The organism is Blastococcus saxobsidens DD2, from assembly GCF_000284015.1.
Taxonomy (GTDB): Bacteria; Actinomycetota; Actinomycetes; order Mycobacteriales; family Geodermatophilaceae; genus Blastococcus; species Blastococcus saxobsidens_A.
In genome coordinates this window covers 4219647-4333704 of sequence record NC_016943.1, presented here as the reverse complement: position 1 = coordinate 4333704, position 114058 = coordinate 4219647, and the positions used below count along the sequence as shown (strand labels likewise).

The following is a 114058-nucleotide window of genomic DNA, read 5'->3' as shown; positions in this document are numbered from 1 at the left end:
CCTTCTACCTCGTCTTCTACCTGCAGGGCGTCCGCGGCTACTCGCCCCTGCAGAGCGGCGCGGCGCTGATCCCCGTCGCCCTCGGCATGGCCGTCATGGCGCCGCGGAGCTCCGGCCTGGCCGAGCGGTTGGGCGCCAAGGCCGTCTGCGCGACCGGCTTCCTGCTGATCACCCTGTCGTTCCTCGGCGTGCAGCTGCTCGACCTCACCTCGCCGGTGTGGCTGCTGCTCGCGGTGCTGTCGGTGCAGGGTGTCGGCATGGGGATGGTGATGGCGCCCGCGACCGAATCGATCATGTCCGTCGTCCCGCGGGAGAAGGCGGGTGCGGGCGCGGCGGTGAACAACTCGGTGCGCCAGGTGGGCGGGGCGCTCGGCGTCGCGATCCTCGGCTCCCTGCTCGCCGGCACCTACGCGGCCTACCTGGGTGCGGGCGTCGACGGGCTGCCCGCCGGGGCCCGGGACGAGGCCAGCCAGTCGATCGTCGCGACGCTGGAGGCGGTGCGGCAGGTGGCGGCCGAGGGGACGCCCGAGGAGGCCCGGGCGGCCGCCGAGGTGGTGCAGCCGGCGCGGGTGGCGTTCGTCTCGGCCATGCACACGACGGCGATCGGCACCGCGGCCGCCACCTCCGTCGCCGCCGGTGTCGTGCTGGTGTGGCTGCCCGGCCGACGACGTGCGGAGTCCTCCGTCACCCGGTGACCCGTGGGGGAACGCCGATGGGGGCACCTCCCGCTTGCGGGGGACTCACCGTGGGCACTGCTGGACGGCCCTGCTGCCTGCCCGGACCCCGTCGGGCAGGATGGCGCCCGTGACGACCTCCCCGGGAACGCTGGTGCTGCTCCGCCACGGCGAGAGCGAGTGGAACAAGGCCAACCTCTTCACCGGGTGGGTGGACGTGCCGCTCACGGAGAAGGGGCGCGAGGAGGCCGCCCGCGGCGGCCGGCTGATGGCCGAGCACGGGCTGCTGCCCGACGTGTCGCACACCTCGCTGCTGCGGCGGGCGATCATGACCGCCGAACTGGCCTTGCACGAGGCCGACCGGCAGTGGATCCCGGTGCTGCGCTCGTGGCGGCTGAACGAGCGGCACTACGGCGCCCTGCAGGGCAAGGACAAGGCCGCCACCCTCGCCGAGTACGGCGAGGAGCAGTTCATGACCTGGCGCCGGTCCTACGACACCCCGCCGCCGCCCATCGAGCCCGGCAGCGAGTTCTCCCAGGACGGCGACGCGCGGTACGCGTTCCTGCCGCCGGAGGCCCGCCCTGCCACCGAGTGCCTCGCCGACGTCGTCGTCCGGATGCTGCCGTACTGGTACGACGCCATCGTCCCCGACCTGCGGCAGGGCAGGACGGTGCTCGTCGCCGCGCACGGCAACAGCCTGCGCGCCCTGGTCAAGCACCTCGACGGCATGGGCGAGCAGGAGGTCGTGGGGCTGAACATCCCCACCGGCATCCCGCTGCGCTACGACCTGGACGCCGACCTGCGGCCGGTGAAGCCAGGTGGGCAGTACCTCGACCCCGACGCCGCCGCGGCCGCCATCGAGGCCGTCAAGAACCAGGGCAAGCGCTGACGAACCGGCCCCGGAGGGGTCGGTGAGGAAGCGCTGGAGCCGCCCTGCGAAGGTGCCGCGACGAGCGGGGACCCGGAGGGTTCCCCGAGGAACGGCAGGGACCGGCTCAGCGCAACAGAGGGGACGGCTCCTGGCCGCGGTGTCGCCCGGAGGGCGACTGTGAATACAGCCTCACGCCCTGTAGCGCTCACCGGTGACCAGGTAGACCACCCGCCGGGCGACGCTGACCGCATGGTCGGCGAAGCGCTCGTAGTAGCGGCCGAGCAGGGTGATGTCGATCGCGGTCTCGATGCCGTGCGGCCAGTCCTCGCTCAGGAGCTGCCGGAACAGGCCGCGGTGCAGCTTGTCCATGGCGTCGTCGTCGGTCTCGAGCTCTCGCGCGGCGTCCAGGTCGCGCTTGGCGATGACCGTGGCCGCCTTCGTGATCAGCAGTTCGGCGACCTGTCCGGCCTCCAGGAACGCCGGGCGGACGTCCTGCGGCACGGCGTTGTCCGGGAACCGCATCCGCGCCACCTTGGCGATGTGCTCGGCGAGGTCGCCCATGCGCTCGAGGTCGCTCACGATGCGCATGGCGGTGGTGATCACGCGCAGGTCGCCGGCGACCGGCTGCTGGCGGGCCAGCACGGTGAAGCAGCGCTGCTCGATGCTCTCCCGGGTGGCGTCGATCTCCTCGTCCCCGGCGATCACCAGGTCGGCCAGGGCCACGTCGGCGTCGAGCAGCGCCGTCGTGGCGGTGCTCATCGCCGACCCCACCGAGTTGGCCATGGCCACCAGGCAGTCGTTGATGTCGTCGAGCTCCTCGCGGTAGCTGTCCCGCACGGTCGTCCTCTCCTCGTGATACCGGTCGACAGTAGGCCCCGTCCGGGGCCGGTCCGGTCGCCGCGAGGTGAACGTCGGCCCTCCTCGCGGTGAACACTGCCTCGTACGGGCGGTGAACCTCTCGCCGATGGCTGTTCCGGGGTGCCGGCGGACCTAGCATCTGAGCCGTGAGTCCACTGGTCGCCCTGGTGGTCGGCCTCCTCCTGGGTGGGGTGGTGGCCGCCACCGTCATCATCCGCTTCCGCACCATGTTCGGGGAGGCCCCCGACGGGGTGGTCGTCCCGCTTCCCGAGGCAGCGCTGGCGCGGCGGCTGGTCGACCTGATGGATCCGGCGATCGTGGTGGTCGGTGTCGACGACGCGGTGATCCTGGCCAACCCGGCGGCCCGGGCGCTGGGCATCGTGCGCGGCACCCGGCTGCTCGTCCCCGGCCTGCTGGCCCTGGCGCACGCGTCGAGGACCGGGGGCAGCCGGCGCGGCGACATCCGCCTCCCCCGCGACCTGGTCGGCGCTGGTCCCCGCCTGGTGGGGGTGCACGCCGTCCGGTTGGAGAGCGGCACGGTCCGGCCGCCCGGGCCGGTGGCCCTCGTGCTGCAGGACATCACCGAGGCCCGGCGGGTGGAGGCGGTGCGCCGCGACTTCGTCGCCAACGTCGGGCACGAGCTGAAGACGCCGGTCGGTGCGCTCACCCTGCTCGCCGAAGCGATCGAGGGCGCGGCCGACGACCCCGAGGCGGTGCAGCGGTTCGCCGGGCGCATCGCGGTCGAGGCCGACCGGCTGGCGCGGCTGGTGCGTGAGCTGATCGACCTCTCCCGGCTGCAGGGTGGGGAGCCGCTGCCGGAGCTGGTGCCCGTGGAGGTGGACCGGGTGCTGGGCGAGGCGGTCGACCGGACGCGCACGGCGGCCCGCGCCAAGCAGCTGGAGATCGTGCTGGGTGGCCAGCCCGGCCTGGTGGTGCGCGGCGTGGAGAGCCAGCTGGTCACCGCCGTCACCAACCTGCTGGCCAACGCGGTCGCCTACAGCACGGGGAACAGCCGGGTGGCCGTGGGCGCTCGCGCGCGGTCGGGGTTCGCCGAGATCGCCGTCACCGACAGCGGCATCGGGATCCCGCGGGCCGACCGGCACCGGGTCTTCGAGCGCTTCTACCGGGTGGACCAGTCGCGGGCCAGCAGCACCGGCGGGACCGGTTTGGGGCTGGCCATCGTCAAGCACGTCGCGAGCAACCACGGCGGCTCCGTGGCCGTCTGGAGCGAGGAGGGGCTGGGGTCGACGTTCACCCTCCGCATCCCGCTCGCCGGTGCCGGCGCACCGCCGGTGGCGGGCCCGCCCGCCGTACCTCAGGAGAGAGTGGAGACCGAGCGCTCATGACTCGTGTGCTGGTCGTCGAGGACGAGGAGTCCTTCTCCGACGCGCTGTCCTACATGCTGCGGCGGGAGGGCTTCGAGACCGTCGTGGCCGGGACCGGGCCCGATGCCCTCGCGGAGTACGACCGCGGCGGGGCCGACATCGTGCTGCTGGACCTGATGCTGCCCGGGCTGCCGGGCACCGAGGTGTGCCGCGCACTGCGGGGCCGCGGCAACGTGCCGATCATCATGCTCACGGCCAAGGACTCCGAGATCGACAAGGTCGTCGGGCTGGAGCTCGGCGCCGACGACTACGTGACCAAGCCGTACTCGGCGCGCGAACTCGTCGCCCGCATCCGCGCGGTCCTGCGCCGGCGTGGCGAGGTGGCCGACGCGGCCCCGGCCGACGGTGCCGTGCTGGAGGCCGGGCCGGTCCGGATGGACGTCGAGCGGCACATCGTCGCCGTCGACGGCGCGCAGGTGGCCCTCCCGCTCAAGGAGTTCGATCTCCTGGAGTTCCTGCTGCGGAATGCCGGCCGGGTGCTCACCCGGGCGCAGTTGATCGACCGGGTGTGGGGTTCGGACTACGTGGGCGACACGAAGACCCTCGACGTCCACGTCAAGCGGCTGCGGGCCAAGCTCGAGCCCGACCCCGCGAACCCGAAGTACCTGCTGACGGTGCGGGGTCTGGGCTACAAGCTGGAGACCTGATCACACCTGCGGTGACCAGGAGCGGCTTCGCCGCGCTCTCCATTCGGAGCCGGCCTTCGGCCCGGCCGGTGAATGGCTTCGAGATTCACCGGCCGGTCTCGTTCTTGAGCTCGTCGATCTTCTTCGACGCGTCGGCCTTGGAGATGTCCTCGGGGACCTCGTCGTCCGTACCGCGCGCGAGGGTCTCGAGGTAGCTCTTCTGCGCCCCCGTGGCCGGCTCGTCGCCGGTGACCCAGTTGTCGGGGTCCTTCTCGGTGGTCTGCTCGGCGGAGTTCGGCTCGCTCATCTGTTCGATCCTAGGCGTGCGTGAGCTCCCGCGCCTCCGGAACGGCCGACTGCGCGCGCGCTGCGCGCGCTGCCTCCCAGCGGCGCCCGGTGCGGTAGACGTGGACGCCCGCGCAGGCGGGGCACGCCACGTGCAGGGCGATGTGGGTCGGGTGGTTGACGACCGATCGGATCCGCCGGTCGGCGACCAGCTCCTCGGACCGGGTGGCGGGGCAGGTGATCAGCAACATGGGGCGAGCGTGCTCCCGGCCGCCCCACCGGACGAGTGGCAGGAGTGACCGTTATCGCAGGATTCCTGCCATAGTGGGCACATGGCAGACACGGATCTCCCGCTGGTCGTCAGCCTCGTGGTGGGCGACGGTCTCGTCGCCAGCTTCGGCCTGGGCGTGAGCAACGAGGTCTTCGGCTACGACCGTCGCGGCCTGGGCCTGCCGCTGTTCGACTTCGCCCTGGTCGCCGAGCGGCCGGGACTGCTCCGCACCGACACCGGCCTCGGCATGCTGGTCGAGCACGGCCTCGACCGGCTGGACCGCTCCGACATCGTGCTGGTGACGGCCTGGGAGACGCACGACGAGCAGCCGTCCACCGCGCTGCTCGACGCGCTCCGCCGGGCGCACGCGCGGGGGGCGGTGCTGGTCAGCCACTGCACCGGAGTGTTCGTGCTCGCCGCCACGGGGATGCTCGACGGGCTCCGGGTCACGACGCACTGGAAGTGGGCAGGGGAGCTCGCCGCACGCTATCCGCAGCTCGAGGTCGACCCGTCGGTCCTCTACGTCGACAACGGCCGCATCATCACCGGCGCCGGGACGGCGGCGGGGATCGACGCGCTGCTGCACCTGGTCCGGCGCGAGTGGGGCGCAGCCCCGGCCAACGCGCTGGCGCGGGAGATGGTCGTCCCGCCGCACCGTGACGGTGGTCAGGCACAGTTCATCGACGCACCCGTACCCGCCTGCCAGGACGATCTGCTCGGCGTCGTCCTCGACTGGGCCGCGGCCCACCTCGCCGAGGACATCAGCGTCGACGACCTCGCTCGCCGCGCGCTGATGAGCCCGCGCAGCTTCGCCCGCCGGTTCAAGGCCACCACCGGTACGACTCCGCACGCCTGGCTGCTCGGCCAGCGCCTGGCCGCGGCCGAGGAGTTGCTGGAGAACAGCGATGCACCGATCGAGGAGATCGCCCGGCTCGTCGGCTTCGGCACCGCGGCCGGGCTGCGCGAGCAGTTCACCCGCCGGCGCGGGGTCTCGCCCCGCGCCTACCGGCAGACCTTCCGGGCGGGCGCGGGCTCAGTCCGGGCCGCGCCGGTGCAGCTCGACGGGCACCGGCCGGCCAGGCAGCGGAGGACTGGCGGGATGGGGGGCGACCAGCCCCTGGTCGAGGCGGGCCTCGGTCAGCCGGCGTAGCTCCGCGTACGCCGCGGCGCCCAGCAGCGCGGTCAGCTCCGCGGCGTAGGTGAGCACCAGCGGCTCGGGCGAGACGTGCGCCGTCGGCGAGCCGGTGCACCACCAGTGCAGGTCGGCGCCTCCCGGCCCCCAGCCGCGCCGGTCGAACTCCCCGATGCTGGACACCAGCACGCTGCTGCCGTCGGGGCGCTCCTCGTGCTCCTGCTCCCGCCGCACGGGGAGCTGCCAGCAGACGTCGGGCTTGGTCGTGAGCGGGTGCAGCCCGGTGCGCACCGCCATCCGGTGCAGGGCGCAGCCGCTGCCGCCGGCGAAGCCCGGTCGGTTGAGGAAGACGCAGGCGCCGTCGACGACCCGCGTGCGCAGCGACCGGACGGCGTCGGGTTCGTCGGGGTCCACCCCGTCATCAGCCCGGTCCTCCTCCGTCCAGGCCGCGCGTCCCACCGGAGCCAGCTGCCAGTCCTCCCCGGTCAGGTCGGCGACCGCCGCGGTGACCCGGTGCAGGTCGTCCTCGTCGGTGAAGAAGGCCCCGTGGCTGCAGCACCCGTCGTCCGGGCGGCCCTCGACGACGCCGGCGCAGCCACGGCCGAAGACACACGTCCAGGCCGAGGTCAGCCAGGTCAGGTCGGCCCGGACCAGGTGCTCGGGATCGGCCGGGTCGGGGAACTCCACCCACTCCCGGGGGAAGTCCAGGCCGACCTCCTCGGGAGGCTCGTTGCGCACCGGGCCAGCCTAGGGCGCGGGCGACCGGCAGAATCGGCGCATGCGACTCGGGGTGCTGGACGTCGGCTCGAACACCGTGCACCTGCTGGTCGTGGACGCGCACCGCGGTGCGCACCCCACCCCGATGCACGACGACAGGTCCGTGCTGCGCCTGGCCGAGCACGTCGGAGCGGACGACGTGCTGTCCAAGGCGGGGGAGAAGGCCCTGCTGAACGCGGTGCAGGACGCCCGCAAGCAGGCCGAGAAGCAGGGCTGCGACGAGTTCATGGCGCTGGTCACCTCCGCGATCCGGGACGCGGTCAACGGCCTGGAGGTGCTCGAGCGGGTCCAGGACCGGACCGGGGTCGAGCTGCAGGTGCTCAGCGGAGAGGACGAGGCCCGGCTGACCTTCCTCGCCGTGCGCCGCTGGTTCGGCTGGAGCGCGGGCCGGCTGCTCGTGCTCGACATCGGTGGTGGCTCCCTCGAACTGGCCGCCGGCATCGACGAGGACCCGGAGGTCGCGCTCTCCCTGCCGCTCGGCGCGGGCCGGATGACGCGGCGGTTCCTCCCGGCGGCGACCGAGGGCCGGCGCCCCGACCTGGCCGCGCTGGACGACCTCGCCGCGCACGCGACCGACCTGCTGGCACCGGCTGCGGAGAAGATCGCCGCCGTCGGGCCGCCCGATCTGGTCGCCGCCACGAGCAAGACCTTCCGCACCCTCGCCCGGCTGGCCGGCGCCGCGCCGTCGTCCGCCGGACTGCGCGTGCCGCGCCAGCTGAGCGCCACGGGGCTGGGCCAGCTGGTGGGCTTCGTCTCCCGCATCGGGTCCTCGGCGCTGGCCGAGCTACCGGGCGTGTCGGCGAACCGGGCGCACCAGGTTCCTGCGGGCGCCGTTGTGGCTGCCGCAACTCTGCGTGCGCTGGACGTACCGTGCGTGCGGATATGCCCGTGGGCGCTGCGCGAGGGAGTCATCCTCCGCAGGCTGGACTCGTTGGGAGGGGTGTGATGGCCGAGCCGGACTGGAACCCGGACACAGGAGGACGTTCCCTCGCCGAGATCCTGCGCGAGGCCGGCGTCGAGTCCGCCGCCCGCACCGCCCGCCGCCGCCGTCCCGACGACGACGACACCGGCATCCGCCAGCGGCGGGCCGACGACGCCGCGGCTGCCGACCGCGCCGGGTTCGGCCGGCGCCGCAGTGACCACCAGGTCGCCGAGTCAGCGCCACCCCGTGAGCCGCGTGCGCCCAGGCGCGCCGCCCCCGGCCCGTCCACGGCGGCCATCCCGGGGCTGCGGCCGGACCGCAAGCCGGGGGTTCCGCACCCCTCCGCGCCGGTGCCGCCGCTGCGACGCCCGGCCGACGCCGCCGGAGCGCAGCGCGCGGCCGATCGCACCGCCGGCCGCGCCGGTGAGCGGGCGACCGCCCGGACGGCCGATCGCCCGGGGGCGCGCACCGCGAGCTCCCGTACCGGCCACGCCTCCACCGGACCGATCCCGGTGGTCCGGGCCGACGATCTCGACGACAGCGACCTCGATGCCACTCCCCGGGAGAGCGCGCTGGCCTGGCTGCGCTTCGCCGGGGAGCTGGTGATCGCGCTCGTGGCCGGGGTCGGCATCTACTTCGCCGCGACCGTGCTGTGGGAGATGCTGCCGCACCTGGCCGTCTTCCTCGCCCCGCTGGCGGTCACCGGCCTGGTCGGCGGGGTGAACCTCTGGCGGCAGCGGCAGGGTGCCGAACCGGTCGGGGCGCGACTGCTCGCGGTCCTCGTCTTCGCCGGCACCCTGCTGACCATCGCGCCGGCCGCCGGGCTGCTCGCCACCTCCTGACCACCGCGGTCAGGCGTCCGCGGACTCCTCGTCGCGCGAGGCGGCGAACTCGTCCACGATCGCCGATCCGAAGGCGTCCAGGTCGTCGGGCTTGCGACTGGTGATCAGGTTCCCGTCGACCACGACCTCCTCGTCGACCCACGTCGCACCGGCGTTGCGCAGATCCGTCTGCAGCGACGGCCACGACGTCATGCGGCGGCCGCGGACCACGCCGGCCTCGATGAGCACCCACGGTGCGTGGCAGATCGCGGCCACCGGCTTGCCGGCGTCGAAGAACGCCTTGACGAAGGTCACCGCGTCGGCGTCGGCCCGGACGAAGTCGCCGTTGATCACCCCGCCGGGCAGGACGAGCGCCGCGTAGTCGTCGGGGTCCGCGGCTCCCAGGTCGGTGTCGACCGTGCGCCGATCACCCTTGTCGATGTGGTCGTAGGCGGTGATCGTCCCCGTGCTGAACGAGACGAGCTCCGGCTCGGCGCCGGCCTCCTCGAGCGCCTGCCACGGCCGGTCCAGCTCGACCTGTTCGACTCCGTCGGTGGCCAGCACGGCCACCCTCATCCCGTCCAGTTCTCCTGCCATGAGGCGGCGCTACCCGGCCCCCGGAGCGGGCACACCAGGAGCACTACGGTTTCGGGCATGCCCGTCCGTCCGCGCTCCTGCCGCCTTCCCGGCCGGCTCGCGCGCCCGGCGCTGGGCGCGGAGGACGCCGTCCGTGCCGCCGGCGACCTCGCCGCGGCCGGGTGGCAGGTGTCCCTGGAGCTCCGCGGCCCCGTCGGCCGGCCGGCCGTGGCCCAGCTGACCACCCGGGTGGCCGAGGCGGGGCTGGCCGCCCGGTGCGAGGTCACGGTGCCGGTGGGGCGGGCGGACGGCGCCGTGGTCGACGTCCTCGCCGGTCTCCCCGTCGACGTCGCCCTGGCCGGTGCCCCCGGCGACGTCGACCCGCCGGCCTGCGCGCTGCCGCAGGCCCGGGTGGTGGTCGGTGCGGGGGAGCCGTCGGCCGAGGACCGCTGCCGGGCCTTCGCCGGGCGGCGGGTGCGGCTGGTCGCCACCCGGGGCCGGGGCACGGAGCTGGCGTTCGTGCGGTGCCTGAACGTCCTCATGACCGGCGACGGGCGACCCGCCGTCGCGACCGTCGATCCACGACTGATCGCCATCACCGGTGAGCGCGCGGCCTGGAACGGCCGCACGCCCGACAGCTGGGAGTACGTCATGCCCTGGGGAGAACCGACCGAGGACCAGCGCCGCCTGCTGGCCGCCGGCCATGCCGTCCGCGTCCTCGTGCCCGTCGCGGGGGAGCGGGCGTGACCGCCACCGGACGGCGCGGCCTGGCGATCATCGGCGGCGGGAAGATCGGGGAGGCGCTGCTGTCGGGCCTGATCCGGCGCGGGGGAGCCGACGGCATCCTGGTCGTCGAGCGCAGTCCCGAGCGGGCCGCCCAGCTGACCGAGCGCTACGGCGTCCCGGCGGTGGAGCTGGCCGACGCCGCCGCCCGGGCCCGGGTGCTGCTCCTGGCGGTGAAGCCGCAGGACATCGACACGCTCCTCGGGCTGGTCGCCGGGCACGTCGACGACGGCCACCTGGTCGTCTCCGTCGCCGCCGGGGTGCCGACGAAGCGGATCGAGGCGGCTCTGCCGGCCGGTGTGCCGGTGGTGCGGGTCATGCCGAACACCCCGGCCCTGGTGGACGAGGGGATGAGCGTGCTCTCGGCCGGGGCGCACGCCGGTGAGCAGGACCTGGACGAGGCGGAGGCGCTGCTGGCCGCGGTCGGGCAGGTGCGCCGGGTGCCCGAGGCCCAGCAGGACGCGGTCACGGCGCTGTCCGGCAGCGGTCCGGCCTACTTCTTCTACCTGGTGGAGGCGATGGTCGACGCCGGCATCCTGCTCGGCCTGCCCCGCGCGCTGGCCGCCGACCTCATCGTGCAGACCGCGCTCGGCGCGGCGGTCATGATGCGCGACACCGGCGAGCACCCCGTCCAACTGCGCGAGGCGGTGACCAGCCCCGGGGGGACGACGATCGCAGCCATCCGGGAACTGGAGCGGCACGGGGTGCGGGCGGCGCTGATCGCGGCCATCGAGGCGGCGCACAGCCGCTCGGTCGAACTCGGTGTCGACAAGGCCTGACGTCGACACGTCGACCAGCACTGGGCGTGAGTGGGCGAACACGTTAATGCATCGGCGGCCGAAATACCGCAACGCTGCGTCATCGGGTTCTCACCGTGTCGCGAAACGCGCCGGGACGGGTGTGCACCGTGTTGCATAGGTGTAGTTCTGCCTAGGACGGACCGGTCCGCCTGTTCGTTTCTTCCATCGCTTCAGTCACGCCCGTCCCCTTACTCTCAGTACCAGCGCGTGCGTGTTCAGTTGTCGGTGGGGAAGCCGGCGCCACGACACGAGCTAGGTACCGGAGACGAAGACATGACCATGCCCCAGCGCCACGCTGCCGCCACCGTCGTCCGTCCGGGGATGCCCATCCCCCGCCCGATGGGTCGCCCGATGAACGCCGCCGCCATGGCTCGTCCGGTGCCGGCCCAGCACCCCGCCGCCATGCCGCTCGGCCGCTCGGCCGTCCCGGCCCCCCGCGCCGCCGTCACCTTCCTGACCGTCGCCGAGGTCGCCTCGATGATGCGGGTGTCGAAGATGACCGTGTACCGCCTCGTGCACGCCGGCGAGCTCGCCGCCGTCCGCGTCGGCCGCTCGTTCCGTGTGCCGGAGCGCGCCGTGCAGGACTACCTGCGCGACGCCTACACCGACATCGCGTGACGACAGCGTCGGGAGCATCGCAGCGAGGAACGAGCGAGGAGCGGAGCGACCGCGGAGGCGGCGCACGACTCCGAGCGAGGAGCGGACCGGCGCGCGGATTCGCGCCGTAGGCATCGCCTGAGAGCCGGCCCCTGCTGCCTGGTCACGCCGAGTGGGCCCCGGAGGGGTCCGCGCAGGCGTGACGGGCCGGCTCCACCCGACGGGAGCCGGCAATTGGCCGCGGTGTCACCCGGAGGGTGACCGTGGGTAGAGCATCGCCGCGGGGTGGCTCGGGTACGCTCGGTTGCCGAGCGACACCGGGGGATATCCCCGCTGTCGCGCTCGAGCTGACATTCGTGACGACGTCGGGAGCAACACGTGGGTTCGGTCATCAAGAAGCGACGCAAGCGGATGGCGAAGAAGAAGCACCGCAAGCTGCTGAAGAAGACGCGCGTCCAGCGCCGCAACAAGAAGTGAGCTGACGCTCGTGCCGCCCGCGGTCGTCCTGGTCACCGGCGTGAGCCGGTGGCTGGGTGGTGCGCTGGCGGCCGAGCTCACAGCAGACCCGGGCATCGGGCGGGTCATCGGGGTGGACACCGTTCCGCCGTCGCCGGAGATGTTGCGCCGGCTCGGCCGCACGGAGTTCGTGCGGGCGGACATCCGCAATCCGCTGATCGGCAAGGTCATCGCCGCGGCGTCGGTGGACACCGTCGTCCACATGAACATCAGCTCGACCCCCGCCGGCTCCGGCGGGCGGGTGCCGATGAAGGAACTCAACGTCATCGGCACCATGCAGTTGCTCGCCGCCTGCCAGCGGGCGCCGTCCGTGCGGCGGTTCGTGCTCAAGTCGACCAGTGCCGTCTACGGCGCCTCCTCCCGCGACCCCGCCGTCTTCACCGAGGCGATGCAGGCGCGGCAGGTCCCCTCCGGCGGTTTCGCCAAGGACAGCGTCGACATCGAGGGCTACGTGCGCTCGTTCGCCCGTCGGCGTCCTGACGTGGACGTCGCCGTGCTGCGCTTCACCAACTTCATCGGTCCCCGGATCGACTCGCTGCTCACCGGGTTCCTGCGGATGCCGCTGGTGCCCACCGCGCTGGGGTACGACGCCCGGATGCAGTTGCTGCACGAGGACGACGCCCTCGCCGTGCTCACCCGGGCCACCACCGGTGGGTTCGCCGGGACCGTGAACGTGGGTGGCGACGGCACCCTCCTGCTGTCCCAGGCCATCCGCCGGCTGGGCCGCGTCGAGGTGCCACTTCCGTCACCGACGTTGGGTTCGGTCGGGCGGCTCTCCCGCCGGTTCCGGTTCGTCGACTACTCGCCGGAGCAGATGCGCTTCCTGAACTTCGGGCGGGTCGTGGACACCACGGTGCTGCGCTCCGAATTCGGCTACACCCCTCGCTACAGCACGGAGGCGGCGTTGGCCGACTACGCCCGCACGGTGGCCCCGGTCATCGCGCCCGAGGTGGTGCACTCGGTGGCCGGGGGGCTGCGGTCCCTGCTCGGCCGGGTCGGTGACACGGCCGCGGCGGTGGAGCAGCGCTTCCGCCCGGCGCCTGCTGTCCCCGGGCTCCGGGCGGTGCGTGATGCCTGAGGCGCGGGTGATCCCGCTGCGCCGGGACGACGACGAGCCGTTCGTCTCCCCGGCGCCCGCACCGGACTGGGAGGAGCAGCTCGCCGGCGGGCTGGACTTCCTGGAGCGCCGGTTCACCGGTGCGTACGAGACCGACGAGTTCGGCTTCGACCCCGACCTCACCGACCACCTCCTGCTCCCGGTCCTGCGTCCCTTCTTCCAGAAGTGGTTCCGCGTCGAGACCTTCGGGCTGGACAACGTGCCGGCCGACAGCGGCGCCCTGGTGGTGGCCAACCACTCCGGCACCGTGCCGATCGACGCCTTGATGGCTACGGTGGCGCTGCACGACGAGCACCCCGCGTCCCGCCGTCTCCGGTTGCTCGGTGCCGACCTGGTGTTCGACATCCCCGTGGCCGGGGCCATGGCCCGCAAGCTGGGCGCCACCCTGGCCTGCAACGAGGACGCCGAGCGGCTGCTCACCGAGGGCGAGCTGGTCGGGGTCTTCCCGGAAGGGTTCAAGGGCATCGGCAAACCCTTCCGCGAGCGCTACACCCTGCAGCGCTTCGGCCGGGGTGGCTTCGTGTCGGCCGCGCTGCGCACCGGGGCGCCGATCATCCCGTGCGCCATCGTCGGTGCCGAGGAGATCTACCCGATGATCGGCAACGCCAGGGCGGCGGCCCGGCTGCTCGGGTTGCCGTACTTCCCGATCACCCCGACGTTCCCGCTGCTGGGCCCGCTGGGGCTGGTCCCGCTGCCGTCGAAGTGGTTGATCGCCTTCGGGACGCCGATCGAGACGGCCTCCTATGGACCGGCGGCCGCGGAGGACCCGATGCTGGTCTTCAACCTCACCGACCAGGTCCGGGAGACCATCCAGCACTCGCTCTACCAGCTGCTGCTGCGTCGGACCCGCGTCTTCGGGCGGTGACGCAGCCCGTGACCGGTCCGGCCGAGCAGTGGCGCACCGACGAGGAGCTCGCGGCCGCCGTCGCGGAGTTCACCCGCCGGACCCCCGGCTACGTCGTGCCCGCCGCGTACGGCGTGGCCCGGCTGGACGACGGAGCGCTGACCTTCGGGGAGGTCAACGATCTCGGCCACACCCGGCGGCTGCCCGCCGTGGTGCTCGGCCAGGTCTGCGGCTACCGGGGGCGGACGTCGACCTACCGGCTGACCGCACCCGAGTTCGAGCGAGCCGTCACGCTGCTGACGCCCGCCGCCGCGGCGGTGCACCGGGACCACCCGAACCTCTGGTCGTGGCGGGACCTGCTCGAGCAGGCCTCGCCCTCGAGCGCCTTCCTGGCCTTTTTCATCGCCGACGCCCGCGACGAGCCGGTGGGCCCGCACGACGCGGTGTTCCGTTCCCGGCTCTCCGGCCAGTAGGTCAGACCGGCAGCTTGTTGCGGCGGCGCAGCGCGACGGCGCCACCGACCAGTCCGCCGGACAGCGCCGCGGCGGCGACCGTCGGGACGCCGACCTTCGCCGCCTTCCGGCCGGTGCGGAAGTCGCGGATCGTCCAGCCGCGGGCCCGCGCGACGGCGCGGAGCTCGCTGTCGGGGTTGACCGCCACCGCCGTCCCGGTGAGCGAGAGCATCGGCAGGTCGTTGGCCGAGTCGCTGTACGCGGTGCAGCGGGAGAGGTCGAGACCTTCGCGTTCGGCGAGGGCGAGCACCGCCTCGGCCTTGGCCGGGCCGTGCATGAGCTCGCCGACCAGCCGCCCGGTGTACCGGCCGTCGACGATCTCCGAGACGGTGCCGAGGGCGCCGGTCAGGCCGAGCCGCTGGGCGATGATGGACGCCAGCTCGATCGGGGTCGCGGTGACCAGCCACACTCGCTGGCCGGCGTCCAGATGCTTCTGGGCGAGGACGCGGGTGCCCGACCAGATCCGGTCGGCCATCAGCTCGTCGTAGATCTCCTCGCCGGCCTGCGCGATCTCCGCGACCTCCCGCCCGGCGACGAAGGCCAGCGCGTTTTCGCGGATGGTGTGCATGTCGTCGGCGCTCTCGTTGCCGGCGATGCGGAACTTCGCCTGCTGCCACACGAACCGGGCGAGGTGGCGGCTGGAGAAGTACTTCCGGGCCGCCAGCCCACGCGCGAACCAGAACAGCGACGCGCCCATCATCATCGTGTTGTCGACGTCGAAGAAGGCCGCCGCGGTGAGGTCCGGCCGGACCACCGGCGGCGCCGCGACCTCGGCGGCCGCGGCCGATGCGGCTCCGGCGACGTGCGCGCGGGTGCTCTCGTCGGGGACGCCCCCACGCGCGGCCCGGCGGCCGCGCACCGACAGTCGTGGCACAGCGACCTCCTGCAGTCGATCGTCTCGATCCGTCGGCGACGCCGGTGACTCCGGCGGCCGCGATCGGGAGCCACCCGCGACGTCCCCGACCCTAGCCGGACGCGGAGCCGCGCTCAGGTCGGGTCAGCAGTCGCCGAAGGTCACCAGCGGCGGCACGCAGATGCTCAGCGGAGCGGGCGCGGGAACGGCGACGACCGGCGGCCTGCTCGGTGAGTTCGTGTCGGCGGTCGACTCGCCCAGCGGCAGGTCGGGCAGCGGGGTGAGGATGCCGCCGGCGGGCGGCGGCACGGCCTCGCTCGGACGGCCGGTCTGCCCGGGGACCGTCGGGGCGCCCACCGTGCCCCTGGCCGGGGTCGACGGCCGCGCCGGCGAGCCCGGGTCCGCGGCCGGCGGGGAGCCGGGATCGGTGGTCGTACCGGGGACGGCGGGTGCCGGCTCCGGCGCAGCCGGCGACTCCCCGGCCACCGGCGGCGGGGCGTCGGTCAGGCAGAGACCGGGGACGGGGCCGAGGTCGTCGTCGCCCACGGTCGCCGGTCCGGTGCTGCACGCCAGGGCGGTCCGCAGCCCCGCGGCCCGCGCGGTGAGCGCGTCGAGGAGCGCGGCGGAGTCGGCGTAGTCCTGCCCGGCGTCCGCCGGGACCTCGCCGCGGAGCGCACCGAGCCCGGTGGACTGCTCGGCGGTCCACGCGGCGAGCGCGTCGAGGGACTCCGGATCGCCCGTGCGCACCGCATCGCCGGTCAGCAACGCGGCTCCCTCGGCGGTCTGGGCGTCCATCGTCTGCAGGGTCTGCCGGACGAGCGCCGCGTTCCGGTCGTCGGCGAGCGCCCGGAGCTCCTCGAGCCGCGTGCGGGCCAGTTCCAGCAGGGTCTGGCCGCGGTTGTCCCCGGCCAGCGCCAGCTGCGTCTGCTCGGTGCCGCGCTTGAGGTCGTAGAGGGGATCGCCCGGCCCCGCCCCGGCGGCCACGGCGACCAGGGCGGCGAGGCCGGTCACCCCGACGGCCGCGCCGGCCAGCCCGGCGGTGATCCGGCCGCGCCGGCGTGACGGCGCCCGGTCGACGGCCCGGGCGGCGAGCAGGCGGTCACGTAGGGGGTGCCGGGCGGGTTCGGGGGTGCGGACGGCGGCCATGGCCACCAGGCGGGCGCGGGCGCGGGCGCGGTAGGCGGGGTCCGGCTCGCCGTCCAGCTGGGTGGAGAGGGCCTGCAGGCGGGCGACGACCGCGGTCTCGGGATCCCGGACGGCGGTGGGGCCGGCGGGTGCGGCGTCGTCGTCGTGCCGGATCACCTGCCACCCCCCGTCCTCGCGTCGGTGCGCGGAGCGCCGCCAGCCGGCACCCGCTGCGACCTGTGCAACGACGTGGGTGTCCGGTCGGTTACGCACCAGCACCGGGGCGTGTTCACCGCAGCCCCTCGGGCAGCAGCCCCGCCAGCCGCCGGACCGCCCGGTGCTGGAGCGCCTTGATGGCGCCTTCCTTCTTGCCCATGATCTCGGCAGTCTCGGACACCGACAGACCGTGCAGGAAGCGCAACACGATGCACTCCTGCTGCTCGCTCCCCAGCTGCCGCACGCAGGCCAGCAGCTGCTCGTTGGTGAGGTGCTGGAGCACCGCGTCCTCGGGCCCGTCGGTGGCGCGGTCGGCGTCCCGCATGTCGGCGGTGCTCACCTCGAGCCGGAAGCGGCTGCTCTTCACCTGGTCGCGGATGATGTTGCGGGCGATCGTCACCAGCCAGGCGCCGACGTCACGGCCCTGGAAGGACAGCGAGTCGATCCGCCGCAGCGCCCGCACGAACGTCTCGCTGGTCACGTCCTCGGCCGTCGCCCGGTCGCCCACCCGGTGGTAGACGTAGCGGTGCACCAGCGTCACGTAGTGGTCGTAGAGGCGGCCGAACGATTCCGCGTTGCCGTCCTGCGCCCGCCGGACCAGCTCCCACACGTCGACGTCGCCGGCCGTCACCGCCCGGTCGGCATCGGCGAGTTCGGCGACGACCTCGGTCGGCAGGTCGGCGGACTCGTCACGCACGTCAGCCGGCTCCGCCGGAACCGGCCCGGGAGCGTCGTCCGGCGCGCGGACGGGCAGCGCCTCGGAGCTGGGCCGGGGGTACGGCGTCGGCCGCGGACCCGGTCGGGGCCGGGCGGCCGCGCCGGTGGAGCGCTCGGCGTCCAGCGGGTGCGGCATGCGGGCGTTCGACCTCCTCGTCGGCCCGCTGTGTGCCAGGACCGTCCTGTTCCGATCGCGCACCGATACGGCGCGCGGGCTGCGGCGCGGCCCCCATGGTGACAACATCGCCACAGCTCGTCCACGGCAGCATGCCCGGGCGCGTCCCACAGCGCGCGCCGGAGGCCGGTCCTGACCGCCCCGACGACAGGAGATGACGTGTCCGAGGCAGGCACCTCGCTGGCCGCGCTGGTCCGGGCCGCCGCCGGGCGGGACCCCGGCGCACCGGCGGTGGTGGTCGGCGACCGGCGGCTCACCTGGGGCGAGCTGGACGCGGCGGCCGACCGGGTCGCCGCCGGTTACGCCGGCCGCGGGCTGACGCACGGGGAGCGGGTCGCCGTCCAGTTGCCGAACGGGCTGGACTGGCTGCGTGCCGTGCTGGGTGCGCTGCGGGCCGGGCTGGTGGTCGTGCCGGTGAACACCGCCTACACCGACCCGGAGCTCGAGCACGTCCTCGTCGACTCCGGCGCGGCGCTGCTGGTGGCCGCCTCGGACCGCGACGAGCTCGCCGGGGTGCCGGTCTGCCCGGGACCGCCCGAGGCCGAGGGACCGCCGGTCGCGGTGGCCGACGACCCGGAGGCGCTGGCCTTCCTCTGCTACACCAGCGGCACCACCGGCCTGCCGCGCGGGGCGATGCTCACCTCAGCCGCCCTGCGGGCCAACCAGGAGCAGTGCCTGGCCATGACCCCACCGCCGGTCCGGCCCGACGACCGGGTGCTGCTGGTGCTGCCGCTCTTCCACGTCTACGGCCTCAACGCCGGGTTCGGGCTGGTCGCCGCCACCGGCGCCTGCGCCGTCCTGCAGGAGAGCTTCGATCCCCGGCTCTCGCTGGAGGTCATGGCAGAGGAGCAGGTGACCGCGGTGCCCGGGGCCCCGCCGATGTACCAGGCATGGCTCGCCGCCGCCGACGCGACCACCCTCGAAGACCCCGCCCACCCCGATGCCGCGCTCCGCCGGGGGTTCGCCGCCGTCCGGATCGCGTCGGCCGGTGCCGCCCCGCTGCCCGAGGAGGTCTGGACGGCGATGCGCGAGCGCGCCGCCGTCACAGTATGGGAGGGCTACGGCCTGACCGAGGCCGCGCCGGTGGTGGCCAGCACGCTGGCCACCGGGCGGCCCAAGCCGGCCTGCATCGGCGGGCCGGTGCCGGGGCTCGAGCTCACCCTGCGGGACACCGCCACGATCGGGACCGTGCCCGTGGATCTCCCCGCCGACGCGGACGGCTCCGCCGTCGCGGACCACGACGAGGACCCCGGTGACGCCGAGGAGGGTCCCGGCGAGATCTGGGTGCGCGGCCCCAACCTTTTCTCCGGCTACTGGCCCGACGGCGCCGACGGGCCCGGCGCCGACGGCTGGCTGCGGACCGGCGACCTGGCCTACCGGGACGCCGACGGCGATCTGCACCTGGTCGACCGGCGCAGCGACCTGATCCTCGTGAGCGGGTTCAACGTCTACCCGGCCGAGGTGGAGCGGGTGCTCGACCAGCACCCGGCCGTCGTGGAGAGCGCGGTCATCGGCGTCCCCGATCCGCGCACGGGCGCAGCGGTGCGCGCCGTCGTCGTCCTGACGCCGGGCAGGCAGCTGACGATCGACGAGCTGCAGGAGCACGCCGCGCAGTCGCTGGCCCGGTACAAGGTGCCGTCGTCGGTGTACTTCCTGCCCTCGTTGCCGCACTCGCTCACCGGCAAGGTCAGCCGGGCCCGGCTGCGCGAGCTGGGGCTGACCGGCGCCGACGGTGCGGCGGTCCCCGTGGCGACGGGAGGGCCGGCGGATGGCTGAGCCACGGCTGCAGCTGCTCGGCCGCGACGGCTGCCATCTCTGCCTGACCGCCACCGAGCAGCTCGTGCCGATCGCCGCCCAGGCCGGGCTCGAGGTGCACCAGGTCGACGTCGACAGCGATCCGGAGCTGCAAGCCGACTACGGCGACCGGGTGCCGGTGCTGCTCCTCGACGGCCGCGAGCACTCCTACTTCACCCTGGACGTGCCCCGCCTGCGCCGGGACCTCGGCCTGGCCTGAACGGGCCCGGCTCGGGCCTGACCTGGGCGTGCGCCGCACCGGAGACCCCCCCATCCGGGCGGCCGGGGACGGGCGGTTACGGTGGTCTCTGCCACAACCGGCCGGATCCGACCTGGTCAGCGGCCCCGTGCCCTCCCGGCGACTTTGTTCCTGCGTTCACAAGCGGCTACCGTGGCGGGCGCGAGCGTCCCCGCTCGCGTTCCGATGTCGCAGCTCCGCCCCGGCGCCCGCCGGGTCCGCGGGCGCGACTGCTGTGGAGAGCCCCGTGATCCAGCCGCGGCTCCGGACCATCCCGGAAGCCACCGTCGCTCGTCTGGCCGTGTACCTGCGGGTGCTCGCCGGCTTCGCCGACGGCGGCCGGACCACCGTCTCCTCCGGCGAGCTCGCCTCGGCCGCCGGCGTGAACCCCGCCGGTCTGCGCAAGGACCTGTCCCACCTCGGCTCCTGCGGCGTGCGCGGGGTGGGCTACGACGTGCGGGCACTGCGCGAGCGGATCGCCCGGGTGCTCGGTGCCGAGCAGTCCCGCGCCTGCGTGCTCGTCGGCCTCGGCAACCTCGGCACCGCGCTCGCCGACTACGCGGGCTTCGGCAGCCGGGGCTTCCGGTTCACCGGCCTGTTCGATGCCGCCCCCGACCGCGTCGGTGAGCGCATCGGTGGTCTCACCGTGCAGCCCATGACCGAGCTGGAGGCGACCGTGACCGGCACGGGGGTCTCCATCGGGGTCATCGCGACGCCCGCGGAGGTCGCGCAGCAGATCTGCGAGCGGCTGACCGCGGCCGGGGTGCGCAGCATCCTCAACTTCGCGCCGGTGACGCTGACCGCGCCGGCGGGGGTCGACGTCCGGCAGGTCGACCTCTCCGTCGAGCTGCAGGTGCTGGCCTTCCTCGGTCAGCAGCGGGCCGTGCCCGCGGGGGAGGTGTCGGCATGACCCTCCTCGCGGTGGGCGTGAGCCACCAGACCGCCCCGGTCGCGCTGCTCGAGCAGTTCGCCATGGACGCCGACGACCGGGTCAAGGCCCTGCACGAGCTGCTCGAGAGCGACCATGTCACCGAGGCGCTCGTGCTCGCGACCTGCAACCGGGTCGAGGTCTTCGCCGAGGTCGAGCGCTTCCACGGCGGGGTGACCGACGTCAGCCGGGTGCTGGCCCGGCAGGCCGGCGCCACGGTCGAGGAGCTGTCCCCGTACGTCACCGTGCACTACGAGGACCAGGCCGTCGCGCACCTGTTCACGGTGGCCGCCGGGCTGGACTCGATGGTCGTCGGCGAGACGCAGGTGCTGGGCCAGCTGCGCGCGGCCTACGCGGTCGCCCGCGAGGAGGGCGCCGTCGGCCGCGCCCTCCACCCGGTCGCCCAGCGGGCGCTGCGGGTGGGCAAGCGGGTCCACTCCGAGACGGGGATCGACCGGGCCGGCGCCTCGCTGGTTTCGGTCGCCCTCGACCGCGCCGAGTCGCGGATCGGCGCCCTGGCCGGCCGCCCGGTGCTGGTGGTCGGGGCGGGTTCCATGGGCGCGCTGGCCGCCACCACGCTGGCCCGTCGCGGCGCCGACGTGGTCGTGAGCAGTCGCACCGAGGCGTCGGCGGAGCGGCTCGCCGATGCGGTGGGCGGTCGCCCCGCACCCATGGCGCACGTGGGCGCGGAGCTGGCCGCCGCCGACGTCCTCCTCACCTGCACCGGCGCCTCCGGCCTGGTGATCGGCACCGACACGGTCACCGCCGCCATGGGCGACCGGGCCGACCGGCCGCTCGTGGTCATCGACCTGGCGCTGCCCCGGGACGTCGACCCGGGCGTCGCCGCGCTGCCGGGCGTGCACGTGGTGGACCTGGCCCTTCTGCAGGGCGAGCGGAACACCGCCCTCCTGCAGGGCGAGCGGCGGGAGGACGGCGCCGCGGCGACCCCGGTCGCCGCCGACGACATCGCCGCCGCACGCGCCATGATCGAGGCCGAGACGGCGCTGCTGCGCGCCGAGCGGCGGGCGGCCGAGGTGGCGCCGACCGTCTCCGCGCTGCGCAGCCAGGCCGCCGATGTCGTCGACGCCGAGCTGCTGCGCCTGGCCGGCCGGCTCCCCGACCTCGACGCCCGGGCCCGCGCGGAGATCGCCCGCACGGTGCGCCGCGTCGTCGACAAGCTGCTGCACGAGCCGACGGTCCGGGTGAAGGAGCTGGCCGCGACTCCTGGCGGCACCGACTACGCCGGAGCGCTGCGGGCGCTGTTCGGCCTGGGCATCGACGCCGACGTCACCCCGGGGGCCGGCCGGCTGGCCGACGCCGTCACCGTCGACCCCGACCGACCGGGAGGCCCGGCATGACCGCCACCGACCTGCAGACCACCACCGCCGCCGCCGCGGGCAGCTCCGCCCCGCTGCGGCTGGGAACCCGCGCCAGCGTGCTGGCCCGGACCCAGTCCCAGGCGGTCGCCGACGCGCTCACGGCGGCCACCGGGGTGCCGGTCGAGCTGGTGCTCATCAGCACCGAGGGCGACCGGTCGTCCGCCTCGATCGCCCAGCTGGGCGCCACCGGCGTCTTCGTGGCGGCCATCCGCCGGGCCCTCCTCGACGGCGAGGTCGACCTCGCGGTGCACAGCTACAAGGACCTGCCGACCGCCCCGGAGCCGGGCATCAGCCTGGCGGCGGTGCCGGCGCGTGAGGACCCCCGCGACGCACTCGTGGCCCGCGACGGGCTCACGCTCGGCGAGCTGCCGCCGGGATCGCGGATCGGCACCGGCGCCCCCCGCCGCGTCGCCCAGCTGCGCGCCCTCGGGCTCGGGCTGGAGATCGTGCCGATCCGGGGCAACGTCGACACCCGGCTCGGCCGGGTGGCCGGGTCGGCCGGCGGGCCGGGTGACCTGGACGCCGTGGTCCTGGCGCGCGCCGGCCTCAGCCGCATCGACCGGGCGCACCTGATCACCGAGACGCTCGATCCGATCCAGGTGCTGCCCGCACCCGCGCAGGGCGCGCTGGCCGTGGAGTGCCGGAGCAGCGATGCCCGCACCCGCGAGCTGCTGGGCCGGCTCGAGGACACCGCGGTCCGCGCCTGCGTGGTGGCCGAGCGGGCCACGCTGGCCACGCTCGAGGCCGGCTGCAGCGCACCGGTCGCCGCCTACGCCGAGATCGCCGAGGGCGAGACCGGCCCGGAGCTGTTCCTCCGGGCCTCGGTGACCGCCCTCGACGGCAGCGACGCCGTCCGCGGCTCGCTCACCCGCCCGCTGGCCGACGCCGCGGCGCTCGGCCGCGCCCTGGCCGCCGACCTGCTCGACCGTGGTGCGGCGTCCCTCATGGCCGTGGGTCGATGAGCGCCGCCCCTTCCCAGACCCCCGCAGACGCCCGGACGATCCGGGCCATACCAGACGCCCGACGCAGTCGGGCCAGGATCAGGAGCACGCGATGACGCGCTTCCGCAAGACCGCAGGCCAGTCGGGCCGGGTCGTGTTCGTGGGCGCCGGGCCAGGTGACCCGGGCATGCTCACCGCCCGGGCGACCGCGGCGCTCGCCGAGGCGGCGGTGATCCTCGTCGACCCCGACGTGGCCGCTGCTCTCCAGGACGCCGTCCGCGAGGCCAACCCGGAGACCGAGCTCACGCCGGTCACCGGTGAACCCGCCGACATCGCCAAGGGGGCCGTCGCCGCCGCCAAGAACGGCTCGGTCGTGGTGCGCCTCGTGACCGGTGACCCCTACACCTCCGACGCCGTGGTCAAGGAGGTGCTGGCCGTGGGCCGCACCTCGGTGCCCTTCGACGTCGTACCCGGCGTCGCCACCGCCACCGCCGTCCCCGCCTTCGCGGGCGTCGCCATGGGCAGCACCGCGGTGACCGCGGACCTCCGCAGCGGCGTCGACGTCACCGCGCTGGCCGGTGCCGCCGCCGGCGCGGGCGGCACGCTGGTCCTGCACGGCACGGCCGACGAGCTGCCCGACGCCGCGGTGCGGCTGGTCGAGGGTGGCCTCTCCGGCAGCACCCCCGTCGTGGTCACCACCGGCGGCTCCGGCACCGGCCAGAAGAGCATCGTCACCAAGCTCGCGGCCGTCGCCGAGAAGACCGCCGGTCTCGACCCGCTCAGCGGCGCGGTGGTGGCCACCATCGGTGCCGCCGTCGACAAGCGCGCCCGCACCTCGTGGTGGGAGAGCCGCCCGCTGTTCGGCTGGCGGGTGCTGGTGCCGCGGACCAAGGACCAGGCCGGCGAGATGAGCGACCGGCTGCGGGCCTACGGCGCCGTGCCGGTCGAGGTGCCGACGATCGCCGTGGAGCCCCCGCGCAGCCCGGCGCAGATGGACCGCGCGATCAAGGGCCTGGTCACCGGCCGCTACGGCTGGATCGTGTTCACCTCGGTCAACGCGGTGAAGGCAGTCCGGGAGAAGTTCGTCGAGCTCGGCCTGGACGCCCGGGCGTTCGCCGGGGTGAAGGTCGCCTGCGTCGGCGAGCAGACCGCCGAGGCGGTGCGCGACTTCGGCATCCAGCCCGAGCTGGTGCCGACCGGTGAGCAGTCCAGCCAGGGCCTGCTGGCCGACTTCCCGCCCTACGACGACGTCTTCGACCCGATCGACCGCGTGCTCCTGCCGCGGGCCGACATCGCCACCGAGACCCTGGCCGCCGGTCTGGTCGAGCGCGGCTGGGAGATCGACGACGTCACCGCCTACCGGACCGTGCGGGCGGCGCCGCCGCCCGCGACGGTGCGCGAGGCGATCAAGGGCGGTGGCTTCGACGCCGTCTGCTTCACCTCGTCCAGCACGGTGCGCAACCTGGTCGGCATCGCCGGCAAGCCGCACGCCAAGACCGTCGTCGCGGTGATCGGCCCGGCGACGGCGGCCAGCGCCCAGGAGTTCGGCCTGCGCGTGGACGTGCAGCCGGAGACGGCCGCCGTCGGCCCGCTGGTCGACGCGCTGGCGGAGTTCGCCGCGGCGCGCCGGGCCGAGGAGGAAGGCGAGGGCAAGTGAGGGCCGAGTCACCGGCCCCCGCCCGCCCGGGGTTCGCGCGCGGGCGACGGCTGCGGTCGACGCCCGCGCTGCGCCGGCTGACCGCGCAGACCCGGGTGGCCCCGGCCGACCTGGTGCTGCCGGTCTTCGTCAAGCAGGGCATCGACGAGCCGGTGCCGATCAGCTCGATGCCCGGGGTCGTGCAGCACACCCTGGACTCGCTGCGGAAGACCGCGCACGAGGCGGCCGAGGCCGGGGTCGGCGGGATGATGCTGTTCGGCATCCCGGCCGACAAGGACCCGGTGGGCTCCCAGGCCGACGCCGCCGACGGGATCGTCAACGTGGCGCTGCAGCAGCTGCGCGCCGACCTCGGCGACGAACTGGTGCTCATGGCCGACCTCTGCCTCTGCGAGTACACCGACCACGGGCACTGCGGCGTGGTCACCTCGTCCAGGGGTGGGGTCCGGGGGCAGGGCGGGGAACTCGTGGTGGACAACGACCCCACGCTGGACCGGTACGCCGCCGTGGCGATCGCGCAGGCCCAGGCGGGGGCCCACCTGGTGGCGCCCAGCGGGATGATGGACGGCCAGGTGGCCGCGATCCGCGCCGGGCTGGACGGCGCCGCGTTCACCGAGACGCCGATCCTGGCCTACGCCGCCAAGTACGCCTCGGGTTTCTACGGCCCGTTCCGGGAGGCCGCCGAGGGTGCGCCGCAGTTCGGCGACCGCTCCACCTACCAGATGGACCCGCCCAACGCCGACGAGGCGCTGCGCGAGGTGGCGCAGGACCTCGCCGAGGGCGCCGACGCGGTGATGGTCAAGCCGGCGCTGCCCTACCTGGACATCGTCGCCCGCGTCGCCGAGGCGGTGCAGGTGCCGGTGAGCGCCTACCAGGTGAGCGGTGAGTACGCGATGGTGGAGGCAGCCGCCGCCAACGGCTGGGTGGACCGCGAGCGGGCGATCCTCGAGACGCTGACCGCCATCCGGCGGGCCGGAGCCGGTCAGGTGCTCACCTACTGGGCGGTCGAGGCCGCGCGCCTGGTCACCCGCTAGGCCCGGTCAGGGACACGGTGGACCCGTACGCCGAGCCCGGGGGTTCCTGGCGGCCGTTCTGGATGGTCGCCGGAGCCTTCGGGCTCCTCCTCGCCTGGGACCTGGTGCTGCCCGGCCCCGACGTGCCGCCGCTGCTCTGGGCGGCCGCGGTCGTCGCCGTCCTCGGCATCGTCGGGATCGGCTGCCTCTCCGCCCGGCGGGTCTGGACCGTGCGCGTGGACGCCGACGGCCTCGCGGTGGGGCGGGAGCAGGTCCCGCTCCGCGACGTCGACGCCGCCGCCCTGGGCGAGGTGGGTGCCGGCGTGGACGCCGGGGCGCCGGTGCTCGGCGGGGGCTGGTCGCTGCCCCGCGGCCGCACGGGCCTGCCGCTGCGGCTCGTCGACGGCCGGACGGTCCTGGTGCCCACGCGCGACCCCGCGGCGCTGCGGGCCGCCCTCCTGGCGGGTGTGGGCGACGCCTCCGACCGCTCCCCGGGGACAGAGGGGACACTGGGTCCGTGACCTCGCTGGACAGCTCTCTCCACCCCTACGAGGCGCCGGTCTCGGCCGGCCTCTTCGCCCGCGGCCAGCAGATCACCCCCGGCGGGGTGAACTCGCCGGTGCGCGCGTTCCGCGCCGTGGGTGGCACCCCGCGGTTCATGGTCGAGGGTTCCGGCCCCTGGATCACCGACGCCGACGGGCGGCGCTACGTCGACCTGGTGAGCTCGTGGGGTCCGATGATCCTGGGCCACGCGCACCCCGCCGTCGTCGAGGCGGTCGCCGCCGCCGCGCGCCGCGGGCTGTCCTTCGGGGCGCCCACGGAGGGCGAGCTCGACCTGGCCGAGGAGATCCGGCGCCGGGTCGCGCCGGTGGAGCGCATCCGGCTGGTCAACTCCGGGACCGAGGCGGTGCTGTCGGCGGTCCGGCTGGCCCGCGGCGCCACCGGCCGCCCGCTGCTGGTGAAGTTCGCCGGCAACTACCACGGCCACGTCGACGCGTTGCTCGCCTCGGCCGGCTCCGGCGTCGCGACCCTGGGGCTCCCCGACACCCCGGGCGTCACCACCGGCGCCGCCGCCGACACGATCGTCCTGCCCTACAACGACGTCGCCGCCGTCGAGGCCGTCTTCGCCGAGCGCGGGAACCAGATCGCCGCCGTCATCAGCGAGGCGGCGCCCGGGAACATGGGCGTCGTCCCCCCGCTGGACGGCTTCAACGCCGAGCTGCGCCGGATCACCGCCGCCTCCGGTGCGCTGCTGATCCTCGACGAGGTCATGACTGGCTTCCGGGTCTCCCCCGCCGGCTGGTACGGCCTGGACCCGGTCGACGCCGACCTGTTCACCTTCGGCAAGGTCATGGGCGGTGGGCTGCCGGCCGCGGCGTTCGGTGGCCGTGCCGACCTGATGGCCCACCTGGCCCCGAGCGGGCCGGTCTACCAGGCCGGCACGCTGTCGGGGAACCCGGTGGCGGTGGCCGCCGGCCTGACGACGCTGCGGCACTGCACCGACGAGGTCTACGCGCACTGCGACGAGGTGTCCGCGGTCCTGCGCGGTGCCGCCAGCGCGGCGCTGTTCGCCGAGGGGGTGCCGCACCGGGTGCAGCAGGCCGGCAACATGTTCTCGGTCTTCTTCGTGCCCGACGAGCGCCAGGTGCGCGACTACGACGACGCCCGCACCCAGGACGTCGCCCGCTACACGGCGTTCTTCCACGCCCTCCTGGCCCGCGGCGTCTACCTGCCGCCGTCGGCGTTCGAGGCGTGGTTCGTCAACGCCCAGCTGACCGGGGAGGCGCTCGAGCAGGTGCTCGAGGCGCTGCCGGCGGCTGCCCGTGCCGCGGCCGAGGTCGAGAGACACCGCACCGGTGCGCTGGAGAGCGAGCGGTCCTCATGACCGGGACGACCGTCGTCCACCTGCTGCGCCACGGCGAGGTGCACAACCCCGGGGGCGTGCTCTACGGGCGGCTGCCCGGGTACCGGCTGTCCGACGCCGGCGAGCAGATGGCGGTGCGCGCCGCCGACTGGTTCGCCGGCCGGGACGTCGTGCACCTGGTCTCCAGCCCGCTGGAGCGGGCGCAGCAGACCGCCCGTCCGCTGGCGAAGGCGTTCGGGTTGGAGGTCGCCACCGACGAGCGGATCATCGAGGCGGGCAACGCCTTCGAGGGCCTGGTCGTCGGCGGCGGGGGCGGGGTGTTCCGGGCACCGCGGAACTGGTGGCGGTTGCGCAACCCGTTCCAGCCGTCCTGGGGCGAGCCCTACGTCGAGATCGCCGCGCGCATGATCGCCGCGGTGGAGGCCGCCCGGGACGCCGCACGGGGGCACGAGGCCGTGCTGGTCAGCCACCAGCTGCCCATCTGGACGACGCGGCTGCACGTGGAGGGTCGCCGGTTCGTGCACGACCCGCGCCGGCGGGAGTGCTCGCTGGCCAGCGTCACCTCGCTGACCTACGACGGCGACCGCTTCGTGGGCGTCTCCTACGCCGAGCCGGCCGGCCCCACCGATCCGGACGCGGTGCCGGGCGCATGAGGCGGACCGTCCTGGCCCTGCTCGCGGCCGGCGCGCTGGTCTCCGGCTGCAGCACCGGCTCCGACCAGGTGCAGGTGAACAACGGCGGCGAGTTCCGGTTCGTCGCGGCCACGCCCGTGGGCGAGGTGATCCCCGAGAGCGAGCGCGCGGTGGCCCCCGAGTTCTCCGGCACGCTGCTGGGCGGCGGGCAGTTCTCGTCCGAGGAGCTGGCCGGTGACGTCGCCGTCCTGAACTTCTGGGGGTCCTGGTGCGCCCCGTGCCGGGTCGAGACGCCGGAGTTCCAGGAGGTCTACGCCGGGGTGCGGGACGAGGGCGTGCAGTTCCTGGGGCTGAACGTGAAGGAGACCGATGACCAGTTCGCGCTGGCCTTCGTCGACCGCTTCGGCATCGAGTTCCCCTCCGTCTACGACCCGCGCGGTGAGGTGGCGCTGGCCTTCCGCGACTACCCGGCGAACGCCATACCCTCGACCATCGTGCTGGACCGGCAGGGCCGGGTGGCCGCGGTGTACACCGGGGCGGTGACGCAGGAGGACCTGCGCGCGGTGCTGGACCGGCTGCTGGTGGAAGGGGTCTGACGGTGGGGGACACCTTCGCCGGCCTGGTCACCGACGGACCGCTGCTGGTCGCGGCCGCGGTGGCGGCACTGGTGGGGCTGATCAGCTTCGCCTCGCCCTGCGTGCTGCCGCTGGTGCCCGGCTACCTGTCCTACGTCACCGGGCTGGTCGGCAGCGGCACCCGGACGGCGGCACCTGCGCCCGTGCCGGCGGGTGACGGCGGCGGCACCGCCACGGCGGTGCTGCCGGCGACCGACGAACGGGCCCCCCGGCGGCGCATGGTCCTCGGGGCGCTGCTGTTCGTGCTGGGGTTCACCGTCGTCTTCGTGGCCATCAGCACCGCGTTCGGCGGGCTGGGCCGGCTGCTACTGGTGCACAACGAGGTCATCACCCGGGTCATGGGTGTGGTCACCGTCCTCGTGGGCCTGGCGTTCCTCGGCTGGCTGCCCGCGCTGCAGCGCACCAAGCGCCTGTCCCTGCGGCCCTCGATGGGCCTGGCCGGGGCGCCGCTGCTCGGCGTGGTCTTCGGCCTGGGCTGGACGCCCTGCCTGGGGCCGACCCTGGCGGCCGTGCAGAACCTGGCCTTCGCCGAGGCCACCGCGGGCCGCGGCGCCCTGCTGGGGCTGGCCTACTGCCTGGGGCTGGGGGTCCCGTTCGTGCTGGTGGCGCTGGGCGCCCGCTGGGCCGTGGGCGCCACGACGTTCCTGCGCCGGCACGCGCGCGCCGTCACCCGGTTCGGCGGTGCGGTGCTCGTGCTCGTCGGCCTGCTGCTGGTCACCGGCGCGTGGACCGAGATGATGGGCTGGCTGCGCTCCTGGCTGGCCGCCACCGGCTTCGCGGAGTCGGCGCTGTGACCGAGCGTGCGAGGTCACACATGGGCAGAGCGACCGGAACGGCACCGACGAGCGCCGGCGAGGAGGCGCTGTGACCGAGCGTGCGAGGTCACACATGGGCAGAGCGACCGGAACGGCACCGACGAGCGCCGGCGAGGAGGCGCTGTGACCGAGCGTGCGAGGTCACACATGGGCAGAGCGACCGGAACGGCACCGACGAGCGCCGGCGAGGAGGCGCTGTGACCGAGCGTGCGAGGTCACACATGGGCAGAGCGACCGGAACGGCACCGACGAGCGCCAGCGAGGAGGCGCTGTGACCACCACGGCTCCGCCGCGGGCGGCCGCCGCACCGCCCCCGCCCCGGCCCCCGTCGGCGGGCCGGCGACTGGGCGGGCTGCTGCTGCGCTGGTGGCGGCGGCTCACCGCGATGCGCACCGCGATCGTGCTGCTGTTCCTCCTGGCGCTGGCGGCGGTGCCCGGATCGCTGCTCCCGCAGCGCTCGCTGTCGCAGAACAACGTCAACCAGTACTTCACCGACCATCCCGACCTGGCTCCGGTGCTCGACCGGCTGTACCTGTTCGACGTCTTCAGCTCACCGTGGTTCGCCGCGGTCTACCTGCTGCTGTTCGTCTCCCTGATCGGCTGCGTCGTGCCGCGGGCCGCCGAGCACGCCCGTGCCCTGCGGACGCCGCCGCCCCCGGCGCCGCGCAACATGCTCCGGTTGCCCGACTCCGCCGAGCTGACGGTGCCGGTGCCTCCGGCGGCCGCCCTCGACGTCGTCGAGGAGGAGCTGCGCGTGCGCCGGTTCCGGGTCGTCCGCCGGGACGGCGGGCGGGGCCCGGAGCTGTCCGCCGAGAAGGGATACCTCAAGGAGACCGGGAACCTGGTCTTCCACCTCTCCCTGCTCGCGCTGCTGCTCGGCCTGGCCGGCGGCAAGCTGTGGGGCTACGAGGGCAGCATCCTGGTGACCGAGGGGCAGGGGTTCTGCAACTCGTTCCAGCAGTACGACACCTACTCCGCCGGGCCGCTGGTGGACAGCGGCGACCTCAGCCCCCTGTGCGTGGACCTCGAGCAGTTCACGGCCGAGTACGAGGAGAATCTCACCGCCGCCTCGTTCACCGCCGACATCCGCTACGGGGCCCCGTCGGCCGAGGGGCGCCCGACCACGATCGGGGTCAACGACCCGCTGCGGCTCGACGGTGACCGCGTCTACGTCACCGGACACGGCTTCAGCCCGACGTTCACCGTCACCGTTCCCGACGGGACGACGTTCTCCGACCTCACCGTCCCGTTCCTGCCCAGCGACCCACAGACGCTGGCCAGCCAGGGCGCGCTCAAGCTGCCCGACATCCCCGGCCAGGACGAGCAGTTGGCCATCGAGGGGTTTCTCGCACCCACCGGGCTGCTGCAGGGCGGGGTGCTCACCTCGGTCGACCCCCGGCCGCTCGCCCCGCAGGTCGCGGTCGTGGCGTACCAGGGCTACCTCGGCCTGGACTCCGGGCTGCCGCAGTCGGTGTACTCCCTCGACGGGAGCCAGATCGAGCGCGGCCGGCTCAGCGAGGTCGGCTCGGCCAACCTGTCGGTGGGGGAGTCGCTGGAGCTGCCCGACGGCACCCGGATCACCTTCAGCGGGGTCAAGGAGTTCGCCGCGCTGCAGTACTCGCACGACCCCGGCCAGCTGTGGGTGCTGGCCGCGGCGATCGCGCTGCTCGCCGGGCTGCTCGGCATGCTGCTGCTCCGCCGGGAGCGGGTCTTCGCCCGGGCGGAGCCCGGCGGTGAGCGCGGCGGTACCGTGCTGACGCTGGCCTCGCTGACGCGGGGCGGCGGCGAGAGCGGCGGGCGGTCCACCGCACTGCTCGACGACCTGCAGGGTGCGCTGACCACCGCCGCGCCCGCCCGCACCGCATCCGAACCGGAGGTCCCCCCGCGTGACTGACTCCTCGCTGGCCGAGCTGTCGGACAGCCTCTTCTCCGTGAGCGTCGCGCTCTACTCCGTCGCGCTGCTCGCCTTCTGCGCGCAGCTGGCGTTCGGCCGGCGGACCACCCGGGCCCGCGAGCTGGTCGGTGCCGGCGGTGCCACCGTCGTCGAGAAGACCCCGGCGCCGGACTCCGCCCGGGGCAACCGCTGGGGGATCGCCGCCCTCGCGCTGACGGTGCTGGGCGCGCTGACGCACACCGGTGTCCTGGTGGCCCGTGGGATGGCCACCGACCGGCTGCCCTGGGGCAACATGTACGAGTTCGCCACCGCGGTCGTCCTCGTCGCGGTGGTCGCCTACGTGGTGCTCGCGGTCCGCTCGCCGAACCTGCGGCACATCGGCGTCTTCGTCCTCGGCCCGGCGGTCCTGGCACTGGTCGCGATCGGCCTGGGCCTCTACACCGAAGCGGGTCCCGTCGTCGCTGCGCTCCGCTCGTCGTGGCTGGCCATCCACGTCTCCACGGCCATCCTCGGTTTCGGCATCTTCATGGTCAGTGGCATCGCGAGCGTCCTGTACCTCGTGCGGGCGCGCCCCGGCGCCGACGAGGGCTCGGGCATCGTGGCGCGCCTCCCCTCGACCGCGGCGCTGGACCGGGTCGCGCACCGCACCGCGGTGCTCGGCTTCCCGATCTGGACCTTCGCGGTCATCGCCGGCGCCATCTGGGCCGAGGCGGCCTGGGGCCGCTTCTGGGGCTGGGACCCCAAGGAGACCTGGTCCTTCGTGGCGTGGGTCGTCTATGCGGCCTACCTGCACGCGCGGACGACGGCGGGCTGGCGGGGTCGCCCCGCGGCGTGGGTGAACGTCGTCGGCATGGCGGTGATGATCTTCAACCTGACGTTCGTCAACCTGGTCTCCAGCGGGCTGCACAGCTACGCCGGCGTGGAGTGATCCGCGGCCGTACCCCGTGCGGGCGGGATCGGGCGCCGGGACGGTGACCGATGTCGGATCCGCGTGCTTCCATGCCCCCATGGAGCAGACGACCAGGGCACGCACCCGCCGGGAGGCACGACGTGGGTAGGCACTCGGCCGCCGACGGGGAGTCGTCGCACCCGCTCGTCGCGGCGGCGCTCGCCGGCCGCGCGGGGGAGGGCGACGGCGCGCACCGCGGCGACGCGCGGGAACCGGGCGAGGAGGGCGAGGTCGGCTGGCCCGGCCCGCCCGCCCGCGAGGGCGGTGGGGGCCTGGGCTGGCCCGGCGGTGACCAGGCACAGGAGCACGACCAGGACCGGGCTGCCGCCGCGCCACCGCGCCGCGGCTGGCGGCGGTTGTTCGGCGCCGCACCCGCCGCCTGAGCTCAGCGCACCTGTCCGCCGGGCGTCAGGCGGTGTCCACGGGCCCGACTCCGCGCCTCGGTCCGCTCCTCGCTCTGAGCCGTACGCCGCCTTCGCGGTCGCTCCGCTCCTCGCTCGTACCTCGCTGCGATGCTCACCTTCTGTCGGCGGCGGCCTCGCTGCGATGCTCCCTCGGCTGTCGTCAGGCGGGCGACCCGCCGTCCCGCCGGGCCCGGCGCTCGAGCTCCCGGAGGAACTCCGGGTCGTCGTCGGGCGCCACGAAGCGCACCGGCTCACGCGGCCGCTGCGGACGCCGGTCGGGGCGCGTACGCCCCTCCGGCCCGGAGTTCGCCGCGGCGCGGACCACCAGGGCCACCACCACGACCGCCATCACGAGCACCACCAGGAACACCACGGTCCCACCCCCTCGTCGGCCACCAGCGTACGTCCGCGGCGATACTCGGTGCCGGGGATCCGACGATCCCTTTCCCGGGCAGGACGGAGAACTCCCATCGACGCCGTGGACCGGCAGCTGATCGACCTGCTGCGCGCCAACGGGCGAGCCAGCTACGCCGAGCTCGCCCGGCAGGTGGGGCTCTCCTCACCCGCCGTCCACGAGCGGGTCGGGAAGCTCGAGACGGCGGGGGTGATCACCGGCTACCGCGCCGTCGTCGACCCGGCGGCGGTGGGGCTGATGGTCACCGCGCTGGTGAGCGTCATCGAGAGCGACGCGGTCGACGATCCCGGTGTCCAGGAGGAGCTGCGGGAGCTGCCCGCCGTCGAGGACTGCTGGCGGGTGGCCGGGAGCGAGGGGTACGTGCTCAAGGTGCGCGTGACCGACATCCCGGCACTCGAACGCACCATCGACGCGTTGAACCGGATCAGAGGGGTCGCACGCACGAGGACGACGGTCGTTCTCTCGACCAAGTGGGAGGGCCGTCATGGCTGAGCAGGACCAGACCGCAACCGGCGCACCCGTGGGACCGGAGGGCGGCGCACCGACGCCTCCCCGGATCGCCCCGTGGGTGGTGATCTACACGGTCGGCCGGTTCGCGATCGCGGCCGCGCTGGTCCTCATCCTGTGGTGGGTCGGCCTGCCCGGGTTCCCGGGGCTGCTCTTCGGCCTCCTGCTGTCGATGCCGGTGTCCTACCTGCTGCTGCGTCCGTCGCGTGAGCGGCTGACCGAGGCGCTCGCCGCCCGCAGCGTGGCGCGGCGCGCCGCCAAGGAGGACCTGCGCAACCGGCTCAGCGGCGACACGGCGCCGTAGCCGCGCTCAGCCCAGCGCCAGCCCCAGGCCGAGCAGCACGCCGGTGGCCAGGGTCAGCACCCCGGTGGACGCCAGCACCCCGATCAGCGCCGGGCCGCAGCCGCCGGAGAGCACCGTCCGGACCGGCGCCAGTGCCAGCGGCGCGGCGGCCAGGCCCAGCAGCGCCGACGGCCGGGTGATCCCGACCGCCGCGATCACCAGGAACGGGACCAGCAGCAGGGCCGCGAAGGCCACCCGGGTGGCGCGGTCACCCAGCAGCACGGCCAGCGTGCGCTTGCCCACCCGGCCGTCGCCCTCGATGTCGCGCAGGTTGTTGACGACCAGGATCGCCACGATGAGCAACCCGATCGGCACCGAGACCGCGAACGCCAGGCCGGGCAGGGTGCCGGTCTGCACGAACGTCGTCCCCACCACGGCCACCGGGCCGAAGAAGACGAAGACGAAGACCTCGCCGAGCGCGCGGTAGCCGTAGGGCAGCGGCCCGCCGGTGTAGGTCCACGCGGCGGCCATGCAGACGGCCCCGACGGCGACCAGCCACCAGCTGGACAGCGCGGCCAGCGCCAGCCCGGCCACCCCGGCGGCGGCGAAGGACGCGAGCGCGGCGACGAGCACCTGGCGCGGGGTGGCCGCGCCCGATCCGACCAGCCGCATCGGGCCGACGCGGTCGGCGTCGGTGCCGCGCGTGCCGTCGGAGTAGTCGTTGGCGTAGTTCACCGCCACCTGCAGGGCCAGCGCGACCAGCAGGGCCAGCAGCGCGGGAACGAGCCGGAACCCGTCGAGCGCGACGGCCGCGCCGGTGCCCACGAGCACCGGCGCCAGGGCGGCGGGCAGGGTGCGCGGACGGGCGCCGGCCAGCCACTGGGCGGGGGTGGCCATGGTCAGGAGGCTCCCGGGGGGATCGATGCGGCGACCGCGCGGCGGTCGGGCTTGCCGGTGTGCAGGGTCGGGACGGCGGGGACCGTGTGCAGCTCCCGGGGCGCAGCCGGCGCACCGAGGCGTTCGGTCACCCACGGGCGGAGGGCGGCGAGCTGCGGCGTCGCGCCGGGCGCCGGGACGACGGCGGCGACGAGGCGCTGCCCCCACTCGGCGTCGGGCCGGCCGAAGACCACGGCGTCGGCCACGTCGGGGTGCTCGCGCAGCGCCGCCTCGACGGCGGCGGGAACCACGTTCACCCCGCCGCTGATCACGACGTCGTCCAGCCGGCCGTGCACGGTGAGCCGGCCGTCGTCGCCGAGCGTGCCGGCGTCCCGGGTCCGGAACCAGCCGTCGGCGAACGCCGCCGCGGTGGCGGCCGGATCGCCGCGGTAACCCAGCGCCAGCGTCGGGCCGGCCAGCTCGATGCCGTCCGTGACCCGGACGCGCACGCCCTCGAGCGGCCGGCCGTCGTAGACGCAGCCACCGGCGGTTTCGGTCATCCCGTAGGTGGTCACGACGGCGACCCCGTCGGCGTGCGCACGGGCCAGCAGCGCCGGGTCGGTCGCCGCGCCCCCGACGAGGATCGCGTCGAAGGCCTGCAGCGCGGCGGGCTCGGCGTCGAGGTAGCGGCGCAGCTGGGTCGGGACCATCGCGGTGTAACGGCGGTCGCCGGCCGGCATGCGGGCGAGCGCCTCGGCCAGCGTCCCGTCCTTCGCCAGCCGGGTGATCGGCCGGCCGGCGACGGCGCTGCGGCACAGGACCTGGAGACCGGCGATCGCGGACACCGGCAGGGTGAGCAGCCAGCTGCCCGGCCCGCCGAGGCGCTGGTGCGTCGCGGTCGCCGAGGCGCGCAGGGCGCCGGCCGACAGCAGGACGCCGCGGCCACCCCCGGTGGAACCGGAGGTGACGACGACCAGGTCGGCGCCCGGCTCCAGCGGCTCGCCGGGCCGGAGCGCGGCGCGGGCCGCGTCGACCACGGCCGCGGGGCCGGCGGGGAGGACGGCGAGGGGCCGGACGCCGTCGAGGGCGGCGCGGACGTCGTCGTCGGAGAGCTCGCCCGCGCCCACGAGGGTCAGCTGCCGGGACACGAGGAACGAGGGTACGGCCGGGGCGTTCTTCTAGGCTGACCCGCGTGACCGCCGCCCCCGCCGCCGCCCTGCCGGCGGGGATCACCGAGCTGGCGGTCTACGAGGTGCCGTTGCGGGCCCGCTTCCGGGGCATCGACGTCCGCGACGGGGTGCTGCTCCGCGGCCCGGCGGGCTGGGGCGAGTTCTCCCCGTTCTGGGACTACGACGCTGCGGAGAGCCGACGCTGGTGGGCGGCGGCGGTGGAGTCCGCCGTCGAGGGGTGGCCCGCACCGGTGCGCGGCAGCGTGCCGGTGAACGTCACCGTCCCGGCCGTGGACCCCGAGCGGGCGCACGCGATCGTCGCCGCCTCGGGCTGCCGGACGGCCAAGGTCAAGGTGGCCGAGCCGGGCCAGTCCCCGGCCGACGACCTGGCCCGCGTGGCCGCGGTGCGCGACGCGCTGGGCCCGTCGGGCGCGATCCGGGTGGACGCCAACGCCGCCTGGGACGTCGACACCGCCGCCGCCCGCATCGGTGAGCTGGACCGGTTCGGCCTGGAGTACGTCGAGCAGCCGTGCGCGACCCTCGAGAAACTCGTCGCGCTGCGGCGGCGGATCGACGTGCGGATCGCGGCCGACGAGGTGGTGCGCCGCTCGGACGACCCCCTGCGGGTGGACCTGCGCGAGGCCTGCGACGTCGTCGTCCTCAAGGTGCAGCCGCTCGGCGGGGTGCGTGCGGCGCTGCGGGTGGCCGAGGCGCACGGGCTGCCGTGCGTCGTCTCCTCGGCGCTGGAGTCCTCGGTCGGCATCGCCGCCGGCGTCGCGCTGGCCGCCGCGCTCCCCGAGCTGCCGTTCGCCTGCGGGCTGGCGACCGTGGCGCTGTTCACCGACGACGTGAGCGGCGCCCCGCTGCTGCCGGTCGACGGCGCGCTCCCGGTCGGCCGCCGCGACCCCGACCGGATCGCCGCGGTCGCCGCCGGGGAGCAGACCGCTGCCCGGTGGCGGACCCGGATCGACGAGGTGCTGGCCCGGTGAACCCCGCCACCGCCTTCGCGCGGGTGCTGGTGGACGAGCTGGTGCGCGGCGGGGTCGCCGATGCGGTCCTCTCGCCCGGGTCGCGGTCCGCGCCGGTCGCGCTGGCCCTGGCCGCCGCGGAGCGGGACGGCCGGCTGCGGCTGCACGTGCGGATCGACGAGCGCACCGCGGCCTTCCTCGCGCTCGGCCTGGCCAAGGCGTCGGGCCGGCCGGTGCCGGTGCTCACCACCTCGGGCACGGCGGCCGCCCACCTGCACGCCGCCGTCCTGGAGGCCGACGCGAGCGGGGTGCCGCTGCTGGCGCTCACCGCCGACCGGCCCCCCGAGCTGCGCGCCACCGGCGCCAACCAGACGATCGAGCAGGCCGGCCTCTACGGCGGCGCGGTGCGCTGGGCGGCCGACGTCGGCGTCCCCGAGTCCGGCCGCGAGGAGGCGCAGAACCGGTACTGGCGGTCACTGGCCGCCAAGGCGCTCACCGTCGCCACCGGGGCGCTGTCCGGGGACCCGGGCCCGGTGCAGCTGAACCTCGCGCTGCGCGAACCGCTGCTGCCCGACGACGGGGTCCCGCTCGCCGGTCCCTGGGCCGGGCGGGCGGACGGCGGTCCGTGGACGGCGGCCGTGCCGCCGGCCGGGTACGCGGCGGGCGGTGGTCACCGGTCCCCGACGCGGACGCTGGTGATCGCCGGGGACGGCCCGCAGCACGTCGCGCCGGGGCTTCCCGACGGGTCCGCCTGGCCGGTCCTCGCCGAGCCCAGCAGCGGCTTCTGGGGGCACGAGTCGGCGCTGCGCGGCGGCGCTCTGCTGCTCGGCGCCGGCGACTGGCTGGCCGAGCACCGGCCGGAGCGGGTGATCGTGGTCGGCCGCCCGACGCTGTCCCGGCCGGTCGGCGCGCTGCTGGCCGACCCGGCGGTGACCGTCGAGACGGTGAGCGCCTCCCCGCGGTGGGCCGATGCCGGCCGGTCGAGCAGCCGGGTCGCCCGGATGCTCGTCGCAGCGGAGCCGGACCCGTCGGCGGACGAGCCGTGGGTGGCCTCCTGGCGCTCCGCCGCGGAGCGGGTCGGTGCCGCCGTCGACGACCTCCTCGACGGCGCTCCGGCCCTGACCGCCGCCCGGCTGGCCCGCGACGTGGTGGCCGCGCTGCCCGCCGGGGCGCTGTTCGTGCTCGGGTCGTCCACGCCGGTGCGCGACGTCGACCGGCTGGCCGTGCCGCGCGGCGACCTGGCGGTGCTGGCCAACCGGGGGGTGGCGGGCATCGACGGCACGATCTCGACGGCGGTCGGTGCGGCCCTGGTGCACGGCGGGCCGACCTTCGCGCTCATGGGTGACCTCACGTTCCTGCACGACCTCACCGGGCTGCTGCTCGGCGAGGGGGAGGTGCGGCCGGACCTCACCGTCGTGGTCCCCGACAACGACGGCGGCGGCATCTTCGCCCAGCTCGAGCCCGGGCAGGACCGCTACGCCGCGGACTACCGCCGGGTCTTCGGCACCCCGCACGGGCGGGACCTGGTCGTGGTGGCGCAGGCTCTGGGCTGGGCCGCGACACAGGTGACGTCGGCGGACGAGCTCCCCGGCGCACTCGCGCTAGGCGGCCCGCGGGTCGTCGTCGTCGTCGTCGGCACCGACCAGCGGGCCGAGGCCGCACTGGCCGCTGACCTGCGCGCCGCCGCGGCGCAGGCCCTGGCCTCGTCCTGACGCGTGGGACGCTGCCCGGCGTGAGCTTCCTCGGGCTGCTCCCGCTGCTCGCCGGCACGGCGCTCGGCGCGGCCATCGGCTGGTCAGCGCCGCCCGTCCCGCCGCGGGACTGACCCGGGTCGGTCCTCCGGTCAGCCCTCGAGGGCGGCCTGGAAGGCGGCGAACTTCGACTGGGTCTCGGCCAGCTCCGCGGCCGGGTCCGAGCCGGCGACGATGCCGCACCCGGCGAACAGCCGTGCGCCGTCGTCGCCGACCAGCTCGGCGCAGCGCAGCGCGAGGCCGAACTCGCCGTCGCCGGCGGCGTCGAGCCAGCCCACCGGGCCGGCGTACCGGCCGCGGTCCATGCCCTCGAGCTCGCCGATCAACCCGGCGGCGTCCGGCGTCGGGGTGCCGCACACGGCGGCCGTCGGGTGCACCGCGCCGACCAGATCGAGCAGCCCGGCGCCCGCCGCGCGGCCCCGTGCGGCCTGGGTGCCCACGACGTCGGTGGCCAGGTGCCGCACGTTCGCCAGCGTCAGCAGCTGGGGTTCGGCGGGCGCGTCGAGGCCGTCGCAGTAGGGCTCCAGCGCCTGCACCAGCGAGTCGACGGCGAGGGCGTGCTCGGCGCGGTCCTTGGCGGAGGTGAGCAGCGCCCGGGCCAGCCGGTCGTCCTCGGCCCCGGCCCCACGCGGCGCGGTGCCGGCCAGCACCCGGGCCGACAGCTGCCGGCCGGTGCGGCGGAGCAGCAGCTCCGGGGTGGCCCCGAGCAGCCCGTCGACGGCGAAGGTCCAGCAGCCGGGGAACCGCGCGGCCAGCCGGCGCAGCATGCGGCGCGGGTCCAGCGGCACGTCGGAGGAGACCAGCAGGTCGCGGGCGAGCACCACCTTGGCCAGTTCCCCCGCGTCGATCCGGGTCACCGCGGCGGCGACGGCGGCGCACCAGCTCGCCGGGTCCAGCGCGCCGTCGGCGTAGCGCAGCCGGGGCGCGGGGCCGTCGTCGTGCGCGACCGGCACCGGGAGCTCCGGCGCCGGCCCCAGGGCGGTCACCCAGCCGGCGCCGCCCCGCCGCCCGACGACCATCTCGGGGACGACGAAGACCGACGTCCCGGCGAGGGGGTCGAAGGCGATGCTGGCGAACAGCACCGGGCCGGAGCCGGGCACCCCGAGTTCGTCGGCGACGTCCAGGCCGGCCGCGTACTCGTCCCACCACCGCGCTGCATCGGCGAGCGCGGAGGGTCCGGACACCTCCAGGCGGGCCGCCTCGCCCCAGCCGACCAGGCCCTCACCGCGGCGCACCCAGGACAGCCCGCCGGTAGCGGGCAGCAGGTCCAGCAGGTCGCCGACGGGGTCGTGCCGGACCGTGGTGACGACGCGCGCGGCCGCTGCCGGGGAGGTCAGGGCGGCCGCAGTCACGGCTCAAGACTAGGAGGCCTTGTAGCGTCGCTGCCGTGGCAGACCGGCGAGAGACCGCGCACACCGCCGGCCTGCGGGCCGGCCTGGACAAGCGACCGGCCGAGGTCGCGGCCATGTTCGACCGGGTCGCGAAGCGCTACGACGTCACCAACACCGTGCTGTCGGGCGGGCTCGACGCCTCCTGGCGGCGGGCCACCCGGGAGGCGCTGGGCGCCCGGCCGGGGCAGACCGTGCTCGACGTCGCCGCCGGGACGGCGGTGTCCACCGTCGAGCTGGCCGCCGGTGGCGTCCGGGCGATCGCCTGCGACTTCTCCCAGGGCATGCTGCGCGCCGGCGCCGCCCGCCCGGTGCCCAAGGTGGCCGGCGACGCCATGGCCCTGCCGCTGGCCGACGAGAGCGTCGACGGCGTCGTCATCTCCTTCGGCCTGCGCAACGTGGCCGATCCCGACGCCGCGCTGCGCGAGTTCTCCCGGGTCACGAAGCCCGGTGGCACGCTCGTCGTCTGCGAGTTCTCCAGCCCCACCTGGTCGCCGTTCCGCACCGTCTACACCGAGTACCTGATGAAGGCGCTGCCGCGGATCGCCCGCGCGGTGAGCAGCAACCCCGAGGCCTACGTGTACCTGGCGGAGTCCATCCGCGCCTGGCCCGACCAGGCCGCGCTCGCCGGGCGGATCCAGGACGCCGGGTGGTCCGGCGTCGCCTGGCAGAACCTCACCGGCGGGATCGTCGCGCTGCACCGGGGCCGCAAGGGGTGACCGTACCCGTCTGACCTGCGCAGAACTGTCGTACCCCGCGCATACGGTCGGGTCATGACCACCGCCGAGCTCCAGCGCAGCGCGGTCGACAGTGCGGTGGAGGCGGCTCTGCAACGCCGTCCGGAGGACTAGCGTCGGTGCATGTCGACCCCGCCCACCCCGCAGCCTCCCGGTCCGGGGCCCACCCCCACCGATCCGATCCCGCCGCCGGAGCCGGCTCCGTACCCGGTGCCCGACCCGACCGATCCGGTCGTGCCCCCACCGGGCCCGATGCCCGAGCCGCTGTAACGACGGCCGTGCCCCGTCCCCCCTACGCCGACCGGCGCGACGCCGGCCAAATGCTCGCCGCCGCCCTGGCCGGCGACGCCGACGCGGGCGCTCTGGTGCTGGGACTGCCGCGCGGCGGGGTCGTCGTCGCCGCGGAGGTGGCGGCCGCCCTCGGCGCGGAGCTGGACGTGCTCGTCGTCCGCAAGCTCGGCGCGCCGGGGCACCCGGAGCTGGCGATGGGTGCGATCGCGGCGGTCGGGGACGCCGTCGAGACGGTGTGGGTGCGCCGGGTCCTGGACCGCCTGACGCCCGACGAGGCAGACATCGACGCCGTACGCCACCGCGAGACGGCCGAGCTGCGCCGCCGCGCGGCGGCCTATCGCGGCGACCGGCCGGCGCCGGCCCTCACCGGGCGGCACGTCCTGCTCGTGGACGACGGTCTGGCGACCGGCGCCACCATGCGGGTCGCGGTCGATGCGGTGCGGGCCAGCCGGCCTGCCCGCCTGACGGTCGCCGTCCCGGTCGGCCCTCCGGAGGTCGTCGCCGAGCTGGCCGCCGTGGTGGACGCGCTGGTCTGCCCCGTGGCGCCTGCGCACTTCCGGTCCGTGGGCCAGGCATACGCGGACTTCGCCGAGACCTCCGACGCACAGGTGGCCGACGCCCTGGTCCGAGGGGGGACTGTCAGCTAGGTCACAGGGGGGCCTAGACTCGGGACCGACGACCTTGTGAACGAATTCACAAGGTCGCGGTGCTCGACGACGAGGCGAGGTGGCGGACATGGCGCAGGCGACGGCGGAGCACCGGGCCGACGTCGTCGTGGTCGGGGCCGGTCCCGCCGGGTCCAGCGCCGCCTGGCACCTGGCGCAGAGCGGCCTGGACGTCGCGGTGCTCGAGAAGGCGGAGTTCCCGCGGGAGAAGGTCTGCGGCGACGGTCTGACCCCCCGAGGCGTCAAGGCCCTGCAGGACATGGACGTCGACACCTCGTCGCCCGGCTGGGTGCGCCGCCGGGGCCTGCGGGTGCACGGCGGCGGCCGGGTGGCCGAGGTGGACTGGCCGCGGCTGGCCTCGTGGCCGGACCACGGGCTGGTCCGCACCCGCCGCGAGCTCGACGCGCTGCTGGCCGGCCACGCCGTCGAGGCAGGCGCGCGGCTCACCACCGGGACCACCGTCACCGAGCCGCTCCTGGACGACGCCGGGCGCGTGGTCGGGGTCCGCGCCGAGGTCGGCGACGATCGCGAGCCGGTCACCTGGCGTGCTCCGCTGGTCGTCTCGGCGGAAGGTCTGTCCGGCCGGCTGGCCAAGACCCTGGGTCTGCTGCGCCGGACCGACCGGCCCCTCGGCGTCGCCGTCCGCGGGTACGTCCGCAGCCGGCGCAGCGGCGACGACTACCTCGACATCGCCTTCGACCTGACCGCGGGTGGTCCCACCCGCGACTGCATGCCCGGGTACGGCTGGATCTTCGGCATGGGCGACGGGACGGCGAACGTCGGGTACGGGCTGCTCGACACCCGCCGCGGCACCGGCGCGGATCGCAAGGCGATCCTCCGGCACTGGCTGGACACCTTCCCGGCCGAGGACGGCCTCGGGGAGGGCGACGCGGTCGGCCCGCTCCGTGGCGCCGGCCTGCCCATGGCGCTGAGCCGCGGCCCGGCCTACACCCGAGGCCTGCTGCTGGCCGGTGACGCGGCGGGAACGGTGAACCCCTGCAACGGCGAGGGGATCAGCTACGCCATCGAGAGCGGCCGCATGGCGGCCGAGGCCGTCGCCGCCGCGCTCGCGGTCCCCGCGGGCGACGGCCGGGAGGCGGTCCTGCAGCGCTACCCGCAGCGGCTGCGCAGCGAGCTCGGCCGGCACCACCGGCTCGGGCTCGGCTTCCTGGCCCTGCTGGCCCGGCCGGCTGTCGTCCGGCTGGCGACCGCGCGCGGCCTGCGCCGCCCTGCGCTCACCGACGCCGCCCTGCGGCTGATGGGCAACCTCACCGACGGCCGGGACGGCGACGCGGTCGACCGCGCCCTTGCCGTCCTCCTGCGTCTGACCCCGGCGACGTGAGGTGGCCGACATGACCACGAGTCGACGACACGACACGCACGCTCAGTGCACGCCCCATCACCAGTCCGTGACCCCCATCACCCTAGGCTGCTGCTGATGCTCTCGACCTACGTCCCGATCGTCGGGCTGTTCGTGCTCGCCGCGGGGTTCGCGGTGTTCTCGGTCGCCGTCGCCCCCTACGTGGGGCCGCGCCGGTACAACCGGGCCAAGCTGGCGGCCTACGAGTGCGGCATCGAGCCGGTCGACCAGCCGCTCACCGGCGGCCGCTTCCCGGTCAAGTACTACCTGACGGCGATGCTGTTCATCGTCTTCGACATCGAGATCGTCTTCCTCTACCCCTGGGCCGTCGCCAACGACGCGCTGGGCGTGTGGGGTCTGGTCGCGATGGTCGTGTTCATCGGCACCGTCTTCCTCGCCTTCGCCTACGAGTGGCGGCGCGGCGGGCTCGAGTGGGACTGAGGGGAGACTGACCATGGGTCTCGAGGAGAAGATCCCCAGCGGGGTCCTGCTGACCAGCGTCGAGAAGCTGGTCAACTGGACGCGGAAGTCCTCGCTGTGGCCGGCCACCTTCGGCCTGGCCTGCTGCGCGATCGAGATGATGGCCTCGGGCACGGGCCGTTACGACCTCGCCCGGTTCGGCATGGAGGTCTTCCGGGCCTCGCCCCGCCAGGCCGACCTGATGATCGTCGCCGGGCGGGTGAGTCAGAAGATGGCGCCGGTCCTGCGGCAGATCTACGACCAGATGCCCGAGCCGCGCTGGGTGCTCGCGATGGGCGTCTGCGCCAGCTCCGGCGGCATGTTCAACAACTACGCGATCGTCCAGGGCGTCGACCACGTCGTCCCGGTGGACATGTACCTGCCCGGCTGCCCGCCGCGGCCGGAGATGCTCATGGACGCGATCCTCAAGCTGCACCACAAGATCCAGCACGAGCCGCTGGGCGAGAAGCGCGCCCGGCAGCTGGAGGAGGCGCGCGCAGACGGGACGGCCAGGGACCTGCACGTCGAGATGCCGTCGACCGTGCGCGTCGACAAGGACGCCCGCCGGGCCTACGAGGCCGCCGCCGCCGAGGGGCGCGCCGGCCAGTTCCTGATGGAGCAGCGCGGCGGCAACGCCGTCCTGCTGCCGGGGGAGCGGGGTGGGCGGCGATGAGCAATGACGGTGGTGCGGTCGTCCCGGGCCGCGAGGAGGCCGGCTACGACGCGAGCACCGCGCCGTCCGGTGGTTTCCGGAAGGGTGCCTTCGGAGTCAGCGGCAGCGGCGACACCTCCGGCTTCGGTGGGCTGGTCCGGGTCGAGCCCGGCGGTGCGGTGGCGCTGCACTCCACCGAGCGCCCCTACGGGAGCTACTTCGACGAGGTCACCGACGCCCTGATCGAGGCGGTCGGCGAGGCCACCTACGCGGCGGCCGTCTCCCGGGTGCTCGTCGACCGCGGGGAGATCACCTACTTCGTGGCGCGCGAACACCTGCTGACGCTGGTGCGGCCCCTGCGCGACGACGAGGCGCTGCGCTTCGAGCTGTGCAGCAGCGTCTCCGGCGTGGACTACCTCGACAGCGGCGGCCCCGCCGTCGACCCCGGCCGCCCGCGGCTGCACGTCGTCTACCACCTGACCTCGATGACCTACCGGCGCCGCATCCGGCTGGAGGTGGCGGTGACCGCCGAGGACCCGCACGTCCCGTCGGTGACCGGGATCTACCCGACCGCGGACTGGCACGAGCGTGAGGCCTGGGACATGTTCGGCATCGTCTTCGACGGCCACCCGGCGCTCACGCGAATCCTCATGCCCGACGACTGGGACGGCTTTCCGCAGCGCAAGGACTACCCGCTCGGCGGGATCCCCGTCGAGTACCACGACGCCACCATCCCGCCTCCGGACACGCGCCGGGCCTACCGGTGAGCGGGGAGTACTGATGAGCACCGAAGGCACGAGTTCCCCTGCGGAAGAGCGCCGCAGGCGTCGGGTTGCCCTGCGCAGCAGCGATGCGGAGCAGCGAGGGAGCGGGCCGCAGGCTTCCGGTTCCCCACTGGAGGTGTGTCGATGAGCACCACGTACAACCCGAACGACCCCTACGCCGGCTCCCGCGAGACCACCGAGGGCCGCGTCTACACCGTGACCGGTGGGGATTGGGACCTGACGCTGGGCGCCGATCCGCACGGCGCGGAACGCCTCGTCGTCAACATGGGCCCGCAGCACCCCTCCACCCACGGCGTGCTGCGGCTGGTCCTCGACCTCGAGGGCGAGACGGTGACCAAGGCACGGGTGGTCATCGGCTACCTGCACACCGGCATCGAGAAGAACACCGAGTACCGCAACTGGGTCCAGGGCACGACCTTCGTGACGCGGATGGACTACCTGGCCCCGCTGTTCAACGAGGCCGGCTACTGCATGGCCGTCGAGAAGCTGCTGGGCGTGGAGATCCCCCAGCGCGCGGCCACCATCCGCGTGCTGGTGATGGAGCTCAACCGAATCGCCTCGCACCTGGTCGCCCTGGCCACGTTCGGCATGGAGATGGGTGCCCTCACGGGCATGACCAACGGCTTCCGCGAGCGGGAGATGGTCCTCGACCTGCTCGAGGAGATCACCGGCCTCCGGATGAACCACGCCTACATCCGGCCCGGCGGCCTGGCGCAGGACCTGCCCGAGGGGGCGGTCGGGCACATCCGCGAGTTCCTCGAGGTCATGCCGAAGCGGGTGGCCGACTTCCACCGGCTGCTCACCGGCCAGCCGATCTGGCAGAACCGCCTCAAGGACGCCGGCTACCTCGACCTGACCGGCTGCGTCGCGCTCGGCGTCACCGGGCCGATCCTGCGCGCCACCGGCCTGGCGTGGGACCTGCGCAAGGTGGAGCCCTACCTCGGCTACGACACCTACGACTTCGAGGTGCCGACCGCCGACACCTGTGACGCCTGGGGCCGCTACCTGGTGCGCATGGCGGAGGTGAACGAGTCGCTCAAGCTCATCGCCCAGGCGCTCGACCGGCTCGAGCCCGGCCCGGTCATGGTCGAGGACAAGAAGATCGCCTGGCCGGCGCAGCTCTCGCTGGGGCCCGACGGCATGGGCAACTCGCTGGACCACGTGCGGCACATCATGGGCCAGTCGATGGAGGCCCTGATCCACCACTTCAAGCTGGTGACCGAGGGCTTCCGGGTGCCCGCCGGGCAGGTGTACGTGCCGATCGAGTCGCCCCGCGGAGAACTGGGCTACCACGTCGTGAGCGACGGCAGCACCCGGCCGTGGCGCGTGCATGTGCGCGACCCCAGCTTCGTCAACCTGCAGGCCACGGCGGTGATGAGCGAGGGCGGCATGATCGCCGACGTCATCGCGGCCATCGCCTCGATCGACCCCGTGATGGGAGGAGTCGACAGGTGAGCGAGCATCGCAGCGCGGAACGAGCGAGGAGCGGAGCGGCCGCGGAGACGACCCAGGGAAGGAGCGCCGACCGATGAGCTTCCCCGGCTCGCCCGAAGGAGCGGCGACCACCGGCCTGGACTCGAGCCCGTTCGAGGGCCGGCCGGAGGTGCTCGACGCACTGCCGCCGCTGACCGAGCAGACCCGTGCCGAGGCGCGGGAGGTCATGGCCCGCTACCCGCAGCCGCGCTCGGCCCTGCTCCCCATGCTGCACCTGGTGCAGAGCTACCAGGGCTTCGTCTCACCGCAGGGGCTGGCGTTCTGCGCGGAGGAACTGGGCCTGACCACGGCCGAGGTCGCGGCGGTCGCCACCTTCTACACGATGTACAAGCGGCGGCAGACCGGCCGGCACCTGGTCAGCGTGTGCACCAACACCCTCTGCGCCGTCCTCGGTGGCCAGCGGATCTTCGACGCGCTGAAGGCCGACCTCGGCGTCGGCCACGACGAGACGGCCGCCGACGGCTCGGTCACCCTCGAGCACGCCGAGTGCCTGGCCGCCTGCGACTACGCGCCGGTCGTCACGGTGGACTACGAGTTCTACGACCAGCAGAACGTCGACAGCGCCCGCGAGCTGGTCGCGGCCCTGCGCCGCGGCGAGAAGCCGCTGCCCACGCGCGGTGCCCCGCTGACCGACTTCAAGGGCGTCTCCCGCCAGCTGGCCGGGTTCTCCCAGCACGCCGACGCCGTCGCCGCCGCCGCCGCCGTCGATGCGCCGGGCAGCTACGAGCCGAGCCTGCGCGGGGTTCGGCTGGCCGCCGAGCGCGGCGAGTCGGCACCACCGATGCGCGGTCCGGAGCCCGAGCCCGCCGACACCGGCGAGCCGCGGGAGACCGTTCGGCCGAGCGGGACGACGGGGGAGACACCGGGCAAGGAGGCGGCCGACGCCCGCGTTGCCGCCGCCGACACCCCGGCGGAGAAGGCCGGCGCCGCGGGTTCCCACCCGGACGCCGCGGAACCGGCCGGGCGGCGGCTGCCGGACGGCAGGGAGGGCACCGACACGCCCGCGGGGCAGGAGCCGGGCACCACCGGCCAAGGGCCCGGCGGCCGACCCCCAGCTCCCCAGGGGCCCGATGGCCCGTCCCGGACGATCGAGGGCCGCGGCCCTCAGCGGAGGCGATGAGCCGTGCCCCTCACTCCTGTCCTCACCAGCCGCTGGGGCGCCGAGCAGTCGTGGCGGCTGTCCACCTACGAGGAGCTCGACGGCTACGCGGCGCTGCGCACCGCGCTGTCGATGCAGCCCGACGAGTTGGTCACCCTGGTCAAGGACTCCGGCCTGCGCGGGCGTGGCGGCGCCGGCTTCCCGACCGGCATGAAGTGGAGCTTCATCCCGCAGCCCAAGCCGGGCGAGGAGCCGACCGGACCGGCGGCGATGCCGAAGTACCTGGTGGTCAACGCCGACGAGGGGGAGCCCGGCACCTGCAAGGACGTGCCCCTCATGATGGTCGACCCGCACTCGCTCATCGAGGGCGTCATCATCTCGGCGTACGCGATCCGGTCGAAGTTCGCGGTCATCTACGTGCGCGGCGAGGCGGTGCACGCCCACCGGCGGCTGATGAACGCGGTGGGCGAGGCCTACGCGGCCGGGTACCTGGGCTCGGACATCCTGGGCTCCGGCTACGACCTGGAGCTCGTCGTGCACGCGGGCGCCGGTGCCTACATCTGCGGCGAGGAGACGGCGCTGCTGGACTCGCTCGAGGGCTACCGCGGCCAGCCGCGGCTCAAGCCGCCGTTCCCGGCGGTCGCCGGCCTCTACGGGGCGCCGACGGTGATCAACAACGTGGAGAGCCTGGCCAGCGTGCCGTTCATCGTCCGCGGCGGTGCGGAGTGGTTCAAGGAGTTCGGCCCGGAGAAGTCGCCCGGCCCGAAGATCTACTCGCTGTCCGGGCGGATCGTCCGACCGGGCCAGTACGAGGCGCCGATGGGCACCACGCTGCGCGAGCTGATCGAGATGGCCGGCGGGATCCGCCCCGGCCACGAGCTCAAGTTCTGGACCCCGGGTGGCTCGTCGACGCCGTACTTCACCGCCGAACACCTCGATGTCCCGCTGGACTTCGACTCGGTGGCCGCGGCCGGCTCGATGCTCGGCACGACCGCGCTGATGATCTTCGACGAGACGGACTCGATCGTCGAGGCGACCCTGCGGTTCAGCGAGTTCTACGCGCACGAGAGCTGCGGCAAGTGCACCCCGTGCCGGGAGGGGACCTTCTGGTACGTCCGGGTCCTCCGGCGGTTCGTCGCCGGCCAGGGCACCGCGGAGGACCTCGACACCCTCGTCGACATCTCCGACAACATGCTGGGCCGGACGTTCTGCGCGCTGGGCGACGGCGCGACCAGCTGCGTCACCAGCTCCATCCAGTTGTTCAAGGACGATTACCTCGCCCTGCTGCCGCCGGAGGAGCGGGCCCGCGTCGGCCGCTCCCTCCCGATCGAGCCGGTCGGAGTCGCATCATGACCCTCACGCCCGCCAGCCCCCAGCCCGCGCCGGCGCTGCCCCCGGGCGCGCCGGGGCCGCACACGCCACCGGACGCGGTCCACTGCACGATCGACGGCTTCGACGTCGCCGTGCCGAAGGGCACGCTGATCATCCGGGCCGCCGAGATGATCGGGGTGATGGTCCCGCGGTTCTGCGAGCACCCGCTCCTGGAGCCGATCGGCGCCTGCCGCCAGTGCCTGGTCGAGGTGGAGGGGCAGCGCAAGCCGGTGGCCTCCTGCACCATGCCGGTCACCGACGGCATGGCGGTGAAGACACAGCTCACCAGCCCGGTCGCCGACAAGGCGCAGCAGGGCAACATGGAGTTCCTGCTCATCAACCACCCGCTCGACTGCCCGACGTGCGACAAGGGCGGCGAGTGCCCGCTGCAGAACCAGGCGATGAGCAACGGCCGCGGCGAGAGCCGCTTCGTGGACGAGAAGCGGACGTTCCGCAAGCCGCTGCCGCTCTCCAGCGAGATCCTGCTGGACCGCGAGCGGTGCGTCTCGTGCACCCGCTGCACCCGGTTCGCCGAGCAGATCGCCGGCGACCCGATGCTCCAGCTGTTCGAGCGGGCGGCGCAGCAGCAGATCGCGGTGGCCGACGACGAGCCGTTCGACTCGTACTTCTCCGGCAACACCGTGCAGATCTGCCCGGTCGGCGCGCTCACCAGCGCGCAGTACCGCTTCCGCGCCCGGCCGTTCGACCTGCGCAGCGAGGCCAGCGTCTGCGAGCACTGCGCCTCGGGCTGCGCGATGCGCACCGACTACCGGCGCGGGAGGGTCACCCGCCGGCTGGCCGGTGACGATCCCGAGGTCAACCAGGAGTGGACCTGCGACAAGGGCCGCTTCGCCTTCCGGTACGCCACCGCCAACGAGCGGCTGACCACCCCGCTGGTGCGGGGGGCGGACGGACAGCTGGAGCCGGCCTCCTGGCCGGAGGCCTGGGCCGCGGCCGCCGCCGGCCTGCTCCGGGCCCGCGCCGAGGGCGGGGTCGGGGTCCTGCCCGGTGGCCGGCTGACCCTCGAGGACGCCTACGCGTGGGCGACCTTCGCCCGGGTGGCCCTGGGCACCAACGACGTCGACGCCCGCGCCCGGGCCCACTCCGCCGAGGAACTGGAGTTCCTGGCGGCCGCCGTCGCCGGCACCGGACCCGCGACCGGCGGGGTGACCTACGACGACCTGGACAGCGCACCCGCCGTGCTGCTCGCCGGCCTGGAGCCGGAGGAGGAGTCGCCGATCCTCTTCCTGCGGCTGCGGCGGGCCGTGCGCGCCGGCAAGCTGCCGGTGTTCGACCTGGCGCCCTTCGCCACCCGCGCGGCGGAGAAGCTGCAGGCGACCGTGCTCACCACCTTGCCCGGAGCGGAGGCGCGGTCGCTGCGGGCGCTCGCCGAGGGCAGCTGGGGCGGCCCCGCGGTCGATGCGCTCCGGCAGCCCGGCGCCGTCGTCCTCGCCGGCGAGCGGCTGGCCGAGGTCCCCGGCGCGTTCTCCGCGCTCCTCGCGCTGTCCCGGGCGACCGGCGCGCGGCTGGCCTGGGTGCCCCGCCGCGCCGGTGAGCGCGGTGCGGTCGAGGCCGGTGCGCTGCCGAACCTGCTCCCCGGCGGCCGCAGCGTCGAGGACGACGTCGCCCGCGCGGAAGTGGCCGCGGTCTGGGGCATCGACCCCGCGGCCGTCCCCGCCGTCCCCGGCCGCGACGCCACCGGCATCCTCACCGCGGTCCGCAGCGGCCGGTTGCCCGGGTTGCTCGTCGGCGGCGTCGACCCCGCCGACCTGCCGGACCCGGCGCTGGCGCTCGCGGCGCTCGACGCGGCGGCGTTCGTCGTCAGCCTGGAGATGTTCCCCAGCGCGGTGACCGAGCGCGCCGACGTCGTCCTGCCGGTCGCGGCCGCGCCGGACAAGGCGGGCAGCTACCTCGACTGGGAGGGCCGGCTGCGTTCCTTCGACGCGACCCTGCACGGCACCGGGATGCTGACCGACGGGCGGGTGCTGCACGGGCTGGCCGACGAGATGGACGTCGACCTGCGGCTGCCCACCCCCGGGGGCGCCCGGGCAGCGCTGTCCGGGCTCGGCGCCCGCCGGTCGGAGCGGCCCGGCCCCGACGTCGCCGCGCCGGTCGCCCCGGCGCTCCGCGACGACGAGGCCGTCCTCGCCTCCTGGCGCCAGCTGCTCGACGTGGGCACGCTGCAGCGTGGCGAACCGGAGCTGGCCGGCACCGCCCGGCGCCCCGTCGTCCGCATCGGTCCCGGGACGGCCGCTCGCCTGGGCCTGGCCGACGGCGACCGGCTGACCGTCAGCGGGTCCATCGGCTCGGTGAGCCTGCCGGTGGCGGTCACCGCGATGCCGGAGCAGGTGGTGTGGCTGCCGATGCGCTCGCCCGGCAGCGAGATCCGGACCGATCTGGGGGTCGGACCGGGGGCGGTCGTACGGCTGGTCCGCGCGGCGGCCGTCGTCGGAGAGGGCGTGCGATGAACGTGTGGGCCGCGACCGACATGCCGACGCTGGAGGACTTCGGGCACGACGTCTGGTGGATCGTCCTCATCAAGGTCGTCGGTGTCTTCGCCGTGCTGGTGCTGATGACGCTGTTCGCCATCGTGTTCGAACGCAAGGTCGTCGCCCGCATGCAGCAGCGGATCGGCCCCAACCGGGTCGGCCCGCGCGGTTACCTGCAGAGCCTCGCCGACGGTCTGAAGCTGGCGTTCAAGGAAGACATCATGCCTGCGCTGGCCGACAAGCCGGTGTACTTCCTGGCGCCGATCATCGCGACCATCCCGGCGTTCGTCGCGTTCTCCGTCATCCCCATGGGGCCGGTCGTGAGCATCTTCGGCGAGCGGACGCCGCTGCAGCTCACCGATGCCCCGATCGGCGTGCTGATCATCCTGGCGATGTCGGCGATGGGCATCTACGGGATCGTGCTGGGTGGCTGGGCGTCCGGTTCGACGTACCCGCTGCTGGGCAGCATGCGCAGTGCGGCCCAGATGATCAGCTACGAGATCGCGATGGGGCTGTCGCTGGTCGCGGTCTTCCTCTACGCCGGCACGATGTCGACGTCGGAGATCGTCGCCGCCCAGGCCGACGGCAACCAGATCTCCTTCTTCGGCTGGGAGTTCACCGGGCCCAGCTGGTACGTGGTCCTGCTGCCGGTCTCCTTCGTCATCTACGCGATCGCCGTCGTGGGGGAGACCAACCGCGCACCGTTCGACCTCCCCGAGGCCGAGAGCGAGCTGGTCGGGGGCTTCCACACCGAGTACTCGTCGCTGAAGTTCGCGCTGTTCTTCCTGGCCGAGTACATCAACATGGTCACCGTCTCCGCCCTGGCCGCCACGCTGTTCCTCGGCGGCTGGCGGGCGCCGTGGCCGATCTCGATCTGGGACGGCGCGAACACCGGCTGGTGGCCGCTGCTCTGGTTCTTCCTCAAGGTCGTCGTCGCGCTGTTCGTCTTCATCTGGCTGCGCGGCACCCTGCCCCGGCTCCGGTACGACCAGTTCATGCGCTTCGGCTGGAAGGTGCTGGTCCCGGTCTCGCTGGTGTGGATCCTCATCGTCGCCACGATGCGCACCGTGTCCCGGGAGGCCGACCTGACCGCCGGTGAGGTCGCGCTCTACGTGGGTGTGCCGGTGGCGATCGTCCTGCTGGTGGGCCTCTGGCTCGCCGGCCGGGCCAGCCACCGCGAGACCCGGCTGGACGCCGTCGAGGCGGCCGCCGGCTCCAACCACCCGACGAACACCCAGCCCGAGGTCCTGCCACCGGTGGGCGCGCGCCGGCGTCCGGCCGGGGGTCCCAGCCGGGCCGAGGGCGGCTTCCCGGTCCCGCCGATGGACCTGGCGGTTCCACCGTCGCCGCGGCTGCGGCGGCAGCCGGTGAGCACCGGCGGGGAGCCGGTCCCCGGAGCGGTCGTCGGCACCGGACGGCGCGGCGCCACCAGATCCGAGGAGGACGGCGATGCCTGAGCAGAGCAAGCCCGGCGAGCAGGACATGGTGCGGCACGCGCGAGGGGAGGTCGAACGCTCGACCGGGGGCGGCCGGAAGCGCCCGGCGGTACGCGACAGCCTGATGCCGGCCGCGGTCCAGGGCTTCGGCGTCACCTTCGCGCAGATGTTCCGGACGGTGACCACCGAGCAGTACCCGTTCGAGCCGAAGGTGACCAAGGCGCGCTACCACGGGCGGCACGTGCTCAACCGGCACCCCGACGGGCTGGAGAAGTGCGTCGGCTGCGAGCTGTGCGCATGGGCCTGCCCGGCTGACGCCATCTACGTCGAGGGCGGCGACAACACCGAGGACGAGCGCTACAGCCCCGGTGAGCGGTACGGCGCGGTGTACCAGATCAACTACCTGCGCTGCATCTTCTGCGGGTTGTGCATCGAGGCCTGCCCGACCCGCTCGCTGACGATGAGCAACGACTTCGAACTGGCCGACGACAACCGGCGCGACCTGATCTTCACCAAGGAACAGCTGATGGCCCCGCTGCTGCCCGGCATGGAGGCCACCCCGCACCCGATGCGGCTCGGGGACGACGAGAAGGACTACTACCTGCGCGTGCCCGAGAAGGGCTCGACCGCGGAGCCGGTCGCCGAGGAGACGGTGTGAACGGGTTGGAGACCGCCGGCGTCGTCATCGGCACCGGCGAGGCCGTCGTCTTCTGGATCCTCGGCCCACTCGCCCTGGCCGGGGCGCTGGGCATGGTGCTCAGCCGCAACGCGGTGCACTCCGCGCTGTGGCTGGTGCTGACCATGCTGTCGCTGGGCATCTTCTACGTCGTCCAGGAGGCGCCCTTCCTCGGCGCGGTGCAGGTGATCGTCTACACCGGGGCGATCATGATCCTGTTCCTGTTCGTGCTCATGCTCGTCGGGCGGGACTCGTCCGACTCCGTGGTGGAGACCTTGCGCGGGCAGCGGATCGCGGCGCTGCTGCTGGGGGCCGGGTTCGCCGCACTCGTCGGCGCCGGCATCGCCCGCGCCACCCAGGACCTGCCCGTCGCCGGCCTCGAGGCCGTCCAGGGCGGGGTCCGTGGCCCGGCATCGGGCAACGTGGAGGCGATCGCCGGGCTGCTCTACACCCGCTACCTGCTGGCCTTCGAGGTCACCGGCGCACTGCTCATCGTCGCCGCGGTCGGTGCGCTGCTGCTCACCCAGGTCGAGCGGGAACCCGGCAGCCGGCAGACCCAGAAGGAGCTGTCGCGGGCCCGCTTCCTCACCGACCGCCCGCAGACCTTCCCCGGCCCGGGCGTCCACGCCCGCGCCACCTCGGTGGCCGCGCCGGCGCTGCTGCCCGACGGCAGCCTCGCCGAGGACAGCTTCGCCACCGGGATCGAGCCGGAGCAGGTCGAGCAGATGCCCCGCCCGACCGGCCGGGAGCAGCTCGGGTCCCCGGACGCCGCGCTGGGCTCCCACGACCCCACGCTCAGCGACACCCCGGGCGGCCGGACCGGCGGGGAGCACAGGTGAGGGAACTGGCGGGCGAACCCGTGAGCAGAGCACCCCGCGGCACGGTTCCGACGAGCTGGGCGCACCTCCCGCTCGCGGGGGACAGCGAGGAGGAGTCGTGACGCTGAGCTACTACCTGGTGCTCGCCGCGATACTGTTCACGATCGGCGCGGTCGGCGTCCTGGTGCGACGCAACGCGATCGTCGTGTTCATGTGCATCGAGCTGATGCTCAACGCGGTGAACCTGACGCTGATCACCTTCGCCCGGTCCACCGGGACCGTCGACGGTCAGATCATCGCGCTGTTCGTCATGGTCGTGGCCGCGGCCGAGGTGGTCGTCGGGCTCGCCATCATCATGTCGATCTACCGGACCCGTCGGTCCGCCTCGGTCGACGACGCCAACCTGCTGAAGTACTGACCGGGACGGGGTTGCAGTGCCTGCTGAAGGGCTCCTCGCTGCCTCCTGGCTGCTCATCGCGCTGCCGCTCGCCGGCGCCGCGGTGCTGCTGCTGGGCGGCCGGCGCACCGACCGCTGGGGTCACCTGCTGGGGACGGCGACCGTCGTCGCCGCCTTCGTCCTCGCCGTGGCCTGCACCGTGCAGCTGGCCGGCCTCGACGAACGCGCGGTCGACGTCGAGCTGTTCACGTTCATCGCCGCCGGAGAGCTCGACGTCACCGCCGGGCTGCTCTACGACCCGCTGTCGGCGGTCTTCGTCCTGCTGATCACCGGCGTGGGCTCACTCATCCACGTCTACTCGATCGGCTACATGGCGCACGACCCCGCGCGCCGCCGGTTCTTCGCCTACCTGAACCTCTTCGTGGCGGCCATGCTGCTGCTGGTCCTCGGCAACAGCTTCGTGGCGCTCTACGTGGGCTGGGAGGGCGTGGGTCTCGCGTCCTACCTGCTGATCGCCTTCTGGTACACCCGCCCGGCCGCGGCCACGGCGGCGAAGAAGGCGTTCATCATGAACCGCGTCGGCGACGTCGGCCTGGCCCTGGCGATCTTCCTGATGTTCGCCCAGCTCGGGACCACGTCCTACGCCGGCGTCTTCGGGTCGATCGGGGCCTTGGCGGGCGGCACGATCACCGCGATCGGGTTGCTGCTCCTGCTGGGCGCCTGCGGCAAGTCGGGCCAGTTCCCCCTGCAGGCGTGGCTGCCCGACGCCATGGAGGGCCCGACCCCGGTCTCGGCCCTGATCCACGCCGCGACCATGGTCACCGCCGGGGTCTACCTGATCGCCCGGTCGGCGCCCATCTACGACCTGACCGAGACCGCCCGCACCGTCGTCCTCGCGATCGGCGCCCTCACCCTCCTCATCGGGGCGATCGCCGGCTGCGCCTACGACGACATCAAGAAGGTCCTGGCCTACTCCACGGTCAGCCAGATCGGCTACATGTTCCTGGCCGTGGGCCTCGGTCCGGCCGGCTACGTCGCCGGCCTCGCGCACCTGCTCGCGCACGGGTTCTTCAAGGCCGGGCTCTTCCTCGGCGCCGGCTCCGTCATGCACGCGATGAACGACTCGGTGGACATGCGCCGGTTCGGCGCGCTCTGGACGAAGCTGCCGGTCACCTTCGCCACCTTCGGGCTGGGCTACCTGGCGCTGATCGGCTTCCCGTTCCTCTCGGGCTACTTCACCAAGGACGCCATCATCGAGGTGGCGCTGGACCGCGGCGACGTCTGGGGCTGGGTGCTCGGCGGCATCGCCGTCCTGGGCGCCGGGCTGACCGCCTTCTACATGACGCGGCTGATGCTCATGACGTTCTTCGGCCGCGCCCGGTGGGAGGACGGCGTCCACCCGCACGAGGCGCCGCCGGTCATGACCGCGCCGATGATCGTGCTGGCGATCGGCTCCGTGTTCGCCGGCGGCCTGCTGGTGGCGGTCTTCCCGCTGGCGGACTGGCTGGCGCCGGTGTTCGGCGAGCCGGCGGAGGCCGCGCACGTGGTCGCCCCGGCGATCATCGGCCTGGTCGTGACCGTCGTGATGGCGCTCGGCGTGCTGGCGGCCTGGTTGTTCGTCGGCCGCCGCGAGGTGCCGGTCACCGCGCCGGTCCGGGTCTCGCCGGTCACGCGGGCCGCCCGGCACGCCCTCTACGCCGACGCGGTCAACGAGTCGCTGTTCATGCGCCCCGGGCAGTGGCTCACCCGGGCCCTGGTCTGGGTGGACAACCGGGGTGTCGACGGCGCGGTGAACGGCCTGGCCGCCGGGCTCGGCGGCTCCTCGGCCCGGCTCGGCCGGGTGCAGAACGGCTTCGTGCGCACGTATGCGCTCGGGATGCTCGGCGGCGCGGTCGTGGTCGCGGGTGCACTGCTGGCGGTGACGGGCGGATGAGCACGAGCACCGCCTCCTCGGATCGAAAGGCGTCCCGACGGTGACCGATATCCCCTGGCTCGTGCTCATGATCGCCGTGCCGGCGGTGGGCGCGGCCGTCGTCGCCGCGCTGCCCCGCGGGCGGGACCTGCTCGCCAAGCAGGTGACCCTGGGGGTCAGCCTGCTGGTGCTGCTGCTGGCGGTCCTCGCGACGGTCACCTTCGACCCCGACGGCGACCGGTTCCAGCTGACGACGTCGGTGTCCTGGATCCCCGACTTCGGCGCCGAGTTCGCGCTGGGCGCCGACGGCATCGCCCTGGTGATGCTGCTCCTGATCGGCGTCCTGGTGCCGCTGGTGGTGGCCGCCTCCTGGCACGAGGCCGACGCCGGGCCCCGGCCGGCGCGGGTCTTCTTCGCCTGGCTGCTGCTGCTCGAGGCGATGATGGTCGGCGTCTTCGCCGCCACCGACATCCTGCTGTTCTACGTGTTCTTCGAGGCGATGCTCGTCCCGATGTACTTCCTCATCGGCAGCTTCGGCGGCCCGCGCCGGCAGTACGCGGCGGTGAAGTTCTTCGTCTACAGCCTGGTCGGCGGGCTGGTCATGCTCGCCGCGGTCATCGGGCTCTACGTGGTGAGCACCAGCCAGCTCGGCGAGGGCACCTTCGCCTTCGACGCGCTGCGGCAGCTCGAGATCGACCCCGACGTGCAGAAGCTGCTGTTCCTCGGCTTCTTCATCGCCTTCGCCATCAAGGCGCCCCTGGTGCCGTTCCACACCTGGCTGCCGGACTCCGGTGCCGAGGCGCCGATCGGCGGCGCGGTGCTGCTGGTCGGCGTGCTGGACAAGGTGGGCACCTTCGGCTTCCTGCGCTACTGCCTGCCGCTGTTCCCCGACGCGTCCCGCTTCTTCGCGCCGTTCGTGCTGGTGCTGGCGGTGGCGGGCATCCTGTACGCCGCCCTGCTGGCCATGGGCCAGAGCGACATGAAGCGGCTGGTGTCCTACACGTCGATCTCGCACTTCGGCTTCATCGCGCTGGGGATCTTCGCCTTCACCACCGAGGCCGCCACCGGCGCGGTGCTGTACATGTTCAACCACGGCATCGCGACCGGCCTGCTGTTCCTCGTCGTCGGCATGCTGATCAGCCGCGGTGGCTCCCGCCAGATCGGCGACTACGGCGGTGTCGCGGCCACCGCGCCCAAGCTGGCCGGGGCCTTTCTGATCGCCGGCCTGGCCTCCCTGGCGCTGCCGGGCACCAACAGCTTCGTCAGCGAGTTCCTCGTGCTGATCGGCTCGTTCCCGGAGCGGCCGGTCTTCACGATCCTGGCGACCCTCGGCATCATCCTGGCCGCCCTCTACGTGCTGCTGATGTACCAGCGCACGATGCACGGCCCGCCGCGCGGGATGCCGCTCGCCGACGTGCACGGCGGTGATCCCGCACCCGCGCCCGAGCCGGCCCGCGGTGGCGCCTCCGCCGCCACCGCGACGGTCAGCGCTCCCGCCCCGGCCCGCGGCGGCTCGCGGTTCCCCGACCTCAGCCGTCGGGAGCTCGCCGTCGTGGCCCCGCTGATCGCGCTGATCATCGGGCTGGGCGTCTACCCGCAGCCGTTGCTGGAGCTGATCGAGCCCGCCGTCGTCGCCACCCTCGGCGACATGGACCTCGCCGGAGGGACCGACCGATGATCGACGCGCCCGACCTCTCCCTGGCGGCGCTGGCCCCCTTGCTGTTCGTGCTCGGCGCGGCCTGCATCGGGGTCCTGGTGGAGGCGTTCGCGCCGCGCGACGCGCGGCATCCGGCGCAGGTGGGGCTGGCCCTGGCCGGCACCATCGGCGCGTTCGTCGCCACGTTGTTCCTCGCCGGCACCGAGCAGGTGACCGCAGCGGGTGCGCTGGCGGTGGACGGGGCGGCGCTGTTCCTCCAGGCGACGATCGCCGGCCTGGGGGCGCTGTCGATGCTGCTGTTCGCCGAGCGGGCGCTGGACCCGGCGCGGTCGGCGTTCGTGGTGAGCGCCGCCGTGCCGGCGGGCAGCCCGCGCGACCGTGAGCAGACGACGGTTCCCCGGGTGCAGACCGAGGTCTACCCGCTGGCGCTGTTCGCCATCGGCGGCATGATGCTGTTCGTCGCCGCCAACGACCTGCTGGTCATGTTCGTGGCGCTGGAGGTGCTGAGCCTGCCGCTGTACCTGCTCAGCGGGATGGCCCGGCGGCGCCGGCTGCTCTCGCAGGAGGCGGCGGTCAAGTACTTCCTCCTGGGCGCCTTCGCCTCCGCCTTCTTCCTCTACGGGCTGGCGCTGGTCTACGGCGCGACCGGCAGCGTCCGGCTGAGCGTGGTCCGCGAGGCCGTGACGGCCGACGCCGGCGGCGTGCTGCTGACCCTCGGGCTGGCCCTGCTGATCGTCGGGCTCCTGTTCAAGGCCAGCGTGGCGCCGTTCCACTCCTGGACCCCGGACGTCTACCAGGGGGCGCCCACGCCGGTCACCGCCTTCATGGCCGCCTGCACCAAGGTCGCCGCCTTCGGCGCGATCCTCCGGCTGCTCTACGTCGCCTTCGGCGCCGCCGAGTGGACCTGGCGGCCGCTGATCTACGCCGCGGCCATCGCCTCCATGATCGTGGGCGCCGTGCTGGGGCTGACCCAGACCGACCTCAAGCGCATGCTCGCCTACTCCTCGGTGGCGCACGCCGGATTCCTGCTCACCGGCGTGATCGGCCTCGGGGCCGGCGGCGAGGGCTCTGGCCTGGCGGCCACGATGTTCTACCTGCTGACGTACGGGCTGACCACGCTGGGCGCCTTCGCCGTGCTCACCCTGGTGCGCGACGGGGACGGCGAGGCGAGCCACCTGTCGCAGTGGGCGGGCCTGGCCGCGCGGTCGCCGCTCACCGCGGCGGTGATGAGCCTGTTCCTGCTGGCGCTGGCGGGCATCCCGCTCACGGCGGGCTTCACCGGCAAGTTCGCCGTCTTCCGGGCGGCGATCGAGGAGGGCGCCTGGCCGCTGGTCCTCGTCGCCCTGCTGGCCAGTGCGGTGGCCGCGTTCTTCTACCTGCGGGTCATCGTGCTCATGTACTTTTCCGAGCCGGTCGCCGGCGGCCCGACGGTGGGCGTTCCCGGGCTGCCGACGACCCTGGTGCTGGCGGTGACCGCGACGGCGACCCTGGCGCTGGGCATCCTTCCCGGGGCGGTGCTCGACCTCGCCGAGCAGGCGGCTATCTTCGTCGGTTGATGACCGGAGCCCGTGCCGCAGTCGACGGCACTCCCCCCGAGGCCTGGCACCGGATCTCCACCCCGGCGTCGACCATCGGCCCCTGGCTCCCCGAGGGCGCTCTCGGGGAGGCGCTGGCGGACGGGCTGGCCCGGGTGGAGGCCGCGCTCGCCGTCGCCGTCGGGAGCGAGCACCCGTTCGTGCGGGAGGCGGCCGGTCACCTGATGGCCGCGGGGGGCAAGCGCTTCCGGCCGATGCTGGCCCTGCTCGCCGCCCAGCTCGGGAACCCGACCGCCCCGCAGGTGACGCAGGGGGCCGTGGTCTGCGAGCTGACCCACCTGGCGACGCTCTACCACGACGACGTCATGGACGAGGCCGCGGTGCGGCGCGGAGCGCCGAGCGCCAACAGCCGGTGGACCAACAGCGTGGCGATCCTCACCGGCGACCTGCTCTTCGCCCGCGCGTCGGACATCCTGGCCGATCTGGGTCCCGAGGCCGTCCGCATCCAGGCGCGCACCTTCGAGCGGCTGGTCACCGGCCAGATCCGCGAGACCGTCGGTGCCCAGCCGGGCGACGACCCGGTCGCCCACTACCTGGACGTGCTGGCCGACAAGACCGGTTCACTGGTGGCGACGTCGGCCCGGTTCGGTGCCTCCTTCGCCGGCGTCGAGGCCGGGCTGGTGGCGGCCCTGACGGAGTTCGCCGAGGAGGTCGGCGTCGCCTTCCAGATCTCCGACGACCTGATCGACATCGTAAGCACCGGGGGCGGGTCCGGGAAGTCGCCCGGGACCGACCTCCGCGAGGGGATCGCCACGTTGCCGGTGCTGTTCGCGCTGGCCGGCGACGATCCCGCCGAGGCGCGGCTGCGCGAGCTCGTCGCAGCCCCGGTGACCGACGACGCCGAGCACGCCGAGGCGCTGGCGCTGCTGCGGTCCTCGCGGTCGCTGGCACGCGCCACCGACGTGCTGCGCCAGTACGCCGACCGGGCGCGGGGCCGCCTGGACGCCGTTCCGGCCGGCGACGTCCGCGACGCCCTGTCGGCGTTGTGCGACTACGTGGTGACCCGCACCAGCTGAGGCGCATGCTGGGTGGATGCGGATCCTCGCCGGCCTGGCCGTCCTCGCGCTGCTCACCGGGTGCTCCGCCGCTGAGGGCGACCCGGGGCTCCGCCCGGCACCGCCGACTTCCACCGGTACGCCCACGGGCGCTCCGGCGCTCGACGTCGAGGTGCTCGCCGAGGGCCTGGACCACCCCTGGGACGTCGTGCAGGCCCCCGACGGGACGCTGCTGGTGGACGAGCGCGCGGGCGGCTTCACCGCCGTGCTGCTCGACGGCACGGTGCAGGAGGTCCGGGCCGACTTCGGCGACCTGTTCGCAGACGGGGAGACCGGCCTGATGGGGCTGGCGCTGGACCCCGACTTCGCGGAGAACCGGCGGCTCTACAGCTGCCAGGGCGACCAGGACGGCGACATCGACGTCGTCGCGTGGACCGTGGCGCCCGACTGGTCGTCGGCCACCCGGGTCGCCGACCCGCTGGTCGGCGGGCTGCCGCTCAACGAGCGCAGCGGACGGCACGGCGGCTGCCGGCTGGAGTTCGCGCCCGACGGTGCGCTGCTGATCGGCACCGGCGACACCGCCACCGGCACGGTGCCGCAGGACCCCGACTCCCTGGGCGGCAAGGTGCTGCGGGCCGACCCGGCGACCGGCGAGGTCGCCGTCTGGACCAGCGGACACCGCAACGTGCAGGGTCTCGCGGTGCGGCCGGGCACCGGTCAGGTGTTCTCGGTGGAGCACGGCCCCGACCGGGACGACGAGGTCAACCTGCTGCGTGCGGGCGGCAACTACGGCTGGGACCCCGACGGCGGCGGCTCCTACGACGAAAGCGTGCCGATGACCGACCCGTCGATCCCCGGGGCGGTCCCGTCCGTCTGGTCCTCCGGCGACTCGACCCTCGCCACCAGCGGCGCCACCTTCGTCGCGGGCGAGGAATGGGGCGACTACGACGGGCAGCTGCTGGTGGCGCTGCTCAAGGACCAGGGCGTGCTGGCACTGCGGCTGGACGACGCCGGCGCCGTCGTCGGGCAGTTCCAGGTGCCCGAGCTCGACGACGCGTACGGCCGGCTGCGGACCGTGCAGCAGGGCGGGGACGGCGCCCTCTACGCCGTCACCGACAACGGCGGCGACGACCGGCTGCTGCGGATCACGCCCCGAGGCTGACCCGACGGTCCCGCACCCGCGCGGGCACCGGCACGTCCGCGGGCAGCAGCGGGCAGGGTTCCGGCTCGCCGGTCACCGTGCGCAGGGGCAGCACGCCCGCCCAGACCCGGTCGGGCCCGTCGACGTCGCTCTCGTCGTCGCCCGGCGGGCCGGTGCGGATCTTCACGCTCGCCTCGGTGAGGTCGAGGGCCAGCACCGCGGCGGGGATCGCGCTCGACGGTCTGGCGCGGCACCACCTCGACGGCGCGCCGGGTGCCAGCGCGGGTCTCGTGCTGGGGTTCGCCGCCCCGACGCGTCGGGAGCTCCGCGATGCGCTGACCGTGTTGACCGCGGTGCTCCGCGCACCCGCCGAAGAGGGTGACCGCGGCGCCCTCGGACGCCCGGATGCGCGAGATGGGACCGGCTGATCGGCGGTGGGCCCATCGCGCACGGCTGACCGCCCGGCAGCGACCGCGGGCCCGCCCTCCCGGAGGAGGACGGGCCCGAAGGCGCATGTTGAGCTGTCGGCCCGAGTAGGCCCCGCAGGGGTCCGCGCAGGGCCGACGAAGCGGCCCAACTCAGCCAGAGGACGGGACCTGGTCGCGGCGTCGTCCGGAGGACGACAGAGTTATTGCACTTCCCAGGTGTCGCCACCGGCGAGCAGGTCGGCGAGGTCGCCGGAGCCCTCGAGGCGAGCCTCGTGCAGCTGCTCGGCCATCATCGCGTCGTACGACGGCTTCTGGACCGACCGGAAGACGCCCATCGGCGTGTACCGGAGGTCCTGCGAGGACAGCCGGGACAGCGCGAACGCGTAGGACGGGTCCTCGCGGGTGGCGTCGTGCACCACGATCTCGCTCGCGTCGACCTGATTCGTCTCGGCGATCCGCAGTCCACCGAAGTCGTCGCGGACCACGCACGAGGCGCCGTCCGGGCCGAAGACCAGCGGCTTGCCGTGCTCGAGCGGGATCGTCCACATCGGACCCGTGGCCGGGTCCTTCAGCAACTCGAACGCCCCGTCGTTGAAGATGTTGCAGTTCTGGTAGATCTCGACCAGCGACGTGCCCTGGTGCTCGGCGGCCTGCCGCAGCACCTCGGTCAGCCCCTTGCGGTCGGAGTCCATCGCCCGGCCGACGAAGGTGGCGTCGGCGCCGATGGCCAGCGACACCGGGTTGAACGGGTGGTCCAGCGAGCCCATCGGCGTGGACTTGGTGACCTTCCCGACCTCGGAGGTGGGGGAGTACTGGCCCTTGGTGAGCCCGTAGATCCGGTTGTTGAACAGCAGGATCGTCATGTTGACGTTGCGCCGCAGGGCGTGGATCAGGTGGTTGCCGCCGATGGACAGCGCGTCGCCGTCACCGGTGACGACCCAGACCGACAGGTCGGGACGGGAGGCGGCCAGGCCGGTGGCGATCGCCGGGGCACGGCCGTGGATCGAGTGCATCCCGTAGGTGTTCAGGTAGTACGGGAAGCGCGACGAGCAGCCGATCCCCGACACGATCACCATGTCCTCGCGGGCGATGCCGAGGCTGGGCAGGAAGCTCTGGACCGCGTTGAGGATGACGTAGTCACCGCACCCCGGGCACCAGCGGACCTCCTGATCGGTCTTGAGGTCCTTGGCCTTGAGCGCGGTCTGCTTCTCGCCGTGGCTCTCGACCGAGGCGGTGATGGCGTCCGCGATGGGTCCGGGCGGGATCGACGCCCCAGCGGGCATGCCGAGATCGATGGTGGTCACTGGAGGGCTCCGTTCACAGCGTCGGTGTTCACAGCGGCCGGGTTCCCGGTGTCGATGGCGTCCTGGATGACGGCGGCCAGCTCGGCGGAGCGGAACGGCATCCCGCGCACCTGGGTGTGGCTCCGGACGTCGACCAGGTACTTCGCGCGCAGCAGCAGGGCCAGCTGCCCGAGGTTCATCTCCGGGCAGATCACCCGGTCGTACCGGGCCAGGACCTCGCCGAGGTCGGCCGGGAACGGGTTGATGTGCCGCAGGTGGATCTGGGCGACCTTGCGGCCGGAGGTGCGGATCCGCCGGCAGGCGGCGCCGATCGGGCCGTAGGTGGAGCCCCAGCCGATGACGGCGACGCGTGCGTCACCGTCGGGGTCCTCCACGTCGGTCGGCGGGATCGACGCGGCGATGCCGTCGATCTTGGCCTGGCGCGTGCGGGTCATGAAGTCGTGGTTGGCCGGGTCGTAGGAGATGTTGCCGGTCTTGTCGGCCTTCTCCAACCCGCCGATCCGGTGCTGCATCCCCGCGGTGCCCGGGATCGCCCAGGCGCGGGCGAGGGTCTCCGGATCCCGCAGGTAGGGGAGGAACTCGCCCTCCTCGCCGTTGGGCTCGGTGGCGAAGCCCACGGCCGGCTTCAGGTCGGGGAGCGAGTCGGCGTCGGGGATGGCCCACGGCTCGGCGCCGTTGGCCAGGTAGCCGTCCGACAGCAGCATGACCGGCGTCCGGTAGGTCAGCGCAATCCGCGCGGCCTCGACGGCGGCGTCGAAGCAGTCACCGGGGGAGCGCGGGGCGATCACCGGCACCGGCGCCTCGCCGTTGCGGCCGAACATCGCCTGCAGCAGGTCGGACTGCTCGGTCTTGGTGGGCAGACCGGTCGAGGGCCCACCGCGCTGCACGTCGACGATGACCAGCGGCAGTTCGGTCATGACCGCCAGCCCGATCGTCTCGCCCTTGAGCGCCACACCCGGGCCCGAGGTCGTGGTGATCCCCAGCGCGCCGCCGAACGAGGCGCCCAGGGCGGCGCCGATGCCGGAGATCTCGTCCTCGGCCTGGAAGGTGCGCACGCCGAAGGACTTGTGCCGGGACAGCTCGTGCAGGATGTCCGACGCCGGGGTGATCGGGTAGGCGCCGAGGAACACCGGCAGGCCGGAGCGCTGGCCGGCGGCGACCAGACCGAGAGCGAGCGCCTGGTTGCCCGAGATGTTCCGGTAGCGCCCGGGCTTCATCGGGGCGGGTTTGATCTCGTACGAGACGGCGAACGCCTCGGTGGTGTCGCCGTAGTTGTAGCCGGCGCGGAACGCGGCGATGTTGGCCGCGGCGATCTCCGGCTTGCGGCGGAAGGTGCGCTCGAGGAAGCGGATCGTGCCCTCGGTCGGCCGGTGGTACATCCACGACAGCAGGCCGAGGGTGAACATGTTCTTGCTCCGCTCGGCCTCCTTCTTGCCCAGGCCCGAGTCGGCGAGCGCGTCGAGGGTCATCGAGGTCAGCGGCACGCTGACCGTCTGCCACCCCTCGAGGGAGCCGTCCTCCAACGGGTTGGTCGCATAGCCGACCTTCGCCAGGTTCCGCGGCGTGAACTCGTCGGCGTCGACGATGAGCAGGCCGCCGCCGGGCAGCTCGGCGAGGTTGGCCTTGAGGGCCGCGGGGTTCATCGCGACCAGCACGTCGGGCGCGTCACCCGGCGTCATGACGTCGTGGTCGGCGAACTGCAGCTGGAAGGAGCTGACGCCGGGCAGGGTCCCCGTCGGCGCCCGGATCTCGGCGGGGAAGTTCGGCAGCGTCTTCAGGTCGTTGCCGAAGGACGCCGTCTCGCTGGTGAAGCGGTTGCCCGTGAGCTGCATCCCGTCGCCGGAGTCACCGGCCAGCCGGATGACGACGCGATCGAGCTCCACGACGCTCTTCACGAGCCCGCCGGGTGCCGAGCTGGACACCGTGGTGGTCACGGCGCCGGACGAGTGCGACGGCGCGGCGGTCGAGTTGGTGCCAGTCATCAGCGGTTCTACCTCCACCGGGCGAGGTTACGTGCGTGCGTCGGCGCCGGGAATGTGCAACCGGACACGCTGGGGCGGCGAGGGATTCCACCGCGCTCGTTCCTGCCAACCGCGCGGGCGGTCCGGTCATTCCGCGCCGTCCCGGCGGCCTGCCGCGCGGGAACGGGCGACCGGGCGACGGCGTTGGACCGGACGTGCAGCGCTGGAACAACGGACTGAAGACCGCCGTCCTCCTCGGGCTCATGGGCGGGCTCATCCTGATGGCGGGCGCGCTCATCGGTGGCCGCGGTGGCCTGTTCATCGCGCTGCTGATCGCCCTCGGCGTCAACGGGTACGCGTACTTCAACTCCGACAAGCTGGCCCTGCGGTCGATGCGGGCATTCCCGGTCACCGAGACCCAGGCCCCGCAGCTCTACGCGATCGTCCGGGAGCTGGCCACCGAGGCGCGGCAGCCGATGCCCCGTCTCTACGTCAGCCCGACCAATCAGCCCAACGCGTTCGCCACCGGCCGCAACCCGCGCAACGCCGCCGTCTGCGTCACCCAGGGCATCCTCGAGCTGCTCGACCGGCGCCAGCTGCGCGGCGTGCTCGCCCACGAGCTCTCGCACGTCTACAACCGCGACATCCTGATCAGCTCCGTCGCCGGGGCGATGGCCACGGTGATCACCTACCTGGCGCACATGGCGATGTTCGCGTCGCTGTTCGGCGGCCGGTCCGACGAGGACCGCGGCGGCGGCAACATGATCGGCGGGCTGCTGCTCATGCTGCTGGGGCCGATCGCCGCGGGGCTGGTCCAGATGGCGGTCAGCCGCAGCCGTGAGTTCCAGGCCGACGCGTCGGGGGCCGCGCTGTCCCAGGACCCACTGGCCCTGGCCGAGGCGCTGCGCGTCATCGAGCGGGGTACCGCCGCCCGCCCGCTGCCGCAGGAGGAACGGCTGGTCACCCAGAGCCACCTGATGATCGCCAACCCCTTCCGCGGGCAGGGGCTGGCGTCGATGTTCGCCAGCCACCCGCCCATGCCGGAGCGGATCGCCCGGCTGGAGCAGATGGCCCGGGAGCTCGGTCAGCGCTGACCGGTCACGGCCCGCCGGATTCAGCGGGTGCTGCCGGTGCCCGGGTCCGCCTGCTCGTGCCGGCGGTGCTCGAGGGCCGTGATCGCGGCGGCGGTGAGGCTGCGTTCGATGTGGGTCCGCATGAGCTCAGCGGCTCCGGTGGAGTCCCGGGCCGTGATGAGTTCCACCAGCTCGTGGTGCTCGCGGTGGTCGCGGGTGCGCGGCTGGTCCCCGGGCGGAAGGTCCAGCCCGAGCCTCCGGTAGCGGTCTCCCTTGTCCCACAGGTCGTCGAGCATCCTGACGAGCACGTCGTTGTGCGAGGCGACGTAGAGGGCGCGGTGGAAGGCGCGGTGGGCGTCGAGCGCGTCCTCACCCCAGGCCCTGGTCACCGGCAACAACCGGTCCGCGGCGCCGCGGAGGGCGGCGAGGTCGGCCTCCGTACGGTGTTCCGCCGCGAGTCCGGCAGCGGTCGGGTCGAGTGACAGCCGCACCTCGAAGAGCTGGCGCGCCTCGGTGGCGTTCATTGCCGCGACGCGTGCGTCCCGGTGCGTGTCCAGGTCGATCAGGCCCTCGCTGCTGAGCCGGCGGATCGCCTCGCGCAGTGGTGTCAGGCTCATGCCGAGGGTGGAGGCGAGCTCGTGCTGGGCCAGGCGGGACCCGGGCGGCAGGTCGCCGCGCAGGATGCGGGCCCGTAGCTCCGCGTACGCCGCGTCGCCCTTGCTCGAGAACACGTTCGCGGTCGTCATGCGGTCGCTCCCTCGCGGAGACCTGCCTTGTGCGTCGGCCGGCACTGACACTACCGTGTCGTTGTAATTTATAAAACCGACTCGGGAGCGTCCGTGAAGATCGTCTCGGTGCATGAAGGTGTCGTCCCCATCAGCTCGTCCATCCGCAACGCGTGGATCGATTTCAGTTCGATGGACTGCTCGATCGTGGCGGTCGTCTCCGACGTCGTGCGCGATGGCGAGCCGGTGGTCGGATACGGGTTCAACTCCAACGGCCGCTACAGCGCAGGGGAGATCCTCCGGCGGAGGGTCGTGCCGCGCCTCCTCGCCGCGGATCCGGAGTCGCTGCTGGCCGAGGACGGTCAGCTCGATCCGGCCCGGGCGTGGGGCGCGGTCATGACCAACGAGAAGCCGGGTGGGCACGGCGAGCGCTCGGTGGCGGTCGGCGTCATCGACATGGCGCTGTTCGACCTCGCCGCCAAGATCGCCGGGCAGCCGCTGTACCGGTGGCTGTCCGACCGCTACGGCGACGGGGAGCCCGATGAGCAGGTGTTCGTCTACGCCGCCGGCGGCTACTACGCGCCCGGCAAGACCTTGCGCGACCTGCAGGACGAGATGAAGGGCTTCCTCGACCAGGGCTACCGCGTGGTCAAGATGAAGATCGGTGGCGCGGACCTCGCCGAGGACCTCGAGCGGATCGAGGCCGTCCTGGAGGTGCTCGACGGCGACGGGTCCCGGCTGGCCGTCGACGTCAACGGCCGGTTCGACCTCGCCACCGCGCTCGAGTACGGCAGGGCCATCGAACCGTACGGCCTGTTCTGGTACGAGGAGATCGGTGACCCGCTCGACTACCGGCTCAACGCGGTGGTCTCGGAGCAGTACCGCGGCCCCATCGCGACCGGCGAGAACCTGTTCTCGCTCCAGGACGCGCGCAACCTGATCCGCTACGGCGGGATGCGTCCGGACCGGGACTACATCCAGGTCGATCCGGCCCTGAGCTACGGCCTCACCGAGTACCTGCGGATCCAGGAGATGCTCGCCCAGCACGGCTGGTCCTCCCGGCGCTGCGTCCCGCACGGGGGGCACCAGTTCTCGCTGCACATCGCCGCAGCGCTCAAGCTCGGCGGAAACGAGTCCTACCCCGGTGAGTTCCAGCCCACGGGTGGCTTCGCCGACGGCGCCGTCGTCGAGGACAGCCACGTCCGGCTCACCGAGACCCCCGGCATCGGCTTCGAGAGCAAGGCCGCCTTCTACGAGGTGCTGCGGGCACTGCACGCGTGACCCGTTCGGCGGCCGGCCCGCCTCACCCTGCCGCGACGCCGCGGCGGGATGAGGTGGGCGGCTCGCCGTGCGGGCCGCTGGGGGTCAGCGGTAGTTGTCGAACCGATACGTGGCCGTCGGCTTTCGACGGTGGTTATCGAATTTTGCGGCTGAGCTGCGACTTTGTGGTGGCGCGCCGCTGACCGATGACGGTCGGGGTTGGCTCGTTTGCGGACTTTCTGCGGACTCTGCGGACTGTCTGCGGACTCTGCGGACTGGGATGGCGTGATCCGCGGACCCCATGCGGCTCCCCCAAGGGGTGACGAGACCGTTGCACAACCGGCCGAGGGTGCCGGCTGCAGCGGGTCGCCGAGGGGCGCTGCGCGTCCCGCCAGGATGGGCCCGCGGCCCACCCTCCCCCAGGGGCGAGCACCTGGTGAAGTTGCCGCCGGCCTGGTTCCTCGACCTGCTCGCCGAGCTCGACTCAGAGGCCTTGCCGCTTGGCGGCGCCCCCCAGGGCGGACTGCTCGCCCTTCGGGGCGCCGCCTACCCTCGCGGCCGTGGCACTCGACATGCATCCAGAAGACGTCGTCGTGCTTGCCCTCGATGAGCTCGCGCTCCGCGTGCTTGCCGATGCTCGACGGACCAACGGCTACGTCTCCGTCGGGTTCACCGCCAACGGCAAGCCCGACCGCCGGCACGTCAGCACCAAGAACCGCGACGTGGATCGGGCGTAGGTCGCCGGCCTTCATCAGGGCATAGACCGTGGTCCGGCCGAGCCGGAGCACCTGTGCGGCCTCCTCCGGCGTCAGCAGCAACCGGTCGCCGGTCGGCTCGTCTCGCCCCCGCTGGTCGTCTGCCATGTCGTCCTCCTCGCGTTGCGTCCGCTTCCGCACACCGTCGTCGGACGTGGCCCTCCTTCTGGAGAAGGCGCCGTTCTCGCCCGATTGTTGACAGTGCAGCGGGAATCTCCTGTTTTTCTCCGGTTCTTCTGCAGTGCGGGTCAGCGGTCACCGGGGGCTGGCGGACACCGACGCTGGGGTGGCATCGGGGTGACGAGGGGTGACATCGCTGGAGCGGCACCTGCGCGCCACCTCACGTCATGCCGCAGCGCCTGGGAGGTCCTGCCGTCGTCCCGACGTTGACCGGATGGTGCGCTGGCACAATGGGGCTCTACGAACTTGAACGGGCAACGCGGTCCGGTAGGGCGCTGACGTAGGCGCCCGTGACCTCGGTGATCATGACTGTTGTCTACGCAGCATGGTCGCCAGAATGAGGTCACGGGCTTGTCGCAGCCTACGCAGGATCAGTGTGTCCAGTCCCAGCTCGACTCCGATGCCAGTCGGCTGTTCGGGCTGGATGGCCTCGCCGTCGCACGGGTCGTCGCTGAGGGGGTGGACGGTCGGGTGGTGCATGTGGTGACCGCCGATGAGACCGCGGCCGGGTGCCCGTCCTGCGGGGTGATCTCGGTATCGGTGAAGGGCCGTGTGAGCAGCCGACCCCGCGATCTGCCGCACGGGCCGTCGGGGTTGTTACTGGTGTGGCACAAGCGCCGCTGGCGCTGCGCGGAGACCGCGTGTGAGCGACGGTCGTTCACCGAGTCGCTGCCGGCCGTCCCGGCCCGCGCTCGGCTGACGATGCGGCTGCGCGCCGAGCTCGGGTCCGCGGTTGCCGACTCCGGGCGGACGGTGGCCGAGGTCGCCGGCCACCATCGGGTGGGCTGGTCCACGGTGCACCAGGCGTTCATCGATCACGTCACCCCGGTGCTGGCCGCGCCGCTGCCGCCGGTGAAGGTGTTGGGGGTCGATGAGACACGCCGCGGCAAACCGGTCTTCGCCCGCGATCCGGAGACCGGCCGGTGGGTGGTGGTGGCCGATCGGTGGCACACCGGGTTCGTCGACGCCGCCGGCAGCGGCGGTCTGTTGGCGCAGGTCGAAGGCCGGTCAGCGGCCGCCGTCACCACCTGGCTGGCCGAGCAGCCAGCCGCGTGGCGGCAGTCGATCACGCATGTCGCGATCGACCTGTCGGCCTCCTACGCCGCCGCGGTCCGCGCCGGCCTCCCACACGCTGTCATCGTCGCCGACCGGTTCCACCTGGTGCGGCTGGCAGGTGACACCGTCACCGCGGTCCGCCAGCGAGTGATCCGGGAGACCGAGGGACGCCGGGGACGCAAGGTGGACCCGGCGTGGCGGCTGCGCCGCCGGCTGCTCACCGCTCACGAACGACTCTCCAGTGACTCCTTCACCCGGATGTGGAACACCCTGGTCGATACCGGGGCCCCCGGCGAAGAGATCTTGTCCGCCTGGGTGGTCAAGGAAGACCTCCGCGCCCTGCTCGCTCTGGCCGGCACCGCACCCGACCGCGAGGACATCCACCGTCGTCTCGAGGTGTTCTACGCCCACGCCGCGGCCTCCACCGCACCCGAAGTGCACCGGCTCGCCGCCACGATCGAGACCTGGTGGCCGGCGATCCTCGCCGGCCTGCACACCGGCTACTCCAACGCAAGATCCGAGGGCTACAACCGGCTCGCCAAGCACGTTGGCCGCGACGCGTTCGGCTTCCGGAATCCGACCAACCAGCGCCGCCGGATACGGTGGTCCTGCACCCGCCAACACCGGCGGGCAGCGGCAGTGATGATCACCCTGCCCGCCTAAGTTCGTAGAGCCCACAATGGTTGGCCGGAACTCCGCCGGGCGGTGGTCGCGGGGTCCCCTTGTTCCTGTTAGGGCGTCGGCCTAGCGTCATGATCATCCAGATGTCCGTCAGGAGGTCGGCATGGCTCAGCCAGCAGACGAGCGCGTCTACAGCGTGACCGAGGCGCGGGGCCGCTTCAGCGAGTTGATCGCCGCCGCCGAGGCCGGCGTGACCGTGGTCATCACCCGTGACGGAGAACCGGTGGTCGACATGTCCATGCATTGCAAGCCGCGCCGCAGGATCGACGTCGACTGGCTCAGGAGGCAGACCGCGAAGATCCCGTACAGCTCCGTGGACTCCGGTGACCTGGTTCGCCAGATGCGCGACGACGATCGGTACTGATGCTCTACCTGGACACCAGCCTGCTCGTTGCGCTCATCACGACGGAGGAGCGGACGGCTCGTGCGCACGACTGGCTCGCGGGAGTCGACGACGACCTCGTGACTTCGGAGTGGACCAGGGTCGAGGTGGCGTCCGCGCTGTCGATCAAGCAGCGCCAGGGAGTTCTCGACGCTGTCGGGCGGACGGAGGCCGAGTACGCCTTCGCGGTGATCACCGACCAAGGGCTCGACCTCCTGCCGGTCGAGACTCTGGACTTCCGACGAGCGGCCGACTACGTCCGGCCACCCGAGCGCAACCTGGGCGGCGCTGACGCGCTGCACATCGCGGTCGCTGGCCGGCTCGGTGCCACCGTGCACTCGCTCGACGATGCTCAGGTGGAGGCCGCCCGAGAGCTCGGCGTGGACGCCGTTGTGACGGTGCCGAAGGAGTAGCCGTCGTTCGTGCGGATGATCGAGGCGGAGACTGAGGACGCTGGGTGGCACGGTCATCATCGCGCAGCGGGTCTGCTGCGCTGAGCGCCCTCAGTGGCGACTGGGCTGTCACTGGCCAGGACCGGCCGGCATGTGGTCGGTGTCCATGAGGGCCATCGGACGTGGGTTGGCCGGGACCTTCCGGTAGTGGTCGCTGCGCGAAGGAGGCGTCGGGTCTCGCGGGGATGTCCCTCCTGTGCTGATGGATGTCACCCCTCGCCGCCCTGCCCGCGTCGGCGTTACGTTGCAGCCGCGTTCAGGACGGTGCCGGACACGGTCCATGATGGCTCCACCCCCTGCTCGACCTCTCGGCGCCCGGTGTCAAACGGGCGACAGGAGGTCGCGGCCCGGGCCTGCTGCCTGGTGCCTTGCCGACGGAACGGCGGGCACCACGTCGGGATGGGCTCCTGCGGCCTCGGACGCACCAGCTCCCTGTTCCACTGGAAGGTCCTGAGTGCATACGCCACCGGTGCGTCGACCGCGATGTCTGTGACCTCGGATCCACGTCACCGGACGACGTCGTCGCCGGAAGTCCCCACGGCCGGGACTAGACAAGATCATGAGCCGACACACCTCATGCATCGAGGGCCGAAGGGCCGCCTATTGACGGAAAGTTGACACTGCGGGCGCACGCTGCACGTCTATTCGCCGGCGGGTCGGCGGTGCGCGCGTCGCTGACCTGGGGACCATCCTGCTCTTGCTACGTTGACGCGACATTGTCGTGTTTCCGTTGACAGGGTGGGGTGCGGGGTTGGCGCAGGTGCCGGGCTCGGCGGGACTGGTTCTGGTCGAGGGCGTCGCTCATCTGGACGAGCCGGCTGCGGTGTTCGAGGGCATGCTGACCGGCTGGGCCAGGCAGCAGAAGTCGCGGATGCTCTCCGATGCCACCGTCTCCTCGCGGCTGTCACTGCTGCGCCGGTTCACCGAGTTCGCCGGCTCCTACCCGTGGTCGTGGACGCCGGCCGACGTCGAGGACTTCACCGTCGGGCTCACCTCCGGTGAGCGGCGGATGGCGCCGGCGACGATCCGCGGCTACCACCTGACGCTGCGGATGTTCTGCGACTACCTCACCGACGCCCGTTACGAGTGGCCCCGGCAGTGCCGCGACCGGTTCGGGCAGGTGCCCAGCCAGGTGTGTCACGAGTGGAACACCGTCGCGCACCTGACCGAGTACGAGGGACAACCGGCCCGGCGCCCGCTGTCCTACGACGAGCTGGAGCAGTTGTTCGACCACCTGGACCGTCAGGTGGATGTGATCGTCAAGTCCGGACGCAAGGGTGCGCTCGCCGCGCTGCGGGACGCGCAGATGATCAAGACCTGCTACGCCTTCGGGCTGCGCCGCAACGAGCTGTGCCGCCTCGACGTGGCCGACCTGCGACCCAACCCGCACGTGCCGGACTGGGGCGGCTACGGGTCGGTGCACGTGCGCTACGGCAAGGCCATCCGCGGCGGCGTTCCACGCCGGCGCACGGTGCTGGCGGTCCCGGAGTTCGACTGGGCGATCGCCGGGCTGCGGCAGTGGGCCGAGCAGGCCCGGCCCATCCTGCGGCCCGCGGACCATCCGGCGCTGTGGGTCACCGAGCGGCTCACCCGGGTCTCGACCAAGCACCTGGACAAGCGGTTCGCGGTGCTGCGCGCCGGCGCCGGGCTCGCCCCGGAGCTGACGCTGCACTGCCTGCGGCACTCCTATGTCACGCACCTGATCGAGTTCGGCTATCCGGAGCGGTTCGTGCAGGAACAGGTCGGGCACGCCTACGCCTCGACGACGGCGATCTACACCTCGGTCAGCAACGACTTCAAGAACAAGACGCTGCAGGCGGCGCTCGGCCGCGTCTACAAGCCGCCATCGACAACCACGGAGGCCACCGGGGCGACGACCGGGATGACGACCGGGACGGAGGTGCGCCGATGACTCGGCGGCTGGTGATGCGCTGGCACCTGCGGCAGGTGATGGCCTCCCGCGGCATCTTCCAGACCAGCGAGTTGGTGCCGCTGCTGGCCGAGCGCGGGGTGCACCTGACCCGCCAGTACGTGCACAAGCTGGTCACCACCCCGCCGCAGCGGGTCAACGTCGACCTGCTCGCCGCGCTCTGCGACATTCTCGGCTGCACCCCCGCCGAGCTGCTCGAACCCGTCGTCGAACAGGCCGAACAGGCCAAGACCGGCACCGTCGATGCGGCGCGGGAGGGGCTGGGCATCGGTGACCTCCGCCCGATCCGCGCCACCGTCCGGCGCCCGCACGAGGACCGGTGAGCGCTCCGCGCGGCTGGTCGACCACCACCTGCGGGCAGTGCGGCGAGCTGCGGCCCTGCCATCGGAAGATCCTCGAGCAGCGGGTCTGCCAGCGCTGCATGCTGCGCTTCCGTCGCACGGCCAAGCCGTGCCCGGGCTGCGGCCAGCTGAAGGTGCTGGCCTTCTACGACCCGCAGCGCCGCCCGGCCTGCGCCGGCTGCACCGGCCACGAGCCGGTCTACGCCTGCCCGTCCTGCGGCCGCGAAGACAGCCCATTCGGCCGCCACTGCGGGCCCTGCACCCTGCGCCAGCAGCTCACCGAGCTGCTCACCGACCCGACCGGAGACATCCACCCGAAGCTGCAGCCGGTCTTCGACGCCCTGATGGCCGGGCCGCGGCCGCAGACCACGCTCTACTGGCTGACCCGTGCCTCGGCCCGCCCGGACATCCTGCGGGACATGGCCCGCGGCGAGCTGGAGATCTCCCACGCCGCCTTCGCGGCTCTGCCGGCCACCCGGTCGGTCGACTACGTGCGCGATCTGCTCGCCGCGCTCGGCGTCCTGCCGCCCTACCAGCTGGCCGTCGAACGCATCGTCCCGTGGCTGCGCGAGCTCCTCACCGACCTGCCCAAACCCCACGCCGAGGTGATTGACCGATTCGCCCGCTGGCAGCTGCTGCGCCGGCTACGGCTCCTCGGCGAGCGTGACCGGGTCACCCGCGGCGGGGTGCAGCACGCCCGCGCCGCCGTGCTCGGTGCCGCCCGGTTCCTGCGCTGGCTCGACGAGCACAACGCCACCCTCGCCACCGCCACCCAGGCCCAGCTCGACGACTACCTGGTCAGCCATCCCGGCCGCGGCCGAAGCCTGAAGGTGTTCCTGGACTGGACACAACGCAGCGGCGTCGGCTCCGACCTGCACGTTCCCGGCGCCGAGCGGCCGCTGCCGCAGGTCACCCTCTCCGACCAGCGCCGCTGGCAGCAGGTCGAGCGGCTGCTGCACGACGACGACATCCGCCTCTATGTCCGCATCGGCGGGCTGTTCATGCTGCTGTTCGCCCAGCCGCTGGCCCGGATCTGCCGCATGCGCGCCGACCAGATCACCACCGAGCCCGACGGAGCCGTGACCGTCACCTTCGACGCAGCCCCCATCCAGCTGCCCGATCCGCTCGACCGGCTCGTGCTCGACCAGCTGGCCCGCCGCGGCCAGGCCTCCTACGCCAGCCGCCCCGACCGCTGGCTGTTTCCCGGCGGTCTGCCCGGAAAGCACCTGGTCACCGAGAACATCCGCTCCCAGCTCGTCGCTCTGGGCATCCGGCCCTCCGCCGCCCGCAAGGCCGCGATGTTCGACCTCGCCGCCCGGATGCCGGTGCCGATCCTGGCCGAACTGCTCGGCCTCAGCACGAACACCGCCACCCGCTGGGCCGCCCTCGCCGCCCGGGACTGGAGCCAGTACGCCGCCATGCGACGGGCCTGACACCACGACGCTCTCCCACCGACGACCAGGCTCCCTCCCCGCCGTCGTCGGCGGAGCCGACCGGAGACGGGCAATAGGAGGTGGTTCCGATATGCGCCTCCACCGATAATGCAAACTCGTTGTGACGAGTAGTTGCCGACGAGACGTCGGTGGCCGCCACGGATAGCTCGGCCGGCGGACGAGGGGTGACAGCGAGGGCATTGGCTGCGAGCGCTTCTCCGCGGAGGGTCGCCGAGTCCTCACGGCAAGGGCCCCGTCACGTCCCCGCCCATGAGGACCAGGGAGCGCGTCGTCGAAGACGACCAGGAGCGCGCCGATCGCGTGGAGCCCGCCGGGTTGCCGGGGAGATTCAGGCCGTCGCAGCCATCGGGCAGCCCGGCGGGGGTCACGTCGAGAACGTCCTGGTGGTGACCACGCCGGCCGCGGTGGCTGCGGCTGTCAGCGGCAGGTGCGCAGGGAGTCCACTACGGGCGAGTGACGGACGGCAGGCGTCAGCCGGTTGCGCATCCGCTTCCGGTTACGGGAGGAGAACCGGAGGATCTGCAGGTCTGGCTGAGAACGTCTCGGGGGCGCCGGTCGCGCCGGCGCGCCACCGGTGGGACCGCAGCACCGGCTGCAGTGCCCGGTCGAGAGCGGGTAGGTCGCGGTCGTAGACGCGGCCGTCGGCGAGCTGTGCGGCGAGCTCGTCGAGCAGCCGCGGCCAGTCCCGGCGGGTCGGCTCCAGCGGGACGTGGATCTCGACCCGCCGTTCGACGACCTGCACCGCGGCCCGGTCGGAGGCGGCGGCGCGGGTCTGCTCCCAGGCTCGGTGCCGGCAGGTGGCCGAGCACCACTTCGGGATAGGACCTCGGCTGCGTGGGGTGATCGGTCCGGCGCACCATCCGCACGTTGTCGCCGCGGAGCGCCGATCGCGGCCGTCTGCTGGGGCACCAGGCCGGTCGGGACGGACGTGGTCGGTCGAGGTGCGCCGCGCCTGTTGCTGCCGTCGTTGCTGCTCGCGTTCCCGCCGGCGAGCCCGGTACTCCGGAGATCCCCTCGTTCCCACGGCCTGAGTGTGCAGGCGGTCCTTCCGTAACTCGTCACCACGAGTTCGTTTATCGGTGGAGGCGCATATCGGAACCACCTCCTATTGCCCCTCCGCGGTGACCTTCCACGGACTGCCGGGTGCGGTCAGGCCTCTGGAGTAGCGCTGTCTTCGACCGCGGTGGGAGGGCCGGGCGTGTCATCGTCGGGCGGGCGGGCCTCGTGGTGTCAGGCGCGGCACATGGCGGCGTACCGGCTCCAGTCGCGGGCGGCCAGGGCGGCCCAGCGGGTGGCGGTGTGGGGGGAGAGACCGAGCAGCTCTGCCCCGATCGGCACCGGCATCTGAGCGGCGAGGTCGAACATCGCCGCCTTGCGGGCGGTGGAGTGCTGGATGCCGAGCGCGACGAGTTGGGAGCGGATGTTCTCGGTGACCAGGTGCTTGCCGGGTAGGCCGCCGGGGAACAGCCAGCGGTCCGGGCGGCTGGCGTAGGAGACCTGACCGCGGCGGGCCAGTTGGTCCAGGACGAGCCGGTCGAGCGGATCGGGCAGCTCGATAGGGGCGGCGTCGAAGGTGACTGTCACGGCTCCGTCGGGCCGCTGGGTGATCTGGTCGGCGTGCATGCGGCAGATCCGGGCCAGCGGTTGGACGAACAGCAGCAGGAACAGTCCGCCGATGCGGACGTAGAGGCGGATGTCGTCGTCGTGCAGCAGCCGTTCGACCTGTTGCCAGCGGTGCTGGTCGGAGAGAGTGACCTGCGGTAGCGGTCGCTCGTGCGCGGGGATCTGGAGCTCGGCGCCGAGACTGCTGCGGTGCGTCCAGTCCAGGAACACCTTCAGGCTGGAACCGCGGCCGGAGAAACGGGCGAGGTAGTCCTCGAGTTGGGCCTGGGTCGCGGTGGCCAGCGTGGTGTCCTGCTCGTCGAGCCAGCGCAGGAACCGGGCGGCGCCGATGATCGCGGCGCGGGCGTGCTGCACTCCACCGCGGGTGACCCGGTCACGCTCGGCGAGTAGCCGCAGCCGGCGCAGCAGCTGCCAGCGGGCGAACCGGTCGATCAGCTCGGCGTGCTGTTTGGGCAGCTCGGTGAGGATGCCGCGTAGCCAGGGGACGATGCGTTCTTCCCGTCGCCCTGCTTGGTGCCTCGCCGTATACGGAACCGCGCAGGTCGAAACCTCCGTCGATGTGGGCGATTTTCGTCTCGTCCGGCGCCAGGCGGAGCCGACCTCGGCGAGGATCGCCGCCACCTGGCCGTGTAACGCCTCGGCGTGTGCACGCGTCCCGCTCACTATGATCAACGAAGTCGTCGGCATACCGCACCAGGCGGTAGGTCCCCAGACTTTGGCGGCGACGGCGGGCCCCGTCGACCCGGGTGGCGCTGGTCTGCTGCCAGGCTCTCGCGAAGTGCTCATCGAGGACCCACAGCGCCTGGTTGACCAGCAGCAGGGAAAGAATCCCGCCCTAGGGGTTCCCGTGGGCCGCGACCACTCTTCAGGGAACACCGTGCGCGGACTGCCCGGGGGTGTAACCAGGACGTACGCTGGCCGCCCCGGAGAGGGGGCTGCGGTGCGATTGGAGCAGTTGCGGTATCTCGACACGGCTCTGCGCCTCGGCTCCGTTCGCCGCGCGGCCATCGAGCTGGGCGTCGCCCAGCCTTCGGTGAGCGCACAGATCCGCCGCCTAGAGGAGGACCTCGGCGTCGTCCTGATCACGCGGGGCGCCCAGGGAGTCCGCCCGACGGATGCCGCGGAGGCCATACTGCCGCACCTGCGCGCGGCGCTGCGGGCCGAGGATGCCATGCGCCAGGAAGCCGGTGCCATCACCGGGCTGCGCGCGGGACGGGTACGCCTGGGTTCGATCTCAGCGGCGAGTCACGCGGTCCTGCCGGTGATCGTGCGGCGCTTCCGCAGCGAATACCCCAGCATCCATTTCCAGGTCACCGAGCGCGGGTCGACGGTCATCTCCGACGACGTGGCCACCGGCGAGTTCGATCTCGGCATCGTCTCCCGGTTCCTCCGGGGCGGGTCCGACCGTCCGGGGCTGCGGTACATCGACCTGGCGCACGGCCGGATCGTGCTCTGCCTGCCCCCCGGCCACCGGTTGGCCCAGCGACGTTCCGTGGAGGCGGCCGACCTGGCCGGCGAGGCCATGGTCGTCTTCCACCGTGGTTATCTGCTGCGGGCCGCCTTCGACGCGCTCGCCGCCGAGCACGCGATCGACGCCGTCTACTACACCGATAGCGCGGAGACCGCCCAACGAATGGTCGCCGCAGGCGTCGGCCTCTCGCTGGCCTCGACGCTCGCCCCGAACTCCGGCATGCAGTCCCTCGACGGGGTTCATCTAGCGCTCCTCGACGAGGAGTGGGCCGAGACGCGGATGTCCGTGGTGCTCCGCAGCGACGAGCAGCCGTCCCCTGCGGTCCGGGCGTTCCTCCGCATCCTCCAGCAGGAGAGCCACGGCCTGCAGGACCGGCTGCCTGACCCCTTCTGATCCCACCGGGGACCGAGCGACCCGAGGGGATAGGCCGCGGCTATCACGCCGTCAGTCGATTGCGCATTGTGGTCCCACTGTGGGCCAGAGCACACTTCCGCCATCGGAGAGCCGCCAGACACCCCCCTATCGGGACGACGGGCCGGGCGCCGCGGCATCGAGCACCAAAGGTGGTGGAGGTCTTGATGAAGGCAGCGTCCAAGGTGGTCACGGCCGTGGTCGGCGTAGCGCTCACCGCGTCCGCCTGTGGCGGATCGTCCGGGTCGGGCGGATCGTCGGCGTCGTCAGAGGCCTGCGACGGCCCGCCGGACTCGGTCACGATCGCGGTCGGCTCCGGTATCGCGTACGCACCGCTGACGATCATGATGCACGAGGGGATCCTCGAGGACGAGTTCCCGGACACGGAGTTCGTCTGGCAGGAGGGCGTCAGCGGCGGTGCCGCCACCCGGGACGGGATGCTGGGCGGCCAGATCCAGGTGGGCGTCGCGGGGATCGCACCCTTTCTGGTGGGCGTCGACCGGGGCGTGGAGTGGAAGGTGCTCGGCTCGATGAGCCAGCTCGGCATCGACCTCGTGGCGATCGACCCGGCGATCCAGTCGCTGGAGGACTTGGACGCGTCCGGCCGGCCGATCTCGCTGCCCTCCCCCGACTCAGGCCAGGCAATCGCCCTCGCCGCCCTCGGCGAGGAGCAGCTCGGTGACGCGACGGCATTCGACGACCAGCTGGCCTCGATGGGGCACCCCGACGCCTACCAGGCGCTCCTATCCGGGACGACAGGAGCGGCCTTCATCGGCCCACCGTTCCAGTACCGCCTCATCGCGGACAGCGGGGCCCGGACGCTGGCCAGCGCCTCGGACGTGTTCGGGGAGATGACCTACTCCGCCATCGTGCTGACTCAGGATTTTTACGACTGTTACGAACCCTTCTCCCAGGCCGTCTTCGAGGCCCTCGAGGAGACCCTGACGATGCTGCGGGAGCGGCCGGCCGAGGCAGCCGAGATCCTGTCCGAGGCGGAAGGCGGCGCCGTCACTGCCGAGCAGTACGAGAAGTGGATCGCTGACGCGGCCGAGGACTGGACGGTCGAGCCCGCCGGGTATGAGCAGAACGCCGAGTTCATGGAGTCGATCGGCCTCATCTCCGAGGTGCCCGACATCGACAGCCTCATGCTGCCGACCGTCTCGGCGGGGAGCTGACGCCATGACGACCACAGGGAAGACCCCCGACGGCCCGCCGGTCGTGTCCGGCGAGGACGTCAGCATCGAGTACGGGGACCGGAACCGGGCTCGCTTCCTCGCCGTCGACGGCGTGACGTTCCAGATCCACCCGGGCGAGCGGTTCGTCATCATCGGTCCTTCGGGCTGCGGCAAGACAACCCTGCTCATGGCGATGGCCGGGTTCCTGCGTCCGCTGCGGGGGACGCTAAGTTCGAGCGGGCACCCCATCACCGGTCCAGGCCCGGACCGGGCCGTGGTCTTCCAGGACTTCGACCAGCTCTTCCCCTGGCGCACCATCCTCGGGAACCTCACTTACGCACTGCAGGTCACCGGCCGAGCGAAGGGCCAGGAGGCAACCCGTATCGCCGAGCAGTTCCTGGAAATGGTCCGGATCGGCGACGCCGCCCACCGCTACCCGCACCAGCTCTCCGGCGGGATGAAGCAGCGGGCCGCCATCGCCCGGGCGCTGGCGATCGAGCCCTCAGTGCTCCTCATGGACGAGCCTTTCGGTGCCGTGGACGAGATCACCCGCACCGCTCTGCAGCGGGAACTCGACCGAATCTCCCGGGCCACGCAGGTGACGCTGGTGATGGTGACCCACTCCATCCAGGAGGCCGCCTACCTGGGTGACCGGGTGATGGTTATGGCTGCCAATCCCGGGCGGGTCCGCGCGATCGTCGACACCTCCGGCGTTTCCGACCTCGACTCCCCCGGCTTTGCCGAGGCCGTCACCCAGCTGAGGACCCTGCTAGAAGGTCGACCGGCGACCGACCCGGCCATTGAGCAGGAGACCCGTGTCGCCGTGGGAGGACAGCCATGAGCCTCACCGACACCGCCGCCGTTCCCGGCGCCACTGCTGCGGCGGACCGGCAGACCGGCAGGCGTTTCCGCGATCTGCCACCTGCCGCCCGTCGCGGACTGCTGGCCGTCCTGCTGCTCGTGCTGTGGCAGGCGGCGGTGATGATCACCGGCGTCAGGTCGCTGCTCGTCCCCTCTCCTCTGGACGTCGCCCGCGCTCTGGTCGAGGACATCGCCAGCCTCGAGATCATCAACGCCACCTACTTCACGATGCGCACGCTGCTGACCGGTACGGCAGTCGGCATGGTGGTCGGGTTGCTGCTGGCGACGTTCGCGGTGCTGTCCCGAACCGGGCACGACCTGCTGAAGCTGCTGGTCTCCATCCTCAACCCGCTCCCGTCGATCGCGATCCTCCCGCTCGCGATGATCTGGTTCGGGCTGACGCCGACGGCGATCATCGTCGTGATCCTCAACTCGACGGTGTGGCCGATCGCGCTCAACGCCGACATGGGGTTCCGCACCGTGAGCCCGACGTTGCAGCGGGCCGCACGCACCCTCGGCATCCGCGGGCTACGCATGGTTCGGCAGGTCCTGTTGCCCGCGGCGCTTCCCCACCTGCTCTCGGGCGTGCGGATGGCCTGGGCCTTTGGCTGGCGGACCGTCGTGGCCGCCGAACTGGTCTTCGGAGTGGCCGGGGGGGCCGGAGGGCTCGGGTTCTACATCAACCAGAGCCGCTACTTCCTGGAGACGGCGAGCGTCTTCGCCGGTCTGGTCGTGATCTCTGCGCTAGGCCTGTTGATCGAGTCGGTCTTCGCGCTCATCGAGCGGCGCACCGTCGAGCGGTGGGGGATGGCCAAGCCGTCCTGACCGGCCTTCACTCCCCATCACTCACACCTCGTCCAGAGGAGACCACTCGTGACAGACACTGCTGCCTCGGTGCGCCTGCCGGCCACCGCACTGGATGGATCAGCCGACCTGGGAACCGCTGTGGAGGCGGCCCGCCGGTCAGGCAGTCGGGTCCTGCCGGAACTCCTCGCCAAGCACCTACTTCGTGAGCGCGGTGTGCCCACTCCTCGGGGAACCGCTGTGGTCAGCCCTGAGGAGGGGCGCACAGCGGTGGGCTGGCTGACCGCCCCGTACGTGCTCAAGGTCATCTCACCGACCGTCGTGCACAAGTCCGATCTCGGCGGCGTACGGGTGGGCCTGGCGGATGCGGACGAGGTGGCCGGGGAGATCACCGCCATGGAACAGCGCCTGCAAGAGGCAGGACACGACGTCGATGGCTTCCTCATCGAGGAGTTGGCCCCGGCCGGCCAGGAAATCGTCGTGGGAGCAGTGCGCGAACCGGGGCTCGGCTTCGTCCTCATGCTCGGTCTCGGCGGTGTCTTCGTCGAGGTCCTGCGCGACGTGACGTTCCGGCTCTGCCCGATCACCCGAGGCGACGTCGTGGAGATGCTCGGCGAACTTCGCGGCCGCAGTCTGCTCGACGGGGTCCGCGGCGCACCGGCCGCCGACGTGGACGCCCTCGTCGACGTGGTCGTGGCCATCGGCGGTGCCGACGGGCTGCTGGCGAACCTGCCGCCCGACGTCGTCGAGGTCGACCTGAACCCGGTGATCGTGGCGCCTCGCGGGGCGGCGGTCGTCGACGCCCGGCTCGTGATCAGCCGCGACCCCGCGCCCGAAGCCGCCGTCCACCGCGCCCCCGAACCCACCGACTTCTGCGCCCTCCTCACCCCCAAGACGGTCGCGGTTGTGGGCGCCTCGGCGCGGGGGACTACCCCAGCCAACCTGTACATCCGCAACCTGCGCGCGTTCGGCTACCACGGCGACATCTACCCCGTTCACCCCACGGCGGACTTGATCGAGGGCCTGCCGGCATCGCGGTCCCTCGGCGAGACCCCCACACCCGTCGACTACGCCTACGTGGCCGTGGCCGCAGCCTCGGTACCGGGCACCCTGGCTGCGGCCGATGGCCGGGTGCGATTCGCACAGGTCATCTCCAGCGGGTTCGGAGAGACGCCGGAGGGGGCCGACCTCGAACGCCAGCTCGTCGCGGCAGCGGAGCAGGCCGGCGTGCGGTTGCTGGGGCCCAACTGCCTGGGAACCCATTCGCCGCATGGCCGGGTGACCTTCGTCGACCGCTCGCCGAGCGAGCCGGGTTCGGTCGGCGTCATCTCCCAGAGCGGCGGGCTCAGCGTGGACATCCTCCGCCTCGGTCAGGAGCGGGGCCTCCGGTTCAGCGGTGTCGTGAGCCTGGGCAACGGCGCCGACGTCTCTCCAGCCGAACTGCTCACTCACTTCCTCGACGACCCGGCGACCGGAGTGGTCGCCCTCTACCTCGAGTCGCTGGCCGAGGGCCGGCGGGTGCTGGATGTGCTGCGCAGCCGCCCGGTCGACAAGCCCGTCGTCCTGCTAGCCGGCGGCCGAACGGCCTCCGGCGCCCGGGCCGCCCTTTCTCACACCGGTGCCCTGGCCGGCAATCACCTGCTGTGGCCCGCCCTGGCCCGGCAGGCCGGCCTCGTGCTCGTCGACACGCTCTCCCAACTGGTCGACGCGCTGCTGGCCTTCCAGCAGGAGGCCCTCGGAACTCGTTCGACCGGCACGGACGTCGTGCTCTTCGGCAACGGAGGCGGCACGAGCGTGCTGGCCACCGATGCCCTGGAGCGCGTCGGGCTGCAGGTCCCCAACCTGCCGGAGGAGACCGTTGCGGCGCTGCGCGCCCTCGGCCTGCCGCCCGGCACCAGCCTGGTGAACCCCCTGGACGCTCCCGCGTGGACGCTCGCCGTCGATGATGGACAGGTCGCCGAGCGGATCCTGTCCGCCGTGCTCGACACCTCCAGCCCGGCTGCGGTGATCTCCCACCTCAACGTCGGCATCATCATGAGCAATACGGCGACGGCCGAAAGCGACGTCATGGCCGGGCTGATCGATTCCATCGCGCGCGCCCGGGACCGCAGCCGGCACCAGTCCCACCACCTGCTGGTCCTGCGCTCCGACGGCAACCCGGCGGTCGAGCGGCATGTGCAGGCCTACCGCGAGCGGGCGCTGCAGTCCGGGCTCCCGGTCTTCGGAGAGCTGGTCGACGCGGCATCCGCAGCCGCTGCCCTGCTGCTCCACGAGCGCGTCCAAGCGCGGCGTGCCCAGCGATGACCGGACGGCAACCGGCCGCGGCTGCCGCGTCCGGTGACGGTGGACCTGGGAGCCGGCCACTGGACCGTCGTCCTGCTCGTGACCGCGCTCGGCGGGTTCGTCACCGGCACCAGTGGCTTCGGATTCGCTCTGGTGACGACGCCGTTCCTGCTCTGGGTACTGCCCCCACCACTGATCGTCATCACGAACCTGGCGGTGTCGGTAGCCCTGCGGTTGCCCCTGGTGTGGTCGGACCGGCGGTACGTAGCCGGCCGTCAGGCCCTGCTGATCGCGGTCGGGGGTCTGATCGGCTTGCCCTTGGGCATTGTCCTGTTGACCGGCCTCACCGAGCGAGCGCTGACCATCGGCGCGCAAGCCACGATCGTGGTGCTGAGCCTCGGCTACCTCGTGGGTGCCGACCGGCTGCCCCGGCTGCCCGACCCGAGCGGCCTGGGTCGAGTGCTCGTGGGGATCAGCAGCGGGGCGCTGAACACCAGCGTCTCGCTGTCCGGCCCACCGATGGTCCTGTGGCTGCTCAACCAGCAGCTGTCCGGCAGACCGTTCCGGGCCACGGTCTCCGCCGTCGGCCTGGTTCTCAACGTGGTCGGGGTGGTGCTGCTCATCCGCTCGGGGAGCGCGGCTATCGGCTGGTTGGTCGTCGCGGCGGCAGCGCTGCCGGGAGCGGCCCTGGGCCTGCTCTTGGGGAACTCGGTGCTGCACCGGCTGCCGCACCGCGCGTTCGTCCGGGGCGTCGCGCTCTTCGTCGTCCTCAGCAGCCTGACCGGACTGCTGCTCGCGCTGTGACACGCGCGCCCTGCACCACGTCCCACCGCACGGCGGCGACGCCGTCCCCCGCTGGGACACCCGTCGGCACACCCGTTGGAACACCTCTGCGATTGGAGTCGGCATGCCCTTCGAGGAACTGATCACCGAGCACAAGCGTCGCGAGGCTGCGGCGCTCGCCATGGGCGGTCCGGCGAAGCTCGCGGGCCGCGCCGAGAGCGGTGCGCTCAACGCCCGCGAGCGCGTGGACCTGCTCTTCGATGCCGGAACCTTCACCGAGACCGGTCGTTACGGCACCTCCAACCTGCCCGAGGTCCGCGACTCCACCCCCACCGACGGGAAGGTCACCGGTTTCGGCGCGATCGAGGGGCGCCCGGCCGGCGTCGTCTCCTACGACTTCACGGTCAAGGGCGCCTCCAGCAGCCAGACGAGCAACAAGAAGATGCAGCACATCAAGGACGTCGGCGCCGAGCGCGGAATGCCGGTCGTGTACTTCTGCGAGTCCACCGGAGTGCGCATGCCCGACATCATGGGCGGCGTCGGCATGGGCGGCATGAACGACAAGACGCGGTTCCTGCGGCGCCGGGAGAGCCCCTGGGCCTCGGCGGTCTTCGGGTACGCGTTCGGGTCGGCCGCCTGGCACGCCGTCGCAGCCGACTTCGCGGTGATTCGCAAAGGAGCCGTGATGGCGGTTTCCAGTCCCGGACTGGTCAGCATGGCCACCGGGCAGACCGTGGACCGCGAGACCCTCGGCGGCTGGAAACTGCACTCGCAGGTGACCGGGTTCGCCGATGCGGTCGCCGACACCGACGATGAGGCGGTCGAGGCGGTCCGTCGGTTCCTTTCCTACCTGCCGAGCCATCGAGACGAGCCACCGCCGGTCACCGGGGTCCCGGCTGGGTCGGGGGCCAGGGTGGGAGAGCTCCTGGGGCTGCTGCCGGAGTCGCAGTCCCAGGTCTACGACGTGAAGAAGGTCATCGACGCCATCGTCGACGAGGGTTCCATGTTCGAGCTCAAGGCTCGCTACGCACGCAACGCGGTGACGACGCTGGCCCGACTCGACGGGCACAGCGTCGGCATCGTCGCAAGCAACCCGCTGAGCAAGGGCGGCGCCGTCGACGCGGATGCCTGCGACAAGATCACCAGCTTTCTGGTTCTCTGCGACTCGTACAACATCCCGCTCGTCTTCCTCGTCGACCAGCCGGGCTTCCTGGTCGGCGTCGAGGCCGAACGCCAGAAGATCGCCGGCAAGGTCGTCAACTGGATGAACGCGCTGTCGCTCGTCACGGTCCCGAAGGTGACGGTGCTGATGCGCAAGAGCTATGGGCAGGCCTTCGTCAACATGGGCGCGGCCAACACCGCGGACACGGTGGCGGCCTGGTGGACGGCGAGCATCAGCTTCATGGACCCCCGGTCCGCCGTCCGTGTGGTCCACGGCATCACGCCCGACGAGGACCCGGAGAGGTACGACCGGCTGCTGCAGAACATGTCCCGCGACAACACCGCTTACGACCTGGCGTCGGTGTACGGCGCCGCTGACGTCATCGACCCGCGGGAGACCCGGGCTTACCTCCTGGACAACCTCGGCATCTACCAGAAGAGGCGGACCGAGGGCGTGGGCGAGCACCTGTTGAGCAACTGGCCGACGAGTTACTGACCGGGAGACCGACCATGGCCCTCCACCGATCCGCAGGACTCGTGCGGTACAACTTCTCCGACCGCGTCGTCGTGGTCACCGGCGCCTCGCGGGGGATCGGGGCCGGCATAGCGACGGCGTTCGCGCGCGCGGGGGCTCGGCTGGTCATCAACGGCCGGGACGCCGCAGCACTGGAACACGCGGTCGGCGACCTGCGGGAACTCGGTGCCGAAGCAGTGGGTGTCCGCGCGGACCTGCGGTCCCCCGAAGGCGCCCGCGACCTCATCGACACCGCGGTCGCCACCTTCGGCACCATCGACGTCCTGGTGAACAACGCGGGCGGCAACTTTGCACTGCCGCTCGCGGAGCTGAGCCAAAACGGGTGGCGGGCGCAGGTCGAGACGAACCTCAGCAGCGTCTTCTACTGCGCCCAGGCCTGCTACCCGGTGTTCCAGGCTCAAGGCGGGGGCCTGATCGTCAACATCGGGTCGGTCGCCGCCGATGCCGCACACCCGGGGCGGGCTGCGTACGGGGCAGCGAAGGCCGGCGTCGCGGCGCTCACCAAGACGATGGCGTGGGAATGGGCACCAGCCGGAATCCGAGTCAACTGCGTCGCGCCCGGCGCCGTGCACACCCCCGCATCCAGGTTCTCCGGCGGCGACGCCGCTGGCCAAGTGGCTGGCCACGTGCCACTGGGACGGCTCGGCGAGCCGGAGGACGTGGCGAACTCCTGCCTGTTCCTCTGCTCGGAAGGAGCGGACTACATCACCGGGATCACGTTGCGTGTCGACGGCGGCCCCTCCACTGCCCTGGCCGCCGACGGTGTCCGGGAGATCGCGCAGGACGTGCACGCATGACGCCCTCCGGGGCCGCCGTGAAGCTGACAAACGTGCACCACGGATTCTTCCACGGCGATAAGTTTGTACGTGCTCTCTGGGATTTCTCCTTGGAGATCCAACCCGGCCAACTCCTCTTGGTGGTTGGGCCGTCCGGATGCGGCAAGACCACCATTCTGACGATGGTGTCAGGCCTCCTGCAGCCGGGCCGCGGAACCGTCACCGTCGATGGCGCTCCCGTGACGTCACCCCGCCCGGTCATCGCCTACATGCAGGTGCGTGATGCACTGATGCCTTGGCGTAACGTTCAACAAAATGTTGAGTTCGGGCTCGAGGTGCACGGAGCGAAGCCTAATGAGTGCAGGGAGAAGGCGGCCGAATGGATCAAGCGCGTCGGACTGAAGAACTTCGCTCGCTCACGGGTTGGGCAGTTGTCACAGGGTATGCGTCAACGGGTCGCCATCGCGAGAACTCTTGCGCAGGAAACCCAGATGCATTCTTATGGTCGGACCGTTCGCAGCTCTCGACGCCCAAAATCGGGCCCTACAGAAAGAGGCATTCCTGTCCCTCTGGTCGGCGCAGGGAGCGACAGTCATCTTCGTGACGCATGACCTCGCTGAGGCGATTCTGTTGGGTGACAGAGTAATGCTTATGAGCCACCGGCCCGGCAGGGTGGTGGCGGATGTCCCTATCGACATACCAAGACCCAAACCCGCTGAGGCTCAATTCGAAAACGCCCGCTTCTTGGAATATCGATCTCAGCTCACAGGTCTTCTGAGGACGAAGTAGCGAGGGCGCGAGAAGCTGGGGACGCCAGATAAATAGGGACGAAGTCGTGCCGCTCGAGAGTCCTTACGTCGTCAGCGGCAGCTCGAAGCCGCCTACGAGTCCCGATCCCGTCAACGTGGACAGTTCTGAGAGTACCGCTCGCCAGGCGGTGATCCGGGAGAGTCGTCGGTCCCTGTTTAAGTCTTGGGCGTCGGGAATTGTTGTGCTCGTCGTCTTCTTAGGCGGCTGGTGGTTAGCTTGGAGAACGGAGATCGTCAATCCGCTATTTATCAGTAGCCCGATTGAGGTCGTCCGAGCCCTCGGGGTACTGCTGAGCACGTCCGAGACCTGGAGCGATATCTGGGCCACCTTAATGGCCTCGATCCTCGCCTTGGTAGTCGGCTCTGTCTTGGGCGTCCTTACTGGCATTCTCTTTGCCGCCTCGCCAGCAATCCGCAGGGGGCTGAACCCGTACTTGGCGCTAATCAACGGCATTCCGCGGCCCGCGCTCGCGCCCATCTTTACTCTGTGGTTCGGCCTGGGCGCGACACCGAAGGTCATTGTCGGCGCGAGCTTGGTGTACTTCGTCTTGTTGTTGAACACGCTGGCGGGCATGACGAGTATAAGTGCTGACATCATCACCTTGGCCCGATCGCTCGGCATGTCGCGGATGCAACTCTTTCGACTGGTGCAATTCCCGGGCTCACTGCCGAGTATCATCGCCGGCCTCCGGTTAGTTGCCGTCTACTCCTTTCTTGGAGTAGTCGTTTCGGAAATCGTCGCTTCGTATACCGGTCTTGGTCAGCTGCTGGTTCAATACACGAACCAGCTGGACACTGCCTGGCCCTTCGTCGTCGTGGCCATTATGTCAACGATGGCCGTCCTGCTGGATACGGCTGTTCGATTGCTGCAGAGAAGGGGTCGGAGAGGTATGACCTACCGCAGGGAATGGCTGCGGCCGCCCCTACAAGGCCATTGTGTCGGTTGCCGGATGGAGGCGTCGTAATGAGACTCCCGATTGGGGCGCTGGATCTGCACGTGCACAGCTACCCAGACCTCATGCCGCGCAGCGTCGATGATCTCCAGCTGGCCAGACTGGCTCGGGACTCGGGTATGGCTGGTTTTGTCTTGAAGTCGCACTATGCTCCCACGGCGGAGAGGGCATGGCTGGTCCGACAGGTCGTACCTGAGATTCGCGCTGTAGGTTCTATCGTTCTGAACCACTTCGTCGGCGGGTTGAATCCCCTTGCGGTTGAAGCCTTGGCGAGGGCTGGTGGCCGAGTCATCTACATGCCGACGTCGGATGCTGCCAACGAGGCCGACGTCCTGAACATCTGGGACCCGGGACGTGAGCTGCCTCCCTACCTACAGATCAAACAGGAGTTGATTGGGAAAGGCCGCCTGGGCCCACCCATCTCACTGCTAGACGATGCTGGGGAGCTCAGTCGAGAAACGTTGGCTGTGCTGGAGGTCATCAGAGATTACGATCTAGTACTGGCGACGGGTCACATCTCGCGAGATGAGACCCTGAAGCTTGCCCAGAATGCGCACGCAGCGGGCATAGGGCGCATAGTCGTAACTCATCCAGAGTCACCGCATATCGATATCGGGGTCGAAGAACAATTGAGTCTTCTGCAGTATGGTGTCGTCTTTGAGCGCTGTTTCGCCTATCTGCAGGAGCCGGACGTGCTGAGGAAGGCGTTTGCAGCCGTTCACGCAACCGGCGTGAGTAACAATGTGCTGTCGAGCGACCTGGGTGCCGTGACACGGGAGGACCCTGTGGCCGGCCTCAGGGCATTCGCTGAACTTGCCCGAAACAGCGGCTTCTCCGACGTCGACGTCCAGGCCATGTTCGCCGTTAACCCTTCCAGGCTCCTTGGACACTGCTGAGCACAGCGCCTGCCAAGTGGGGCTGGATGCCGGCTTTTCGAACTCGAGGGGAAGAAGGACATGATCTTGTGAGGATCGTGGCTTCGGGCTGAGAAGCCCATGGCCCCTCGATGCTGGCGGTGGATTCGAGCCGACAGTAGAGGGGCCATGAGTGAGTTCAGACGGTACGACGATCCTGTTCGGTCTGCCCGAAGCTCGGGTGCGGGAAGTGGTCCGCGTCCCGGACGGGACCCGGATGCTGCACGTCGTCACCGACGAGGAGGCCGCGGCGGCGTGCCCGGCGTGCGGGGTTCTGTCGATCAGCGCTCGGCAGCGGCGGGTGACCCGGCCGCGGGATCTGCCCTACGGCGAGGAGGGCTGCTGGTGCGCTGGCGCAAGGTCCAGTACGCCTGCCGAGAGAACGCGTATGTCGGCGTACGACCTCACGTGTCGTTGGGCGTACGGCCTGACGTGTCGTTCCCGCGGCGGTCTGATCATGGCATCGGCGGCTCCGGTGGGGTGAGGGGTCGGTCCTTCAGCCGGTAGCTGGGCCGTTGATGGGGAGCACGTCGCAGTGGTGCAGCAGTCGATCGAGGATGGCGGTGACAAGCACCTCGTCGCCGGTGATGGCGCCCCATTCGGAGAACGCCTTGTTCGACGTCAGGATGATCGAGCCGCGTTCGTAGCGGCGGGCGACCAGCTGGAACAGCATGTTGGCTTCGGCCCGGCTCAGCGGCAGATAGCCGACCTCGTCGAGGACGAGGACCGCCGGTTTGAGGTAGGTCTGCAGCTTCTTCGCGAACCGGCCCAGCGCCTCCGCCTCGCGCAGCTGGCGGACGAGGTCGTCGACGCTGGTGAAATAGATCGAGAAGCCGGCCTGGCAGGCGGCCACGGCCAGGGCGACGGCGACGTGGGTCTTGCCCACCCCGGGCGGGCCGAGCAGGGCCACGTTGGAGTGCGCCCGTACGAATCCGAGAGTGGCCAGGTCGCGTACTCGGCGCGGGTCGAGGTCGGGCTGGAAGGCGAAGTCGAACTCGTCGAAGGTCTTGTGGTGCGGCAGCCCGGAGAGTTTCAGCGCGTTGCGGAACCGCCGTCCCTCCCGCACGTCAACCTCTTCTTCGAGCACGAGATCGAGGAAGTCCAGATAGCCCAGCTGGGCGGTCTCGGCTCGGGCGGCCAGATCGGGTGCCTCGGTGGCCAGGTGACGCAGCAGCAGGCGTTCGGCGTGCCGGCGGATCCGGTCGGCGACCAGCCCCTCGGCCGGCCGGGCAAGTTGCTCGGTCATGCGGCACGGCCGATCGTGCCGGCCAGACCCGCAGCCTGGTCGTAGACCCTGGGGTCGCGGCGGGCCACCGCAACGCCCAGGTCGGGCCGCTCGAGCAGCAGCGGCATCGGCTCCAGCCGATCGCCGAGGGGCTGCTGCTGCTCGGCCGGATCGCCGAGGGTGACCGCCCGGGTGTGTCCGTCGGGCAGTCCCTCCCAGTGCGCGAGGTCGATCTGGTCGTCCCCGCGGTGCCGGGCCCGCCGGTGCCCGGTGAGTTGCCGCGGATCGGCGCCGATCGCGTGAATGGCCACCGTCTCCGGGCCGACCCGCAGCTCCACCGTCATCCCCGCGGTCACCTCGGTGGCCGGGATGGAGTAGCGGGAGGGCTCGAAGGAGACCAGGCAGTCCTTGCCGGCCCGGCGCAGGAACCGGTCGGTCACCCGATATTCCGCCTGCGGCATCGGCAGCAACGCGGCCCGGTCGGCCTCCGCCCGCACGCCGATGACCTGCCCGTGGGTGCGATGCACTTGGCCGCGGCGGATCGGCAACCAGTCACCGAACGCCGCATCAGATCGTCGAGGCTGCCAAAGGCGCGGCCGGCGAGCACATGCTCGCGGACGATGAGCACCTGCCGTTCCACCCGGCCTTTGCCGGTCGGGCGGCGGGCGGCGAGCACGTCGATGGCGAACCCGTAGTGCTCGGCGAACGCCGCGGCCTCCGGATGGATCGGCACTGTCCGCCCCGGTGCCACGTGCCGGCGCACGATCGTCTTCGTGCGGTCGTAGACGATGCTGCCCGGCACCCCGCCGAAGTGCGCGAACGCCCGCAGGTGGCAGCCGAAGAAGGTGGCCAGATCCAGGCTGGTGGTGAAGCAGCAGAACGGATCCCGCGAATACGACAGGGTCATGTGGAACGAGTAGACGTAGCGCACCCGAGCGCCTTCGCGATCGTCCTCGATTCGGTGCCCCAGTCCACCTGCGCCTGCGCCCCGGGTGTGGTCTCGAACCGGCGGTGCAGCCCGGTCAGTGGCCCGGGCAGCTCGACGTCGGCGGCGATCCGCGGCCGCGCCTCGGCGACGTAGAGCTTGACCCGCTGATACGAGCCGGGAAAGCCGTGCTCGGCCACTAGCCGTTCGTGAATCACCGAGGCGCGCAGGGTGATGTCGGTGGCCAGCCACGCATCCACCACCGGGGCCAGGTGCTCGATGAGCCGTGGCTGGGTGCCGATCCTCTTCGGCGCCGACGGTGGCACCGCCGGCCCGTTGATGTACTTCTTCACCGTTCTCGGATCCAGTCCGAGCTCGGCGGCGATCTCCTTCCAGGTCGCTCCGGCGTCACGCAACGGCTTGAACCGTCGTAGATCCATCCATGCCTCCGGCGGCAGGATCATGGGCGGTCACCCTTCGGTCTGTCTGCTCGGCGGCTGACAGCCGAAGGGTGATCACCACCGATGGGCGAGGTGAACAACCCGCCGGAGGAACGACACATCAGGTCGTACGCGGACAGCGTACGGGCGGCGGGCGTTCACCGAGCAGATCGACGAGCTTCCGGCCGGGTTCCGAGTGGCCAGACGGCTGCGCCGCAGCGTCGCCGACCGGGTGGGCGAGGGTGGCCGGTCAGGGGCGATGCGCGGGGTTGCTGAGCTGCCCGATCAGTCATGCGGCGTCGGTCGCCGAGGCCGACCGTCAGCTGACCGATCCGGAGCCGGAAGCCGTGCTGGGCATCCATGGGACCCGCCGTGGCCAGCCCCGCTGGAGAAGGACGCCGAGGGCGGCCGGCGGGTGAAGCTGGAGACTTTCGAGACCAACTCTGTCGCGCCGCCGTCGCCCACGCGCTGTCAACGGCGGACGCTTGGCGGCAGATGAAAGATGACCCCCTCGTGTTCATGTGTCCGGTGGTGGCCGGGGAAATCCGGCCGAGGTCTCGGTTTCTGAGCTGGTAGCTGTCGCCGCTGAGGGCGATGACCTCGGCCTGGTGCACCAGTCGGTCGATCGCAACCTCCTGCTCCTCGAGCAGCCGCAGTCAGACCCGCCGGGCGGTGCGCCGCTGCTTTCGCGGCGCCTCCCGGTCGGCCTGCAGCCAGCCGCGCACGTGGCCACGTGCGGCCCCAGCACCGGGGCCACCCGCTGCGGGGCGCCCCATCACTACGGCTCCAGGTGGGGCCACTTCAGGCTGCACACTCAAACACTCTCTAAGACCAGGAGGACACGGGCTGCTCAAAATGTGCAACTCGCGTGATGCGACCGCGTCGGGCGACCTGGCAGAACTGGTAGATAATCGCCGCGGTCGGGGCGTGAATGTAGCGCCCCAGCACGGGCACTTGGATGACGGGGAACTCGGATTCGGGGATCGTGATGAATCGCGGCTGGACGTCGAGGTCACCGAGGGGGATCTCGTGGACGCTGGCCACCTCGCCCTCCGAGGGCACCGGCTCGCCGATGTCCCGGGCCCAGAAGACGACCGGTGTGATGATGTAGCCGGATCGGGTGGCATAATCGTCCAGAAGGCCGAGGACGTCGGTGGGCTGCAGCGTGATTCCTATCTCCTCCCGCAGTTCTCGGAGCGCGGCGTCGACCGTCGTTTCACCGGCGTCACGGCGACCGCCCGGCAGCGCCCACTGCCCGGCATAGGCACGCATCCTCGGGGCCCGGCGTGTGAGGAGGAGGCTGGCGATACCCGTCCCGCGGGTGACGCACACGGCGACCGCTGAGTGCTTCAGGTCTGGACGGCGGATCTCTCGCCTCGGGAACTCCTCAAGGCGTGCGGCCATGGATGCCCGACAGGATTCCTGTATCGCATCCTTCATCTGGGTCGTCTCCGTTTGCGTCCCGGGGCGGACCGAAAAGCCCGTGATTCGGGCGACACCAGCGGAATTATGCAGCCGGCCGCTCGCTCTCCGTCAGCGAGTTGCACCCCACGGCACAGAACTTAGCCCGGAGGGTCCATGGAGCGAGCGGTGACTGCTGGGATGTCCATGCCGCACCACGGCGCCTGACCAGTCGGCCGGCCCAGGCCGCACCACCGGAGCGACCACGTGCTACCGCCGGGGCCGGACGCCTTCTGTGCGCGGGCCGCTGGCGCGTGCCCTTCAGACGGTCTTGACCTCAAGCGCGGAAGCTAGCCGCGTCCGCCGTGGGGTCGAGACATTGGGATGACTGGTACGGCCGAACTCTTTTCCGGCTGCGGGCCGCGCGACAGATCGAGAAGCGCTTCAGCCGCTCCAACCGGCGGGTGCCGCCGGTGCCACAGCGCCCTGAGTGGGCGGTGCAGGTCTACCCCGGTGACCGGGACCTCCACCAACCTGCCGGTCGCCAACTCCGCCTGAGCGGCGAGGTGGGAGAGGACAGTGGGGGCGAGGCCTTCGGCGACGGCTGACTTCACGGCGAGGGTCGATGCGACTTCCAGGACGGGGGGGGCGATGCCGCCCAGTTCTTCCAGCACCCGCTCCAGCGCCTCACGGGTCCCGGACCCTTGCTCGCGTGTGACCAGCGGAGTGGTCGCGAGTTCCTCCGCGGTGACGGGACCGCCACGGATAGCCCACTCGTGATCGGGAGCAGTGACGAGTGTCAGACAATCCTCCCCCACCACGAGGCTGTTGATGTCAGCCGGAAGCGGGGTCACGTTCTCGACGAAGGCGACCTGGACTTCGCGTCGCTGCAGAGCCTCGATCGTGATCGCCGAGTTGCCCATTCGCAGGGCCACCACCACGTGAGGAAACAGCCCACGCAAGGAAACCAGCCACCGGGGCAGCAAGAATTCTGCGATCGTGAGGCTGGCGGCGACCGGAAGACGTGCTCCCCTGCGCTCATGCAGATAGCTCACTCGTTCCCGAAGCCTGTTCCGCGCCGCCAGGACCGCCCGTGCCCACTCGACGACGAGTTCTCCTTCGGACGTCAGTTCAGATCCGAGGGCTGAGCGCCGGAGAAGGGTGACGCCGAGATCCTCCTCGAGGGCACGCATGCGCTGGCTCGCTGCGGGTTGGCTGATCTCCAGGCGCCGGGCGGCCAGGCCCAGGCTGCCCGTTTCCGCGACTGCCACAAGCAGGTCGAGGGATCGCAACGAAAGATCATCTGCCATAAGTGCAGCTTAGAGGGTTCCTCGGACGGCCGATGTGGTGCACATCTCCCTGTGTCAGGCTGCGAACGGTAGACACCAACGCTGTGAAGGAGGCGCGTGATGGCACGCTTCTCGCGGGCAGTCGCGGAAAGGCCACCGCACCGTTCCTTGGCCCCACGCTTTCTACATGCCCCTTGAGAGCCCCTAGGTTGACGCGCGCATCGAACCGGCGCACGTCGCGCCCGCCCGAGCGAAGCCGCGAGCCTCATCCTCCCCGCATCCCCTAGCCCTGCTAACGAAAGGACCGTCCTCATGGTCAAGTCCAGGAAGTACCGAACCCGTTCTGTCGCTTCGCTCGTCGCCGTTTCAGGCTTGGCGCTCGTCACAGCATGCGGCGGTGGCGGCGGTGACGGCGGAAGCACGGGTGCGGACGGAGCGGAGGAGGCCGTCACGCTGAAGCTGGGCGACATCCTCGCGGAGAATCACTACATCTCGGAGGGCTTCACCCAGCCGCTCGTCGAGCAGGTTGCCTCGGTCTCGGAGGAGGCGGGGTGCCCGGTTTCGATCGACGTGTTCCCCGACGGCCAGTTGGGCGAACCAGCCGATGAGGTGGACAACCTGAACAGCGGTGTCTTCGAGGTGGGCCACGTTGCGCCGCCGTACAACGGTGATCAGATGCCGCTGGGTAACGTCTTCAACCTTCCCCGGATGGCCTCCGACGCATCGACCCTGGGACTCGCCTACTACGACCTCGCACGGGACGCCGAGTCGGAGATCTACAAGTACGACTTCGAGCGCAACAACATGGTGCCGTTCGCGGCGTATGCCCTGCCGCTCTATCAGTTCGTCACCAGCAAGCCGATCGACGGCGTCGAGGCGCTGCGAGGCTTGAACATCAGATCGGCTGGTGGACCGCAGAACGCGACGGTCAGCGCCCTCGGCGCGACCCCGGTCCAGATGACCGCTGCGGAGCAGTACGAAGGTCTCCAGCGGGGCATCATCGACGGCGGCATCTTCAACCTGCCGTCCCTCATCTCCAACCGCACTTTCGAGGTGACGAGTCACTTCACCACAAATGCGAACGTGGCCAGCTTCAACGGTGCTCTCGTCGTGTCGCAGCCGGTGTGGGATGAACTCTCCGAGTGCCAGCAGGAAGCGCTCCTCACCGCTGGGGAAGAAGCTACGGAGGAGTTCGCCACCAGCCTTCCTGCTGTGGAGGAGGAGACCATCGCACAGTTGGAGGCGGAGGGGCTCACGGCCGTCGAACTCGGCGCTGCCGACCTGGAGCAGCTCGACCAGGCGCTGAGCGGGGTGGCCGACACCTGGCTGGACACGCTGCCCTCCGATGCCCCGGGGGATGCGGCGCTGGAAGAGGCTGGGGCGGCCATCGCCGACCGGTCCTGAGATCCGACCGCGGGTGGTGGCTCGCCGGACCGGGAGAACCGATGATGGCGGGCCACCACCAGGGCAGAGCAGACGTGTATCCGTCGAGCACGGGGAAGAGGTTGGGATGTTTGGTGATCGCGTGCGGGCGGCCCTCAAGCCCGTTGACAGAGGCCTCTCACTGTTGGAAGACGGGTTGATGTGGGTGGCATCGCTAGCTCTGGTAGCAGTCATGGTGCTGGTCACGTACAGCGCTGTAGCGCGGTACCTCTTCTCCAGCCCCGTCACGGGCTCCCAGGCCTGGGTCGGCGATTACCTTGCGCCGGCGATCACCTTTTTCGCTCTGTCGGCTGCATTGCGCAGCCGACGGCACATCGGCGTGACCTTCCTGCTGACCCGGATGGGCCCAGGCGTACGACTCCTGTCCCAGACCATCGCGGCGGTGATGATCGCGGGAGTCTTCGTAGCCGTCGCCTACCAGGGCATGCTGCGAACGCAGGCAGCCGTCGCGACCGGTCAGTCGCACGCTTTACTCGGCGTACCGCTCGCCTTGACCTACGCCGTGGTGCCGCTCGGATGCGCTCTCCTGGTACTCAGGAGCCTTTTGATCTGTGCCCAATGGTGGACGGGGGACCGATCGAACATCGCGCTGTCGCCAGCGCACGAGGAATCGCCAGAAGTTCCATCCACCGGCATCCACGAATAACGAGAAGAGCGAGACGCTTATGATGCGACGAGCTAGACGGGTGGAGTCCTGATGGACATCGCGTTGCCCTTGGTGATGCTGCTGGTGCTGCTGCTGGCCGGAATGCCCATCGGCTTCGCCCTTCTCGTAACCGGTGCTCTCGGCATCTCGCTCGTAGCCTCGCCCGACACCATGCTGGGCGTACTCCAGACACTTCCCTATCGGTCGACCACCAGCTATTCCCTGGTAACGATCCCCATGTTCGTGCTCATGGCCAACTTCATCACGAAGGGCGGCCTCGGGCGCGACATCTTCGAATCGCTCCGTCAATGGACGGGGAGGCTCCCCGGCGGATCTGTGATTGCGACCATCTACGCGAGCGCAGGGCTCGGGGCCATCTGCGGCTCCAGCGCCGCGGCGGCCTCCACCATGGGGCAGGTCGCCATCCCGGAACTGAAGCGCCAGGGATATTCCCCGGCCCTATCAGTCGGAGCGGTAGCCGTGGCAGGCACCCTCGCGATCATGATCCCCCCGAGCACGGGACTGATCTTCTACGCGATCCTGACGGAGCAGTCGATCGGGGCCATGCTCATCGCCGGCATCGTCCCCGGCCTGATCATGGCGTTGGCTCTCTCTGCCGGCGTCCTTGCTTGGGCCATTCCAGGTCAGCGACGTGGGACCATACCCCGTGGTACGGCATTCTCTCTCAAGCAGAAGCTGTACAGCTCCCGCCTTCTCTGGCCCTTCGTCGTGCTGATCGTCGCCATCGTGGGAGGCATCTACTTCGGCGTGGTGAGTGCCATCGAGGCCAGCGCACTCGGTGCTGCCATATCCCTGCTGATGCTGGTGCTCCTGAGGAGGATCACCTGGCCGGAGATGGTGCACGGGATCAAGGACACCGTCTATGTGACCACGATGATCTACATCATCATCCTCGGCGCCCACGCATTCGGTCAGTTCTTATCGATGTCCCGGGTCCCCAGTCGGATGCTGGAGGCGTTGACAACAGCCGGACTGGGTCGCTGGACGGTGATGCTTTTGATCCTCCTGGCCGTTCTGGTCATGGGCTTCTTCATGGATCAGTTGGCGATCCTCAGTCTTTCATTGCCGTTGATCTTCCCCGTCATCATGGAACTCGGCTTCGACCCCATCTGGTTCGGCATCGTCATGATCCTGCTGGCCGAGATTGGTTTGGTGACCCCCCCCATGGGGCTCAACGTGTTCGTCGCCGCCGGGGCCGCGAACGAGCCGGTCGAGGTGGGCTTCCGGGGCATCTGGCCGTTCGTGGGGATCATGTTCGCAGTCCTGGCCCTCCTGTTGCTCGTCCCAGACATCGCCACATTCATGGTTCCCGCCGATCTCAGTTGATCAGTCGGCCACCAGCGGCTGCAGAACTGGGCCGCTGTCACTCCCGGAACTTCTGTTGTCAAGGACCTAGGCCGTCGAGCAGAACACCCATAGTCGAGCAGCACACCCGTATTGGAAGGAACGAGACATGTCCGTGGACCAGACGAACACCACGCCGATGGAGGAGTTGAGTGCCGAACACCGCCGTCGCACCGAGGCTGCGCTCGCGATGGGCGGGCCCGCCAAACTGGAGAAGCGCCGTGCCGAGGGGCTTATGAATGCCCGCGAGCGCGTCGACGCTCTGCTGGACGTGGGCACGTTCCAGGAGATCGGGCGGTTTGCTACGTCCGCTCGCCCCGAGCACCGGCACCGCAGCCCGGCCGACGGCAAGGTCACCGGGTTCGGACAGATTGACGGCCGGGAGATCGCGGTGGTCTCGAACGACTTCACCGTCATGGGCGCTTCTAGCAGTTCGGTCAACGGGCGCAAGATCCAACAGATCAAGGAGACGGCGAACACCCGGGGCCTGCCCATCGTCTTCTTCGGTGAGTCGACCGGCGCGCGCATGCCCGACGTCATGGGCGTGGAGATAGCCCAGGCGTGGAATCCGGCTCAGTACCTGCGGCGGCGGGAAACGCCCTGGGTCTCGGCCGTGCTCGGCCACACCTACGGCTCTGCCTCCTGGTACACGGCGATGGCGGACTTCGTGGTGATGCGCAAGGGAGCAATCATGGCGGTCTCGAGCCCGAGGCTGTCGGCCCTGGCTACCTCGGAGAACACCGACCCGGAACAGCTGGGCGGGTGGCAGATGCATGCCAAGACCAACGGGCTGGTCGACGTGGTGGTGGACAGCGACGAGGAAGCCGTCGAGGTGATCCAGCGGGTGTTGTCGTACCTGCCGAGCCACTCGTTGGAGGCACCTCCGCGTGCCGAGCACCGAGAGGATCAGGAACAGGAGGCCGCTCGGGCGTCAACGGTCAGCGATCTCGTCCCTGTCCGGCGGAACCAGGGCTACGACATGCGCAAGGTCGTGGCGAACATCGTCGACGAAGGGTCTGTGCAGGAGTTCAAAGCCATGTACGGCCGTTCTCTCATGACGGCGCTGGCCCGGATCGACGGCCGAGTCGTGGGAGTGATCGCGAACAACCCGATGTTCAAGGGCGGAGCGATCGACGCCGACGCCTGCTCGAAGGCGACCAGCTTCCTGGTCCTGTGCGACTCCTTCAACATCCCGATCGTCCTCCTTGCCGACCAGCCGGGATTCCTCATCGGAATCGAGGCCGAGAAGAAGGCGATGCCCGGCAGGGTCATGAACTGGATGAACGCGCTCAGTCTCTGCACCGTTCCGAAGATCGCGATCGTCGCGCGCAAAACCTACGGCCAGGCAGTCCTCAACATGGGCCTCGCCGGCAATGCCCACGAGGTGTGCGCCTGGACCACCGCCGAGATCGGCTTCATGGATCCCTCCCATGGGGTGACCATCGTGCACGGACTCAAGCCCGAGGACGACCCACAGAAGTTCCAGGAACTCCGCGAGGAGATGGCCAAGGACAGTACCCCCTATGAGGCCGCATCCCGTATGGGCGTGCAGGTGGTCATCGAGCCCTCGGAAACGCGCCAGTACCTGAAGCGCGCCCTGGATGTGCACGAGCTCCGCCTGACGAACGGCGTCGGACAGGGACACCTCCGCGCTTGGCCCACGACGGTCTTCTGAGCGACTTGAGAGCCGCACCGGGACCGAGTGCTCCCGGCATCGCCCTGATCACGCCGGGTACCTCTGCCCTTACCGCCACAACGGTGCACCCGCGCGCCGGCAACGAAGCCTCTGGAGTTCACGAGTGATCCGCACGACAAGCGCGAGAGATGCAGCGCTCTCTGTCCTCACACGAGCTGATGACGAGGGGCGCATCGGCCCCAACGAGTACGACGCGAAGCAGATAGCCGCAGAGTTCGGTCTTCCCATTCCGCGGGGAGTGTTCGTTCCGCCGCACCAGGACATCAGGACTGCTGCGGCGGAACTTGCTCCGCCGCTCGTGCTGAAGCTGATGTCGCCGGACGTCGTTCACAAGACGGAGTTCCGAGCGGTCCGGCTGGGCATTCCCGACATCGAGACACTGGCCGAGACCCGCGACGCCATGCTGGCCGAGCCGCAGTTGGCCTCGGTGCGTCTGGACGGCTTCCTCGTCGAGGAGATGGCCGAGGCCTCTACAGAGCTGGTCATCGGCGGGAAGATCGACGACAGCTTCGGGCCTGTGCTCATGCTCGGCGTAGGAGGCATCTTCCTGGAGGTGCTCGACGACGTCGCCTTCCGCATCTGTCCGGTGACCAGTACGGACATTCTTGGGATGCTCGACGGATTGAGAGCGAGGCGGCTGCTCGACGGCTACCGTGGCCTCCCGCCGGTGGACCTGTCGAAGGTCGTCGCGGCGGCACTGGCGCTGGGCGGAGCAGAGGGATTGCTCTGCGAGTTGGCCGACGTGATCTCGGAGGTCGACGTCAATCCGTTGATGGTCGGCTCCACGTCGGCCGTGGCGGCCGATGTGCGGATTCTGGGGCGGCCCTCGGGGACCGCGACGGAGGACACCTCGGGGGCGTCTCGATGAATCGTTCGGATGAACAAGACGTCCTCGCCAACTTTGCGCCGCTCTTCACTCCCCGGGCGGTCGCGGTCGTGGGTATGTCGGGCACCAAGGTGACCCCGGCCAACACCTTCGCCCGACACCTGCGGGAGTTCGGCTTCAGCGGCAACATGTACGCCATCCACCCGCGCGAGCGGGAGATTGACGGTCTGCCGGTCTACCCGTCGTTCGCCGACCTCCCGGAACGGGCGGACTACGCGTACATCGCCGTCCCGGGTCAGGCCCTGTTCGATCTGCTCGCCGGCGCCAACGGCAAACTCCGGTTCGGGCAGGTGATGTCGAGCGGTTTCGGCGAGGTCGCCGAAGGGGTGGAGCTGCAACGACGCCTGGTGGAGGCCGCCCGGCAAGCAGGAGTGCGGATCATCGGACCCAACTGCCTGGGGACGTACTCACCGCGCGGCCGGCTGAGCTTCGTGGAGGGTGCATCGGCGGAGCCGGGCTCGATCGGGGTGGTATCGCAGAGCGGCGGCCTGGGAGTCGACATCCTCCGACGGGGTAAGAGCCGGGGACTCCGGTTCAGCGGTCTGGTGACTGTTGGGAACTCCGCGGATGTGGATCCCGCAGAGCTGCTGGAGTTCTACCTGCACGATCCCGAGACGCGGACGATCGGGCTCTACGTCGAGGACGTCCGGAACGGTCGACGCCTCTTCGAGCTGCTCAGGCAGGCTACCGGCCGGAAGCCGTGCGTCCTGCTGAAGGGCGGTCGCAGTAGCCAGGGTGGCCGCGCAGCGGCGTCGCACACCGGCGCGCTGGTGAGTGATGACCGAATCTGGACCGCGCTGGTGCAGCAGACGGGCCTCGTGCAGACCGACACGCTCGACGAGTTCCTCAACGCGCTGCTCATCCTGGACCGTCTCACGCCGAATGCCGGGAGGGTGACCGAGAACGTCGTCCTCTTCGGCAATGGCGGCGGGACGAGTGTGCTCGCGACCGATGCGTTCAGCCGGCAGCACTTCGACGTGTCCCCGTTGAGCGCAGAGGCCATCGAGGCGCTGGAGGCGCTATCCCTCCCGCCGGGTACGTCGGTCGTCAATCCCATCGACACGCCGGCTGGGACCCTCAGTGAACGGGACGGCGAGGTCGCACGGGACATCCTCGCTGCGGTCACCGACAAGCACACCACCGACGCCGTCGTCGTGCACATCAACGTGGCGGTCATCGCCCACATGACGAACCGGCCGGATGCGATCCTCGGGAACATCGAGCACGGCCTGGCCGAGGCGCAGGAGAACATGCGCGGCAAGAACCATCTCGTGGTCGTGCTGCGCAGCGACGAGGACCCCAGCATCGAGGAGTTCCGGCGGGCCATGGCGGAGCGGTTGCGTGTCCTGGGCGTGCCCGTCTTCCGGGAGATGCCTGAGGCTGCTGTGGCACTGGGCGCCATGCAACGCTACGAGCGGGCGGTGGCCGAGCTAGCGCAGTGAGCCGGGGCGTCGATGGCCTGCTGGTCGGTTCCGTCGTCCGTGGATGAATGTCATTGGTAGTTGCCTGAGGAGTGAGACGTGTTCGATTCCATCCTGATCGCCAACCGGGGCGAGATCGCCTGCAGAGTCATTCGGACCGCCCGTCGACTGGGCATTCGTACCGTGGCCGTCTACAGCGAGGCGGATGCGGACCTGCCGCACGTCGCGGAGGCGGACGAGGCGGTACTCCTCGGCGGCGCGGCACCCACGGACTCCTACCTCGCGATGGACAAGGTGCTGGACGCAGCCAGAAAGACAGCCGTCGCTGCCGTCCACCCCGGCTACGGCTTCCTGTCTGAGAGCGCGGAATTCGCCCGCGCCGTCGAGGCGGTCGGACTCGTCTGGGTCGGCCCGCCTCCTGCGGCCATCGATGCGATGGGTGACAAGATCCGCGCTCGCAATCTGATGGCGGATGCAGGCGTACCCGTAGCGCCCGGTACCCGTGACCCACTGGTGGACGTCGACGCCGCTGTACGCATCGCGCGGGACATCGGCTATCCATTGATGGTCAAGGCCAGCGCCGGCGGCGGCGGCATCGGCATGGGCGTCGCCGAGGACGAAGCAGCACTGCGGCAAGCGTTCGAGACGGCGCGCTCCCGTTCGGAGCGGTTCTTCGGCAACCCGGAGTTGCTGCTCGAGCGCTACCTGCCCCGGGCGCGGCATGTCGAGGTGCAGATCCTCGGCCTCTCCGACGGCCGTGTGATCGCACTGGGGGACCGGGACTGCTCGGTTCAGAGAAGACACCAGAAGGTGGCGGAGGAATCTCCGTCGCCGGGAGTGACGCCACAACTGCGCGAGCGTTTGATGGACGGTGCGGTCCGGGCGGGGGAGGCGGTCGGTTACCGGAATGCCGGAACGGTCGAGTGCCTCGTGGATCCGGACACCCAGGAGTTCGTCTTCCTGGAGATGAACACCCGACTTCAGGTGGAGCACCCAGTCACCGAGATGGTCCTCGGCATCGATCTCGTCGAACAGCAGTTACACATCGCGGCCGGTGAGGAGATCACTTTCGATGCCGCCGAGCTTAAGCCGTCCGGCCACGCGCTCGAACTCCGGATCTATGCCGAGGACTCGAAGCGTTTCCTTCCCTCCCCGGGAAGAATCACGACGTGGCGGGATCCCGTCGGGGAAGGCATTCGTGTCGATGCCGGGTACTGGTCCGGAAACAGCGTGACCCCCTTCTACGACCCGTTGCTTGCGAAACTGGTCGTGCACGGGAGCGACCGAGACCAGGCGTTGGAACGGGCTCGCCGCGCAGTCGAAGAGTTTCAAATTCAGGGACCCAAGACAAATCTGGAGTTCTTCAAAGAGTTACTCCAGAACAGTTCCTTCGTGTCGGGGGATTATGACACGAGGATCGTCGAACGCATGCGATCGGTATAGGAGAGACGGATATGGAACTGTGTTCGGAAATGATGGCCAACGTGTGGAAGGTGGTCGTCAACGTCGGTGATACCGTGGAGGAGGGAGATACGGTCGTCATCCTTGAATCCATGAAGATGGAGATCCCCGTGGTCGCGGAGTCCGCCGGCACGGTACGCGAGATCAACGTGTCGGAAGGTGGCACTGTGGAAGAGGGCCAGGTAGTCGCCGTCATCGAGTGACCGCCAGTGCTGGGCTGTTGATCTCGTGATCTTCCGGGCGCTCCGCCACAAACCGTTGGGGCGCCCGGAAGGTACCGGGAAGAACGTTGCATGCAGCTTGCCGGCATCGGCGTATCCGCCCTGTTGCTGGTAGCCGTTTACTACTTCTTCGCGCCGACTGGCGGCGGCTCTAGAGTCGAGACAGCCGACTTGTCAATCATTCTCGACTCTTTTCGGGCGACGCCGGAAGTTCCCGAACGCCCCGTCATAATCCGCCCTTCATGGGTTGCCAAGGATGCCGATGGGCATGTCCGGCCTGACTTTGATCAGGGGTGCATGATCGTTTCTGCTGCGGCTTGCTGAGCTGCGGGGACGGTCTGGACTCGGCGTGGTTTCACGCACTAACGGGGTCGGCCTAGGGTCGGGGTGTGGCGTTCATCCGGCGGGTGCGGACCGCTTCGGGGGCCACGGCGGTGCAGATCGCGGCGTACCGGGCCGGGCGGCAGGAGATCGTCAAGCATGTGGGGTCGGCGCACACCGATGCCGAGCTCGGGGTGCTGATGGAGCGGGCCCGGGAGCTGCTGGGCGACCCGGCCCAAGGCGTGCTGGATCTGGGGATCGAGCCCACGCCGCGGGTGTTGCCGCTGGCCGCGGCCCCGGGCGGACAGGGCGTGCTGCCGGCGATGCCGGCGCCACCAGCCCGCCGGTCGGCGGCTGCGCGGGACAGCGGAGGACGGGTGCTGGCGACCGGGTCACGGCTGCTGTACGACGCCCTGCTCGGGGTGGTCACCGCGCTGGGATTCACCGCGGCCACCGATGAGGTGTTCTGCGACTTGGTCATCGCCCGGATCGTGGAACCGACATCACTGCTGGACGCCGGTCGGGTGCTCACCGACCTGGGGCGCCGGCCGGCCAGCTACCCGACGATGAACCGCACCCTGCGGAAAGCGGTGAAGGGCGACTACCGGGACCGGGTCGCAGCGGCGTGCTTCGCGCACGCCAGCTCGGTCGGGGATCTGACCTTGTGCCTCTACGACGTGACGACGCTCTACTTCGAGGCCGAACACGAGGACGACCTGCGGAAAGTCGGCTACTCCAAGGAACGTCGAGTCGACCCGCAAGTCGTGGTCGGGCTGCTCGTCGACCGTCAGGGCTTCCCGCTGGAGATCGGCTGCTTCGAGGGCAACAAGGCCGAGACCAGCACGCTGATCCCGATCATCACCCAGTTCCAGGAGCGGCACGGCCTGGCCGACCTCGCGGTCACCGCCGACGCCGGCATGCTGTCGGCGGCGAACCTGAAGGCGCTGGACGAGGCGCACGTGCGGTTCATCGTCGGCTCGCGGGTGACCCGGGCGCCGGCGGATCTGGAGTCCCACTTCCACTGGCACGGCGATGCGTTCACCGATGGCCAGGTCATCGACACGATCACCCCCAAGACCGGCCGCGCCAAGGGCGGGAAGGTCGGGGAAAACGACACCGCCCGCCGCGCCGAACCTGTCTGGGACCCGGTCCAGCACGACCGGTCGTGGCGGGCGGTGTGGGCGTACTCGGCCAGGCGTGCAGCCCGGGACCGCAAGACCCTCGCCCTGCAGGAGACCCGCGCCCGGGAGGTCGTCGACGGCGAACGCGCGGCCCGCACGCCGCGGTTCGTCAAGACCAGCAACGGCGCCCGATCCCTGGATGAGAAGGCACTGGCCAGGGCGCAGAGCCTGGTCGGGCTGAAGGGCTACGTCACCAACATCCCCGCCACCGTGATGCCCGCGACCGAGGTGATCGGCAGCTACCACGACCTGTGGCGGGTCAAGCAGTCCTTCCGGATGAGCAAGACCGATCTACGGGCCAGGCCGATGTTCCACCACACCCGCGACGCTATCGAGGCCCACCTCACCGTCGTGTTCACCGCCCTGGCCGTGGCCCGCGAGGTCCAGAACCGCACCGGCCTGGCGATCGGCAACGTGATCCGCCAGCTGCGGCCGCTGCGCTCGGCCACGGTCGCGATCAACGGCGCCACCCAGACGTTCCACCCCGCCGTTCCCGCAGCCCAGCGGGCCATCCTCGATGCGCTACCGCAGGCAGAAGTCACGCACTAAGCAAATGATCAAAGTCGGGCGTTTACTACTTCTTCGCGCCGACTGGCGGCGGCTCTAGAGTCGAGACAGCCGACTTGTCAATCATTCTCGACTCTTTTCGGGCGACGCCGGAAGTTCCCGAACGCCCCGTCATAATCCGCCCTTCATGGGTTGCCAAGGATGCCGATGGGCATGTCCGGGACGGAAAGCAGACTAATTCTGTGAAACGTGGAAGTGCCCCCCGCGCGCAGTTCACCGTCAGTCGGATCCTCGACATGGCACCGGGCCTGGTCGCCACCGCGGCGGCGGTGGGGCTCTCCATGGCCGTCACGTCGGTCCTGCCTACGGTCAGCCCCTTGGTCGTCGCCGTCGCCCTGGGAGGGCTCTTGGCGAACGTCGGCGGCTTGCGCCCTGCTTTCGGGACCGGCCTGGCGTTCGCGGGCCGCCCCGTGCTGAGATTCGGAATCGTGCTGTTGGGACTGCAGCTCGCCGTCGGGGAGGTCATCGGCCTGGGTGCCGCCGGCATGGCCGTGGTCGTCATCACCGTGGTCGCGACATTCGCCGCGACCGTCCTCCTGGGCCGCGCGCTCGGAGTGTCGAGGGACCTGACCATCCTCGTCGCTAGCGGGTTCTCCATCTGCGGTGCGGCTGCCGTGGCCGCAGCGCATGGTGTGACGAAGTCCGACGAGGACGATGTCGCTCTCGCCGTCGCCCTGGTCACGATTTACGGCACGGTCGCCATGATCGCACTCCCGCTGCTGGGAGTGCCGCTGACGCTGAGGGCGGACCAGCACGGAGCCTGGGTGGGGGCGGGTGTGCACGAGGTTGCCCAGGTCGTGGTGGCCGGCTCCGCAGTCGGCGGGGTAGCCCTGGCCGTGGCCGTCGTGGTGAAGCTGAGCCGGGTGGTGTTGCTCGCGCCGCTCGTCGTCGGTCTTGGTCTGGTGGAGCGGAGGAGGACCAAGCACGACGAGATGACGGCCAGACCGCCGTTGGTCCCCCTGTTCGTGCTCGGTTTCCTGGCGGCGGTCGCGCTGCGCAGCACGGGGATCGTTTCGGAGGGGGTGCTGGATGTCGCCGGCTTCCTTCAGAAGCTCGCGCTGACTGCGGCGATGTTCGCGCTCGGCACAGGCGTCCGGTTAGCCGCGATGTGGGGGACGGGGCAACGGGCACTCCTGCTCGGGGCCGCATCTACCCTCGTGGCGGCCGGCGTGGCGCTCGTCGCGGTCCTGGCGCTCTTCTGATGGGCAGCGATGGCAGCGTCCTGCTGCCGCGGGACGCCAGGGTACCGGTGCCGGATGGTCGCGTCTGATGCTATGGGCGCTCCTGCTGCTCAGCGGGGCCGGTATGGCAGGAGCCGCAGCGCAACGTGTGACGGGCCTGGGCTCCGGCCTGGTCGCGGCACCGTTCTTCGTGCTGGTACTAGGGCCATTCCAGGGAGTCCTGCTGGCGAACGTCTTGTCCTTGATCAACAGCGTGGTCATTCTTGCGCTGACCAGGCGAGACGTCGAGGTCGGAAAGGCGCTGCTGTTGTCGGTGCCTGCTGTCGGCCTCGGCGTACCTATCGGCGTCGTCGTCGTACACCGGGTTCCGGTCCGCGTGCTGGCGGTCGGCGTTGCGTTGCTCATCATCGCAGCCCTGCTCGCTGTCATCTTCAGCGATCGTGCTCGAGTCTTCCGCGGGCCTGCCGGTGCCGTCGCAGCTGGCAGCCTCTCCGGCTTCATGAACGTCACGGCCGGAGTGGGCGGGCCCGCCATCGCCCTCTACGCGATCAGCGTCTCCTGGCCCCACCGGAACCTCGTTCCCACCGTGCAGCTGTACGCCATCGTGTTGAACCTGGTCTCCATCGCGGCGAAAGGCCCCCTCGACATACCGCTTCCGACGATGTCCCTCGCCCTGGCCAGTATGGGGATCGGGATCGCCCTGGGGAGTCTTCTGGCCAAGGTCGTCCCGCCCAGCGCCGCTCAGCGAGCATTCATCGGGCTGGCGTTCTTCGGTGCGGTTGCGACCCTGGTGAAGGCTCTGCTGGGGCAGTGACGATCAACGGCGGGGCCCTGTCCGCTTCCATGCAGGGGGAGACATGACGACGACAGACGAGGCGCCTCCTGCGTGGTTAGCCCGAGCGGTGGCTGTGGAACCCGAGCACGCCGACCTGCGCGTTGCCGGCGCTCGCATCCACTACCGGACATGGGGCGACCCTGAGCTGCCCTCGGCCGTACTGGTCCACGGAGGTGCTGCCCATTCCGGCTGGTGGGACCACATCGCCCCGTGTCTGGATGGCCACAGGGTTGTCGCGCTCGATCTCAGCGGCCACGGGGACAGCGACCATCGGATGAAGTACGACATGCGGCTGTGGGCGGAGGAGGTCGCCGCCGTGACGGCGGCGGAAGGCCTCCGACGGCCCGTCATCATCGGCCACAGCATGGGCGGCTGGGCGGCGGTAACGAGTTGCGTCGACTACCCGGGGGACTTTGCCGCCGTCGCGTTTATCGACACCCCTCTCAATGATCCGCTCCGCGAAGAGGACGTGCGGCGGCGTCACCGCCCGCACACGATCTACGCCAACCGGGATGAGGCTGCGGCACGCTTCACCGCACTGCCCACTCAAGCAGTGTTCTTGCCCTATGTCCGCCGGCATCTCGCCGAGCAGTCGCTGCGCGCGGCGGAGGGCGGATGGACCTGGAAGTTCGACCCCAGGTACTTCGGAACGCGTCTGCCGTTCCGAGATCTACTCCCGGAGCTTCGGTGCCCGGCGGCCCTGCTCCGGGGTGAACACGGCCTCGTTCCTCGGCAGATGACGCCGAAGATGCAGTCCCTGGTTCCAGGTGGCCTGTCGGTGATCGAGCTGCCCGAGACCGGTCATCATCCGATGCTCGACCAACCGCTCGTGTTCGTCGCCGCCCTGCGCACGCTGCTTGCGCTCTGGCGGTGAACCCCGATGCTGGCAGCGCAGCCCATGTTCCGGAATCGGCACCCCGTCGTTTCCATGGGGCTGGACGCGTCCGTCGGAAGTCGACGGCGCGCGCCGGCAGAGCGGCATTCCGAGTTCGGTCCCGCCACAGCGGCGCCCGGCGCCACAGTTGTCGTGACGGCCCCCGTGGACGGGACGGGTGGCCGCTGCTGGACCCCGGGCCCGAAGTCGCAGCCGTCAAGGTCACACGCCATAGCAGATCGGCATACTCAGCGCGCCAGTCGCTGGGCAACGAGAGGATACGGGAAGACATATGCGGACAAAAGATCTTGCGTACATCGCGCTGTTTGCCGCGATCACCGCCGTGCTCGGGATGCTGCCGGCGATCCCTGTCGCTGCAGTGCCGGTACCGATTACGGCGCAGACGCTGGGGGTGATGCTGGCCGGTGCGGTGCTCGGGGCCCGGCGGGGCCTCCTCGCGCTTCTGCTGTTCCTCGTTCTGGTCGCCGTGGGGCTCCCGCTGCTTGCCGGCGGCCGGGGCGGCCTGGCTGTGTTCGCCGGGCCGAGTGCCGGCTTCCTCATTGCCTGGCCGCTGGGCGCGTTCGTGACCGGGCTGCTCACCGAGGCGTTCTGGCGGCGGATCAACGTTGCCTGGGCGCTCGTGGCCACGCTCGTGGGCGGTGTCGGGGTGATCTACGCGGTCGGCATCCCGTTCCTGAGCCTCTTCACCGGCACGTCCCTGCTGACCGCCTTCACCGGTTCGCTGGCATTCGTCCCGGGCGATGTGGTCAAGGCCGTCGTCGCCGCTGTCGTAGCCGTCACTGTCCGCCGCGCCTACCCGGTGATCGAGCGACCGCGGCGGGCCCGCGCCACACCGTGAGGCGCCGCCGCCGACCGCTCGTCCCCGCCGAGGCCGATCCGTCCCGGGGAATCGAACTCGTTGGCGTGCGACACGCCTACGGCGAACGGACGGTACTGGACGGGATCGACCTGCGGCTGACGGAGCACCGGGTCGGGGTCATCGGCTCCAACGGCTCGGGCAAGAGCACGTTCGCCCGGTTGCTCAACGGGCTCGTCGTCCCCACCGCCGGCCGGGTGCTCGTCGACGGACTGGACACCCGCGACGCCGTCCGTGAGGTCCGTCGGCGGGTCGGCTTCGTGTTCCAGGATCCGGACGCACAGATCGTGCACCCGACGGTCGCCGAGGACGTCGCCTACGGGCTCGAGAACCAACAGGTGGCTCCCGCCGAGCGGGCCGAGCGGGTGGCCGAGATCCTCGACCGCTACGGGTTGGCGGGCCACGCCGACCACCCCGCGCACCTGCTCTCGGGCGGCCAGAAGCAGCTGCTCGCCATCGCCGGGGTGCTCGTCATGCGGCCGGCACGGGTCGTGTTCGACGAGCCCACGACGCTGCTGGACCTGGTCAACGCCCGGCGGATCGCCCGGGTCATCGCCGAGCTGCCGCAGGCGGTGGTCGCCGTATCCCACGACCTCGATCTGCTCGACGACTTCGACCGCGTGCTGGTGATGGACGCCGGCCGGGTGGTGGAGGACGGGCCAGCGGAGCAGTCGGTGCGGGCCTACCGGAAGTTGATGGCCGACCGATGACCCTGGCGATGTACGTCCCGCGGTCCAGTCCGGTGCACCGGGCGCCGGCCGGCGTGAAGCTGCTCGCCCTCACCGGGCTCGCCGTGCTGGTCTTCGCGCTCCCGACTCTGCCGGTCACCCTCGTGGCACTGAGCGGCGTGCTCGTCGTCGGGCTGGGGCTGGCGCGGCTGCCGGTGGAGTTGCTGGCCCGGCAGGTCCGGGCGGTCGCCGTCTGGGTCGTCGGGATCGTCGCCGTCCACGCCGTGCTGACCGATCTGCTCACCGGGGTGGCGACCGCGCTGCGGCTGGTGGCGCTGGTGCTGGCTGCCGCGGTGGTGACGGCCACGACCCGAGTGACGGCGATGGTGGCGGTGGTCGAGCGCGCCGCGGCGCCGCTGCGCCTCGTCGGCGTGCGGCCCGCCCGCATCGGCCTGGTGCTGGCGATGGCTTTGCGGTTCATCCCGCTCGTGGCCGAGCGCGCCGACCGGATCCGGGAGGCGCAGGCCGCGCGCGGCGGCTCCCGGCGAGGTATCAGAGCGGTGACGACAGCGATCGTGCCGCTACTGGTTCAGATGCTGCAACTCGCGCACAGGATCAGCGAGGCGCTCGACGCCCGCGGCGCCGACGCCCCGCCTCCGCGCCGCACGCTCCGCGAGGCGTCATGACCGGCGCGCTCGCCGAGATCTGGCTGACCCCGGCGGCCGCGGCACCGATGCGGCGAGTGCTCGACGCCCAGCTTCTCGCCGGTCGCGGTCTGCGGGGCGACCGCTACGCGCTCGGCGGCGGCACCTGGGCCGACTATCCAGCCCTGGAGAAACAGCTGACGCTGATCGACGCCGAGGACGTCTCGGCGGTGGTCCGTGAGACCGGTTCCGGTCTCGTGCCGGGCGCCACCCGACGCAACCTGGTGACCACGGGGCTCGCGCTCCCGGAACTGGTCGGCGGCTGGTTCGCCGTTGGTGAGGCACTGCTGTTCGGGATGAAGCGGTGCCCGCCGTGCACGCACCTGGAGCGGTTGACGGGCGTACGACTGGTCAAGGCGATGGCCTACCGGGGCGGAATCAACGCAGCTGTGTTCGTCGGCGCCCGGATCTGCGAGGGCGACCTCGTCCGGCCGGTGACTGACGAGGAGGCTGCCGAGCGGGGGGCCCCGACCGGAACCGGCCGCCCGGTGCCGCGGGACGTCTAACACCGGCGGGTCGATCAGGGAAGCGCCTCGACGACCATCGCAACCCCCTGCCCGCCCCCGGCGGCGATGGCGGCAAGACCGTAGCGGCCCGCGCGCTGCCGAACGAGCTGGGAGAACAGGCGGGCCGCGAGGATCGCGCCGGAGGCTGCCCACGGGTGGCCGAGGCCCAACGCCCCGCCTTGCGGACAGACCCGCTGGTCGTCGAGCCCCAGAGACCGGCAGCAGGCCAGCATCTGGCCCGCGAATGCCTCGTTGAACTCGATGACGTCGACGTCGTCGAGCGTCAGCCCCGACCGGTCCAGTGCCACCCGGACGGCCGGGACGAGCGAGAGTCCGGGCAGGTTCGGATCGTGCCCGGCGGTCGCCGTGGCGAGCACGCGCAGGCCGGGCATGCCCAGCCGTCGATGCGTGGCGGCGTCGGTGACGGCGACGACGGCCGAGCCGTCGTTGATGCCGCACGAGTTGCCGGCCGTGTGCGTGCCGTCGGGACCGAACGCCGGGCGCAACCGGGCCAGGCGCGACGCGGTCCGCCCTGTCCGCGGCCGCTCGTCACGTGCGAGCCCGGCGACCGGGACGATCTCGGGCTCGAATCCGTGCGCCTCCACGGTGGCGATCGCGCGGGCGTGCGAGCGCATGGCGTAGGCATCGTGCTCTTCCCGGGAGATGCCGTGAGCACGGGCGAGGGCATCGGCGGCCGGTCCCATGTCGGGATCCCCCACGCGCGCCGGTGCGAACGGTGCTCGCTCGTAGCGCACCGGCTCGGCGTCCACCGGCGGGGGCCAGAACCGCCACGGAGCGCTGGATGCCGACTCCACGCCGCCGGCGAGCACCACGCCCGGTTCGGCGGCCACGATGCCGGCGCCGAGCACGATCGCGGCCAGTCCGCTCGCACACTGCCGGTCCACCGTCAGGGCCGGCAGCGTCTGCGGCAGGCCGGCCTGCAGCGCCGCCACCCGGGCGACGTTTCCGCCCGGCCCCATGCAGTTGCCCAGCACGACCTCACTCAGCTCTGTCCCGTCGGGCAGCTGCCGCACCACGGCCGCCAGGACGGGCGCAGCGAGCTCGGCGGCGGCCACGGTCGCGAGCGAGCGACCCGCGGTCCCGATCGGGCTGCGCATTGCCGCGACGATCACCGGTAACTCCCTCACGCGCCCGCCCCCGACGAGGCGCCCCCCGTGCGTGGCACCGGCCTCAACGCGCCGGCGTCGGCTAGCGCGGCAATCGCGGCCCGGTCCACCTTTCCGGCTGCCGTCTGCGGCCATCGGGGCAGGTGGAACCACAACCGCGGGCGCTGCGCTGGGGTGAGCTCCCCCGGCGCCGCATCTCGGGCCGCGGTCAGTGCCACTGGATCGGTGAAGACCGCAGCGACCATCTGCCCGAGCCGGGGGTGCGCGACCCCGACCAC

Annotated in this window: 115 protein-coding genes and 2 pseudogenes (2 of these 117 only partly in view); 90 read left to right on the top strand and 27 right to left on the bottom strand. The window is 71.8% G+C overall.

Annotated elements, in window-relative coordinates; genetic code table 11:
* A protein-coding gene (locus tag BLASA_RS20525) for an MFS transporter (RefSeq protein WP_014378174.1) crosses the window boundary here: on the top strand, positions 1-695 show its end. The gene continues 895 nt to the left of window position 1, outside the view; 695 of the gene's 1590 nt are visible here — the last part of the coding sequence; the start codon falls outside the window, past its left edge; the stop codon is at positions 693-695.
* A gap of 109 nt (positions 696-804) precedes the next feature.
* Positions 805-1563 carry a phosphoglyceromutase gene (locus tag BLASA_RS20520; RefSeq protein WP_014378173.1) on the top strand — a complete coding sequence of 253 codons (759 nt, stop codon included), beginning with the start codon at positions 805-807 and terminating at the stop codon, positions 1561-1563.
* 171 nt (positions 1564-1734) lie between these two features.
* On the opposite strand, the gene phoU is transcribed toward BLASA_RS20520, so the two are convergent.
* Positions 1735-2382: a phosphate signaling complex protein PhoU gene (gene phoU / locus BLASA_RS20515; RefSeq protein WP_014378172.1), complete on the bottom strand. Its 648-nt coding sequence runs from the start codon at positions 2380-2382 to the stop codon at positions 1735-1737.
* Positions 2383-2549: 167 nt separating this feature from the next.
* Between phoU and BLASA_RS20510 the strand changes: the two genes are divergently transcribed.
* Together BLASA_RS20510 and BLASA_RS20505 are read left to right on the top strand one after the other, a co-directional pair.
* Positions 2550-3749 (top strand): sensor histidine kinase, encoded by a 1200-nt coding sequence (locus tag BLASA_RS20510; protein WP_014378171.1) that lies wholly within the window; start codon positions 2550-2552, stop codon positions 3747-3749.
* A complete protein-coding gene (locus BLASA_RS20505) occupies positions 3746-4435 on the top strand; it encodes a response regulator transcription factor (protein ID WP_014378170.1) in 690 nt (229 codons plus the stop codon). The genes BLASA_RS20510 and BLASA_RS20505 overlap by 4 nt, the downstream gene beginning before the upstream one ends.
* 85 nt (positions 4436-4520) lie before the next feature.
* Here BLASA_RS20505 and BLASA_RS20500 read toward each other — a convergent pair whose 3' ends face one another.
* Together BLASA_RS20500 and BLASA_RS20495 are read right to left on the bottom strand one after the other, a co-directional pair.
* Positions 4521-4721 (bottom strand): DUF3072 domain-containing protein, encoded by a 201-nt coding sequence (locus tag BLASA_RS20500; protein ID WP_014378169.1) that lies wholly within the window; start codon positions 4719-4721, stop codon positions 4521-4523.
* Positions 4722-4731: 10 nt separating this feature from the next.
* Complete coding sequence (locus BLASA_RS20495; protein ID WP_014378168.1) at positions 4732-4950, bottom strand: hypothetical protein; 219 nt, start codon at positions 4948-4950, stop codon at positions 4732-4734.
* A gap of 81 nt (positions 4951-5031) precedes the next feature.
* On the opposite strand from BLASA_RS20495, the gene BLASA_RS20490 reads away from it, so the two are divergent.
* A complete protein-coding gene (locus tag BLASA_RS20490; protein ID WP_014378167.1) occupies positions 5032-6120 on the top strand; it encodes a helix-turn-helix domain-containing protein in 1089 nt (362 codons plus the stop codon).
* Here the strand turns inward: BLASA_RS20490 and BLASA_RS24440 are convergent.
* Positions 6004-6840, bottom strand: a complete 837-nt coding sequence (locus tag BLASA_RS24440; RefSeq protein ID WP_014378166.1) for a hypothetical protein — start codon at positions 6838-6840, stop codon at positions 6004-6006. The two genes, BLASA_RS20490 and BLASA_RS24440, sit on opposite strands and share 117 nt — an antisense overlap.
* A gap of 40 nt (positions 6841-6880) precedes the next feature.
* On the opposite strand from BLASA_RS24440, the gene BLASA_RS20485 reads away from it, so the two are divergent.
* Both BLASA_RS20485 and BLASA_RS20480 read left to right on the top strand, forming a co-directional pair.
* Positions 6881-7825, top strand: coding sequence for a hypothetical protein (locus tag BLASA_RS20485; protein ID WP_014378165.1), 945 nt, complete (start codon positions 6881-6883; stop codon positions 7823-7825).
* Entirely contained in the window at positions 7825-8643 is an 819-nt protein-coding gene (locus BLASA_RS20480) for a hypothetical protein (protein WP_014378164.1), read from the top strand. Before BLASA_RS20485 ends, BLASA_RS20480 begins: the two co-directional genes overlap by 1 nt.
* Before the next feature lie 9 nt (positions 8644-8652).
* Here the strand turns inward: BLASA_RS20480 and BLASA_RS20475 are convergent, their stop codons facing one another.
* Positions 8653-9198 carry a type 1 glutamine amidotransferase domain-containing protein gene (locus BLASA_RS20475; RefSeq protein WP_014378163.1) on the bottom strand — a complete coding sequence of 182 codons (546 nt, stop codon included), beginning with the start codon at positions 9196-9198 and terminating at the stop codon, positions 8653-8655.
* Positions 9199-9276: 78 nt separating this feature from the next.
* On the opposite strand from BLASA_RS20475, the gene BLASA_RS23720 reads away from it, so the two are divergent.
* From BLASA_RS23720 to BLASA_RS20445, 7 genes are all read left to right on the top strand, one after another.
* The gene (locus BLASA_RS23720; RefSeq protein WP_014378162.1) at positions 9277-9945 is read left to right on the top strand and encodes a putative proline dehydrogenase; all 669 of its coding nucleotides are present in this window, start codon (positions 9277-9279) and stop codon (positions 9943-9945) included.
* Positions 9942-10760 (top strand): pyrroline-5-carboxylate reductase, encoded by an 819-nt coding sequence (gene proC, locus BLASA_RS20465; protein WP_014378161.1) that lies wholly within the window; start codon positions 9942-9944, stop codon positions 10758-10760. The genes BLASA_RS23720 and proC overlap by 4 nt, the downstream gene beginning before the upstream one ends.
* A 423-nt stretch (positions 10761-11183) precedes the next feature.
* The gene (locus tag BLASA_RS26620; protein WP_041776797.1) at positions 11184-11399 is read left to right on the top strand and encodes a helix-turn-helix domain-containing protein; all 216 of its coding nucleotides are present in this window, start codon (positions 11184-11186) and stop codon (positions 11397-11399) included.
* 357 nt (positions 11400-11756) lie between these two features.
* Positions 11757-11855, top strand: a complete 99-nt coding sequence (locus BLASA_RS24435; RefSeq protein WP_012854759.1) for a 30S ribosomal protein bS22 — start codon at positions 11757-11759, stop codon at positions 11853-11855.
* 10 nt (positions 11856-11865) lie between these two features.
* On the top strand, positions 11866-12972 hold the full coding sequence (locus BLASA_RS20455) for an NAD-dependent epimerase/dehydratase family protein (RefSeq protein ID WP_014378159.1): 1107 nt from the start codon (positions 11866-11868) through the stop codon (positions 12970-12972).
* Positions 12965-13876 carry a lysophospholipid acyltransferase family protein gene (locus tag BLASA_RS20450; protein ID WP_041775876.1) on the top strand — a complete coding sequence of 304 codons (912 nt, stop codon included), beginning with the start codon at positions 12965-12967 and terminating at the stop codon, positions 13874-13876. The genes BLASA_RS20455 and BLASA_RS20450 overlap by 8 nt, the downstream gene beginning before the upstream one ends.
* The gene (locus BLASA_RS20445) at positions 13873-14328 is read left to right on the top strand and encodes a hypothetical protein (RefSeq protein WP_014378157.1); all 456 of its coding nucleotides are present in this window, start codon (positions 13873-13875) and stop codon (positions 14326-14328) included. The genes BLASA_RS20450 and BLASA_RS20445 overlap by 4 nt, the downstream gene beginning before the upstream one ends.
* A gap of 1 nt (position 14329) precedes the next feature.
* On the opposite strand, the gene BLASA_RS20440 is transcribed toward BLASA_RS20445, so the two are convergent.
* The 3 genes from BLASA_RS20440 to BLASA_RS20430 form a co-directional block, all read right to left on the bottom strand.
* Positions 14330-15241 (bottom strand): HAD family hydrolase, encoded by a 912-nt coding sequence (locus tag BLASA_RS20440; protein ID WP_014378156.1) that lies wholly within the window; start codon positions 15239-15241, stop codon positions 14330-14332.
* 123 nt (positions 15242-15364) lie between these two features.
* Positions 15365-16522, bottom strand: a complete 1158-nt coding sequence (locus BLASA_RS26375; RefSeq protein WP_051005088.1) for a DUF5667 domain-containing protein — start codon at positions 16520-16522, stop codon at positions 15365-15367.
* 112 nt (positions 16523-16634) lie between these two features.
* Positions 16635-17414 carry a sigma-70 family RNA polymerase sigma factor gene (locus BLASA_RS20430; protein ID WP_014378154.1) on the bottom strand — a complete coding sequence of 260 codons (780 nt, stop codon included), beginning with the start codon at positions 17412-17414 and terminating at the stop codon, positions 16635-16637.
* A 198-nt stretch (positions 17415-17612) separates the two neighbouring features.
* Here BLASA_RS20430 and BLASA_RS20425 point away from each other — a divergent pair, with 198 nt between their 5' ends.
* The 15 genes from BLASA_RS20425 (at position 17613) to BLASA_RS20355 (ending at position 32572) form a co-directional block, all read left to right on the top strand.
* Positions 17613-19229, top strand: coding sequence for an AMP-binding protein (locus BLASA_RS20425; protein ID WP_014378153.1), 1617 nt, complete (start codon positions 17613-17615; stop codon positions 19227-19229).
* Positions 19222-19467, top strand: a complete 246-nt coding sequence (locus tag BLASA_RS20420; RefSeq protein WP_014378152.1) for a glutaredoxin family protein — start codon at positions 19222-19224, stop codon at positions 19465-19467. Before BLASA_RS20425 ends, BLASA_RS20420 begins: the two co-directional genes overlap by 8 nt.
* Before the next feature lie 265 nt (positions 19468-19732).
* Positions 19733-20395 (top strand): redox-sensing transcriptional repressor Rex, encoded by a 663-nt coding sequence (locus tag BLASA_RS20415; protein WP_014378151.1) that lies wholly within the window; start codon positions 19733-19735, stop codon positions 20393-20395.
* Complete coding sequence (locus tag BLASA_RS20410) at positions 20392-21771, top strand: glutamyl-tRNA reductase (RefSeq protein WP_014378150.1); 1380 nt, start codon at positions 20392-20394, stop codon at positions 21769-21771. The genes BLASA_RS20415 and BLASA_RS20410 overlap by 4 nt, the downstream gene beginning before the upstream one ends.
* Positions 21768-22754 carry a hydroxymethylbilane synthase gene (hemC, locus tag BLASA_RS20405; protein ID WP_014378149.1) on the top strand — a complete coding sequence of 329 codons (987 nt, stop codon included), beginning with the start codon at positions 21768-21770 and terminating at the stop codon, positions 22752-22754. The genes BLASA_RS20410 and hemC overlap by 4 nt, the downstream gene beginning before the upstream one ends.
* Before the next feature lie 91 nt (positions 22755-22845).
* Positions 22846-24390: a uroporphyrinogen-III synthase gene (locus BLASA_RS20400; protein ID WP_014378148.1), complete on the top strand. Its 1545-nt coding sequence runs from the start codon at positions 22846-22848 to the stop codon at positions 24388-24390.
* Complete coding sequence (gene hemB / locus BLASA_RS20395) at positions 24387-25421, top strand: porphobilinogen synthase (protein ID WP_014378147.1); 1035 nt, start codon at positions 24387-24389, stop codon at positions 25419-25421. The genes BLASA_RS20400 and hemB overlap by 4 nt, the downstream gene beginning before the upstream one ends.
* Before the next feature lie 17 nt (positions 25422-25438).
* Entirely contained in the window at positions 25439-25921 is a 483-nt protein-coding gene (locus BLASA_RS20390; protein ID WP_014378146.1) for a hypothetical protein, read from the top strand.
* Positions 25918-27285, top strand: coding sequence for a glutamate-1-semialdehyde 2,1-aminomutase (gene hemL, locus BLASA_RS20385; RefSeq protein ID WP_014378145.1), 1368 nt, complete (start codon positions 25918-25920; stop codon positions 27283-27285). Before BLASA_RS20390 ends, hemL begins: the two co-directional genes overlap by 4 nt.
* Positions 27282-27917 carry a histidine phosphatase family protein gene (locus tag BLASA_RS20380; protein WP_014378144.1) on the top strand — a complete coding sequence of 212 codons (636 nt, stop codon included), beginning with the start codon at positions 27282-27284 and terminating at the stop codon, positions 27915-27917. Before hemL ends, BLASA_RS20380 begins: the two co-directional genes overlap by 4 nt.
* Positions 27914-28492 (top strand): TlpA family protein disulfide reductase, encoded by a 579-nt coding sequence (locus tag BLASA_RS20375; protein WP_014378143.1) that lies wholly within the window; start codon positions 27914-27916, stop codon positions 28490-28492. The genes BLASA_RS20380 and BLASA_RS20375 overlap by 4 nt, the downstream gene beginning before the upstream one ends.
* 2 nt (positions 28493-28494) lie before the next feature.
* Complete coding sequence (locus tag BLASA_RS20370) at positions 28495-29325, top strand: cytochrome c biogenesis CcdA family protein (protein ID WP_014378142.1); 831 nt, start codon at positions 28495-28497, stop codon at positions 29323-29325.
* A gap of 292 nt (positions 29326-29617) precedes the next feature.
* A complete protein-coding gene (gene resB / locus BLASA_RS20365; protein WP_014378141.1) occupies positions 29618-31240 on the top strand; it encodes a cytochrome c biogenesis protein ResB in 1623 nt (540 codons plus the stop codon).
* Positions 31233-32168, top strand: coding sequence for a c-type cytochrome biogenesis protein CcsB (gene ccsB / locus BLASA_RS20360; RefSeq protein WP_014378140.1), 936 nt, complete (start codon positions 31233-31235; stop codon positions 32166-32168). The genes resB and ccsB overlap by 8 nt, the downstream gene beginning before the upstream one ends.
* Before the next feature lie 122 nt (positions 32169-32290).
* Positions 32291-32572, top strand: coding sequence for a hypothetical protein (locus BLASA_RS20355; RefSeq protein ID WP_014378139.1), 282 nt, complete (start codon positions 32291-32293; stop codon positions 32570-32572).
* Positions 32573-32753: 181 nt separating this feature from the next.
* Here the strand turns inward: BLASA_RS20355 and BLASA_RS20350 are convergent, their stop codons facing one another.
* On the bottom strand, positions 32754-32966 hold the full coding sequence (locus BLASA_RS20350) for a hypothetical protein (protein WP_014378138.1): 213 nt from the start codon (positions 32964-32966) through the stop codon (positions 32754-32756).
* A 105-nt stretch (positions 32967-33071) separates the two neighbouring features.
* Between BLASA_RS20350 and BLASA_RS20345 the strand changes: the two genes are divergently transcribed.
* Both BLASA_RS20345 and BLASA_RS20340 read left to right on the top strand, forming a co-directional pair.
* On the top strand, positions 33072-33500 hold the full coding sequence (locus tag BLASA_RS20345; RefSeq protein ID WP_014378137.1) for an Lrp/AsnC family transcriptional regulator: 429 nt from the start codon (positions 33072-33074) through the stop codon (positions 33498-33500).
* Complete coding sequence (locus tag BLASA_RS20340; protein WP_014378136.1) at positions 33493-33819, top strand: DUF4229 domain-containing protein; 327 nt, start codon at positions 33493-33495, stop codon at positions 33817-33819. The genes BLASA_RS20345 and BLASA_RS20340 overlap by 8 nt, the downstream gene beginning before the upstream one ends.
* Before the next feature lie 6 nt (positions 33820-33825).
* Here BLASA_RS20340 and BLASA_RS20335 read toward each other — a convergent pair whose 3' ends face one another.
* Both BLASA_RS20335 and menE read right to left on the bottom strand, forming a co-directional pair.
* Positions 33826-34695 (bottom strand): 1,4-dihydroxy-2-naphthoate polyprenyltransferase, encoded by an 870-nt coding sequence (locus tag BLASA_RS20335; RefSeq protein WP_014378135.1) that lies wholly within the window; start codon positions 34693-34695, stop codon positions 33826-33828.
* Between the two features lie 2 nt (positions 34696-34697).
* The gene (menE, locus tag BLASA_RS20330; RefSeq protein ID WP_014378134.1) at positions 34698-35822 is read right to left on the bottom strand and encodes an o-succinylbenzoate--CoA ligase; all 1125 of its coding nucleotides are present in this window, start codon (positions 35820-35822) and stop codon (positions 34698-34700) included.
* Between the two features lie 44 nt (positions 35823-35866).
* Here menE and BLASA_RS20325 point away from each other — a divergent pair, with 44 nt between their 5' ends.
* On the top strand, positions 35867-36832 hold the full coding sequence (locus BLASA_RS20325; protein WP_014378133.1) for an o-succinylbenzoate synthase: 966 nt from the start codon (positions 35867-35869) through the stop codon (positions 36830-36832).
* Positions 36829-38523 carry a 2-succinyl-5-enolpyruvyl-6-hydroxy-3-cyclohexene-1-carboxylic-acid synthase gene (gene menD / locus BLASA_RS20320; RefSeq protein WP_014378132.1) on the top strand — a complete coding sequence of 565 codons (1695 nt, stop codon included), beginning with the start codon at positions 36829-36831 and terminating at the stop codon, positions 38521-38523. Before BLASA_RS20325 ends, menD begins: the two co-directional genes overlap by 4 nt.
* Positions 38524-38654: 131 nt before the next feature.
* On the opposite strand, the gene BLASA_RS20315 is transcribed toward menD, so the two are convergent.
* Positions 38655-39914, bottom strand: a complete 1260-nt coding sequence (locus BLASA_RS20315; protein ID WP_014378131.1) for an isochorismate synthase — start codon at positions 39912-39914, stop codon at positions 38655-38657.
* A gap of 35 nt (positions 39915-39949) precedes the next feature.
* Here BLASA_RS20315 and BLASA_RS20310 point away from each other — a divergent pair, with 35 nt between their 5' ends.
* The 20 genes and pseudogenes from BLASA_RS20310 to BLASA_RS20220 all read left to right on the top strand — a co-directional run bounded on the left by BLASA_RS20310 (position 39950) and on the right by BLASA_RS20220 (position 62000).
* Positions 39950-40669 carry a demethylmenaquinone methyltransferase gene (locus BLASA_RS20310; RefSeq protein WP_014378130.1) on the top strand — a complete coding sequence of 240 codons (720 nt, stop codon included), beginning with the start codon at positions 39950-39952 and terminating at the stop codon, positions 40667-40669.
* 141 nt (positions 40670-40810) lie between these two features.
* Positions 40811-40957: a hypothetical protein gene (locus BLASA_RS25270; protein ID WP_014378129.1), complete on the top strand. Its 147-nt coding sequence runs from the start codon at positions 40811-40813 to the stop codon at positions 40955-40957.
* Positions 40958-40965: 8 nt separating this feature from the next.
* Positions 40966-41625 (top strand): phosphoribosyltransferase, encoded by a 660-nt coding sequence (locus BLASA_RS20305; protein WP_041775873.1) that lies wholly within the window; start codon positions 40966-40968, stop codon positions 41623-41625.
* An 88-nt stretch (positions 41626-41713) separates the two neighbouring features.
* Positions 41714-42985 carry a geranylgeranyl reductase family protein gene (locus tag BLASA_RS20300; RefSeq protein WP_014378127.1) on the top strand — a complete coding sequence of 424 codons (1272 nt, stop codon included), beginning with the start codon at positions 41714-41716 and terminating at the stop codon, positions 42983-42985.
* Positions 42986-43081: 96 nt separating this feature from the next.
* Positions 43082-43444, top strand: coding sequence for an NADH-quinone oxidoreductase subunit A (locus BLASA_RS20295; RefSeq protein WP_014378126.1), 363 nt, complete (start codon positions 43082-43084; stop codon positions 43442-43444).
* A 13-nt stretch (positions 43445-43457) separates the two neighbouring features.
* Positions 43458-43955 (top strand): annotated as a pseudogene (locus BLASA_RS20290) (NuoB/complex I 20 kDa subunit family protein); the annotation flags it as partial.
* Between the two features lie 176 nt (positions 43956-44131).
* The gene (locus BLASA_RS20285) at positions 44132-44881 is read left to right on the top strand and encodes an NADH-quinone oxidoreductase subunit C (protein WP_014378124.1); all 750 of its coding nucleotides are present in this window, start codon (positions 44132-44134) and stop codon (positions 44879-44881) included.
* A 141-nt stretch (positions 44882-45022) separates the two neighbouring features.
* A complete protein-coding gene (locus tag BLASA_RS20280; RefSeq protein WP_014378123.1) occupies positions 45023-46354 on the top strand; it encodes an NADH-quinone oxidoreductase subunit D in 1332 nt (443 codons plus the stop codon).
* 73 nt (positions 46355-46427) lie between these two features.
* Positions 46428-47513 (top strand): NADH-quinone oxidoreductase subunit NuoE, encoded by a 1086-nt coding sequence (nuoE, locus tag BLASA_RS20275; protein ID WP_014378122.1) that lies wholly within the window; start codon positions 46428-46430, stop codon positions 47511-47513.
* A 3-nt stretch (positions 47514-47516) separates the two neighbouring features.
* Entirely contained in the window at positions 47517-48845 is a 1329-nt protein-coding gene (gene nuoF, locus BLASA_RS20270; RefSeq protein WP_014378121.1) for an NADH-quinone oxidoreductase subunit NuoF, read from the top strand.
* Positions 48842-51331 carry an NADH-quinone oxidoreductase subunit G gene (locus BLASA_RS20265; protein ID WP_014378120.1) on the top strand — a complete coding sequence of 830 codons (2490 nt, stop codon included), beginning with the start codon at positions 48842-48844 and terminating at the stop codon, positions 51329-51331. Before nuoF ends, BLASA_RS20265 begins: the two co-directional genes overlap by 4 nt.
* Positions 51328-52809 (top strand): NADH-quinone oxidoreductase subunit NuoH, encoded by a 1482-nt coding sequence (gene nuoH / locus BLASA_RS20260; protein ID WP_014378119.1) that lies wholly within the window; start codon positions 51328-51330, stop codon positions 52807-52809. The genes BLASA_RS20265 and nuoH overlap by 4 nt, the downstream gene beginning before the upstream one ends.
* Positions 52802-53446 carry an NADH-quinone oxidoreductase subunit NuoI gene (nuoI, locus tag BLASA_RS20255; protein ID WP_014378118.1) on the top strand — a complete coding sequence of 215 codons (645 nt, stop codon included), beginning with the start codon at positions 52802-52804 and terminating at the stop codon, positions 53444-53446. Before nuoH ends, nuoI begins: the two co-directional genes overlap by 8 nt.
* Entirely contained in the window at positions 53443-54303 is an 861-nt protein-coding gene (locus BLASA_RS20250; RefSeq protein ID WP_166486608.1) for an NADH-quinone oxidoreductase subunit J, read from the top strand. Before nuoI ends, BLASA_RS20250 begins: the two co-directional genes overlap by 4 nt.
* Before the next feature lie 97 nt (positions 54304-54400).
* Positions 54401-54700, top strand: a complete 300-nt coding sequence (gene nuoK / locus BLASA_RS20245) for an NADH-quinone oxidoreductase subunit NuoK (RefSeq protein WP_014378116.1) — start codon at positions 54401-54403, stop codon at positions 54698-54700.
* A gap of 16 nt (positions 54701-54716) precedes the next feature.
* The gene (gene nuoL / locus BLASA_RS20240; RefSeq protein ID WP_014378115.1) at positions 54717-56612 is read left to right on the top strand and encodes an NADH-quinone oxidoreductase subunit L; all 1896 of its coding nucleotides are present in this window, start codon (positions 54717-54719) and stop codon (positions 56610-56612) included.
* 40 nt (positions 56613-56652) lie between these two features.
* Entirely contained in the window at positions 56653-58269 is a 1617-nt protein-coding gene (locus BLASA_RS20235) for an NADH-quinone oxidoreductase subunit M (RefSeq protein ID WP_014378114.1), read from the top strand.
* Positions 58266-59804, top strand: a complete 1539-nt coding sequence (nuoN, locus tag BLASA_RS20230; protein ID WP_014378113.1) for an NADH-quinone oxidoreductase subunit NuoN — start codon at positions 58266-58268, stop codon at positions 59802-59804. The genes BLASA_RS20235 and nuoN overlap by 4 nt, the downstream gene beginning before the upstream one ends.
* Entirely contained in the window at positions 59804-60859 is a 1056-nt protein-coding gene (locus tag BLASA_RS20225; RefSeq protein WP_014378112.1) for a polyprenyl synthetase family protein, read from the top strand. Before nuoN ends, BLASA_RS20225 begins: the two co-directional genes overlap by 1 nt.
* 16 nt (positions 60860-60875) lie before the next feature.
* A complete protein-coding gene (locus BLASA_RS20220) occupies positions 60876-62000 on the top strand; it encodes a PQQ-dependent sugar dehydrogenase (RefSeq protein WP_014378111.1) in 1125 nt (374 codons plus the stop codon).
* On the opposite strand, the gene BLASA_RS20215 is transcribed toward BLASA_RS20220, so the two are convergent.
* The 3 genes from BLASA_RS20215 to BLASA_RS20205 all read right to left on the bottom strand — a co-directional run bounded on the left by BLASA_RS20215 (position 61984) and on the right by BLASA_RS20205 (position 65711).
* Positions 61984-62196, bottom strand: a complete 213-nt coding sequence (locus BLASA_RS20215; RefSeq protein WP_197536242.1) for a hypothetical protein — start codon at positions 62194-62196, stop codon at positions 61984-61986. The genes BLASA_RS20220 and BLASA_RS20215 overlap by 17 nt on opposite strands.
* A 411-nt stretch (positions 62197-62607) precedes the next feature.
* Complete coding sequence (locus BLASA_RS20210) at positions 62608-63711, bottom strand: 2-oxoacid:ferredoxin oxidoreductase subunit beta (protein WP_014378109.1); 1104 nt, start codon at positions 63709-63711, stop codon at positions 62608-62610.
* The gene (locus tag BLASA_RS20205) at positions 63708-65711 is read right to left on the bottom strand and encodes a 2-oxoacid:acceptor oxidoreductase subunit alpha (RefSeq protein ID WP_014378108.1); all 2004 of its coding nucleotides are present in this window, start codon (positions 65709-65711) and stop codon (positions 63708-63710) included. The genes BLASA_RS20210 and BLASA_RS20205 overlap by 4 nt, the downstream gene beginning before the upstream one ends.
* 176 nt (positions 65712-65887) lie before the next feature.
* Between BLASA_RS20205 and htpX the strand changes: the two genes are divergently transcribed.
* Complete coding sequence (htpX, locus tag BLASA_RS20200) at positions 65888-66766, top strand: zinc metalloprotease HtpX (protein ID WP_014378107.1); 879 nt, start codon at positions 65888-65890, stop codon at positions 66764-66766.
* A gap of 20 nt (positions 66767-66786) precedes the next feature.
* Here the strand turns inward: htpX and BLASA_RS20195 are convergent, their stop codons facing one another.
* Positions 66787-67491 (bottom strand): GntR family transcriptional regulator, encoded by a 705-nt coding sequence (locus BLASA_RS20195; protein WP_014378106.1) that lies wholly within the window; start codon positions 67489-67491, stop codon positions 66787-66789.
* Positions 67492-67584: 93 nt separating this feature from the next.
* Between BLASA_RS20195 and BLASA_RS20190 the strand changes: the two genes are divergently transcribed.
* The gene (locus tag BLASA_RS20190) at positions 67585-68751 is read left to right on the top strand and encodes a mandelate racemase/muconate lactonizing enzyme family protein (RefSeq protein WP_014378105.1); all 1167 of its coding nucleotides are present in this window, start codon (positions 67585-67587) and stop codon (positions 68749-68751) included.
* Positions 68752-69290: 539 nt separating this feature from the next.
* Positions 69291-69467: a hypothetical protein gene (locus BLASA_RS26090; RefSeq protein ID WP_231839504.1), complete on the top strand. Its 177-nt coding sequence runs from the start codon at positions 69291-69293 to the stop codon at positions 69465-69467.
* Between the two features lie 30 nt (positions 69468-69497).
* On the opposite strand, the pseudogene BLASA_RS26615 reads toward BLASA_RS26090, so the two are convergent.
* Positions 69498-69593 (bottom strand): annotated as a pseudogene (locus BLASA_RS26615) (hypothetical protein); the annotation flags it as partial.
* 423 nt (positions 69594-70016) lie between these two features.
* Between BLASA_RS26615 and BLASA_RS20180 the strand changes: the two are divergent.
* The 6 genes from BLASA_RS20180 to BLASA_RS20155 all read left to right on the top strand — a co-directional run bounded on the left by BLASA_RS20180 (position 70017) and on the right by BLASA_RS20155 (position 75940).
* Complete coding sequence (locus tag BLASA_RS20180) at positions 70017-71384, top strand: ISL3 family transposase (protein WP_014378102.1); 1368 nt, start codon at positions 70017-70019, stop codon at positions 71382-71384.
* A gap of 121 nt (positions 71385-71505) precedes the next feature.
* Positions 71506-71766 (top strand): type II toxin-antitoxin system Phd/YefM family antitoxin, encoded by a 261-nt coding sequence (locus BLASA_RS20175; RefSeq protein WP_014378101.1) that lies wholly within the window; start codon positions 71506-71508, stop codon positions 71764-71766.
* Positions 71766-72197: a type II toxin-antitoxin system VapC family toxin gene (locus BLASA_RS20170; RefSeq protein ID WP_014378100.1), complete on the top strand. Its 432-nt coding sequence runs from the start codon at positions 71766-71768 to the stop codon at positions 72195-72197. Before BLASA_RS20175 ends, BLASA_RS20170 begins: the two co-directional genes overlap by 1 nt.
* Positions 72198-72996: 799 nt before the next feature.
* Positions 72997-74148 (top strand): tyrosine-type recombinase/integrase, encoded by a 1152-nt coding sequence (locus BLASA_RS20165; protein WP_231839624.1) that lies wholly within the window; start codon positions 72997-72999, stop codon positions 74146-74148.
* On the top strand, positions 74145-74489 hold the full coding sequence (locus BLASA_RS20160; RefSeq protein ID WP_014375253.1) for a helix-turn-helix domain-containing protein: 345 nt from the start codon (positions 74145-74147) through the stop codon (positions 74487-74489). The genes BLASA_RS20165 and BLASA_RS20160 overlap by 4 nt, the downstream gene beginning before the upstream one ends.
* Entirely contained in the window at positions 74486-75940 is a 1455-nt protein-coding gene (locus BLASA_RS20155; RefSeq protein ID WP_014375252.1) for a hypothetical protein, read from the top strand. The genes BLASA_RS20160 and BLASA_RS20155 overlap by 4 nt, the downstream gene beginning before the upstream one ends.
* A 517-nt stretch (positions 75941-76457) precedes the next feature.
* On the opposite strand, the gene BLASA_RS20150 is transcribed toward BLASA_RS20155, so the two are convergent.
* Positions 76458-76703: a hypothetical protein gene (locus BLASA_RS20150; RefSeq protein ID WP_014378098.1), complete on the bottom strand. Its 246-nt coding sequence runs from the start codon at positions 76701-76703 to the stop codon at positions 76458-76460.
* A 488-nt stretch (positions 76704-77191) separates the two neighbouring features.
* Positions 77192-78247, bottom strand: a complete 1056-nt coding sequence (locus BLASA_RS20145; RefSeq protein WP_193345667.1) for a hypothetical protein — start codon at positions 78245-78247, stop codon at positions 77192-77194.
* Between the two features lie 115 nt (positions 78248-78362).
* Between BLASA_RS20145 and BLASA_RS25260 the strand changes: the two genes are divergently transcribed.
* The 11 genes from BLASA_RS25260 to BLASA_RS20095 all read left to right on the top strand — a co-directional run bounded on the left by BLASA_RS25260 (position 78363) and on the right by BLASA_RS20095 (position 90502).
* Positions 78363-79448, top strand: a complete 1086-nt coding sequence (locus tag BLASA_RS25260; RefSeq protein WP_166486606.1) for a LysR family transcriptional regulator — start codon at positions 78363-78365, stop codon at positions 79446-79448.
* Positions 79449-79633: 185 nt separating this feature from the next.
* The gene (locus BLASA_RS23705) at positions 79634-80641 is read left to right on the top strand and encodes an ABC transporter substrate-binding protein (protein WP_166486605.1); all 1008 of its coding nucleotides are present in this window, start codon (positions 79634-79636) and stop codon (positions 80639-80641) included.
* A 4-nt stretch (positions 80642-80645) separates the two neighbouring features.
* Entirely contained in the window at positions 80646-81482 is an 837-nt protein-coding gene (locus BLASA_RS20130) for an ABC transporter ATP-binding protein (protein WP_014378094.1), read from the top strand.
* Complete coding sequence (locus BLASA_RS20125; RefSeq protein WP_014378093.1) at positions 81479-82327, top strand: ABC transporter permease; 849 nt, start codon at positions 81479-81481, stop codon at positions 82325-82327. The genes BLASA_RS20130 and BLASA_RS20125 overlap by 4 nt, the downstream gene beginning before the upstream one ends.
* A 48-nt stretch (positions 82328-82375) precedes the next feature.
* Positions 82376-84610, top strand: coding sequence for an acetate--CoA ligase family protein (locus BLASA_RS20120; protein ID WP_014378092.1), 2235 nt, complete (start codon positions 82376-82378; stop codon positions 84608-84610).
* Positions 84611-84643: 33 nt separating this feature from the next.
* A complete protein-coding gene (locus BLASA_RS20115) occupies positions 84644-85393 on the top strand; it encodes a sulfite exporter TauE/SafE family protein (RefSeq protein WP_014378091.1) in 750 nt (249 codons plus the stop codon).
* 103 nt (positions 85394-85496) lie between these two features.
* Positions 85497-87029, top strand: a complete 1533-nt coding sequence (locus tag BLASA_RS20110; protein ID WP_014378090.1) for an acyl-CoA carboxylase subunit beta — start codon at positions 85497-85499, stop codon at positions 87027-87029.
* Positions 87030-87043: 14 nt separating this feature from the next.
* Positions 87044-87865 (top strand): SDR family NAD(P)-dependent oxidoreductase, encoded by an 822-nt coding sequence (locus BLASA_RS20105; protein ID WP_014378089.1) that lies wholly within the window; start codon positions 87044-87046, stop codon positions 87863-87865.
* Positions 87862-88455 carry an ABC transporter ATP-binding protein gene (locus BLASA_RS24425; protein ID WP_014378088.1) on the top strand — a complete coding sequence of 198 codons (594 nt, stop codon included), beginning with the start codon at positions 87862-87864 and terminating at the stop codon, positions 88453-88455. The genes BLASA_RS20105 and BLASA_RS24425 overlap by 4 nt, the downstream gene beginning before the upstream one ends.
* A 380-nt stretch (positions 88456-88835) precedes the next feature.
* Positions 88836-89618, top strand: coding sequence for an ABC transporter permease (locus BLASA_RS20100; RefSeq protein WP_051005083.1), 783 nt, complete (start codon positions 88836-88838; stop codon positions 89616-89618).
* A complete protein-coding gene (locus BLASA_RS20095) occupies positions 89618-90502 on the top strand; it encodes a DUF6282 family protein (RefSeq protein WP_014378085.1) in 885 nt (294 codons plus the stop codon). Before BLASA_RS20100 ends, BLASA_RS20095 begins: the two co-directional genes overlap by 1 nt.
* Positions 90503-91016: 514 nt before the next feature.
* Here BLASA_RS20095 and istB read toward each other — a convergent pair.
* From istB to BLASA_RS20075, 6 genes are all read right to left on the bottom strand, one after another.
* A complete protein-coding gene (gene istB, locus BLASA_RS20090; RefSeq protein WP_014378083.1) occupies positions 91017-91766 on the bottom strand; it encodes an IS21-like element helper ATPase IstB in 750 nt (249 codons plus the stop codon).
* Positions 91763-92185, bottom strand: coding sequence for a Mu transposase domain-containing protein (locus BLASA_RS24670; RefSeq protein ID WP_166486604.1), 423 nt, complete (start codon positions 92183-92185; stop codon positions 91763-91765). The genes istB and BLASA_RS24670 overlap by 4 nt, the downstream gene beginning before the upstream one ends.
* A complete protein-coding gene (locus BLASA_RS24665) occupies positions 92182-92676 on the bottom strand; it encodes a DDE-type integrase/transposase/recombinase (protein ID WP_014378081.1) in 495 nt (164 codons plus the stop codon). The genes BLASA_RS24670 and BLASA_RS24665 overlap by 4 nt, the downstream gene beginning before the upstream one ends.
* On the bottom strand, positions 92649-93134 hold the full coding sequence (locus BLASA_RS24660) for a transposase (protein WP_014378080.1): 486 nt from the start codon (positions 93132-93134) through the stop codon (positions 92649-92651). Before BLASA_RS24660 ends, BLASA_RS24665 begins: the two co-directional genes overlap by 28 nt.
* A gap of 801 nt (positions 93135-93935) precedes the next feature.
* Entirely contained in the window at positions 93936-94550 is a 615-nt protein-coding gene (locus BLASA_RS20080; protein WP_014378077.1) for an NUDIX hydrolase, read from the bottom strand.
* Between the two features lie 311 nt (positions 94551-94861).
* Positions 94862-95821, bottom strand: a complete 960-nt coding sequence (locus BLASA_RS20075) for a LysR family transcriptional regulator (RefSeq protein ID WP_014378076.1) — start codon at positions 95819-95821, stop codon at positions 94862-94864.
* 291 nt (positions 95822-96112) lie between these two features.
* On the opposite strand from BLASA_RS20075, the gene dctP reads away from it, so the two are divergent.
* From dctP to BLASA_RS19995, 17 genes are all read left to right on the top strand, one after another.
* Entirely contained in the window at positions 96113-97204 is a 1092-nt protein-coding gene (gene dctP, locus BLASA_RS20070; protein WP_014378075.1) for a TRAP transporter substrate-binding protein DctP, read from the top strand.
* 211 nt (positions 97205-97415) lie between these two features.
* Entirely contained in the window at positions 97416-97889 is a 474-nt protein-coding gene (locus tag BLASA_RS25255; protein ID WP_166486603.1) for a TRAP transporter small permease, read from the top strand.
* Between the two features lie 51 nt (positions 97890-97940).
* Entirely contained in the window at positions 97941-99236 is a 1296-nt protein-coding gene (locus BLASA_RS20060) for a TRAP transporter large permease (RefSeq protein WP_014378073.1), read from the top strand.
* Positions 99237-99363: 127 nt separating this feature from the next.
* Positions 99364-100929, top strand: coding sequence for an acyl-CoA carboxylase subunit beta (locus tag BLASA_RS20055; protein ID WP_014378072.1), 1566 nt, complete (start codon positions 99364-99366; stop codon positions 100927-100929).
* 124 nt (positions 100930-101053) lie between these two features.
* Positions 101054-101818 carry an acetate--CoA ligase family protein gene (locus tag BLASA_RS20050; protein WP_014378071.1) on the top strand — a complete coding sequence of 255 codons (765 nt, stop codon included), beginning with the start codon at positions 101054-101056 and terminating at the stop codon, positions 101816-101818.
* Positions 101815-103278 (top strand): CoA-binding protein, encoded by a 1464-nt coding sequence (locus tag BLASA_RS20045; RefSeq protein ID WP_014378070.1) that lies wholly within the window; start codon positions 101815-101817, stop codon positions 103276-103278. Before BLASA_RS20050 ends, BLASA_RS20045 begins: the two co-directional genes overlap by 4 nt.
* A 78-nt stretch (positions 103279-103356) precedes the next feature.
* Positions 103357-104700, top strand: coding sequence for an acetyl-CoA carboxylase biotin carboxylase subunit (locus tag BLASA_RS20040; RefSeq protein WP_014378069.1), 1344 nt, complete (start codon positions 103357-103359; stop codon positions 104698-104700).
* Positions 104701-104711: 11 nt separating this feature from the next.
* Positions 104712-104921 (top strand): biotin/lipoyl-binding carrier protein, encoded by a 210-nt coding sequence (locus tag BLASA_RS20035; protein ID WP_014378068.1) that lies wholly within the window; start codon positions 104712-104714, stop codon positions 104919-104921.
* Positions 104922-105011: 90 nt separating this feature from the next.
* On the top strand, positions 105012-105263 hold the full coding sequence (locus tag BLASA_RS25250) for a hypothetical protein (RefSeq protein WP_166486602.1): 252 nt from the start codon (positions 105012-105014) through the stop codon (positions 105261-105263).
* Between the two features lie 65 nt (positions 105264-105328).
* A complete protein-coding gene (locus tag BLASA_RS20030) occupies positions 105329-106990 on the top strand; it encodes an IS1634 family transposase (RefSeq protein WP_014378067.1) in 1662 nt (553 codons plus the stop codon).
* A gap of 254 nt (positions 106991-107244) precedes the next feature.
* Positions 107245-108210 carry a YeiH family protein gene (locus tag BLASA_RS20025; protein WP_051005234.1) on the top strand — a complete coding sequence of 322 codons (966 nt, stop codon included), beginning with the start codon at positions 107245-107247 and terminating at the stop codon, positions 108208-108210.
* Between the two features lie 67 nt (positions 108211-108277).
* The gene (locus tag BLASA_RS20020; protein ID WP_014378065.1) at positions 108278-109003 is read left to right on the top strand and encodes a TSUP family transporter; all 726 of its coding nucleotides are present in this window, start codon (positions 108278-108280) and stop codon (positions 109001-109003) included.
* Positions 109004-109046: 43 nt separating this feature from the next.
* Entirely contained in the window at positions 109047-109898 is an 852-nt protein-coding gene (locus tag BLASA_RS20015; protein WP_014378064.1) for an alpha/beta fold hydrolase, read from the top strand.
* A gap of 292 nt (positions 109899-110190) precedes the next feature.
* Positions 110191-110757, top strand: coding sequence for a biotin transporter BioY (locus BLASA_RS20010; RefSeq protein ID WP_014378063.1), 567 nt, complete (start codon positions 110191-110193; stop codon positions 110755-110757).
* Between the two features lie 65 nt (positions 110758-110822).
* Positions 110823-111485 carry an energy-coupling factor ABC transporter ATP-binding protein gene (locus BLASA_RS20005; protein ID WP_231839501.1) on the top strand — a complete coding sequence of 221 codons (663 nt, stop codon included), beginning with the start codon at positions 110823-110825 and terminating at the stop codon, positions 111483-111485.
* Positions 111482-112129: an energy-coupling factor transporter transmembrane component T family protein gene (locus BLASA_RS20000; protein WP_014378061.1), complete on the top strand. Its 648-nt coding sequence runs from the start codon at positions 111482-111484 to the stop codon at positions 112127-112129. Before BLASA_RS20005 ends, BLASA_RS20000 begins: the two co-directional genes overlap by 4 nt.
* On the top strand, positions 112126-112653 hold the full coding sequence (locus BLASA_RS19995; RefSeq protein ID WP_014378060.1) for an MOSC domain-containing protein: 528 nt from the start codon (positions 112126-112128) through the stop codon (positions 112651-112653). The genes BLASA_RS20000 and BLASA_RS19995 overlap by 4 nt, the downstream gene beginning before the upstream one ends.
* 14 nt (positions 112654-112667) lie before the next feature.
* Here the strand turns inward: BLASA_RS19995 and BLASA_RS19990 are convergent, their stop codons facing one another.
* Both BLASA_RS19990 and BLASA_RS19985 read right to left on the bottom strand, forming a co-directional pair.
* Complete coding sequence (locus tag BLASA_RS19990; protein ID WP_197536240.1) at positions 112668-113786, bottom strand: thiolase family protein; 1119 nt, start codon at positions 113784-113786, stop codon at positions 112668-112670.
* Between the two features lie 11 nt (positions 113787-113797).
* Positions 113798-114058, bottom strand: the final stretch of a protein-coding gene (locus BLASA_RS19985; RefSeq protein ID WP_083878067.1) for an AMP-binding protein. Its footprint extends 909 nt past the window's final position; the window shows 261 of its 1170 coding nt (coding positions 910-1170); its start codon lies off the right edge, out of view; its stop codon occupies positions 113798-113800.

Coding starts and splice junctions, on each gene's coding strand:
- BLASA_RS20505 (WP_014378170.1), top strand. CDS start 3,746: ATGACTCGTGTGCTGGTCGTCGAGGACGAGGAGTCCTTCTCCGACGCG.
- BLASA_RS20500 (WP_014378169.1), bottom strand. CDS start 4,721: ATGAGCGAGCCGAACTCCGCCGAGCAGACCACCGAGAAGGACCCCGAC.
- BLASA_RS20495 (WP_014378168.1), bottom strand. CDS start 4,950: ATGTTGCTGATCACCTGCCCCGCCACCCGGTCCGAGGAGCTGGTCGCC.
- BLASA_RS20490 (WP_014378167.1), top strand. CDS start 5,032: ATGGCAGACACGGATCTCCCGCTGGTCGTCAGCCTCGTGGTGGGCGAC.
- BLASA_RS20485 (WP_014378165.1), top strand. CDS start 6,881: ATGCGACTCGGGGTGCTGGACGTCGGCTCGAACACCGTGCACCTGCTG.
- BLASA_RS20480 (WP_014378164.1), top strand. CDS start 7,825: ATGGCCGAGCCGGACTGGAACCCGGACACAGGAGGACGTTCCCTCGCC.
- BLASA_RS20475 (WP_014378163.1), bottom strand. CDS start 9,198: ATGAGGGTGGCCGTGCTGGCCACCGACGGAGTCGAACAGGTCGAGCTG.
- BLASA_RS23720 (WP_014378162.1), top strand. CDS start 9,277: ATGCCCGTCCGTCCGCGCTCCTGCCGCCTTCCCGGCCGGCTCGCGCGC.
- BLASA_RS26620 (WP_041776797.1), top strand. CDS start 11,184: ATGCCGCTCGGCCGCTCGGCCGTCCCGGCCCCCCGCGCCGCCGTCACC.
- BLASA_RS20450 (WP_041775876.1), top strand. CDS start 12,965: ATGCCTGAGGCGCGGGTGATCCCGCTGCGCCGGGACGACGACGAGCCG.
- BLASA_RS20430 (WP_014378154.1), bottom strand. CDS start 17,414: ATGCCGCACCCGCTGGACGCCGAGCGCTCCACCGGCGCGGCCGCCCGG.
- BLASA_RS20420 (WP_014378152.1), top strand. CDS start 19,222: ATGGCTGAGCCACGGCTGCAGCTGCTCGGCCGCGACGGCTGCCATCTC.
- BLASA_RS20410 (WP_014378150.1), top strand. CDS start 20,392: ATGACCCTCCTCGCGGTGGGCGTGAGCCACCAGACCGCCCCGGTCGCG.
- hemC (WP_014378149.1), top strand. CDS start 21,768: ATGACCGCCACCGACCTGCAGACCACCACCGCCGCCGCCGCGGGCAGC.
- BLASA_RS20400 (WP_014378148.1), top strand. CDS start 22,846: ATGACGCGCTTCCGCAAGACCGCAGGCCAGTCGGGCCGGGTCGTGTTC.
- BLASA_RS20380 (WP_014378144.1), top strand. CDS start 27,282: ATGACCGGGACGACCGTCGTCCACCTGCTGCGCCACGGCGAGGTGCAC.
- BLASA_RS20375 (WP_014378143.1), top strand. CDS start 27,914: ATGAGGCGGACCGTCCTGGCCCTGCTCGCGGCCGGCGCGCTGGTCTCC.
- BLASA_RS20340 (WP_014378136.1), top strand. CDS start 33,493: ATGGCTGAGCAGGACCAGACCGCAACCGGCGCACCCGTGGGACCGGAG.
- BLASA_RS20335 (WP_014378135.1), bottom strand. CDS start 34,695: ATGGCCACCCCCGCCCAGTGGCTGGCCGGCGCCCGTCCGCGCACCCTG.
- BLASA_RS25270 (WP_014378129.1), top strand. CDS start 40,811: ATGTCGACCCCGCCCACCCCGCAGCCTCCCGGTCCGGGGCCCACCCCC.
- BLASA_RS20300 (WP_014378127.1), top strand. CDS start 41,714: ATGGCGCAGGCGACGGCGGAGCACCGGGCCGACGTCGTCGTGGTCGGG.
- BLASA_RS20295 (WP_014378126.1), top strand. CDS start 43,082: ATGCTCTCGACCTACGTCCCGATCGTCGGGCTGTTCGTGCTCGCCGCG.
- BLASA_RS20285 (WP_014378124.1), top strand. CDS start 44,132: ATGAGCAATGACGGTGGTGCGGTCGTCCCGGGCCGCGAGGAGGCCGGC.
- BLASA_RS20280 (WP_014378123.1), top strand. CDS start 45,023: ATGAGCACCACGTACAACCCGAACGACCCCTACGCCGGCTCCCGCGAG.
- nuoE (WP_014378122.1), top strand. CDS start 46,428: ATGAGCTTCCCCGGCTCGCCCGAAGGAGCGGCGACCACCGGCCTGGAC.
- BLASA_RS20265 (WP_014378120.1), top strand. CDS start 48,842: ATGACCCTCACGCCCGCCAGCCCCCAGCCCGCGCCGGCGCTGCCCCCG.
- nuoH (WP_014378119.1), top strand. CDS start 51,328: ATGAACGTGTGGGCCGCGACCGACATGCCGACGCTGGAGGACTTCGGG.
- nuoI (WP_014378118.1), top strand. CDS start 52,802: ATGCCTGAGCAGAGCAAGCCCGGCGAGCAGGACATGGTGCGGCACGCG.
- nuoN (WP_014378113.1), top strand. CDS start 58,266: ATGATCGACGCGCCCGACCTCTCCCTGGCGGCGCTGGCCCCCTTGCTG.
- BLASA_RS20225 (WP_014378112.1), top strand. CDS start 59,804: ATGACCGGAGCCCGTGCCGCAGTCGACGGCACTCCCCCCGAGGCCTGG.
- BLASA_RS20220 (WP_014378111.1), top strand. CDS start 60,876: ATGCGGATCCTCGCCGGCCTGGCCGTCCTCGCGCTGCTCACCGGGTGC.
- BLASA_RS20195 (WP_014378106.1), bottom strand. CDS start 67,491: ATGACGACCGCGAACGTGTTCTCGAGCAAGGGCGACGCGGCGTACGCG.
- BLASA_RS20175 (WP_014378101.1), top strand. CDS start 71,506: ATGGCTCAGCCAGCAGACGAGCGCGTCTACAGCGTGACCGAGGCGCGG.
- BLASA_RS20170 (WP_014378100.1), top strand. CDS start 71,766: ATGCTCTACCTGGACACCAGCCTGCTCGTTGCGCTCATCACGACGGAG.
- BLASA_RS20160 (WP_014375253.1), top strand. CDS start 74,145: ATGACTCGGCGGCTGGTGATGCGCTGGCACCTGCGGCAGGTGATGGCC.
- BLASA_RS23705 (WP_166486605.1), top strand. CDS start 79,634: ATGAAGGCAGCGTCCAAGGTGGTCACGGCCGTGGTCGGCGTAGCGCTC.
- BLASA_RS20130 (WP_014378094.1), top strand. CDS start 80,646: ATGACGACCACAGGGAAGACCCCCGACGGCCCGCCGGTCGTGTCCGGC.
- BLASA_RS20125 (WP_014378093.1), top strand. CDS start 81,479: ATGAGCCTCACCGACACCGCCGCCGTTCCCGGCGCCACTGCTGCGGCG.
- BLASA_RS20110 (WP_014378090.1), top strand. CDS start 85,497: ATGCCCTTCGAGGAACTGATCACCGAGCACAAGCGTCGCGAGGCTGCG.
- BLASA_RS20105 (WP_014378089.1), top strand. CDS start 87,044: ATGGCCCTCCACCGATCCGCAGGACTCGTGCGGTACAACTTCTCCGAC.
- BLASA_RS24425 (WP_014378088.1), top strand. CDS start 87,862: ATGACGCCCTCCGGGGCCGCCGTGAAGCTGACAAACGTGCACCACGGA.
- BLASA_RS20095 (WP_014378085.1), top strand. CDS start 89,618: ATGAGACTCCCGATTGGGGCGCTGGATCTGCACGTGCACAGCTACCCA.
- istB (WP_014378083.1), bottom strand. CDS start 91,766: ATGACCGAGCAACTTGCCCGGCCGGCCGAGGGGCTGGTCGCCGACCGG.
- BLASA_RS24660 (WP_014378080.1), bottom strand. CDS start 93,134: ATGATCCTGCCGCCGGAGGCATGGATGGATCTACGACGGTTCAAGCCG.
- BLASA_RS20080 (WP_014378077.1), bottom strand. CDS start 94,550: ATGAAGGATGCGATACAGGAATCCTGTCGGGCATCCATGGCCGCACGC.
- BLASA_RS20075 (WP_014378076.1), bottom strand. CDS start 95,821: ATGGCAGATGATCTTTCGTTGCGATCCCTCGACCTGCTTGTGGCAGTC.
- dctP (WP_014378075.1), top strand. CDS start 96,113: ATGGTCAAGTCCAGGAAGTACCGAACCCGTTCTGTCGCTTCGCTCGTC.
- BLASA_RS25255 (WP_166486603.1), top strand. CDS start 97,416: ATGGTGCTGGTCACGTACAGCGCTGTAGCGCGGTACCTCTTCTCCAGC.
- BLASA_RS20060 (WP_014378073.1), top strand. CDS start 97,941: ATGGACATCGCGTTGCCCTTGGTGATGCTGCTGGTGCTGCTGCTGGCC.
- BLASA_RS20055 (WP_014378072.1), top strand. CDS start 99,364: ATGTCCGTGGACCAGACGAACACCACGCCGATGGAGGAGTTGAGTGCC.
- BLASA_RS20045 (WP_014378070.1), top strand. CDS start 101,815: ATGAATCGTTCGGATGAACAAGACGTCCTCGCCAACTTTGCGCCGCTC.
- BLASA_RS20035 (WP_014378068.1), top strand. CDS start 104,712: ATGGAACTGTGTTCGGAAATGATGGCCAACGTGTGGAAGGTGGTCGTC.
- BLASA_RS25250 (WP_166486602.1), top strand. CDS start 105,012: ATGCAGCTTGCCGGCATCGGCGTATCCGCCCTGTTGCTGGTAGCCGTT.
- BLASA_RS20025 (WP_051005234.1), top strand. CDS start 107,245: ATGGCACCGGGCCTGGTCGCCACCGCGGCGGCGGTGGGGCTCTCCATG.
- BLASA_RS20020 (WP_014378065.1), top strand. CDS start 108,278: ATGCTATGGGCGCTCCTGCTGCTCAGCGGGGCCGGTATGGCAGGAGCC.
- BLASA_RS20015 (WP_014378064.1), top strand. CDS start 109,047: ATGACGACGACAGACGAGGCGCCTCCTGCGTGGTTAGCCCGAGCGGTG.
- BLASA_RS20010 (WP_014378063.1), top strand. CDS start 110,191: ATGCGGACAAAAGATCTTGCGTACATCGCGCTGTTTGCCGCGATCACC.
- BLASA_RS20000 (WP_014378061.1), top strand. CDS start 111,482: ATGACCCTGGCGATGTACGTCCCGCGGTCCAGTCCGGTGCACCGGGCG.
- BLASA_RS19995 (WP_014378060.1), top strand. CDS start 112,126: ATGACCGGCGCGCTCGCCGAGATCTGGCTGACCCCGGCGGCCGCGGCA.